The sequence below is a fragment of the Bradyrhizobium sp. SZCCHNRI2009 genome (assembly GCF_032485115.1).
GTDB lineage: Bacteria > Pseudomonadota > Alphaproteobacteria > Rhizobiales > Xanthobacteraceae > Bradyrhizobium.
Map to the genome: position 1 here is coordinate 1 of NZ_JAUEUH010000010.1, position 112,304 is coordinate 112,304.

Consider the following 112,304-nt stretch of genomic DNA (forward strand, 5'->3'; position numbering starts at 1 on the left):
CCCCAATGATCCCAGCTTGCCCCGCGTTGACCGTTTCTTTCGAATGCCCATCGCAACCTCCTCATCGAGTGTTGCGATGACCAATTGAATCCGCCATCCGGCCCTCCCTGCGCGACGGTCTTCACGCTTATACGCAGTCTCCCTGGTGCGCCGGGCTTGTTGGCCACCATTGCGACAATGCGCTTGCGCGCACTGCGCGTGATACCAGCATCGGGGTATCAGGACGCTGCGACTTCACGTCCGCGAGCTGCCGTTCGTCCGCGCATCCGAAAATGCGCTGCGGCATGATCGCGGCCATCGCTCCCCGCCTCGCGTGTCGTGACGATCGCGCGCAACGCCCCTCCGCAATGAGGCGGGATGCGCGGAGATAATCATGATTTCCGATTATTGGCAAGAGGATTATTTTTTTCGGAAACAGATGCCGGGCTGGTCAGCCGCTCCCGCATGAGCTAAACCGCGGCTCCCGTGAACGAGCAGAGGCGGTCTGGAGCATGCGGCGTCCGATGAACAGAAGAGTTGCGCTGATGGCGGCGGCATCGGCCGCGGCCGGTGTCTTGCTGGGCTCCCGCGCGGTCTCGGCACAGACCAGTTCCGCCAAACCCACAGGAAAGACCATGACCACTCCCTCCGGACTGCAGATCATCGACACCAAGGAAGGCACCGGCGCCACGCCGACGCGCGGTCAGACCTGCGTGATGCATTATACGGGCTGGCTCTATGAGAACGGCCAGAAGGGCAAGAAATTCGACTCGTCGGTGGATCGCAACGAGCCGTTCGAATTCCCGATCGGCATGAAGCGCGTGATCGCCGGCTGGGACGAGGGCGTCGCCACCATGAAGGTCGGCGGCAAGCGTACCCTGATCATTCCGCCCGAGCTGGGCTACGGCGCCCCCGGCGCCGGCGGCGTGATTCCGCCGAACGCGACGCTGATGTTCGACGTCGAACTGCTCGGCGTGAAGTAGAGACGCTGCCTTCGCCCGCTTTCATCACGAGGTGAGTTGATGCAAAGGCTTTCACCGCCGTCATTGCGAGGAGCCGCAGGCGGCGAAGCAATCCAGTGTCCGGTCGGGACTCTGGATCGCGTCGCTTCGCTCGCGATGACGGAGGTAAGCACGAGCTATTTCTCGGACGCGATATAAAACGAAAGGACCGGCCCACGAGGAGCCGGTCCTTTTAGTTTCTATTGAGCATCAACGCGCGACCTCAGCGGTCGCGCCGATCCTGCTCAGAGGTTCTTGTTGGCGGCGCCGGCGGCAGTGTTCACCGCGTCCTTGGTCGCCTGCTTGGCATCGCCCAGCGCCTGCTGGCCCTTGCCCTTGATCTCCTGCACGGCACCCTCGCCCTGCAGGCGCTCGGAGCCGGTGGCTTCGCCGATGCCCTGCTTGGCCTTGCCGATGGTCTCGTTGGCGACGCCCTTGATCTTGTCGGTGGTGGCACCCATGATTTCGTCCTCCGTTGTTCGTGTGAACTCCACCGATCCAACGCACGCAATGCAGAAAGGTTCGCGCGGAACTGCGAATAGCTTCGCTGCGGCATTTCGGCTAAGAACGGTTGGTTCCCTCGAACCGACGAAATCCCGAGAAGAAATCATGTCAGGCTCTCACGATCACGCGCACGGCCATTCCCACGATCACGGCGACGAGCGCTGGAAGCACGACGGCGTCCGCGTCATTCCGGGCAATCAGCTCGATTCCAACGTGCCGTCGACGCCGGGCATGGACCGCAAGGCGGCGATCAACTTCGCGCGCGTCGGAGCGCAGAAATTGTGGGCGGGCACGGTCACGATCAGGCCTGACGCCAAGACCGGGGCGCATCATCACGGCCATCTCGAGAGCGTGATCTACGTCGTGAAAGGCAAGGCGCGGATGCGCTGGGGCGATCGGCTGCAGTTCACCGCGGAGGCCGGTCCCGGCGATTTCATCTTCGTGCCGCCCTATGTGCCGCACCAGGAGATCAATGCGAGCCCGGACGAAGTGCTCGAATGCGTGCTGGTGCGCAGCGACGGCGAGGCGGTCGCGATCAACATCGACATCGAGCCGGTCGAGAAGCCCGAGACGGTGCTGTGGATCGACCCGGTGCACCGCGATCCTGCCGAATCGAAGTCGTAGCCATCAAGGAAATGGCGGAGCCGTCTCGCGACGGCTCCGCCGGGCAGGGAGCGGCTATACCGCCTTCCCTCTCACACGCGAAGCAGGGGCGACTGTCGCGCGTGTGTCTCGCTGGTCGTTGCACCCGAGCCGTCGTTCGGATGAATGCTGGTCAGGCCGCCTCGTTGGTGCGGCGCCAGCTTCCGAGCCTGGCGGTTGTTCAGGATGTGGCTGACCAAAGTGGTCTTCCCAGCCCCGAGGAAGCCGGACAAGACCGTGACGGGGAGTTTGCGCATCGAGATCGAACAGCCTCTTCAGGGGAAAGGGTCGGTGCCGGCGGGCGGGCATGCGGCCTCTTTATGCAATGTTATAACGTAACATCATCTGAAACGGGAGAGGGTGTCAAGGGGAGAGCGTGGCGACGAAGGCGTGAGTGGGCGGGCTCGCGGCCGCTTGGGGAGTCGGCAGAGGCGGCGGCCGAGACGCAGGGCGCGAGCGGCTCTGGTGAGCTGGTGAAGCCCTTGCAGTGCTGAAACGACGCTGCAGCCGCCAGCGACACCGCGTTCCCTCTGCCGTGAAGAACGCGGAGAGGGAAGCAGTATCGGTGGCGGGATGCAGCTCCGTTTCATCTCCTAAAAGAGGAGCTGATATCTTTTCGTGTAGCCGGGTCGTCAGTCCCTGCGACCAGCCACTGAAACGGCGCTCACGAGAATTGGCTCAGCTATGGCACCTACCTCGACAGGAACGCCGTGCCGGCCGGACCACTGGCCGCCGACATCGACAGTGCGCCGGGGGCGATCGCCCAGTTGGTCTGGTTCAGGATCAGCGTGTTGAACACCATCGTGACGCTGTTGCTGCTCATGGTCGAGACCGAGTTGATGGTGACGTTGCGGCTCGGCAGATACATCAGGCCGGTGTAGGACGAGCTGCTGGTGCCGTTGATCGGCAGGTTCGTCGTCGACAGGCCGCTCGGCTCGTACATCAGGATATTGGCGTAGGTGCCGCTGGTCGGCGCCGACAGCGTCGCATTGACGTTGCCGTTGAAGGTGAGCGTCGCGTTCTGGTCGACGAGGTAGAAGGTGACGCCGCTGCCGGTGACCGTCCATCCCGAGTTGAAGGTCATCGCGCCGCCCTTGATGATGTAGAGGCCCGGATTGAGCGTCAGCGTGCCGGAGCCGTTGAAATTGGTCGCGCCGCAATAGACGCCGGGATTGAGCGTGACCGAGCCGGGATCATAGACTTTGTTGTTGGTGGTGCACGCGCCCACCGTGACGGCGGGCAGCTTGCCGGCAAATGGGTCGGAGATCGCCGCGCAGCCGGTCTCGGCCGGCGGAGTGACGCCGCCGTTCTTGGTGATGTTGGTGCCCTTGATGCAGATGCGCTTGACGTTGAGCGTGGCGTTGAACATCGCGGCCGGGCTCTGCGTCGACAGCACGTGGATCTCGCAGCTCGGCGCATTGAGCTGGGCCCCGGAATTCACCAGCAATGATTGCGCGTTGATGGTGCTGACCAGCAGGATGCAGACGGGCGACGTGGTCTGCGCGCCGGCCTTGGCCGTTGCGGACGCCGTCACGCCGAGCGATGTCGTGCCCATCACGTTGAGGAACGAGGTCTTCACCGAGGTCGTCGCAGTGCCCGACAGCGAGCCGTCGCTGTTGGGCGTGAAGGTCGCCGTTGTGCCGGTGCCGAACCGGCCTTTGAAGCTGCCCGAGAACACCGCGCTCGCGGTCGACACCTGCTGCGCGCTCGCCTGGGTCACGCCAGCGAGGACCGCGGCGTCGACCGACTTCTGCAACTGCGCCCTGGTGTCGCTCGACTTGGCGAAATCGACCGCGGCGCCGACCGACACCAGGATCGGGATGATGGTGATGGCGAAGATCATGCTGATCTGGCCGTCCTTCGCGCGGCCAAATCTCCATGCCAGATCGCGAAGAGTCTTCGACGAAATCGATGCGGTCATGTGCGACGCTTCCTGCTGATGGCTGTCCGAGGCTCGATGCCGGCGGATGCGAGCCCCTGCTGCAAAGGAAGTGGCGGTCAGACGTTACCGCATGCTGAATCCGGTTCCGTAAAGGAAACCGGCAGCGGAGTAGCGGAAGCGGAAGGTTATCAGCCCGTTTGCCGGATCATCGACAGGTGCCCGTTCGCACCACTCATTGGTAGCAGTCGCGCGAATTGCCTGTATTTGGCGGTGACGGCTTGTGAGTTGCAAGCGGTCGGATTGCGCCCGCCGGTGGATGTCGCGCTAACGAGGCGAACGCCAGATCCGGGGCGAGAGAACGCGGCTGCACACCAATGCGTAGAGCGCGGTCACCAGGATGACGGTGAGATTGACCATGACCGCGTTGAGCGCGCTCGGCAGCCCGACTCGCAGGATGTCGGCGAACAGCCGGCCCTGGTGCACCCGCCAGGGGCCAGCGCCAGCCGCTAATAATGGACGCGCAGGCCGATGCCGCCGTGGATGGTGTTGCCGACCGGCTGCGGGCCGAGCGTGCCGTTGACGAACAGATCGGCGATCCAGCCCTGCGGCAGGCGGAAGCCGAGCCGGCCGCCATATTCGAACCAGCCCTGGTTGCCCATGGTCGGCGTCACCGTGCCGTTGCCGGTGACGGTGGCGACGATGCCGGAGCTGGTCGCGAACGACTGGACGTAGCCGCCATTGATGTTGGCCTCGATGCTCGTGCCGAACAGGTGGGTCCACTGGCCACCGACCTTGACCAGGCTGGTGCGGTCGGTGCCGCCGGCGATCGTCGCATCGAACGGGTTGAAGGCCACCGTGGGATCGCGATAGCCGGCGACGTGCTGCCACAACTGCCACAGCTCGACCGACGCCGCGAGCTCGTCGCGCGGCGAGAGCCGGCTGATCCAGCCGGCGCGGCCGTAGACCGCGTAGTTCGATGCCGTGGTGGTGCCGTCCACCGTGACGTTACCGAGGCTCGTTGCATAGCTCCGGCCGTAGCGCACGCGCTCATAGGGCGTCAGGATCGTGCCGACGTCGAAGAACGGCCGCGACGAGCCCCAGTCGACGAAGTCGTAGCGCAGTGCGAAGGCGCCGATCGGCGCCGACGTCACGTGGTAGCCGTTCTCGTCGTAGTGCGTGTAGGCGAGGCCCGCGAGCAGCGCCAGATTGTTGGTGAGCTGCTTGCGGCCATGGATGCCGGCCGAGAACGAGCCGGCCGAGCCGAATGCGCTGATGCAGTCGTTGCAGTTGACCTGCTCGTTGACGCCTAGCAGCACCAGCCCGAGCACGCGGTTGGTGATCATCTGGTTGAAGCGCTGGTCGGCGAGGCCGTTGATCGCGTTCGCGCTGTTTCCCGCGCCGGTGGGCGACGGCGACGGGGTCGGCGAGATCGAGGGAGAGGGCGTCGGTGTCGGACTTGAGGTCGATGTCGGCGTGGCCGACGGCGTCGGCGTCGCGGTGGGCGAGGAGGTCGGCGACGGCGACGGGGTGGGGCACGGCGCCGCCGCGAAATTGTCCACCCCGCAACTGCTCTGCGCGGCGGCCGGCGCGGCTTGCAGCGCAAGCGCGAGCAGCCCGCCGGCGATGGCGGTCATCAGGAGAGCAAGCTGACCGCGGTGCGTTCTCATCGTCATCGCCCGCACAGGATGCCGGTGAAGTCCTGCGGCGGCGCATTGCTGGCGAGATCGGTGACCGTGCAAAGGCCGGATGTCGACGCGCAGGTCGCGGCAAAACTCCAGGACGGATTGCTGGTCTTCTTGATCGCGCTTCGGCCGTTGCCGGTCGCGGTGATGATCGCGGTGTCGCCCGGCTGCGTCAGCTCGAGGCATTGGAAGGTGAGGGTGCAGACCCGCGAAGCGCCTTCCTGCAGCACGACCATGGTCTGGCCGCGCTGCGAGCGGATGTCGAGGATGGTGCCGCGCACGCCGATGGTCGCGAGCGGCGTGTTGATCTTGTAGGCGGTTTTCTCGGAATGGCCGGTGACGAAGCGGAACGCGCCGGTGCCGAGCCGGATCGCGATATCGCGATAGCTGGTCTCGTCGTTGAAGACGGTGCGGTCGAGCGTCAGGGTGGCGTTGGCGCCGAGCGAGAGATTGGTGCTGTCGATCATGACGAGCCGCGCGGCGCTGTCATTGCCGGTGCGCACCGTCTCGTTGCGCACGACGCCGTCGCCGACATTGATCGGACTGCTCGACGCGCCTGCCACGCGCAGCACGTCCTTCTGCACCAGCACGGCCTCGCCGATGCGGCCGTCGGCGCTTGCCCCGCCCGCCAAGCCCAGCAGGGCGGCGGCCGAGATTGCAGCGACACAGGCTCGGCGACGCTGATTCATATCCACACCGAAGATTGTTCCTTGCCCAATCTAGCCGAAGACGGCGCGCGGGGTTGTTGTAAAATAGGCACAAGTTTGCCTCGATGACCGTTCGGTGGTTAGTTGCCGCCACCGTGAGATCAGTTCAACGCGGAGGCCCATGAAGGTATCTGCTGCTCGCCGCGATGACGACGAAGAGGACGGCGAGGTTGCGCAGGATGGCGCTCTGTCGGTCCGCCGCTGTGTGATGACGGCATTGCTGATCTTCGCGATCGCGCACGTCGTGCTGATGATCGGGCTCGCCTCGCCGCCGAAATTCGTCTTCGACGAGGTGCATTACGTGCCGGCGGCGCGGCAGATGCTGGGACTGGCGCCGGCGACGCCGCAGCTCAACCCGATGCATCCGCCGCTCGCCAAGGAGCTGATTGCGCTGTCGATCAGGACGTTCGGCGATAACGCCTTCGCATGGCGCTATCCCGGTACCGTGCTCGGCGGGCTCGCCGTGGCCGCGATCTATCTATGCGGCCTGGCGCTGTTCGCGGCGCAATGGCCTGCCATTGCGGCGGCGCTGCTCGCGGCCTTCAACCAGATGCTGTTCGTGCAGGCGCGCATCGCGATGCTCGACATCGGCGCGCTCGCCTTCAGCCTGCTCGGGATCGCGGCCTTTCTGTTTTCGTTCCGGCAGCGCCGGCCGCAGGTCGTGTTCGCGCTGGCGGGCGCGCTGTTCGGCCTTGCGATCGCCTGCAAATGGAGCGGGCTGTTTCCGCTGCTGACGGCGCTTCTCATCGTCGGTCTCATCAAGCTGTTGCAGCATTGGCAGACCTCGTTCGGTGATGGCGAGCCGACCGACTGGTATCGGCCCGAGCAATGGCCGCAACTGAGCTGGCCGCAGATCGTGCTGTGCCTCGTCGCGATGCCCACCGTCTGCTATCTCGCGACCTTCGTCCCGCTGCACGGCCTGTCCGTCGTGGGCATCTTCGAGGCGCAGCGGCGCATCTTTGACGACAGCGTCACCACGGCGATCGCCGGCCACACCTATATGAGCGCGTGGCCGACCTGGCCGTTGCTGGTCCGTCCGGTCTGGTTCTTGTTCGACAAGACGAGCGACACCGACATCGCCGCGGTGGTGCTGCTCGGCAATCCGCTGGTGCTGTGGCCGGCGCTTGCGGCGATCGCGATCTGCGTCCGGGATTTCATCGCGACGCGCAGCGCGACGGCGTTCCTGATCCTGGCGTTCTATCTCGGCTGCTATCTGCCCTGGGCGCTGCTGCCGCGCGCGCTGAGCTTCATCTACTACTACCTGCCGTCGGCGACGCTGGCGAGCCTCGCGCTCGTCCATGTGCTGACCCGCTGGCCGCGCTGGGTGCTGTTGAGCTATGTCGCCGTCGCGATCCTGGGCTTCGTCGCGATGCTGCCGGTCAGCGCCGCCTTCATCGGCACGACGATGCAGACCTTCACCCGGTTGATGCTGTTCCAGAGCTGGATCTGAAACCGGACAAAAAGCGCCCCGCCCGCCAGGGACCGTGGGCAGGCGGGGCGATGCGCGGCGGAGCGCTCACTTCGCCGCGGTTTTGGTGTCCATGTTGACGACCTGGACCCGCCGGTTGAGCGGATCGGCCGGGTTGGCCGCGTCCTTGAGCTTGGTCTTGCCATAGCCGACCGTGACGAGGTCCTGGCCGGGGAGGGCGAACTTCTCGACCAGATAGCGTTTGATGGTGTCGGCACGGCGCTCGGAGAGATCCTGGTTGAAGCCGTCGCTGCCGATGCCGTCGGTATGGCCGGCGACCACGAAGGTCGAGCCCTTCAGGTTCGGATCGGACAGCGCCTTGCCGAGCTCCTGCACGGCCGGCATCGAGGCCTTGCTGATCTCGGCCGAGTTGTAGTCGAACTGGATCTCGAGATCGATCTTGGGCTTGGTGGCCGCGATCTCGGCAATCTGCTCGCGCTCGCCGAGCGACAGCGAGCGGGTCTTGCGGTTGCGCATGCTGTCGATGAAGGCCGCTTGCTTCGCCTGCGCTGCCGCGTCGGCCTGCGGAGTCGCCTGCGGTCCGACCGAAATGCCGCGCGTCACGGCCTTCGGCTTCAGCGCGTTGAGGATCTTGTCGGCCGATACGGCCTCGCCGGCGAGCGCGGTGCCTGCACCGATCGCCAGCATGGCGGAGAACGCCGCCGCCTGAACTGCAAAGCGTCCAAAATATGGGGTCATCGTCGTTATCCTCGGGTCGTCATGCCCTATGGCCATTGGATGCGTGAACGATAGAACGGGTTCAAAGCATCAAATGTGATCGACGTCACGTTGCCGGACCGGGCGGCGCTTGAGGGGCGAAGCGAGTGGTCCGCGGGATGCGCCGCGCGCTGCCGCAAAGCGATCGGCAGGTGGCCGGTCCGCGAACAACAAATCGGCCAGATGCGGTTCTACCGGATAGCGCTCGCCGGGAAAAAATCGCAAACCTGAGGGACGCAAACGGCGAGTGGATTCGTAGTCAAAGAAACGCGAACAGAAAAGCAAAGCCGTGTTCAACCCATCGCACAGGCGCGACTATCAGTCCCATCGGGCAAGCAGTCAGGATCAGACGGGATCAGTGGGTTCCATGTCGACGCTGATCGGAGCTGGCATCATTGCGGCATCGATCCTGCTGTCGACGCTGATCACTGCGGTCGGCAACCGCTATGTCGGCCTGGAAAGTCCCTCCGAGGATACGGCCTGGCTGGTCGACCGCCTGACCGGCCGCATCTACAAGTGCCGTGCGCCGGATCCCGGCCGCGCCAGCTGCAAGGCCGAGATCGCCACCGGCAGCATTCCGGACAAGTCCAAGCCTTGAGGTTCCGCTAGGGGATCTCGCCGGCCTGATTTGCCGTTGCGGGAGCGGGGGCGAATCTCGCACCATTGCGCGGCATGCCCGCCGTTTCCACGCCCATCCCGCTCCCCAAGCCGCAGGCGCGCCGCATCTGGCTGCGCGCGCAGCGGCTCGATGCCGAGGCGCCGTTCGGCGCGGGCCCCGAGGCGGTCGCCGCCGCCATTGCCCATCTCGGCTATGTGCAGATCGACACCATCAACGTCATCGAGCGCTGCCATCACCACATCCTGTTCAGCCGCATTCCCGCCTATCGCCGCGCCGATCTCAGGCAGGCGCAGAGCACCGACAAGACCGTCTTCGAATATTGGACCCACGCGCTGTCCTATATTCCGGTGCAGGACTTCCGCTACTTCGTTCCGGCGATGCGCCGCCACCGCCGCGAGGGCCATCGCTGGCTCACGACCGTGAAGCCTGAGGATACGCGCAAGGTCATGCGGCTGATCCGCCAAGGCGGCGCGCTGACGATCCGCGACATCGACGACGACGTTCTGCGCGAGAAGGACCACGCCTGGGCCAGCCGCAAGCCGTCGAAGCGCGCGCTGCAGCTCGGCTTCTACGAGGGCGTGCTGACGGTGTCGGGCCGCGACGGCATGCTCAAGACCTACGACCTCACCACCCGGCATTTCGGCTGGGAACGGCTGCCGAAGGGCGCCAATGATCGCGAGATCGCAACCTATCTGCTCGACCGCGGCTTGCGCGCCCAAGGCGTCGTCAGCCTCGATTCGCTCTGCCATCTCAATGCGCCAAGCAAGGCCGCCGTGCGCCGGGTCATCGATGCCAGGGTCCGGCGCGGCGAGCTGCTGCCGGTGACGGCGGAGGGCGCCGGCAAGCAGGAGCACTGGATCACGCCTGCTGCATTGGCAGCGCCGATCGAGATCGATCCGGCGCGCGTGCACATTCTGTCGCCGTTCGATCCGCTGATCATCCAGCGCAAGCGGACGCAGGCGATCTTCGACTACGATCATCGCTTCGAGGCCTATGTCCCGAAGGACAAGCGCCTGTTCGGCTATTTCGCGCTGCCCGTCCTGGTCGGCGACGAGATCGTCGCCGCGCTCGACCTCAAGACCGACCGCCAGAACGGCAAGCTCCTGATGCAGAAATGGAGCTGGGTCGGCCAGGGCAAGGCCGCGCGTGGCGAGCGGCGCAAGGCGCTGAAGCGGGTGATCGAGGATGAGCTGCACCGGTTCCAGAAGTTTCAGCTTGGAGATTGAGGCCGGGAGCAACGGGTCCGTTTTCGCTTGAATTGGGAATGATTGTTTCCTATTATCCGGCCATGATGAAGTCTCCGAAGGATGCCGTCGAGCGCCGTGGGCCTGGCCGGCCGCGCGAGTTTGACATGGATACCGCCTTGAGCAGGGCGCTGGTGGTCTTCAGCGAGCGCGGCTACCACGCGGCATCGCTGGCCGAGCTACGCGTCGCGATGAAGCTCGCGACGGGAAGTCTCTACAAGGCGTTCCAGGACAAGCGCGCGATCTTCCTCGCGACACTCGATTACTACATCGCGCGGCGTGACCGACAGCTGCGCGAACGTCTCGATGCGCAGCACAGCGGCCGCGACAAGCTGCGGGCCTTGCTGCAGTTCTATGCCGAGTCCGCCAGTGACAGCGAGGGCCGGCGCGGTTGCATGGTCGTCACCAGCGCGGCGGAGCTCGCCACCTTGGATGCGGAGGCCGCCGCCAAGGTCCGCGGGGCGATGCGCCGGGTTGAGAGCCTGGTGTGCGATCTGATCAAGCTCGGACAATCCGACGGATCGATCCGGCCGAATCTCGACGCGGAAGCCGTGGCTGGCGCTCTTTTCTGTGTAATCCAGGGGCTGCGGGTGGTCGGCAAGACGGGGCGTGCCAAGAGCGAGATGATGAGCGTCGCAAATCAAGCCGCGACCTTGTTCGCGTGACATCGTGCCAAATTAGGAAACATTTGTTCTATAATAAGGAGAATGATCGTGCCCGAGTTGATGAACGCCATCTCTGCCCAAAGTCCGTCGCGCCTGGTCGCGGCTGAGCCGTTCTGTCGCGCCGAGCCCTCGTTGCCGGGATTCACCCACCGCTTCGAGACAGTCGAGGGTGTCAGGCTGCACTATGTCAGCGGTGGCCCGCCGGATGGCGAGGTGGTGGTGCTGCTCGCAGGCTTCCCCGAAAGCTGGTTTGCCTGGCGCAAGGTCATGCCGCTGCTCGGGTCGCGCTATCGGGTCATCGCGCCGGATCTCCCGGGGCAGGGCGACTCGGACCGGCCAGCGGAAGGCTACGACACGCAGGCCCTGGCCACGGCGGTGCATCGCCTGCTGCAGCAGCTCGGCGTCACCAGCTATCATCTGGTGGCCCATGATATCGGCGCGTGGGTGGCCTATCCCTATGCGGCCCTGTTCGAAGCCGAGGTGCGCAGTCTGGCCCTGCTCGATGCAGGAATTCCGGGCGTCACCTTGCCCGAGGCGCTGCCGTTCGCGCCCGACCGCGCGTGGCGCACCTGGCACTTCGCGTTCCACGCCGTCGCGGATCTCCCGGAGATGCTGATCCATGGCCGCGAACGCGACTATCTCGCGTGGTTCCTGCGCCGCAAAGGGGCCGATCCCCAGGCGTTCTCCGAAAGCGATCTCGACGAATACGCCCGCGTGCTGACCAAGGCCGGCGGCTTGCGCGCCGGGCTCGCTTATTATCGTGCCGCCGCACTGTCCGCGCTTCAGAACCGCGAGCTGAAACAAAGGGGCAAGCTGAAGCCGCCGGTGCTGGCCGTCGGTGCCGACCAGGGATCGATCGTGGACATGGCCGCGCCGCTCAGGGAGGTCGCCGATCACGTCGAGGGCATCATCATCTCCGGGTGCGGTCACTACATTCCGGAAGAACAGCCTGCCATCCTGGCGGAGGAGCTGAAGGCCTTCTTCGGCCGCGCCGGCGCGGGGCCGATCTGAGCTGTCGGTTGATATCGCGGCCTGCCGTGGACAGGCCTATGCCGCAGCAGGCCGCGTCGCGCATCGGTCGATCCAGATGCCGATGACGACGCCGACGACATAGGCCGCGATGTTCCACAGCGAGAAGATCCGTCCGAGCAGCAGCGCGCCGGCCAAGGTCAAGCGGAAGCTGTCGAGCCAGGGCGTGTGGATCAGCCTGGAGGCTTCGACGATGGCGGCGATTGCGATCGCGAGCCCGCCAATCAGCCGCCACGACATCAGCGGGAGCAGTGCGACGAGCAGCAGATGGACCATCGTCGCCCAGAGCACCGAGCCGCCATACTTGACGATGAAGGCGGGAAGGCCGAGGCCGAGACCATGGAAGCGCAGGCCGAGCCCGAGCGCGATCATGATCAGTGCCGTCGCAAACGCCATCGCGGCGCGGCGGCGCTTGCCGGCGCGCGGCGGCCGCCAGGAGGATAGCGGCGTCATGCGCGCGCCGCGCCCCCGCGATGCGCCGGTGGGCTGTGGGATGTCAGGTTTTCCGATTGACTTGCCACGACCGATGCTCAACACCGCCTTCAACTATCAATGTCCAGAAAGCTCCCGGGAGGAGATCGATGAGTCCGTCCGCCACCACTCCGGCCGCACCCGGCCGCTCCGACATCGAGGCCGCGACCATCCGCGCGATCTCCTGGCGGCTGATTCCGTTTCTGGTGCTCGCCTATTTCTTCTCCTATCTGGATCGCGTCAATCTCGGCTTCGCCGCGCTGACCATGAACGCGGAGCTGAAATTCTCGCCGCTGGTGTTCGCCTGGGGCGCGGGCATCTTCTTCATCGGCTATTTCATCTTCGAGGTGCCGAGCAATCTCGCGCTGGAGAAGTTCGGCGCCAGCCGCTGGATCGCCCGCATCATGGTGACCTGGGGGATCATCTCGGCGCTGATGGCCGTGGTCTCCGGCCCCTGGAGCTTCTACACGCTGCGCTTCCTGCTCGGCGTCGCCGAGGCCGGATTCTTTCCCGGCATCATCCTCTATCTCACTTACTGGTATCCCGCGCAGTATCGCGCGCGCTTCCTCGCCGCCTTCGCGGTTGCCGTGCCGATTTCGACCGTCATCGGCGCGCCCGTCTCCGGCCTGCTGCTCGGCATGCACGGCCTGATGGGGCTGCAGGGCTGGCAGTGGCTGTTCATCATCGAGGGAATTCCGTCCATCATCCTCGGCGTCGTCACCTGGTTCTATTTGACCGACCGGCCGGAGCACGCGACCTGGCTGTCGGCGGAGCAGAAGGCCTGGCTCGCGGCAAGGCTCGAGGCCGAAACGGCGGCGAAGCAGGCCGCCGGACACATGACGCTCGGTGAGGCGCTGGCGTCGCCCAAGGTGATCGTGCTCAGCCTGATCTATTTCGGCTTCGTCGGCGCGCTCTACGGCATGCAGTTCTGGCTGCCGCAGATCGTCAAGGCGTTCGGACTGACCAATGTGCAGACCGGCTTCGTCACCGCGATCCCCTATGCGTTCGGCACCGTCGCGATGATCCTGTGGGCGCGGCATTCCGATGCGACGCGCGAGCGCGTGATCCATGTCGGCGCGCCGCTGATCCTGATCGCTGTCGCGCTGGCCGCCTCGAGCGTGATCGGCGATCCCACGCTCACCATGGTCGCGCTGACGGTCGCCGCGATCGGCGTGTTCTGCGTCTTCGGCGTGTTCTGGACACTGCCCACGGCGTGGCTGTCGGGCACGGCAGCGGCCGGCGCCATCGCGCTGATCAACTCGATCGGCAATCTCGCCGGCTTCGGCGGTCCCTATCTGGTCGGCTGGATCAAGGACACCACCGGCTCCACCACCCACGGCCTGCTCGCGCTGTCGGTGTTGCCGCTGATCGCCGGGCTGCTCGTGTTCTTCGGCGGCCATGAGAGCAGGGTCGAATTCGCGGACCAGGCGCCGGCGGAGTGAGTCCCACGTGCATGCTGTGATCGGCATTCGGCTTTCGACCGTTGTCCGGCACGGCCCCGAAAGGACGGCGGGGGTGGGCATTGACGCAGTTCAGAGCCCGCCTGCCGCGCCAATGAGCACCTGCGGCAACATTGTCCAGATGTTCACGAAGTCATGATCACTGACGAATATTGACAATCGTCACTCAACATTCGACACTTCCTCGCAACTGCAGCGAGGGTGCCCCATGTTGATCCGCCTGATTTTCGCGAGCTATTCCAAGCTGTTGACTGGTCTTGCGCTGGCCACCATGGCCGTCGCCCTGGCCGGGTGCAATGAAACCGTCGCCCAGAAAGCCGAGCCAATCCGGCCGGTACTGGTCGCCCCCGTGCATTACGAGGCCGAGACGCCTGAACGCAGCTTCGTCGGCACCATCAGGCCGCGCATCGAGGCCGATATCGGCTTCCGCGTCGCCGGCAAGGTCGCCAAGCGCCTGGTCGAGGTCGGCCAGACCGTCGATGTCGGCCAGCCGCTCGCCACGCTCGACGAGGTCGACCTGAAGCTCCAGGCCGAGCAGGCCGAAGCCGAATTCCGCGCCGCCACCGGCGTGCTTGCGCAGGCGTCCGCCGCCGAGACCCGAGCCAAGGAGCTGCGGGCCAAGGGCTGGACCACCGATGCTCAGATGGACCAGGCCAGGGCGTCCGCCGACGAGGCGAGGGCACGGCTCAACCGTGCCGAACGCTCGGTCGAGCTGACCCGCAACTCGCTGTCCTACGCGACGCTGGTTGCGGACGCGCGCGGTGTCGTCACCGCGAGCATGATCGAGCCAGGCGTGGTCGTTGCCGCCGGCCAGGCGGCGATCCGTGTCGCGCGTTTCGCAGAGAAGGAGGCGGTGGTCGCGATCCCGGAGACCCTGCTCGAACGCGCCAAGACCGGTAGCGCCTACGTCACGCTGTGGTCGGAAGCCGACAAGAAATATGCGGCGAAGCTGCGCGAGATCGCGCCCACCGCCGATTCCGCGACGCGCACCTATCTCGCCAAGTTCTCGCTGCCGGACGCCGGCGAAGCCGTCTCGCTCGGTATGACCGCGACCTTGACGCTCGCCGATCCCGCCACCACGCGCGTCGCGCGGCTGCCGCTGTCGGCGCTGTTCAGCGAGGGCCGCGATCCGTCGCTCTATGTCGTCAACGACAAGGGCGAGGTGACGCTGAAGCCGGTGAAGGTGAAGGCCTATGACAGCAAGGATGTGCTCGTCACGTCAGGCGTCGACGAGGGCGACAAGGTCGTGGCGCTCGGCGTGCAGAAGATCGATCCCGCCCAGAAGGTGCGGGTCGTGTCAGCGCTGACGTTCTAGTTCTCCTGTCGTTCCGGGCGCACGCAGTGCGAACCCGGAACCTCGAGATTCCGGGTTCGATGCTTCGCATCGCCCCGGAATGACGAAAGTAATGGTTGTCATTGCGAGGAGCGAAGCGACGAAGCAATCCAGACTGTTTCCACGGAAGGATTCCTGGATTGCTTCCACCGTCGCCCTTCGGGCTATGGCGGACAAGTCGCTTCGCTCGCAATGACGATCACTGAGAATGGCCTGGAATAGCGATATCGGATCATCGGAGAGCACCCATGAAGCGGTTCAACCTGTCGGCCTGGGCGGTCAATCATCCGCCGCTGGTGCTGTTCCTGATCATCGCGCTCGGCGTCGCCGGCTTCTTCTCCTATCAGAAGCTCGGCCGTGCCGAAGATCCGTTCTTCACCGTCAAGGTCGTCAACGTCTCGGTGATGTGGCCGGGCGCGACGGCGGCCGAGATGCAGAGCCAGGTCGCCGACCCCATCGAGAAGAAGCTGCAGGAGCTGCCTTACTTCGAGAAGGTGCAGACCTATTCGAAGCCGGCCTTCACCGCGATGCAGGTGACCTTCCGCGATTCGACGCCGCCGGCAGAGGTGCCGCATCTGTTCTACCTGATCCGCAAGAAGCTCGACGACGTGCAGTCGTCGCTGCCGTCGGGCATCGTCGGGCCGTTCGTCAATGACGAGTTCTCCGACGTCGATTCCATCTTGTTCATGATGACCGGCGACGGCGCCGATTATGCGCAATTGAAGAAGACCGCCGAAGGCCTGCGCCAGCGCCTGCTCAAGGTCACCGGCGTCACCAAGGTCAATCTCTACGGCACCCAGGACGAGCGCATCTATGTCGAGTTCAGCCATGCCAAGCTCGCCACGCTCGGCATCACACCGCAGGCCCTGTTCGATTCGTTGGCCAAGCAGAACAATGTGACCCCGGCCGGCACGGTCGAGACCTCGTCGCAGCGCGTGCCGCTGCGCGTTACCGGCGCGCTCGACGGCGCCAAGGCGGTGGCGGAGACGCCGGTCGAAAGCAACGGACGCGTGTTCCGGCTCGGCGACATCGCGACCGTCACCCACGGCTACGTCGATCCGCCGAGCTTCAAGGTGCGGCAGGAGGGCAAGCCCGCGCTCGGCATCGGCGTGGTCACGGCCAAGGAGGCCAACATCCTGGAGCTCGGCAAGGAGGTGCACGCCGCCGCCGACGATTTCATGAAGGCGGTGCCGCAGGGCATCGAGATCGAGCAGATCGCAGACCAGCCCAAGGTGGTCGAGCACGCCGTCAGCGAGTTCGTGCACTCGTTCGTCGAGGCGCTGGTGATCGTGTTGTTCGTCTCGTTCCTGGCGCTGGGATGGCGCACCGGCATCGTGGTGGCGCTGTCGGTGCCGCTGGTGCTCGGACTCGTCTTCATCGTCATGAACATCATGGGGCTCAACCTGCACCGCATCTCGCTCGGCGCCCTCATCATCGCGCTCGGCCTGCTGGTCGACGATGCCATCATCGCGGTCGAGATGATGGTGGTGAAGATGGAGCAGGGCTGGGACCGGATGCGCGCCGCGTCGTTTGCCTGGGAATCCACCGCGTTCCCGATGCTGACCGGCACCCTGGTCACGGCCGCCGGCTTCCTGCCGATCGGCTTTGCCAATTCGGCGGTCGGCGAATATGCCGGCAGCATCTTCTGGATCGTCGCCATCGCGCTGGTCGCGTCGTGGTTCGTCGCGGTGATCTTCACGCCCTATATCGGCGTCAAGCTGCTGCCCGACATCAAGGTTCATCACGACCATGATGAGCACGCGATCTACGATACGCGCATGTATCGCGGCCTGCGCCGCGTGATCCGCTGGTGCGTCGATCACCGCATCACCACAGTCGCTGCGACGGTCGGCGTGTTCGCGGCATCGATCGTGGCCTTCGGCCACGTCCAGCAGCAGTTCTTCCCGCTGTCGGAACGCCCCGAGCTGTTCCTGCAGTTGCGGCTGCCGGAGGGCACCGCATTCGGTGTCACCGAGAAGGCTGCCAAATCAGCAGAGAAGCTGCTCAAGGACGACAAGGACATCGAGACCTACACCGCCTATGTCGGGCAGGGCTCGCCGCGGTTCTGGCTCGGCCTCAACCCGCAACTTCCGAACGAGGCCTTCGCCGAGATCGTGATCGTCGCCAAGGACGTCGCCGCGCGCGAGCGCATCAAGGCCAAGATCGAGACCGCGGCTGCGAATGGCGAGCTGAACGAAGCGCGCGTCCGCGTCGATCGCTTCAATTTCGGTCCGCCGGTCGGCTTCCCGGTCCAGTTCCGCGTCATTGGCCCGGATGCGGCGAAGGTGCGCGAGATCGCCCATCAGGTGCGCGACGTCATGCGCCAGAACCCGAATGTCAGGGATCCGCAGCTCGACTGGAACGAGCAGTCGCCCTACCTCAAGCTGGTCGTCGACCAGGATCGTGCCCGCGCGCTCGGCCTGACCCCGCAGGACGTGTCGCAGTCGCTGGCGATGCTGATCTCCGGCGTGCAGGTCACGACCATCCGTGACGGCATCGAGAAGGTCGGCGTCGTCGCCCGTGCGGCGCCGTCCGAACGGCTGGATCTCGCCCATGTCGGCGACCTCACCATCACCTCGAAGAACGGCGTGGCCGTGCCGCTGCAGCAGATCGCCAAGATCGAGTATTCCCACGAGGAGCCGATCCTGTGGCGTCGCAACCGCGACATGGCGATCACGGTGCGCGCCGACGTGGCGGATGGCGTCCAGGCGCCGGATGTCACCAACCAGATCTCGCCGAAGCTGCAGGATATCCGCAACCACCTCGCGCCCGCCTACCGGATCGAGGCCGGCGGCGCGTTCGAGGAATCCGCCAAGGGCAATGCCTCGATCTTCGTGCTGTTTCCGCTGATGGTCATCGTGATGCTGACCCTGCTGATGATCCAGCTGCAGAGCTTCTCACGGCTGATCCTGGTGTTCCTGACCGCGCCGCTCGGCATCGTCGGCGCCTCGCTCGGGCTCAATGTCGCCAACGCGCCGTTCGGCTTCGTGGCGCTGCTCGGCCTGATCGCGCTCGCCGGCATGATCATGCGCAACGCGGTGATCCTGGTCGATCAGATCGAGACCGACGTTGCCCATGGCCTGACCCGTAAGGAGGCGATCATCGAGGCCACGGTGCGCCGTGCCCGCCCCGTGGTGCTGACCGCGCTCGCCGCGATCCTCGCCATGATCCCGCTGTCGCGCTCGGCGTTCTGGGGCCCGATGGCGATCACCATCATGGGCGGGTTGTTCGTTGCAACCTTCCTGACGCTGCTGTACTTGCCTGGATTGTATGCCCTATGGTTCCGCAAGAGTCTGGACGAGCGCGGAGCGAAAGACGCGGATCATTCCGCAGCGCAGCACACTGACGTGCCGAGGCCCGCGCTTCCTCTGGCCGAGGCCGCCGAATGAAGGACCAACAAGATCGCAGGCATGATGACCCTGGTTTCCGACCATATCGAATCCGATACGCACGAGCGCATTCTCGTCGTTGCTGAGCGCCTGTTTCGACAGATCGGCTACCAGAAGACGACCGTCGCCGACATCGCCAAGGAGCTCCGTATGAGCCCGGCGAATGTCTACCGGTTCTTCGACTCCAAGAAGGCGATCCACCGGGGGGTCGCCCACACGCTGATGGCCCAGGTCGAGGCGGCCGCCATCATGATCGCGGAGCGGCCCGGCCCGGCGGCGCCGCGGCTGCGCGAGCTGCTCGGCACGATCCATCGCATGAACACCGAGCGCTATGTCGGCGACAGCAAGCTGCACGAGATGGTCGCGGTGGCGATGGAGGAGAGCTGGGACGTCTGCGAGGCGCACATGCTGCTGATCACCGAAATCATCGGCCGGGTGATCGGGCAGGGCGCGGCGTCCGGCGAATTCGCGGTCACCGATCTGCCGCTGGCGGCAAAATGTGCGACGACCGCGATGATGCGCTTCTTCCATCCGCAGATGATCGCGCAATGCGCGACCAAGCCGGGCCCGACGATCGACGAGATGATCGATTTCGTGCTGTCAGGCCTTGGTTCCAGGCGCGCTGCAAGCTAAGTTCGCCGTCATTCGAGCGAAGCTTCGTCGCTTGCGCTCCCCGCAATGACGGAAGGGACGACGGCGTGACCGAACGGGATCTGCATTTCTACGAACCGAAGAACGGCCACGGCCTGCGCCACGATCCCTTCAACGCCATCGTCGCGCCGCGTCCGATCGGCTGGATCTCGTCGCGTGATCCGGACGGTCACGTCAACCTTGCGCCGTACAGCTTTTTCAACGCCTTCAACTACACGCCGCCGATCATCGGCTTCTCCTCGACGCAGTGGAAGGACTCGGTCGCCAACATCCAGGACACCGGCGAGTTCGTCTGGAACCTGGTGACGCGCGGCTTGGCGACGCAGATGAATGCGACCGCCGCGCATGTCGCGCGCGAGGTCGACGAGTTCAAGCTTGCGGGCGTGACGCCGGTAGCTTGCAAGTTCGTCAACGTGCCGCGCGTCGGCGAAAGCCCTGTCGCGTTCGAGTGCAAGGTGACGCAGATCATCCAGCTGCAGGGCGCCGACGGTGCCAAGGCGCAGGCCTGGCTGACGCTCGGCGAGGTGGTCGGCGTGCATATCGACAAGACGCTGATCAAGGATGGCGTCTACCAGACGGCGCTGGCGCATCCGATCGTCCGTGCCGGGCGTCGCGGCGACTATTTCGAGATCATGCAGGAGGCGATGTTCGAAATGGCGAGGCCGGACTGACGGACTTGCGCCTCTTGAACGCTGCTGCAATTGGAGACCACCCGACGTGACCGAAGCGACCGTCCATGCCGCGCTGTCCGCGCCGACCGAGCCCCGCGGCGATCTCTGCATCCGCACCCTGGCGATGCCGGCCGACACCAATGCCAATGGCGACATCTTCGGCGGCTGGCTGCTCAGCCAGATGGACGTCGGCGGCGGCGTGTACGCCGCCAAGGTCGCGAAGTCGCGCACGGTGACGGTCGCGATCGAGGCGATGAACTTCCGCAAGGCGGTGTATGTCGGCGATCTCGTTTCGGTCTATGCGCATCTCGTCCGCGTCGGCCGCACCTCGATGACGGTGCGTCTCGAAGCCTGGGTGCTGCGCCGGAAGGAGGAGCAGCCGATCCTCGTCACCGACGGCAACTTCACCTACGTGTCGATCGACGACGATGGCCGGCCGCAGCCGATCCGGCGCGACGGCTCCGTCACAGCCTGATCACATTCGCGGTCTGTCGGCGCAAGTAACCTCTGTTAATCCGCCGCATATGTCGCTCGCTCGGCATAAGGAACCGCGATCCGGCGATACGCGTTTGTTTGGGGCGGGCGGGACGGAGACGCGAAGGCCGAGCATGCGCGCTCGGCGTCTGCCGCGATCACTCTCGCGCGAGATGCGCCTTGTCCACAGGGCGAGCGTCTTTACGATAATTGCAAGTTCTGGTTGCTTGGCTGCGCGTTGCCGCGTCTCTGCCGTATTGCGTGCTTCGAGTGGCACATTCGGACGAGCAGCGCTGACGGCAGTTCGTTTTCGATCCACAAGGCAAAAAATGCCAGCCGGAAAAAATTGCCGGCACAGAGGAAACGGCGGGGGCGTGTTGCGCGAACAGGGTGGGAGGAAGTCCATGTCGGACGTTGACGAGAAACTGACCTTGCAGGTCCTGAAGAAGCTGCAGCAGCGGCTTCTCCACGCCGAGCGCAGGATTTGCGTCTACGAGAATCAGCTCAGCGCGTTTCGTGAACATCACGTCGAGGTGTTGAGGGATCTGCGTACGATCTATCAGTTGCTCGGTCAGCATCAACACCGTCTCGGCGGAGCCGATGCGTCGCTGCGCAAGGTGACGCTCGTGCCGGATGATCCGCACTGATTCGACATGGGTCACGGCGTGAGTGCGTGCAGCGCAGCCAACATAACATCCACACAATTTCCTGTTGGCATTCACATCGGAATGGCCGGTGGCTCCCTGCACGGAACATTCGTCATGGAGCTCGGTTATACGCCCCGGAATGAACGACGGGATTGCGCAATGTCCGACACCTACATCATCGAGGTCAGCTCCCAGGCGGCGGGGATCGTCGTCCGTGATCGCGGCGGCTTCCGCTTCTTCGCGGCGTCCCATCGCTTCAATGCCCTCGAGGGCCAGGTGTTTCGCAATGCCCGCGAAGCCGAACGCGCCGCGATTCGGCTCGTGACCGGCGAGCTGAGCGCAGCCGCCTGAGCAGACGGGCGCACACGGCGGACGTCAGCCGGACCAGACCGCCGCGACGTTTCAGGCGATTGCTGCGATGCGCCCAATGCTTGCCGATTGACGCTTGACTCGATCAGCATCACCATGGTGCAGCTTGTCCCCGAAAGCTTGCCATGGCCGTCCTCTCTCAACGCCAGACCGACATCCTCAACATCGCGCGCGCCTCCGGCCGCGTCATGGTGGAGGATCTCGCGCGCCGCTTCGAAGTCTCGGCCCAGACCATCCGCAAGGACCTCAACGATCTGTGCGAGCAGCGCGCGCTGACGCGCATCCATGGCGGGGCCATCATCGCCTCCGGGGTCGAGAATCTCGCCTACGAGGCGCGGCGCTTCGTCGCTGCCGAGGAGAAGAAGGCGATCGGTGCGGTCGCAGCCGCGCGGATTCCGAACGGCTCCTCGCTGTTCATCAATATCGGCACCACGACGGAGGAGGTGGCGAGCGCGCTGTCGTCGCACCAGGACCTGCTCGTCATCACCAACAATCTCAACGTCGCGATGCTGCTCTATCCGCATCCGCGCATCGAGGTGATCGTGGCCGGCGGCACGGTGCGGCGCTCAGACGGCGGCGTGATCGGATCGACCGCGACGCAGCTGATCGGCCAGTTCAAGGTCGACTATGCGATCATCGGCGCATCCGCGATCGACGAGGAAGGCGCGCTGCTCGACTTCGACTATCGCGAGGTCCAGGTGGCGCAGGCGATCATCGCCAATGCCCGCAGCGTGATGCTGGTGGCCGATTCCACCAAGCTCCACCGCAGCGCGCCGGTGCGCATCGCCCATCTCAGCCAGATCCAGACCTTCGTCACCGACCGGCCGCTGCCGGACGGACTGGCCAGCCTCTGCCATAGCCGCGGCATCGAGGTGGTCTCGGCGATGTCCGCCGACGAGGCCGACGACGCCGTAGAGGCAACCGAAACGGCGGGGTCCGCCGTGCTCCGCCGCGCCTGACTTTCCGCCACTCTCGCAGGCTCCTTGATCCCGGTTTGGGCAGGTTTTGCCCAACCGCGGCCCAACATGCGAATTTCGATTTGCTTTCACTTTCGTTTGTGTTTAACTCGAAACCGAAAGTGAAATCGCCGCAGTCAAGGCGATTGCCGGGGGATGCGTCTGTTGGAGCGGATCTACGACCTCGCCATTATCGGAGGCGGCGTGAACGGTTGCGGCATCGCGCGCGATGCGGCCGGACGCGGAAATTCCGTTTTCCTTTGTGAAATGAATGATCTGGCGAGCGGAACCTCGTCCTGGTCGACCAAGCTCGTGCATGGCGGCCTGCGCTATCTCGAATATTACGAGTTCCGGCTGGTCCGCGAGGCGCTGATCGAGCGCGAAGTCCTGTGGCAGATCGCGCCCCACATCATCCGTCCGCTGCGCTTCGTGCTGCCGCATCATTCGGGGCTGCGCCCGGCCTGGCTGCTGCGCCTCGGCCTGTTCCTCTATGACCATCTCGGCGGCCGCAAGCTGCTGCCGCCGACGCGGTCGGTGAACCTGCGCAGCGACGAGGTCGGCCGCCCCTTGATCCCCGGGCGCTACAGCAAGGGCTTCGAATATTCCGACTGCTTCGTCGACGATGCGCGTCTGGTCGTGCTGACCGCGCGGGATGCTGCCGATCGCGGCGCCGTCATCCGCACCCGCGCCCGTGCGACCGAGATCCGTCAGGATGGCGGCCATTGGCTGGTCACGACCGATAACACGCAGACCGGCGAGCGCGAGACCATCAAGGCGCGCGCGCTGGTCAATGCCGCCGGTCCCTGGGTCGAGCAGGTGCTGGCGACCGGCGCCGGCGTCAATGCCAAGGCCAAGGTGCGGCTGGTGCAGGGCTCGCACATCGTGGTGCGCAAGCTCTACGATCACGATCGCGCCTACATCTTCCAGAACGCCGACGGCCGTATCATCTTCGCCATTCCCTATCAGCAGGATTTCACGCTGATCGGCACCACCGATCGCGACTATCAGGGTGATCCGGCCAAGGTGAAGGCGACCGACGAGGAGATCGCCTATCTCTGCGCCGCGCTCGGGGAATATCTCGCCAAGCCGGTGACGCCGGCCGACGTTGTGTGGAGCTATTCCGGCGTGCGTCCGCTCTATGACGACGGCGCCTCCGAGGCCAAGGCGGCGACCCGCGACTACGTGTTCGAGCTCGATACGCCCGGCGGCTTGCCGCTGCTGTCGATCTATGGCGGCAAGATCACCACCTACCGGCGCCTGTCGGAAGAGGCGCTGGAGCGTCTCGCGCCCTATCTGAAAGGGGGCAAGGCGGAGGAGGGATGGACCGGCAAGGCGTCGCTGCCCGGCGGCGACATGAAGGTTTCGGCCGTCGGGCCGTTGATTGCGGATCTCCGCAAGACCTATCCGTTCCTGTCGGATGCACATGCGAAGCGGATCGCCCATGCCTATGGCACGCGGGCTGCGGCCATGCTCGCCGGTGCGACATCTTTGGCCGATCTCGGCCAGGATTTCGGTGGCACCTTGACGGAGCGTGAAGTCAGGTACCTGATGACGAACGAGTGGGCGTTGACGGCCGAGGACATCGTGTGGCGGCGATCGAAGCTGGGGTTGCGGATGTCGGCGGCTGAGATCGCCGCGCTCGATGCGTGGATCACAGCCAATCGCGAGCGCTCCGCCGTGCCGGCGCGCGAGGCGGGAGGGCGCGCATGAGCGTGACGCTCGATCACGTCTCCCGAATTGTCGACGGCGTGACCACCATTCGCGACGTCTCGCTGACGTTGCAGCGCGGTACGCTGAGCGTGCTGCTCGGGCCGACGCTGTCCGGCAAGACCTCGATCATGCGGCTGCTCGCCGGCCTCGACCGGCCGACCACGGGGCGGGTGCTGGTCGACGGCAAGGACGTCACCGGCGCCGACGTGCGGCAGCGCTCGGTCGCGATGGTCTATCAGCAGTTCATCAACTATCCCTCGCTCTCGGTCTATGAGAACATCGCTTCGCCGTTGCGCGTGCAAGGCAAGTCGCGCCAGGAGATCGAGAAGCGCGTGGCGGAAGCAGCCCGGCTGCTCCGGCTCGAGCCCTATCTGAAGCGTACGCCGCTGCAGCTCTCCGGCGGCCAGCAGCAGCGCACCGCGATCGCGCGCGCCCTGGTGAAGGGTGCGGACCTCGTGCTGCTGGACGAGCCGCTCGCCAATCTCGACTACAAGCTGCGCGAGGAGCTGCGCACCGAGCTGCCGCGCATCTTCGAGGCATCCGGCGCAATCTTCGTCTACGCCACCACCGAGCCGTCGGAGGCGCTGCTGCTCGGCGGCCGCACCATCTGCATGTGGGAAGGGCAGGCGCTGCAGGCCGGCGATACTGCGGCCGTGTATCGCCGACCCGACACCTTGCGTGTCGGCCAGGTGTTCTCGGACCCGCCGATGAATACGGTCGAGATCCAGAAGCGCGGCGAGAGCGTGGAGTACGCCGGCGGGGTCAAGGCGCCGGCGGTAGGCCTCTATGCTGATCTGCCCGATGGCGCCTATCGCGTGGGCTTCCGCCCGCATCAGCTCGGGCTTGGCAAAGGCGATGGCAGCCACGGCCGCCATGCCTTTCCTGCGATCGTCTCGGTCACCGAGATCACGGGATCGGAGAGCTTCGTGCATCTGACGCGCGACGGCATGAACTGGGTCTCCGTGCTGCACGGCGTCCATGAATACGAGCCCGGCGAGATCCTCGACGCGGTGCTCGATCCGTCCAATGTGTTCGTGTTCGACGCTGGCGACCGCCTGGTCGCCGCGCCGGCGATCTGAGGGAGATGCCGCATGGCCCGCATTGACCTCGTCGATCTCGCCCACGCCTACAACGGCAACAGCGGCGATATCGAGAGCTACGCGCTGAAGCCGGTGACGATGACCTGGCGCCAGGGCGGCGCCTATGCGCTGCTCGGCCCGTCCGGCTGCGGCAAGACCACGCTGCTCAACTTGATCTCCGGCATTCTGACGCCTTCGCACGGCAAGATCCTGTTCGACGGCACCGACATCACCAAAGCCTCGACCCGCGAGCGCAACATCGCGCAGGTGTTCCAGTTTCCGGTGATCTACGACACCATGACGGTCGGCGAGAACCTCGCCTTTCCGCTCAAGAACCGCGGCGTGCCGAAAGCGGAGATCGACAAGCGCGTCGCCGAGATCGCGCGGCTCTTGGACCTGACGCCGGACCTCCATCGCAAGGCGACACGGCTCACCGCCGACGCCAAGCAGAAGATCTCGCTCGGCCGCGGCCTGGTGCGCTCCGACGTCGCCGCCGTGTTGTTCGACGAGCCGCTGACCGTGATCGATCCCGAGCTGAAATGGCAGCTCCGCTCGAAGCTGAAGGCGCTGCATCGCGAGCTCGACCTGACGATGATCTACGTCACCCACGACCAGACCGAGGCGCTGACCTTCGCCGACACCGTCGTCGTGATGCACGACGGCCGCGTGGTGCAGAGCGGCACGCCGGCGGAATTGTTCGACAAGCCCGCGCACACCTTCGTCGGCTACTTCATCGGCTCGCCCGGCATGAACATCCTCTCCGCCGAGGTGAAGGGCCGCGAGGCCCGCATCGATGGCCACACCCTGACGCTGTCGCGCAGCTACGACGCGCTGCCGGCCGGCGCCAAGATCGAGATCGGCGTCCGCCCGGAATTCGTCGATGTCGCTCAACCCGGACCGGGCCTGCTCGACGCCAATATCGAACGCGTCGACGATCTCGGCCGCATCCGTTTCGCCCGCGTTCGCGTCGGCGACGTCAAGTTCGCCGCGCGCCTGCCGGCCGGCTTCTCGCCGCAGGGCTCGGCGATCGGGCTGAAGTTCGATCCAGCCTATGTCCACGTCTATGCCGACAGCCGTCTCGTCGAGGGAGCCTGAGTGATGGACAAGACCATCAACAACAAGGCCTGGTTCCTGGTGCTGCCGGTGTTCCTGCTGGTGGCGTTCTCCGCTGTCCTGCCGCTGATGACGGTGGTGAACTATTCGATGCAGGACACGTTCGGCAACAACCAGTTCTTCTGGAATGGCGTCGGCTGGTTCAAGGAGCTGCTCGATCCCTCGACCGATCTCGGCGGCCGCTTCCTCGCCTCGCTCGGGCGTAACCTGATCTTCTCGCTCGCGATCCTGGCCATCGAGGTTCCGCTCGGAATCGTCGTGGCGCTGTCGATGCCGCGGGGCGGATGGACCGTGGCGTTCTGCCTCGTCGTGCTGGCGCTGCCGCTTCTGATTCCGTGGAACGTGGTCGGCACGATCTGGCAGATCTTCGGCCGCTCCGACATCGGCCTGCTCGGCTACACGCTCAACGCCATCGGCCTGGACTACAATTACGTCTCCAACGACGCCGACGCCTGGTTCACGGTCATCTTGATGGACGTCTGGCACTGGACCAGCCTGGTAGCGCTGCTGTGCTATGCCGGCCTGAAGTCGATCCCCGACGCCTATTATCAGGCTGCGCAGATCGACGGCGCCTCGCGCTGGGCGGTGTTCACCGCGATCCAGCTGCCCAAGATGCATCGCGTGCTGCTGATCGCCGTGCTGCTGCGCTTCATGGACAGCTTCATGATCTACACCGAGCCGTTCGTCGTCACAGGCGGCGGGCCGGGCAATTCGACGACCTTCATCTCGATCGAGCTCGTCAAGATCGCGCTCGGCCAGTTCGATCTCGGCAAGGCGGCTGCCCTGTCGCTGGTCTACAATCTGATCATCCTGATCGTCTGCTGGGTGTTCTACACCATCATGACCAATGCCGGCGCCGAGCGGCGGCCGGTGAAAGGGGGCGCGTGATGAACACCATTCCGGGCCGTCGGATCATCATCTCGCTATTCCTGGTCTTCCTGCTGTTGCCGATCTATTGGCTCGTCAACATGAGCTTCAAGACCAACAACGAGATCGTCACCACGATGAACTTGTGGCCGCATCAGCCGACGCTGGCCAACTACATGCGCATCTTCACCGACGAGAGCTGGTATTCCGGCTACATCAACTCGCTGAAATACGTGATCATCAACACGGTGATCTCGATCCTCGTGGCGCTGCCGGCCGCCTATGCATTCTCGCGGTACCGCTTCCTCGGCGACAAGCACCTGTTCTTCTGGCTGCTGTCGAACCGCATGGCGCCGGCTGCGGTCTACGCGCTGCCGTTCTTCAATCTGTATTCGGCGATCGGCCTGTTCGATACGCCCTGGGCGGTGGCGCTGGCGCATTGCATCTTCAATATCCCGCTCGCGGTCTGGATCCTCGAAGGCTTCGTGTCGTCGGTGCCGCGCGAGATCGACGAGACGGCGTTCCTTGACGGCTACTCGTTTCCGCGCTTCTTCGTGAAGATCCTGGTGCCGCTGATCGCGAGCGGCATCGGCGTCGCCGCCTTCTTCTGCTTCATGTTCTCCTGGGTCGAACTGCTGCTTGCGCGCACGCTGACCTCCGTCGACGCCAAGCCGATCTCGGCGGTGATGACGCGCACCGTCTCGGCGTCCGGCATGGATTGGGGCCTGCTCGCGGCTGCCGGCGTGCTCACGATCATCCCCGGCGCGCTCGTCATCTGGTTCGTCCGCAACTACATCGCGCGCGGCTTCGCGCTGGGACGGGTGTGATGACGCACGCTTGTTGCCACGGCCTCCGTTCCGCCTCCCCCGCTTGCGGGGGAGGCCGTATCGCATCGTCAGATGCGATACGGGTGGGGGCATCTCTCCTCTCGGGCGCTCCGACGCGCGGCGCCCCCACCCCAACCCTCCCCCGCAAGCGGGGGAGGGGGCCCATTACCGCCTGGAGCCGATAGCCATGAACAGCATCGCATGGATGGCATGGACCTTGCCGACCGCGATCTTCTTTGCTGCGCTCGCATGCACGCTCGGCGTCATGATCGTGCTCGCCGCGCGCTACCCGGAGGCCGAGCGGGTCGGCGTGCTGCGCATCCCGACCACGCGCGGCGACCGGCTGTTCATCTCGCTGATCTCGGCCGCCGTCATTCATCTCGTATGGATCGGTCTGGTCGGCACCGACACGATTGCGACCTTGCCGATCGGCGAGGAAGGGTTTGAGGTTTCGAGCCTGTGGCTCGCGACCGCAATTTCGCTTGCATCAGCCGTTGCGATCTTCCGCACCGTCTGACGCAGGTGAAAAGGGGCAGATCCGGGGGCAACCCGGACCTGGATACGTCTGTCGCTCAAGGAGGAAAGCATGCGACACTTGAAACCTAGGAAGCATCACCTGACCAAGGCGAGCTATCTCGCGATGACCAGCGCTGCTGCGCTGTTCGCCGCCACTATGACGCTGTCCGTGCCGGCACGTGCGGACGACGCCACGATCCAGAAGTGGATCGACAGCGAATTCCAGCCTTCGACGCTGTCGAAGGAAGAGCAGAAGAAGGAGCTCGAGTGGTTCGCGAAGGCCGCCGAGCCCTTCAAGGGCATGGAGATCAACGTCGTCTCCGAGACCATCACGACTCACGAATACGAGTCGAAGACTCTCGCCAAGGCGTTCAGCGAAATCACCGGCATCAAGCTCAAGCACGACATTATCCAGGAAGGTGACGTCGTCGAGAAGCTGCAGACCCAGATGCAGTCCGGCAAGAACGTCTATGACGGCTGGATCAACGACTCCGACCTGATCGGCACCCACTTCCGTTACGGCCAGACGATCGCGCTGTCGGACTACATGAAGGGCGAAGGCAAGGACGTCACCGATCCGATGCTCGACGTCAACGACTTCATCGGCAAGTCGTTCACGACCGCGCCGGACGGCAAGCTCTATCAGCTGCCCGACCAGCAGTTCGCGAACCTGTATTGGTTCCGCTACGACTGGTTCACCAATCCGGACTACAAGGCCAAGTTCAAGGCCAAGTATGGCTACGACCTCGGCGTGCCCGTGAACTGGTCGGCCTATGAGGACATCGCCGAGTTCTTCACCAACGACATCAAGGAGATCAACGGCGTCAAGGTCTATGGCCACATGGACTATGGCAAGAAGGATCCCTCGCTCGGCTGGCGCTTCACCGACGCCTGGCTGTCGATGGCCGGCAACGGCGACAAGGGCATCCCGAACGGCCTGCCGGTCGACGAATGGGGCATCCGCATGGAAGGCTGCCGTCCGGTCGGCTCGTCGATCGAGCGCGGCGGTGACACCAACGGCCCGGCGGCCGTCTACTCGATCGCGAAGTATCTCGACTGGATGAAGAAGTATGCGCCGCCGCAGGCGCAGGGCATGACCTTCTCCGAGGCCGGTCCGGTCCCGGCGCAGGGCAACGTCGCTCAGCAGATCTTCTGGTACACCGCCTTCACCGCCGACATGGTGAAGCCCGGCCTGCCGGTCGTGAATGCGGACGGCACGCCGAAGTGGCGCATGGCCCCGTCGCCGCATGGCGCGTACTGGAAGGAGGGCATGAAGCTCGGCTACCAGGACGCCGGTTCTGCGACGCTCTTGAAGTCGACCCCGCCGGATCGCCGCAAGGCCGCCTGGCTGTACCTGCAGTTCATCGTCTCCAAGACGGTGTCGCTGAAGAAGAGCCATGTCGGCCTCACCTTCATCCGTGAATCCGACATCTGGGACAAGTCGTTCACCGAGCGTGCGCCGAAGCTCGGCGGCCTGATCGAGTTCTACCGCTCGCCCGCGCGCGTGCAGTGGACCCCGACCGGCAACAACGTGCCCGACTATCCGAAGCTGGCGCAGCTGTGGTGGCAGAACATCGGCGATGCGTCGTCCGGTGCGAAGACCCCGCAGCAGGCGATGGACGCGCTCGCGGCCGCTCAGGACTCCGTCCTCGAGCGTCTGGAGAAGTCCAAGGTCCAGGGCGAGTGCGGTCCGAAACTGAACAAGAAGGAATCGGCCGAGTTCTGGTTCAACAAGTCGGCCAAGGACGGCAACATCGCTCCGCAGCGCAAGCTCGCGAACGAGAAGCCGAAGGGCGAGACGATCGACTACGACACCCTGATCAAGTCGTGGCCGGCCACCCCGCCGAAGCGCGCCGAGGCGAAGTGAGCCAACGCTCTGAAGTCATCGCCCGGCTCGACCGGGCGATCCCATCACGAAGGCCGGGAGCAATCCCGGCCTTTTCTTTTGGCCCAGAGGCGAGGGGCTTCCCGTTCCATTCGGGAATTATTCCCGGGTCGCCTGGGACAACTTCCACGCAGCAAGTGCCTTGAAGCCGGTGAGGACAGGCGGCACTCTTTGACGATCGGGATTGTCGCGATCTTCGCCGTGACTTTGCCCCAACGACGCGAAACAACAAGGCCTCGACACGATCCGGCATGGCCCCATGCGATCCACGCCGGGATCGTGATCACCAACCACGGGGCCCCCGAGGGAGTACGGCCATGGATCAGGCGCACATCGCCAATATCGCGAGCACGCTGCCGGAGGCGTTGTCGCCCTGGACCATGTTCATGCAGGCCGACATCGTCGTGAAGTCGGTGATGATCGGGCTGGCGCTGGCTTCAGTCGCAACCTGGACCGTTCTGGTGGTGAAGACGATCCAGCTCCGCGCGGCGCTGCGCACCTCGCGCAGCGCGCTCGGCATCGCGATGGCCGCGCGCGCGCTGTCGGATGCGACGGGACGCATTTCCGCCGACGACGGTGTGGTCGGACGGCTGCTGGCCGTCGCCGATGACGAAATCGACAAGTCGCGTGGCCTCCCCGCCGATGGCATCAAGGAGCGTGTCTCCTGGCAGTTCGAGCGGATCGAGGCGGCGGCGGTGGCGCGCATCGGCCGCGGCATCGGCATTCTCGCCACGGTCGGCGCGGTCGGGCCGTTCGTCGGCCTGTTCGGCACGGTCTGGGGCATCATGAACAGCTTCATCGGCATCTCGCATGCGCATACGACCAACCTCGCGGTGGTGGCGCCGGGCATCGCGGAGGCGCTGCTCGCCACCGCCTTCGGCCTCGCCGCGGCGATTCCCGCGGTCGTGATCTACAACCTGTTCGCGCGTGCCACCGGCGGCTATCGCGCCGTCATCGCCGATGCATCGGTGGCGGTCATGCGCCTGCTCAGCCGTGATCTCGACCGGCAGCACGCGGGGCCCACAGAGGTGCGGCGCAGCGCCATCCGCGCGGTCGACGCGCCGCTGCTGTCGATCGCCAATCCGGCGGAGTGAGCCATGGCCGTCAAGCTTGCCCGGCGCCCCGACGACTTCGAGGAGACGCACGACATCAACGTGACGCCGTTCATCGACGTCATGCTGGTGCTCCTGATCATCTTCATGGTGGGGGCACCGCTCGCCACGGTCGACGTCCCGGTCAACCTGCCGGCGATCTCGGCCGAGCCGCAGCCGCGCGCGGAGACGCCGGTCTTCGTCACCTTCAAGGCCGACCGCTCGCTCGCCGTTGGCGACCAGAGCGTGGCGCAGGCCGACATCGCCGCTTCGCTCGATGCCGCCACCAAGTCCGATCACGAGCAGCGCGTGCTGCTGCGCGCCGATCAGACGCTGCCCTATGGCGAGGTGATGGCGCTGATGAACACGTTGCGCCGCGCCGGCTACACCAAGGTCGCGCTCGTTGCCCTGGAAGACCGGGGCGCGCAGTGAGCGTTCTGACGCTCGATCCGTTCGAACACGAGCAGCGCCGGGAGCGGACGCTGTGGACCATCGCCGCGCTGGTGGTGGGCGGGCTGCACGTCGGGCTCGCCGTCGGCTATCTGCTGCTGCGTCCCGCGCCGCAGGGGCGTGCCCAGGCGCCGGCCTTCGACGTCGTGTTCACCCCGGCGGTGGTGAGCGAGCCGGCGCCGACGGCGCAGGATGCGCCGGCGTCCGAGCCGCCGCCGGTGGAGCCGCCAAAGGATGAGCCGGTGAAGGACGACCCGGTCGCGCGCGAGGCCGTCGCTGAGCCTGTCCCGGCTCCCTCCGAGCCGGAGCCGGTGCCGGATGTCGTTCCCTCGCCGGAGCCCGCGCCACAGGTCGCCCTCGCGCCCGAGCCGCCGCGTGCAGACGATGTCGTCTTGCCGCCGCCGCCACCACCGAAACCGATCGAGGCGAAACTGCCGGAGCCGAAGCCCGTTCCCGTGCCCGAGCGTGTCGAGCGCAAGCCGGTGGAGAAGAAGGAAACGAAGGAGAGGGCCGAGAGGAAGCCCGCACCGCCGAAGCCGGCTGCGGCGCCGGCGGCCCGGCCTTCACGTGTCGCGTCGGCGCCCAATCCCGGCGAGGACAGCGTCGGGGCGCGCGAGGGCCAGGCCAGTTGGAACGCCGAGGTGGTGGCGCAGATCCGCCGCGCCGCGGCCTATCCCTCCGACGGCAATGGCGCGAGCGGCACCGTCATGCTGAACGTCGTGATCGATCGTAACGGCCGGCTGCTGTCGCGGCGGCTCGCTGGAAGCTCGGGCTCGCCGGCGCTGGACCGCGCGGCGATGGGCATCATCGAACGCGCCGCGCCGTTCCCGCGCTTTCCGCCGGCGATGGCTCAGGCGCAGGTCTCGCGCACGATCCCCCTCCATCTGAGGCCGCGCTGAGCGCGGCGCCATCCAGGGCGATATCGGGGCCGCCGCGTGCCACTTATTTGCTGCACTCGGTCAGATCCGTATCGCGCACGACGAACTGCGCGCCTTCCTTGAGTTCGATGTTCTTGGCGACGCAGGTGCGGCCGCCCTTTTCGGACAGCTTGATGTCGTAGCGGCCGGACTTCACGCCGACCAGCGTCATGCGCTCATTGTGGTCGACCTCGCCCTCGTCGTCGTTCTTGCACTGGTCGGCGCCCCAGGTTTTGGTGCCGGCGGCCGCCAGGTACATCTTCACGATCGTCTGGCCGGTGCGGTTGAGGAAGCGCGGGCCGTCCTCGGCGAACGCGGCGGAGCCGGCCAGCATGAGAAGCGCGCAGGCGGTGACGAGGCGACGCATGACGAGTGTCCTTTTCTTATGATTGGTCATGGGATGAGGGCGCGCGGGGTCAGAAATCCTTGCCGATGCTGGTCTTGACGGCAAGGCCGCGCGAGGCGTTGGTCAGGCCGTAGCCGACGCCGAAGCTGAGCTCGAAGCCCTTGAAGCGGGTGTCGGCGACGGCGTAGAGCGTCTGCATCTGCTGATTCCAGGGCAGGATGTAGCCGAACGGTCCGAGATTGGAGAAATGCTCGATACCGACGGTCCAGCGATCGCTGAGGCGCTTGACGAAGCGCACCGAGGGCTCGAAGGCCGAGCCGGCGCCGTCGATGCCGAAGGTCATGTTGGCGTTGAAGATGAGCTGATAGTCGTTGGGCAGGTTGACGCCGATGATCGGCGTGAACATCTGCGCCACCCGCGGCGTGGCCTCCTGCACGAAGCGCGGCGCGCCGGGCTGGCCGGCGCCGGCCTTGTTGGCGACCCACAGGTCCGGCGTCAGGCCGCCCTGCGGCGCCAGGATGGTGCGTGACACCAGGCCGAGGAAGACGGTGCGCTCGAGCCGGTCGCCCTGGATGAAGGTCTGGCGAATGGTGACGCCGCCGGACTGGAATGAATAGCCGGGCACGCCATTGTCCATCACGTTGCCCAGCGCCATCGGCACATTGGTGCGGGCAAAGGCGTAAGGTGAGGTCAACGCGATCTCATACCATTCGGTTGGCGAGTAGCCGATCTCGGTCTCGCCGGTGACCGCACGCTGCGGCACGCGGCGTCCGCCGTTCTGTTGCGGATTGAAGGTTGTCAGATAGCCGAAGCGCTGTTCGACCTGGAAATGTCCGGGCGAGGCGGGGTCATTGCCCTGGATCTCCTCGGCCGCTGCACCGAACGGCGCGAGCACGAGAGCACCGGCAGCCATGTACAATCGCGATCGTCTTTTTGTACTCCTGGCGATGCCGTTCGGCTGCATGTCCCCGCGCTCCCTTCAACTAATGAGCTAACGAGTCGGCTGGGCGAAAACATGCGGGCCTGTCGGCTGAAAGATGACGCGATCGGGAAACGATCAGTCGTCGAATGCCGCAATTGCTCCGGCCCTTGCTGTTTCGATGAGGAATAGGGATGTTTTGGCAAGTCGAACGGGACATTTTGACCGGGACAATATGGCGGCCATTTCGCGAGTGAATCTCAACACGGTGATGAATGTGGCGTGCTGCAAACACATTGAGGTCATAGAGCGAGGAAAACATGCGTTGCAGCATGCATTGCTGATCACCGGATCAGCCAGAGAATGGACACGCCCGTGCTTCACACACCCGGTCATCGTCGCCGCTTGTCCGCTCGGCCGATGCGGCTCGGACTGGTGCTCACACTGCTTCTGTCCACGCTGCTGCCGGATGCACGCGCCTTCGCGGAGGAGCCGCTGCGGGACCAGCTGGAAGCCTGGTGGAATCAAACCCAGGCCGGCAAGAGAGGTCAGGTTGGGCAAGTCCGACAGGCGTCATCGGGGAGCGGTGCCAGAACCGCAAGGCATGTCGCGAAGCGCGGACGCCACGTCGCCAATGCCCGGGCCGAGGCAGGAGGAGGTGTCTTCGACCACGATAGCGGTCCGCGTCGTGAACGTCCGGCGAGATATTTCCTGCACGGACCGAGGTTCTAGTCCCGACGCTCTTGCGGGAATTTCCCGGGCGTCGCGTTCTTGCACTTGCGAAATGACAAGGCCTCCCATAGGTCAAAGCGATGTGCGGCGCGTTGCCGGTGAAACCGCCGACGCTCGCATACGTTGTTTTCGTGCGCTTCATCGCCGCCCCTCGGACGGCGGAGACAAAGGATCAATTCGATGAATTGGAAACTGATGATGACGGCCGCTGCCGTCGGCATCGCCGCGATCGTCGGCACGTCGACGATCGCTGTCAGTGCACCGGCCCGTTCCAAGCTGCTGACCTCGATCGACCCCGACAAGGACGGCACCGCCGACATGAACGAGGTCCGCACGGCCGCCGGCGCGCTGTTCGATCGTCTCGATCGCGACCACGACGGCACGCTCGACGCCAAGGAGCTGCGCGGCCGCGTTTCGGCCAAGGATCTCAAGGCCGCTGATCCCGACAATGACGGCACGCTGACCAAGGACGAGTATCTCGCGCTGGTGGAAGGCCGCTTCAAGGCGGCCGATCCGGACGGTGACGGCACGCTCGACTCGAAAGAGCTGAAGTCGGTGGCCAAGCTGCTGAAGTGAGACATCGGTCCGCACTGGACCGACGCGACATAGACATGAGCCCGAGGGCCTGTGACGGGAGACCGTCGCAGGCCCTCGTCTTTCAGGCAGATGCTCGTGGCGGGCCGGCAGGAAGGCGATTGGCCCTCACATGCTTGGGCGGGACATTTCCACTGCGAGACGAACCAGATCGGGCAGGCTGCGGGCCCCGAGCTTCTGACGCAGCCGGTAGGTCAGGTTGATGACGGTCTTGTAGCTGATGCCGAGATGGTCGGCGATCGCCTGATAGGATTTCGCCTGGGCCAGCAGCGCAAGGGCCTGGCGCTCGCGCGGGGTCAGCGCAGGGGTCGCCATGCCGTCCGGGTTGGCGCGGAGCAGGGCGATGCGGGTGGCGAGCTGCGGATCGAGATAGGTGCCGCCGGCTCGAACCTGCTCCAACGCCTTGGGCAGCTCGTGCGGCGGCGCGTCCTTCAGCAGATAGCCGCTGGCGCCGGCGTCGATCGCCGAGCGGACGATGCGCGGATCGGCATGCATGCTGAAGACCAGGATCCGGGCGCGGGGATCGTGCGACCGCATGCGTTCGATCAGACTGATGCCGCCGAGCTCCTGCCCGGGCAGGCGCAGATCGACGATCGCGACATCCGGCCGGTCACGAACATAGGCCTGGTACCCGCTGTCGGCATCGTGTGCCTCGGACAGCGCGCGGATCCCGGCTTCGTTCAGCAGCCAGCGGCAGGCCGTGATCACGACCGGGTGGTCATCGACGAGCAGAACGCGATACATCCGATGAAGGTCTTGCCCTTATGGCGCCGACGGCGCCGATGCTTCCTCTACCATGTGAGTTCCCTTGCAAACCAGGATCGGGTGCAACAGTGCGGCCGAGGCTGGGAGATAGCTCGGCGAATCGATCGCCACTTTCCGGATCCGGGAAGATTGTCCCTAGGGGCCGAAGAATATTGCCCGTTGCGACGAACTGGAGGGCTGTTTACGAATGTTAACGTTCGTAAACGGGTAAATCGGCCAGTTCTGGTGCGGGTAAAGGCTCAGGGGCGTGGGCTGTTGCCGGATCCGGTCGACAAGAAACTGGGGGACGTCTTGACCAGACTGTCGGCGCTGAAGAGCGCGCTTCTCGCGACCTGTGCGTTGCTGCCTGCGGCTGCGTTCGCGCAGCAAACCCTGCAGACCATCGAGGTGGTCGGCGTCTCGCCCGTTCAGGGCAGCGAGATCGCGAAGGACAAGATTCCTTCCAATGTCGAAACCATCGGGGCGCGGGAGCTCGACCACAGCCGCGCGCCGACGCTGCTCGACAGCATCCTGCAATCGGTGCCTGGGGTCTCCCTCAGCGACCAGACCGGGAACGCGTTCCAGCGCGACTTGAATTATCGTGGTCAGACCGCCTCACCCGTGCTCGGGACGCCGCAGGGCATCGCCGTCTACCAGAACGGCACCCGCATCAACGAGGCCTTCGGCGACGTCGTGAACTGGGACCTGATCCCGGAAATGGCGATCGCGCGCATGACCCTGATGCCGAACAACCCGCTGTTCGGCCTCAACGCCACCGGCGGCGCGATGTCGATCGAGATGAAGAACGGCTTCACCTACCAGGGCGGGGAAGCGCAGTTGTTCGGCGGCTCGTTCGGCCGGATCCAGTCGGGCGCGCAATACGGCTGGAACAACGGCACCTACTCGGCCTACATCGCGGCGGAAGGCGCCTATGACCGTGGCTGGCGCGACTACTCGTCGGCCTCGCAGATCCGGCGCATGTATGCCGATTTCGGCGCGCGCGGCGACAACACCGAATTCCATCTCTCCTTCACCGGTGCCGACAACAAGCTCGGCTCGGTCGCCGCGACACCGATCGAGATGCTGAACCAGCGCTGGTCCAGCGTCTATACCTGGCCGCAGTCGCTGCATCTGCAGATGCAGATGGTGCAGGCGAGCGCAAAGTGGACGCCGACCGACACGCTGTCGATCCAGGCCAACGGCTATTACCGCAACTACAAATCCGCGCGCGTCGATGGCAATACCACCGAGGTTGCGGCCTGCGACCCCGCGGGCGCGTTCCCCGGAGAATTCTGTCTCAGCGATGCCGCCGGCACCGAGTTCCAGATGAACCGCAACGGTCCGACCGCCAATACGCTGGCGGGCGATGCGGCGCTCGGTCAGATCGACCGCAATACCGTCAAGACCGACGGCTATGGCGGCTCGCTGCAGGCGACCTCAACGACGCAGCTCTTCGGCCATGACAACCATTTCGTCGTCGGCGCCAGCGTCGATCACGGCAATACCAACTTCCAGGCCACATCCGAGCTCGGCACCATCGACAACAACCTGTTCGTCACCGGCCTCGGCGTCTACATCGACCAGCCCAACGCGGGCCTTGCTCCCGTCAATCTGAATGCCAAGAACACCTATCTCGGCATCTATGCGACCAACACCTTCGACATCACCTCGCAGCTGGCGCTGACGGCCGGCGGCCGTTTCAACTGGGCGCAGATCAACCTGCGCGACCAGACCGGCTTCGCGCCGCTCCTGAACAGCAACAACAATTTCCAGCGCTTCAACCCGGTGGTCGGCCTGACCTACAAGATCACGCCTGACATGACCGCCTACGCGGGCTATTCAGAAGCCAACCGTGCGCCGACGCCGCTCGAGCTCGGCTGCTCCGATCCGGCCAATCCCTGCCTGATCGACAACTTCCTGATCGCCGATCCGCCGCTCAAGCAGGTGGTGTCGCGCACCGTTGAAGGCGGCCTGCGCGGCGAGATTTCCGGCGGCCGCTCGGCCTACGCTGCCGACCTGCCGGCCTACCGCAAGGCCCCGATCAAATCGGTGGCGGTCGATGATGGCTGGCGGCTGCGCTGGGGCCTCAGCCTGTTTCGCACCGAGAATTCCGACGACATCATCCAGGTGGTCGACCCGGCCAACCCGGTGCGCGGCTATTTCAAGAACGCCGGCACCACGCTGCGCCAGGGTGTCGAGGCCAAGGTCGACCTGGCCTGGAACCGGTGGACCGCCTACGCCAACTACACCTTCATCGACGCCACCTTCCGCAGCGCCTTCGACGTCAACGATCCGTTCCTCCGGGTGCCGGTCGGCGTCGTCTCCGGCAACCACATTCCCGGCATTCCGGCGCACCGCCTGAAGCTCGGCGCAGAATATGCCGTGACCGACGCCTGGAAGGTCGGGGCCAGCGTCAACTATGTCGGCAGCCAGTACCTGCTGCACGACGAGACCAACGTCTACCCGAAGGTCCCGGCCTACTGGGTCGTGAACGTCAACACATCTTATCAGGTGACCAAGAACGTCGAGGTGTTCGGCCTGATCCAGAACCTGTTCAATCAGCGCTATTACTCGGCAGGTACCGTGTTCGACCCCGCCGGCTTCAACACCGCCGGCGGCGGAACGGCGTTCGCGTTGAACGATCCGCGCAGTATGGTTCCGGGAATGCCGCTCGCGGCCTATGCCGGCATCCGGGCGAAGTTCTGAGCCTCAGGAGCGGACGACCAGCCGCCATAGGCTTATCCGCGCCGCGCCACGGCAGCCCCCACCGTGGCAGGAAGGCCGGGAGAAATCCCGGCCTTCTTCTTGCTTGACTAAAAGCGTGACGTGTCTCCGCTGCCGTAGGGTGGGCAAAGGCGCGCGTGCGATACTGCATGTCACGAGCTCAACTCCACCGCGCGCCGTGCCCACCATTCCTTCCGCTTGCGCGGATGCACGGCGGGCACGTGACCGCCGTGCGGGCGGCTGCTTTGCCCACCCTACGCAGCCGGTATGAATCGTCGATGAGTCTGCTCACGATGGATTTTGGGCAATTATCCCGCTGACCTCGTGAACGAGATCGCTGCGCGCCTGTGGAATTTGCGAAGCATCGCGATTAGTTGCTGCCGGCCTTCGCCAACTACGAACTTTCGCCACAGAACCCGACCAGCTATTGCGCATCGTATCGAGCAGCGAGGTGGCGCATATGAGCCGTAGATCTTCAAGCCTTGTATCGATCATCACGTCATCGATGGATGCCGTTCACCGGCCCCACGTGCCTCCTTGGATACGAGCGACAATCTCTGTCGTGCTTCTCGCTGGCAGTCTGGGGGCGCATTCTCTGCTGCTTGGTGATGCGGCGGCGCGCGATCTCGATGGGCGTTACGCCAATTCTCCGCTCAAGGGCTGGTTCGAGAGTTTGCGTTCGGGCAAGGGGCCGTGCTGCTCGGATGCGGATGGCACCGCGCTCTCGGACACGGATTGGGACACGAAGGATGGCCGCTACCGTGTTCGCATTGAAGGCCAATGGTGGGTCGTTCCGGAAGAGGCCGTGGTGACCGAGCCCAATCGCGCCGGCCGGACGATGGTATGGCCGGTGTATTATCGCGAGCTGAATACGGGCCTGCGCATCGATGTGCGATGCTTCCTGCCCGGCAGCATGATGTAGGTGGGGATGCGCCGGATCGCAGGAGCGCAGGGTGGGCAAAGGCGCGAAGCGAGATGTTGCGACAGGCGCGGCCTCTCGTACGCCGTGCCCACCGCTCCCTCCGCTCTCGCGGAGGCATGGTGGGCACGCGGCCGCCCTGCGGGCGGCTGCTTTACCAACCCTACGTGATGGCGACTACTCCGCCGCTTGCGCCGCTTTCAGCGTCGGATAGTCGGTGTAGCCCTTCTCGCCGCCGCCATAGAGGGTGGCGCGGTCGAGCTCGTTGAGCGGCGCGCTGACCTTGAGCCGCTCGACCAGATCCGGGTTGGCGATGAACGGCCGGCCGAAGGCGATCAGGTCGGCCGCGTTGGCATCGAGCTGTTTGTTCGCGAGCGCGAGGTCATAGCCGTTGTTGGCGATGTAGGTGCCCTTGAAGCGCTTGCGCAGCGACGCGTAGTCGAACGGCGCAACGTCGCGCGGGCCGCCGGTCGCCCCCTCGATCACGTGGATGTAGACCAGATTCAGTGCCGCGAGCTGGTCGACGATGTAGTCGAACAGCGCCTGCGGATTGGAATCCGAGATGTCGTTGGCCGGCGTCACCGGAGATAGCCGAATGCCGGTCCTGTCGGCGCCGATCGCTTCCGACACGGCCTTGGCAACCTCGAGCATCAGCTTTGCGCGGTTCTCGATCGACCCGCCATAGGCGTCGGTGCGCTTGTTGGCGCCGTCCTTGGCGAACTGGTCGAGCAGATAGCCGTTGGCGCCATGGATCTCGACGCCGTCGAAGCCGGCCTCGATCGCATTCAGCGCGGCCTGCTTGAACGCCGCGACGATGCCGGGAATTTCCGCGAGCTCGAGCGCACGTGGCGTCGAGACGTCGGTGAACGCGCCGCCGACGAAGGTCTTGGTCTTGGCCGCGATCGCCGAGGGCGCGACCGGCGCACCGCCATTCGGCTGCAGCGAGACATGGGAGATACGGCCGACATGCCAGAGCTGGATGAAGATGCGCCCGCCCTTGGCATGCACCGCGTCGGTCACCTTGCGCCAGCCGGCGATCTGCTCCTTGGAATAGATGCCAGGCGTGTCCTGGTAGCCCTGGCCCTGCTGCGAGACCTGGCTGGCCTCGGAGATCAGAAGGCCGGCGGAGGCGCGCTGGCTGTAATATTCGGCCGTCAGCGGACCCGGGGCGAGGCCGTCCACCGCGCGGTTGCGGGTCAACGGCGCCATCACGACGCGATTGGCGAGGGTGACCGGACCGAGCTGATATGGCGCGAACAGTTTGGATGCACTCATCGGGATATTTCCAGGAGAGGGGAGGGAATCGTGGTCAGTTGTGCATTGCCGCGAACAGCGCAATGCCGCGAGGTATCCGTCCGGCGCAGACGTGCCGCGCGATGGAGCGGCCGCAACGGGCCATCCGTTGGATAGCCTGTCGCAATAGACGAAAGGGATCAGGCGACGCCCAGGAAGTCCCGCTTGCCGATTTCGACGCCGTTGTGGCGGAGGATGCCGTGGGCGATCGCGGCGTGGAAATAGAAGTTCGGAAACGAGACGCGGTTGACGAAGTCCTGCCCCTTCAGGGTCAGCGTGGTGTTGGGCCCGCTTGGAAAGGTGACGTCGCGGCTATCGGCCCCTTCGAACTGCGCCGGCTGGAACGTCTTCAGGTAATCGATGGTTCTGGCAAGCCGCTGGCGAAGCTCGGCGAACGTCGTCTCGGTGTCGGGCGTGCTCGGGACCTCGCTATGGGAAAGCCGCGCGCAGCCCTTGGCGGCGAAGTCGCAGGCGAGCTGGATCTGTTTGGAGAGCGGCAGCATGTCCGGGTACAGCCGTGCGCCGAGCAGCACCTCGGGGGCGATCTTCTTGGCTTCGCAATGGGCCTCGGCCTTGCTGAGCAGGCCGGACAGGCTGCCGAGGATCTGGAGGTAGGCCGGCACGGTCGAATCGTAAAAGGACATGATGCTCTCTTTTGGCAGGAGACGTCGCGACGAAAGCGCGCGCCCTCGGAGATGGGGCGGCGTCCAAGAGAATGCAACTGCATCTTTCTGGTTTTTGCGGTCGCCGTGCATTCCAGTCGTTCACGCTGAGGTCACGGCGATTGTGGACGCGTCCCCTGGAGGATTTCCCCAAGCCGTGGCCGAAATGCCGGATCGAGGTCGTGGAGAACGACGAGCCTGGGTGGCCGAACAGGGTCAGGATGAAGATCGGCGCTACAAGCCAAATCGGGCTTCAATTGCCCGTCTGCTCGCGCTTTTGTCCTGAGCGATCATCTGGCCGTCCAATTCCGAGGTGATAAATTGGAATAGCGAAGAGCGGACGACACGGTCCGCATGAAGTCGGACAATAAGTCATCTGCAATTGAGAGACGAGGAGCGCCGCGCGATGATGTCGGCTCACCTACCGTGTCGCTGTCGCTGAAGCCGGCGCCGCCTGCGCCCGCGGCGTGCCGCGCATGCGTACGAGCAGTTCCGCCGTTGGCCAGGAATCGGCCGGCAGCCCGAGCCGCACCTGCATCGTTTTGACCGCGATACGGCTCTGCTGGCCGAGCACGCCGTCGACCTTGCCGACGTCGAAACCGGCCTTCACCAGGAGCTGCTGCAGCTCCTTGATCTCGTTGAACGGCAGTTGCGCGACCGGGCCGCTGGCTTTGCGCATCGGCGCCGCGCCGGCGATGCGGGTGGCAAGGTAGGCGGCGGTGGTCGAATAGATCAGCGAATTGTTCCACTCGGTGTAGGCGGCGAAATTGGCATAGGCCAGGAACGCCGGGCCGTTGCGGCCCATCGGCAGCAGCACCGAGGCGTCGAGCGCATCGTTCGGCAGCGGCCGGCCATCGGCATAAGTCACGCCGAGGCCGGCCCATTTGCTGCGCGGCGCCTTGACGGTGAGATCGGCCTGCTCCCACGGAAACGCCTGGGGCACGCGGATCTCCTCCAGCCACGGCTCGCCGCGGCGCCATTTCAGTCCGGTCGCGATGTAGTTCGCGGTCGAGCCGATCACGTCGGGCGCGCTGCGCAAGAGGTCGCGGCGGCCATCGCCGTCATAGTCGACGGCATAGGTGACGTAGTGGGTCGGCAGGAACTGCGTCTGACCGAGCTCGCCGGCCCAGGAGCCGATCATCTCCTCCGGCGCGAGATCGCCGCGGTCGATGACCTTCAGCGCGGCGATGGTCTCATTCTGGAAGCGCTCGCTGCGGCGGCAATCATAGGCCAGCGACACCAGCGACGGCAGCACCGGCAAATTGCCCATGTTGGCGCCGAAATCGCTCTCCAGGCCCCAGAACGCGGCGATGACCGCCGGCGGCACCCCGTACTCCTTCTCGGCGCGTGCGAACGCTGCCGCATGCATCCGGATGTGCTGCTGGCCGTTCTGCATCCGGTAGGGCGCGGCCATCCGGCCGGCGAACTCGGTGAACAGTTGGCCGAACACCCGCTGGCCGCGGTCGCGATTGACGATGCCCTGGTTGTAGGTGAGGTACGGCGAGGCGGCCGCGATCGCGCGCTGCGACACGCCTTCGGCAATGGCGCGTTGCTTCAGCTCGGCGAGAAACCGGTCGAAGCTCTGGCCGTTATGGCAGGCCGCGGCGCGCATCGATGGCGCCGGCCTCGGACGCGGTGCGGCCGCCTCCGGCGCCATTTGCGCCGCGGCGCTGACAACCAGCATGAACGTGGTTGCGAGCGCGCTGAAGGTGACGCGCAAGGCAGTCGAAGAGCTTCGCATCCGGTCTCACCGATGGCTGTCAGGTCGTTGTCCAGCCATCGATATCCGATGCGGGGGGCGGGAGGGAAGGGGGCAGGGGCGAATAGCGAATGGCGAATGGGAAACGGCGAGAACCCTATTCGCTACTCGCCCTTTCATCCCACCTTCGCCAGCGCCGCCTGGGCCTCGCTCTGGATCCGCTTGAGATGCTCGGCGTCGCGAAAACTCTCGGCATAGAGCTTGTTGACGTCCTCGGTGCCGGAGGGTCGCGCCGCGAACCAGCCGTAGTCGGTCTCGACCTTGATGCCGCCGAACGACTGGCCGTTGCCCTGAGCCTTCGTATGCACCATGCGAACGGGATCGCCGGCGAGCTCCTTCAGGTTCAGCATTTCCGGCGTCAGCGCCTTCAGCGCCGCCTTTGCCGACGGGCTCGCCGGTACGTCGATGCGCTCATAGACCGGCGCGCCGAGCTCTGCCGTCAGCTCCTTGTAGAGCTCGCTCGGGTCGCGGCCGCGCTTGGCCATGATCTCGGCCGCGAGCAGTCCGAGGATCAGGCCGTCCTTGTCGGTGGTCCACACCGTGCCGTCGCGCTTCAGGAACGACGCGCCCGCGCTCTCCTCGCCGGCGAAGCCGAAGCTGCCGGAGCCGAGGCCCTCGACGAACCATTTGAAGCCGACGGGGGTTTCGACGAGCTTGCGGCCGAGCTTGCGCGCGACGCGGTCGATCATCGAGCTCGATACGATGGTCTTGCCGATCGCGGCGTCGCTTCGCCAATCGGGCCGGTGCGCGAACAGATAGGAGATGGCCGTCGCCAGATAGTGGTTCGGATTCATCAGCCCGCCCGAACGCGTGACGATGCCATGGCGGTCGGCGTCGGTGTCGTTGGCAAACGCGACGTCGAAGCGCTCGCGCATGCCGATCAGGCTCGCCATCGCGTAGGGCGAAGAGCAGTCCATGCGGATCTTGCCGTCCCAGTCCGCGGTCATGAAGCGGAAGGTGGGATCGACGAGCTCGTTCACGATGGTGGCATTGAGGCCGTAGCGCTCGATGATCGGCGCCCAATAGGCGATCGCCGCGCCGCCGAGCGGATCGATGCCGATCTTGATGCCGGCCGCCTTGACGGCGTCGAGATCGACGGTGTTGGCGAGATCGGCGACGTAGGGCGTGATGTAGTCGTAAGCGCGCACCGAGTCGCGCTGCTTGGCATGGCTGTAGCTGATGCGCGACACGCCATCGAGGTCGTTGGCGAGATAGACATTGGCCTGCCGCTCGATCTCGGCGGTCGCGTCGGTGTCGGCGGGACCGCCATGCGGCGGATTGTATTTGTAGCCGCCATCCTCCGGCGGATTGTGCGACGGCGTGATGACGACGCCGTCGGCGAGATGCGCCGTGCGGCCCTTGTTGTAGGAGATGATGGCGTGCGAGATCACCGGTGTCGGCGTGTAGCCGCCGTCCTTGTCGACCATCACCTCGACGCCATTGGCGCCGAACACTTCGAGCGCGCTGGCGAGCGCCGGCTCGGCCAGCGCGTGGGTGTCGATGCCGACGAAGAGGGGGCCGTCGAGGCCCTGCTGGCGCCGGTAGTCGCAGAGCGCCTGGCTGGTGGCGAGAATGTGGTTCTCGTTGAAGCCGGTCTTCAACGACGAGCCGCGATGGCCCGACGTGCCGAACGCGACGCGCTGGGTCGGCTGGTGCGGGTCGGGCTTCAGCGCATAATAGGCCGTGATCAGCCGCGGAATGTTGGCGAGCGCGGCATCGGCGATCGGCTTGCCGGCTGCGGGGTCTGTCTTGGCCATGGAGCATCCTTCGCAAGTTCGAGAAACATCTGCGGCGGCGCTTCGTTCCGCCGCGGCGGGCGCAGGGAACGCGGGGCGTCGCGACGAACCTTCCGCAACATGGCGGCGCGCGGTGATCCGATCAACGGAATTCGTGCACGCCCCCGCGGCGGCGTGAAGCCTATTTGATATCCGCTGAGGGAATGCCGGGGTCTCGCGGCCGAGGCCGGCCAATGTCGCCGCCTTGTGCGCGCGACATTAACCACGCCTCACTGAGTCCGCGTGGCGGGACCGGCGCTTAAGCCTGAGTTTAACGGATGGCCGTTGAAATAGCAGGCCGGAGCAGAGGCGCGTCTCGTGCGCGGGAGAGTCGTCAGGAGCGGAAAAGTGAGAGCGCTTTGTCTCGGCGCGTTGGCCGTCGTTTCAACCTTGGCCCTGGCCGGCTGCAGCCACCAGGTGACGCCGCAGGTGGCCTCGCCTTGCGTCGATCTGAGCGGAAGGCCCTGCGTGGACGGTCCGGTCGCCGACCAGTCGCCGCAATCATCGGAGCCTGCCGACACGATCCACAAGCCTGCAGCCGCGGTCGCGCGCCGCGCGACTCTGCAGCGCAAGCACGCCCGCGCCGCAAAGCGCCGGGTCAAGTCGCAAATCGTCACCGCCAGGCCGACTGAACGGCCGGTAGAAAAGGCGATTGACAAACCGATCGAAAAGCCGCTCGCGGCACCGGCGCGAACGCCGCGGCCCGATCCGGTCGCGCCGGCTGACGGCGCGCCCGCGCCGGTGATCAAGACCCCCTCCGTCACGACGGATATGCCGAATCCGGCCAAGGTCCAGAGCGACGTCATGGTGGCTGCGGTGACGGTGGCGGCCGAGCTGGCCGAGCGGATGACCGCGCTGCGTGTCCCAGAAGGGCCCGCCGACAGTCATCTCGTCGCGGTGCTGCTAGCGCGTCCCACCGTGCGCGGATTGGGCGATCTCAGCGGCAAGGTGATCGCGATCGACGAGCGCTACGCCAAGTCCAACGCGAAGATCACCGCGGCCATGAATGCGGCCGGTGCGACGGAGGTGCTGCTGCTGGAAGGGCAGGCCACCGCGATCACCCGGTTGAACAATGGCGAGGTGAGCGCGGCCGTGGTGGCCCTGGTCTCGCCGGAGGCCGCGGAGGCGTTTCCGAAGGTCGCGGGCTTTCGCCTGTTCTCTGTCGTCCTGAAGCCGTAGCTTCAGGACGCTTTGTCACAGGCCGGCTAGGTCGCGGAGGTGCTGAGCGACGGCCGCGGCAGCGCCGCGCCCCTCACGGCCGCGATGCCCCTGGGAAAGCCGCTGCGGTCGCTATAGAGGCGCTTGCGGCCGCGTCGCGGATCGTGCTGCCTCTTGACGTCCTGGGCGCACATGTAGTCCAGCGCCGTGATGCCTCCGACCATGACCAGCGCCGCCAGCACGCTGCCCGCGCGCGGATTGCTCGGCCTGAGCTCACCGGCCAGCGTCAGCATGTCCAGCCCGTCGCCGGCGACGCGGCTCAGCAGGCCGGCCCGCTTCTCCACCGACAGCGTGAGCACGCCGGCGAACAGCTCGCGCACGCCATAGGCCCGCACCAGTCCCTCGCGGCCCTCCATGCCGAGCGCATGCGTGACGCGGTGCGGCGCCAGCAGCTCCAGCGTGCCGAGCACGATGCTGAACCAGCCGAGCCCGCGGGCCAGACGATCGGCCGGCGTCAGCGAGCTGGGGCCGGTCGAGATGATCTTGGGGTCGCCCTTGGATCTCACGAGATTCGAGAAATGAAACATGCGATGCGATCCCTTATGGCTTCAGCACGACCTTGACGCAGCTGTCCTGCTTGTCGCGGAAGGCGCGGTACATCTCAGGTCCCTGCGCGAGCGGCACGGTGTGGGTGATGACGAAGGACGGGTCGATCTGGCCATCCTCGATGCGCTGCACGAGGTCGTCCGTCCAGCGGTTGACGTGGGTCTGGCCGGTGCGGATCGTCAGGCCCTTGTTCATCAGCGCGCCCATTGGCACCATGTCGGACAGCCCGCTGTAGACGCCGGGGATCGAGACGATGCCACCGGGACGGCAGACATAGATGATCTCGCGCAGCACGTGCGGCCGGTCGTTCTCGAGCATGAACATCTGCTTGGCGCGATCGATCACGCTGTCGGGCTGCGCAAGGGTGACGTGGCTCTCGAAGCCGACGCAATCGATGCACTTCTCCGGGCCCTTGTTGTCGGTCAGCTCGTTCAGCCGCCCGACCACGCTCTCCTTGTCGAAATTGATGGGGATGGCACCGCCGGCCTCGGCCATCGCCAGCCGCTCCGGAATGCGGTCGATCGCAATCACCTGGGAGGCGCCGAGCAGGATGGCGCTGCGGATCGCCATCTGTCCCACCGGGCCGCAGCCCCACACAGCGACCGTATCGTCCGGCTCGATGTCGCATTGCGCGGCCGCCTGCCATCCGGTCGGGAAGATGTCGCTGAGAAACAGCGCCTGCTCGTCCGTCATGCCGTCGGGAACCTTGATGTGCGTGGCGTCGGCGAACGGCACGCGCAGGTATTCGGCCTGGCCTCCCGGATAGCCGCCGGTGAGATGCGTGTAGCCGAACAGGCCCGCAGTGGTGTGTCCGAACACCTTCTCGGCAAGATGCTTGTTGCGGTTGGTGGTCTCACAAACCGAGAAATTGCCGCGCCGGCACTGCTCGCATTCGCCGCAGATGATGGTGAAGGGAACGACGATGCGGTCGCCCTTCTTGAGCTTGCCGTTGACGCCGGAACCGACCTCGACGACCTCGCCCATGGTCTCGTGGCCCATGATATCGCCGGGCATCATCGCCGGGATGTAGTTGTGGAACAGATGCAGGTCGGAGCCGCAGATCGCGCAGCTCGTCACCTTGATGATGGCATCCCTGTCATGCTCGATCTCGGGATCGCTGACGGTGTCGCAGCGAATGTCCTCTTTGCCATGCCAAACCAGCGCCTTCATACGGTCCTCCGGACAGAATGTTGCGGAGGCAAGTCGAAGGGCGCGGCGATGGTTGCTATCGAGCGCGGAATTTTCCGGAGTGGCGCGGCGTCCCGCGCTCGATGGCCGGCTCAGGCCTTCCGGGCGGCCTTCTTCGGCGCGGGCCTCGCAGGATCCCTCCTGGCAGCCTTGCCAGCCTGTTTGCCGCCTTGCGGCTTGGCCGCCGCACCGTCGGCCTTCTTCTCCGGCTGCTTGGTCTCCGGCTTCCTGGGCAGCTCCGCGGCGGCGGCCTGGCGCATCGCGCGGGCGTAGCTGTCGGCGACGTTGTCGGCGGAGATCAGGAGCCGTCGGGCGGCGGCATTGGCCTGCTCGACCGCCTCGCGGGCGAGCAGCTTGAAGCGCTCCTTGGCGTCCTTGTCCTTGGCCTTGACGGCCATGCCGTTGAAGCGGTCCTTGCGCTTCTTCGCCGCTGCCAGAATGGCCTTGTTCTGCTGCTTGGCCAGTTGCCGGATCACGGCATCAAGATCGGCATCCGCCATCGTCGTCCCCAACTCCCCCAGAGAATCAGCGCGCCCCGGCGCTGCAAACCGCGCGGACTATGCAATCGGTGCCGCCGCTTTGCAATCGGGGTACCAGAGGAGGGGTGCCGCGCCCGATCAGGGGCGGCGGGCCGATGAGATCCGTCCGGCATTCGATGCCGGGGCCCGCCAAAAAAAGCGTCCGCATGTCGGTCATGTCGCTCCGAGTGGTGCAACGGCACCGCAGGAAGGCCGCTTACGACAATCGGAAACGCAACGTAACCAATTCTCGGCAATTCCATCAATTCCAATGCAACGCTTGATCCGCAACATTCCCGGCAACATCACCGTGTTCGTTGGAGTGTGGCCGTGCTGGCCGGAAATAGATACCTCAGGTTACTGTCGCAGTTTCGTCGCGACCAGAGCGGCAACATCGCGATCATCTTCGCGCTTGCTTTGCTTCCGATCCTCGCTTTCGTCGGCTCGGCGATCGACTATTCGATGGCCGTGCGCGCCAAGGCGAAGCTGTCGGCTTCGATGGACGCCGCGATGCTGGCCGCGACCGGCTACACCGCGATGCGCGGCGCCGCGTCGGACGCCAAGACGGCGGCGACCAACATGTTCAACGGCCAGATGTCGGCGCACAATCTGGCGGCGGACTCGCTGAACATCGATATCAGCGATAGCGTCACCGCGCGGACCGTGACCGGCAGCGCCACCGTGGTGGTCAAGACGGCCTTCATGCACATGTTCGGCTACCCGACCATGACGGTCTCGGCCTCGTCGTCGGCTTCGGCCTCGTTCCCGACCTACATGGACTTTTACGTTCTGCTCGACAACTCGCCGTCGCAGGGTCTCGGCGCGACCACGGCCGACATGACGACGCTGCAGAATGCGACGTCCGACAAGTGCGCCTTCGCCTGCCACGACACCTATACGTCCAGCTCGAAGAAGACGCTGCAGACCAACAGCTATTATTCCATCGCCAAGAAGAAGGGCGTGACGATGCGCATCGACGTCGTCCGGAGCGCGACGCAGTCGCTCACGGACACGGCGACCGCCAGCCAGGTCGTCAGCAACCAGTACCGCATGGCGGTGTACAGCCTGGGCAGCGACTGCGGCTCGCTCGGCCTCACGACCATCGCCAGCCTGTCCTCGAGCATGTCCTCGGTGAAATCGTCGGTCGGTTCGCTCGACCTGATGACGATCCCCTACAGCGGCTACAACAACGACATGTGCAGCGATTTCGACGGCGCGATGTCCGCGATGAACGGCGTCATCCCGACCCAGGGCGACGGCTCGTCGACGAGCCCGCAGAAATGGCTGTTCTTCGTCTCCGACGGTGTCGCCGACTACTCCTATCCGACGACCTGCAGCAAGACCGTGCTCTCCGGTGGGCGCTGTCAGGAGCCGCTGAACACGACGACCTGCGATGCGTTGAAGGCTCGTGGCATCAAGATCGCCGTGCTCTACACCACCTATCTCGCGATCACCAACAACAGCTGGTACACGACCTATATCGCGCCATGGCGGGATTCGATCAGCGGCATCATGAAATCGTGCGCCAGCCCGGGCTACTACTACGAGGTCGATTCGAGTGGCAGCATCGGCGCAGCGCTTACCGCGCTGTTCCAGCAGGCGATCGCATCGGCGCATCTGACCAAATAGGGCAGGTCGTCCAGGCCCTCATGCGGGAAGTGCGACGAGCTGCTCCAGCGTCGCGCCATCCCTGAGCACGGCCAGGATCTCACGGCGCGACAGGAAGCGGATCGCCTGCGTGAACGAGCCGGCCCCCGCGATCCGCGCTTTGGCGGTGGCGAGGTCGACGTCGATGTCGCCCGGCTCGCGACGCCGAGGCGGCGGCAGGGACGCAACGTGCTGGCGGCAGAGACCGGCGTTCTGGCGCAGTTCGACCAGCGCCGCCCGGCGATCCGGCCGCAGATTCTCCGCGAGCTGCTTGGCGCGGAACAGCACCGGCGGCGGAGCGCGATCCTCGGGCGTCGTGAACAGGCGGGCGCCGGTGCTGCGGCCGCCCGTGAGCAGACCGATCGGAATCGACAGCACGAGGCCGGCGATGACCGGCGACATCCAGGCCAGCAAGGGGACGGAGACGGCATAGGCGCTCGCCGCCATGACCAGGCCGCATACCGTCGGCAGCGCGAATTTGCGAAGGATCTCCTGCGGGCTCACCCCGCCGTCGCTGCGGCGCTGCACCTGCCAGCCGGCGTCGCGCCCCATCAGGATTTCGATCACGGCGATCGACTGGAAGATCATCATCGAAGGCGCGATCAGGGCCGCGAGCAGCGTTTCCGCCAGCACGGCGACGCAGAGGCGCAACCCGCCGCCAAAGCCTCGGCGTCGCGTCGGCGTGAACAACGTGAAGAGGCAGGCGAGCAGCTTCGGCACCATGAGCAGGCCGAGCGTCGCCGCGAAGACCTGGGCGGCGAGCACCGGGTCCTGAGCCGGCCAGGTCGGAAACAGCGCAAAGCCCTTGGGGAAATATTCGGGCCTGACGAAGTTGGCCTGCAGCGAGATGAGGATGCCGAGCACGAGAAAGGCAAACCACAACGGCGCGGTGACATAGGCGCCGATGCCGATCAGCAGATGCAGCCGCGACACCCAGTGCAGGCCGCGCGCCGGCAGCACGGCGAGATGCTGCAGATTGCCCTGGCACCAGCGCCGGTCGCGCGCGGCGTGATCGATCAGCGACGGCGGCACCTCCTCGAAGCTGCCGTCGAGATCGACCGTCATGTAGATTCCCCAGCCGGCGCGGCGCATCAGGGCGGCTTCGATGAAATCGTGGCTCAGGATATGTCCGCCGAACGGCTTGCGCCCGGGGAGCTCGGGCAGCGCCGCGTCTTGCGCGAAGGCCGCGACCCGGATGATCGCATTGTGGCCCCAGTAGTTGCCTTCCGCGCCATACCACCACGCATTGCCGGCCGCGATCATCGGGCCGTACAGCCGGCTCGCGAACTGCTGCAGCCGCGCGAACAGGCTGGTGCCGTTGACGATCACGGGCAGGGTCTGGATCAGCGCCGCCTGCGGCGCGTTCTCCATGGCATGGGCCAGCCGGACCACGGTCGCGCCGCTCATCAGGCTGTCGGCATCAAGAATGATCATATAGTCGTAGGCCGCGCCGAAGCGCTGCACCCAGTCGGCGATGTTGCCGGACTTGCGGGCGACATTGTCGGCCCGGTGGCGGTAGAACACCCGATCTGTGCCGCAGGATTGGCGCAGATCGACGAACGCAGCCTCTTCGCCGATCCAGATGTCGGGATCGGTGGTGTCGCTGAGCAGAAACCAGTCGAAGCGCTCGGCCTGTCCCGTCCCGGCGACCGATTCGATCATGGCGCGCAGCCGCACCATCACCGCGTCCGGATCCTCATTGTAGGTCGGCAGCAGCATGGCTGTGCGGCCGGACAAAGAGGGCAGGGGACCGTCGATGTCGATCGCGATCGTATCGCGCCGCCGCCCCAGCAGGGCGCAGAAGCCGGCCAGCGCGCAAACGAAGGCAAAGGCGATCCACGCGAGCAGGATCGAGAACAGCACGAGTACCATGCCTTCCAGCACGGTCACGCCACCGACCTCGACGACCTCGTACATCTTGTAGCAGCCCGCCAGCGTCAGCGCCGCGGTGCCGGCGAAGATGAGAGCGCGCCGGAATGCGATGCGGCCGCCGCTCGTGATGGCACGTCGGCCGGGCGCGGCATGATTGAGTGGCGACGGCACCATCGCGAGCGGCGCCTCGGCCGGGAGAAAGCTCGCGTCGCTAGCCTCATAGGTCGGACGCGGCTGCGCTGCGGTCATGGCGTCCATCGATAGACCCAGGTTTCGGATACGGGCTTGTCGTTGGCAACCAGTTCGGCCCTGAGCTCGACCGGCGCATCGCCGACCGCGCATTGGAAGCTGAGCCGCCAACCTTGCGTCTCCGGGTTCGGCTGCGCGACGATGTTCGTCACCTCGGATTTCGCCGCGCTGACCACGCCCTTGACGATGTTCGGATCGAGGCTCTTCAAGGCGTCGCCTTGGAGCTCGAGAACGAACAGCCGGCCTTCGCCGCGGGTGGCCACGCCAGTGCGCGTGAAGCGCGCCAGCGTATTCGGCTTCGGCACATCGGGCCCCCAGTGCAGGCGATAGGTCATGTTGTGCTCGCCCTTGGCCGCGAGCGGCGTCTTCGGCCGCCAGAAGGCGGCGATGTTGTCGTGGATTTCCTGGTTGGTGGGGATCTCGAACAGCACCACCGCGCCGTCACCCCAGTCGCCGATCGGCTCGATCCACAGGCTCGGCCGCCGTTCGAAATGCGATTCGAGATCCTGATAGGCGGTGTATGTCCGTTCCCGCTGCATCAGGCCGAAGCCGCGCGGATTGAGGTCGTTGAATACGCTGACCTGCAGGTCGCGCGGATTGCTGAGGGGGCGCCACAACTGCTCGCCCTTGCCGTTGAACATCGCAAGCCCGTCGGAATCGTGCACGGCGGGGCGGAAATCGTCGACGTCGTTGCGGTCGTTGGGTCCGAAGAAGAACATGCTGGTCATCGGCGCCAGTCCGGCGTGAGCGATCTCGACGCGCGGATACAGCGATGCCTCGACGTCGAATACGGTGGTCTCGCCAGGGCGGATCGTGAACCGGTAGGAGCCCGTCGCGCTCTTGCTGTCGAGCAGCGCATGCACCACCATTGCGGTGGCGCCTTGCGTCGGCTTCTCCAGCCAGAACGCCTTGAACACCGGAAACTCCTCGCCCTTGGCCTCGCCGGTGTCGATCGAGAGCCCGCGCGCCGACAGTCCGTAAATCTCACCCTTGGCGACGGCGCGAAAATAGCTCGCGCCGAGGAACACACAGACCTCGTCGTAGTAGTCCGGCCGGTTCATCGGCGCGTGGACGCGGAAGCCGGCAAAGCCGAGATCGGCCGCCGGGAAGGCCGGGACTTGCTGACCGAATGCAAAGTCCTCGGGTCGATAGGCCACGGGGCTGGCTTTGCCGTCCGCAACCTCATAGATCTCGACCCGGTCCTTGTAGATCGAGCCGCGATGGAAGAACTGCGCCTGGAACGGCAGGTTCTCACTGCGCCACAGCGCATGGTCCGGCAAGAACCGAATCGAGCGGTAGGCGTCGTAGTTCAGCTTCGCCAGCGCGTCCGGCAGCTTGTCATCCGGCGCAGCGTAGGGCTTGGCGGCGAGATTGCGCGCGAGGTCGCGCACATAGGCCGCATTGAACGGCTGCGCCGCAGGCGGCGCGGCTGATGCGCTCCGCGTCAAGGATGCGGCGACCGGGATCGCAGCCGCAGATTGAATGAACTGACGGCGATTCAACTTATTCTCGCTTTGCTGTATGGAACTGCGGAGCAACATTTCTGAAGGCGTCGGGTTCCATCGGGAAGCGCCGACATTTCAGCCCGAACAATCGATCGTCGTGTCCGAACGGCACATGAACGACGATCATGACGCCGCTAACCGGTCGTTGCTCGCACGGCTCCATATTGGCAAAGGCGAGGGGGCGGGGGAGGCTTCAACGTCGGACGAGTCCGATCCGACCTGGTCGACGGTCGGTCGGCAAGGCGTCAGCCGATCTGGAACGCAACCATACGCGCAAGCCCGTCACTTCCGGACACTCCGCCGTCCCTTCAGGTGTGATGAGCCAGTCTCCCAAGCCGCTGCTCCCTTCGATCCTGTCGCAGCGATAGCCGGGATGGTTGCTAAGGCCACGGCCGATCAACACGTCGACCTTCCCTTCGACCAACTCATGCAAGCCGGCCGGCTGCAAGACCCGCAATCCGATGTCGGGATGTGTGCCGCGGAAATGCTCCAGCGCGAGGCGACGCAAATCGAAGCCGTCGTGGACGCCCAGTTGCAGCAGCACCGCGCATCGGGGTTTGAGCTGCGAGGTCGCATCTGCGATGCGGCGAAAGCCGTCGGAGATCCCGACCAGATAGGACTGTCCCTCCGCCGTCAGGACGAGTTGCTTGTGCAGCCGCTCGAACAGACGCACCCCGACGCGCAGTTCGAGGGCCTTCACGTGCTGCCCGATAGCGGCGGGCGTCACATGCAGCTCATGCGCAGCCAGCTTGAAGCTGAGATGTCGCGCCGCAGCTTCGAAGGCGCGGAGCGCGTTCAGGGGAGGGAGGCTGTAGGTCATCGTCAGGCAGTCTGGCACGGCAGGCCCGAAGGCCTGCAATAGTTTTTCTTTCGCTGAGCCGCAGAAACTCTGCTTTGAGGCGCGCGGATGGTCGCGGGTAGGGTTGCTTGCTCAACGTGCCCGCCGGACAGGCCCGGCAATGAAGGAGGTTCGATGTCCGATATCCATCTCTTCTACCAGACGCACATCGGCGCCATGCAGGACGCCATGCGCCAGCGCCTCGACCTTGCCGTGCCCTTCCTGAGCCAGCGGGCTGAGCTGTTTGACATCGATGCAATCAGGGCCGACGTCATGAAGGAGTTCGACGTCGTGCTCCACCAGCTTCCATATGTCGGAGGCGCCGCAAGCCGCATGACCGCGTTTTTCATGCAGCTCATCGGCTTCATGGCCATGAGCCGTGTGCTCCGGCGACACGGCTTGCCATCCGCCGTGATCGGCGACATCGAACGAGAGGTCCACAAGGCGCAGCTGCTCACGGAGCCCGAAGCGCAGCGTCTCGAAGCGGGCCGTCGATTCATGTCGCCCGAGAACCGGAGCTTCTTGCGTCAACAGGCGGCGTTGAGTACGTCGGAAAGCCATCGGCGCGAATTTCCTGACGACTTCGTCTACGATGTCGTCGAGCCCGGCCCGAGTGACACCTTCGAATTCGGCATCGACTACAAGGCTTGCGGCTTCTGCAAATTCGCCGCTCGTCATGGTGACAAGGACATCCTGCCGAACATCTGCGGGCTGGACGTCGACGCCTATGCGACGCGCGGCGTCCGGCTCGAGCGGACGCAGACGCTGGCCGGTGGCGCAAGCCACTGCAACTTCCGCTTCTCGCGGCTGGCCTCGGATTAGGTCGGTTCATTCTTCTTCCAGACGAAAGCTCTCTAGCGATTGCAGTTCGTAGGGTGGGCAAAGGTGCGCATGCGGCGCTGCCGGCATCGGGCGCTGCTCTCTGCGCGCCCCGGAATGACGGAGGAGAGAGACGTGGTCTCAAAGCTCCCTTGCATTGCTGAACGCGAACGAGCTGACGCGCCGCGTCGTCTCATCCAGGATCAGCGTCCGCGTGATCGGCGGCTCGGCGCGCTGGGCGCAGTTTTCGCGTTCGCAGAGCCGGCAGTTGACGCCGATCGGAGTGCCCTCGGTTTTCTCCAGGTCCATGCCGGCGGCGTAGACGAGGCGCGACGCATGCCTGATCTCGCAGCCGAGGCCAATCGCGAAGCGTGGTTGCGGCAGCGGATGCGGCGCGACCGGGCGGCGGACCATCTGGGCGATCGAGAAATAGCGCGAACCGTCGGGCAGCTCGATGATCTGCTTAAGGAGGCGGTCGGGCGTGTCGAAGGTCGAATGCACGTTCCACAGCGGGCAGGTGCCGCCGAACTTGGAGAACGGGAAGGTGCCCGACGAGAAGCGCTTGGAGACGTTGCCGGCATTGTCGACGCGCAGCATGAAGAACGGGATGCCGCGGGCGTTCGGGCGCGACAGGGTCGTGAGGCGGTGGCAGACCTGTTCGAAGCCGGTGCTGAATCGCTGCGCCAGCACGTTGATGTCGTAGCTCAGCGCCTCCGCAGCAGTGAGGAACGGCGCGTAGGGCATCATCACGGCGGCGGCGAAGTAGCTCGCGAGCGTCATGCGGTAGAGCCGGCGCGCGGTGTCGTCGATGGCGCCGGCGCGGCCGATGATGAGCTCGAACTGCGGCAGGCATTCGGCCATGCCGAGCTGCACGGCGAGCTGGAAGGTGCGGCCGGGACCGTCGACCAGCTCGGAAATCAGCAGCTGGCGGCGATGGCGGTCGTAGCGGCGCAAGGTCTCGCGCATCACGTCGACCGGCATGACGCGGGTCTGCACCGAATGTTTTTCGCGCAGCCGCGCCGCGAGCGCCGCATAGAGCCCTTCGGCCGGCACGTCGAGCGCGTCACGCAGGCTTTCGGCCTGCTGCTCGAGCTCGGCGAAATAGTTGCGGTTGGCTTCGATCAGGTCGCGCACCCGCTCGATCGGGTTGGCCTCGAAACGGGCGCCCTCGTTGCGGTCGGCCATCTGCGCCGCCACCAGGGTCTCGCCACGGCGCGCCTCGGTGTAGGCCGCGTACAGCCGCTGCAGCGCGTGGGTGACGCCGGGGCAGAGCTCGGCGAGATCGCGCAGCTCCTGCTTGGGCAGCTCGATCTGGCGGAACAGCGGATCGGAGAAGATCTCGTTGAGCTCGGCGAAGAAGCGGTCCTCGTCGGCGCTGGCGAGGTCGCGCAGGTCGAGGTCGTAGGTTTCGGCCAGCCGCAGCAGGATCTGGGCAGAGACCGGACGCTGGTTGCGCTCGATCAGGTTGACATAGCTCGGCGAGATCCCGAGGCCCTCGGCGAGCTGGGTCTGCGACAGCCCCAATTGCTGGCGGATGCGCCGGAAGCGCGGGCCGACGAACAGCTTCTTTCCGGATTCGCCGGGCATCTCGATCCCCCTGGGGCCAGCCGGGCCCTTGGGTTGTGACAATTATTACAAAATGACATTTATGACAAGTGATGATGTTACATGACATCACCATTCGAAAACAATGGATCTGTACGAAACAGCCGGATTCGCGTTTATCTCCTGTCACGCAATTCGCAATGCACTGTCAAAGTTGTGACGGTTCAAGGAGAGTCTCATGAGCAGCAATTTCTGGGTGATCGGCGGCGAGTTCGGCTCGATGAATTTCCACAAGCTGGTGGAAGGCTCGGCCCAGGTGAAGGGTCCGTTCAAGTCGCGCAAGGAAGCCGAGGACTGCTGGCGCGAGGTGTCCGAGGAGAACCGCCACAAGGCTGGCGTCCGCTTCTCGATCGTCGAGGAGCCGCAGCGCGCTCCGGCGGCCTGACCGCCGATAAGGAATGCATTGCCGGGTATTTGAATAAGCTCGAGGAAGAGCCCAAGGACGGGGCGGTCTCAGCCGGGTCATTCCGGAGGGGGCCGCCCACGTCCGTTTCGTGGTTACGACGGCGTGCTTATAACCCATTGAAGATGAAAGGGGATTGCAGAATACTGGGTTACTGCTAGGTTAACACGGTGGGAACCTGGCGAAACCAGGGCCGAACCGTGAAAGCGTGAGCGATGTCCGAGGCCGCCGATAGCAGCACAGACTCCCGCCCCGTGCGCCTGCGCGAAGCGCTGCGCCAGGCCCGGATCGAGGCCGCAGACCGAACAGGCGTGGTGGTCGACCTGCGCGACGCCGAGGTGGCTCGGCTGGAGATCCTCAACGATGCGCTCGACCCGCTGTTCGCGGAGATCCCGAGTCAGCTCGATCTGTTCGATCGCGGCATCAGCCAGGGTGAGACGCCGCGGCTGTGGGTCGACGTCGTCGCCCATGTCGTGATGGGGCGTGACAAGCGGCAGTACCGCTTTGTGCAGGACACCCGCAACGGCCGCATCGTGCTCGCCGAGTCGCACGACATCGGCGCGATCGTGAAGGCCGTCACCGACTACGTCGCCCGCCGCATGGTCGAGCGCGAGCGCGCCTTCAGCGTCGCGCGGGCTCAGGCGAGGACGATCGCCGAGGCGCCGCGCCGGCGCGGTGGGATCTGGCCGTTCGTGCTCGGCTTCGTGCTCGGCGCGCTGTCGCTGTTCGGGGTCGCATTCTATGCGAGCCTGCAGCAGATCTGACGGCCTGGCCGCGCCTCAAAGCAGGCGGACCTCGCGGATCTCGCGCACGCGCAGCGCCTCGTTGACCGCGCGCACGGTCATGTCGCAGCGCCAGTGATTGCCGTCGCTGCTGATGGCAAACATGTTGTAGGCCGCGGCCGGATAGTGGCCATGCGCGATCGAGGAGGCCGAGGGCACGCCGACGACCGGGATCTTGCGCTCCGGGCCGTCGATCCAGAGCGTCGAATGCACGTGGTCGTGGCCGTGCAGGATCAACTCGACGCCGTGGCGGGCGAGCAGCGCGATCAGCTTCTTCGCGTCGGTCAGCCGCTTCATCCGGTGGGCCGAGCGCAGCGGATGATGCACCAGCAGCACGCGGAACAGCTGCTCGTGCGCCAGCGATTCGAGCATCTGCTCCAGCGCAGCGAGCTGTGCGCGGCCGAGCCGTCCCGTCGCCATGAACGGCGCCGAAGGCACGGCAGAGGACAGGCTGATCAGCGCGAGCGGCCCGCGCCGGCGCAGCGACGGAAACGTGGCCGGTCCCTCGGCATCGCCGCCGAAATAGTCGGCAAAGCTCTCGGCGAAGCGCGGCCGCGTCGAGCGCACATAGGCGTCGTGATTGCCGGGAATCGCGGTGACCCTGTCCGGCGGCCCCACGGTCCGGAGCCAGGCCTGGGCGATGGGAAATTCGGATTCCAGCGCGAAATTGACCAGATCGCCGGTGACGGCGATCTGGTCCGGCATCTGCGTGTGCAGGTCGGAGATCAGCAGATCGAGGATGTCGCGGCGATGGTATTTGTAGCGATTGCGCGTCCAGTTGAGATAGCCGAGCGCGCGCTTGCCGGCGAGCTCCGACAGGCGCGGCTTGTGCTGTGGCGCGAGATGCGGGTCGGACAGATGGGCGAGCGTGAAGGCAGCCATTATGCTCCTCGGTGCCGATGGCGGATGCAAGCGCGCCCAGATGTCATCTCGTGCTATCCCTCGTGGTGCCCGGCTCTCATGACAAGCCCTGCCAGCGAGCGCAAGAACAACCAGGACGACGACAGCGATGACGACATATCTGAGCCGGCTGCGGATCCGGCTCGAGCCCGCGCTCCGGCGCGGCTTCCACCTCTATTGGCGCTTCGCCCGCGGCATGACGCTCGGCGTCCGCGGCGTGGTGCTGGATGCCGAGAACCGCGTGTTCCTGGTCCGGCACGGCTATGTCTCGGGTTGGCACCTGCCGGGCGGCGGCGTCGAGGTCGGCGAGACGTTCATCGAGGCGCTGACGCGGGAGCTGTTCGAGGAGGGCCGGATCGCGCTCGAAGGCGAGCCGGAGCTGCACGGCATCTTCCTCAACGGCCATGTCTCGCCGCGCGACCACGTCGCCGTCTTCGTTATCAAAAGGTTCACGCAGGACCGGCCGCCGGAGCCGAACCTCGAGATCGTGGAGACCGGCTTCTTCGCCCGCGATGCGCTGCCGGAGGGAACCACGCTCGGCACGCTGTCCCGCCTGCGCGAGGTGCTAGACGGCGTTAAGATCATTCCCACTTGGCGGCCGGAACAGCACGTTGCCGCCGGATCATTATGAATTTCTGCACCGAATGAGGGCAGTCTCCCGTCCCGTGGGAGAGGGGTCGATGATATCACCTTCGATGCGGATCGCCGTGCTGGTGCCCTGCTACAATGAGGAGGCCGCGGTCGCCACCGTGGTCCGCGATTTCAAGCAGGCGCTGCCGACGGCCACCGTCTACGTCTACGACAACAATTCCAAGGACCGCACCATCGAGGTCGCGCGCGCGGCCGGCGCCGAGGTGCGCTCTGAGCGGCGGCAGGGCAAGGGTCACGTCGTCCGGCGCATGTTCGCCGATGTCGATGCTGACATCTACGTGCTGGTCGATGGTGACGCGACCTATGACGCGCCGAGCGCGCCCGGCATGGTTGCGCGTCTCGTGAGCGAGCGGCTCGACATGGTGGTGGGTCTGCGCGTCGACCAGGAGCAGGCCGCCTACCGCATGGGCCATCGCACCGGCAACTGGATGCTGACGAGCTTCCTCGCCGAGGTGTTCGGCCAGGCCTTCAAGGACATCCTGTCCGGCTACCGCGTATTCTCGCGCCGTTTCGTCAAATCCTTCCCCGTGCTCTCCGACGGCTTCGAGATCGAGACCGAGCTGACCGTGCATGCGCTGGAGCTGGCGCTGCCGGTCGCCGAGCTCGCGACGCCATACTACGCGCGGCCCGAAGGGTCCGTCTCCAAGCTCAACACCTGGCGCGACGGCTTCCGCATCCTCGGCACGATCCTGAAGCTCTATCGTTCGGAAAAGCCGCTGCGCTTCTTCAGCGCGATCGGCATCTTCCTCGCGCTGGTCTCGATCGGCTTCGCGATTCCCATCTTCGTCACCTATATCGAGACCGGACTGGTGCCGCGGCTGCCGACCGCCGTGTTGTCGATGGGCCTGATGATCATGGCGCTGCTGTCGGCCTCGTCGGGCCTGGTGCTCGACACCGTCACCCGCGGCCGCCGCGAGATGAAGCTTCTGGCCTACCTGTCACACGCCCCGATCGAGGGCTGATGCAGGCGGAAGCTTGTGTCCGTCCGCCGTTCCGGTCATGGTTCGGGCGTCAATGTCCTGAACGAGAACACCGCCTCCATGCCCATCCTCAACAGCATCGCCGCGCTCGCCGACGACATGGCCGCCTGGCGCCATGATTTCCATGAACATCCGGAGTTGATGTACGAGGTGCACCGCACCGCCGGCATCGTCGCCGAGCGCTTGCGCGAATTCGGTTGTGACGAGGTGGTGACGGGCATTGGGCGCACCGGCGTGGTCGGTGTCATCCGCGGCCGTCGGACCAGTTCAGGTCGCACCATCGGCCTGCGCGCCGACATGGACGCGCTGCCGATCGAGGAAGCCTCGGGCGTGCCCTATGCGTCGAAGACGCCGGGCCTGATGCATGCCTGCGGCCATGACGGCCATACCGCGATGCTGCTGGGTGCCGCCAAGCATCTCGCCGACACGCGCAATTTCGACGGCACCGCGATCGTGATCTTCCAGCCCGCCGAGGAGGGCGGCGCCGGCGGCAAGGCGATGGTCGACGATGGATTGATGACCCGCTGGGGCATCCAGGAGGTCTACGGTCTGCACAATGCGCCGGGCGTGCCCGAAGGCGTGTTCGCGCTGCGGCCGGGTCCGATGCTGGCATCATCGGACCAGCTCGAGATCACCGTCCGCGGCAAGGGCGGTCATGCCGGCGCCGGCGTTCACAAAGCGGTCGACAGCGTGCTGATCGCCGCGCACATCATCACGGCGCTGCAGTCGATCGTGTCGCGCAACGTCGATCCGATCAAGTCGGCGGTCATCTCGATCTGCGTCGTCGAGGCCGGCAAGGCGATGAACGTCATTCCGGAGACCGTCGAATTGAAGGGCACCGTGCGCACGCTCGATCCCGAGGTGCAGGACCTCGTGGAGCGCCGCATTGCCGAGGTCGCCGACGGCATCGCCCGCACCTATGGCGGTGAGGCGACGACGAAATACACGCGGCTCTACCCGATCACGATGAACCATGCGCGCGAGACCGGCGTCGCCGCTGACGTCGCTCGCGACGTTGTCGGCGCGGAGCGGGTGGTCGACAATGCGCCGCCGCTGATGGGGGCCGAGGATTTCGCCTTCATGCTGCAGGCCCGCCCCGGCGCCTTCGTCTTCCTCGGCATGGGCGACGGCAAGGACTGCCACCATCCGGCCTATCGCTTCAATGACAACATCCTCGGCCACGGCGCGTCCTATTGGGTGCGGCTGGTCGAGAAGACGATGCCGGCCGATTGATGCCAGCGGCGAGTCGCTAGCTGCGAACGATCGCCTGCAATGACCGTTGGCGCCACTGCCGGGGACTGCAGCCGATCCAGCGCGAGAACGCGCGGGAGAAGGCTGAGGCTTCGGAGTAGCCGAGCAGGAAGGCCACGTCCCCGAGCGGCAGATGCGCTTGGCGCAGATAGTGGCGGGCGAGGTCGAGCCGCGTCACCTCGACGAGGTCGGAGAAGGTGGCGCCGAACTCGGCAAGCCGGCGCTGCAACGTCCACGACGTGGTCGACAGCGCCTCGGCGACCTCCTCGAGATGAAGCGCGCCGGCCGACAACCGCCGCCGGATTTCGCCACGGACCAGATCGAGGAACGCGGGCGTGCCGCAGGAGCCGGCGACACCGGCGAGATCGGTCGTCAGCCGCTGCAGGCGAGACAGATTGGCCTGGGGCATGGCGCGGTCCAGGCCGCGGTCGCGAAACACCAGCGCATTGGTGCCTTGCGACCATCCGACGTCGGCATCGAAGGCTGCCTCATGATCGCGCCAGGCAGCCGGCCTGGCATGTTCGAACAGCACCATGTCGGGCGCCCAGCCCGATGGCAGGCAGGCGCGGAAGACGTTCGCGAACATGCCCATGGTCAATTCGGCGTCCTGCCGGCGATCGACGATCGAGCCGTCGAGAATGCGGTATTCCAGCCGGAGCAAACCGTCATGGCGCGTGAGACGGGTTTCGGTCGCCTGCTGATGCCAGGGAAACCACAGCGCAAGATGCTCGATCGCAGAGCCCAGCGTCGGCGCCGCGAGTGCGATCTCGCCGATCAGGCCGAGCATCTGCGGCTGGTAGCGCTGGCCGAACCACAGTCCGAAATTGTCGTTGCCGGTCTCCTGCGCGGCATCTTCCATCATCGCGACGTAGTCGGCGAGGTCGAGCGCGCGGCGGGTCTGGCCGAGGCATTCGGCATCGATGCCCACCCGTTCGAACACCGCCTCGGGGCGGCCTCCCGTCAGGGCGATGAAATCGGCGACACCGGTCGCAGCAGCGGCCAGAATGTTCCGGCTGCGGTCGCGCGGATGCTGGTGTTCGGCTGCGGGAGGCTGTGCCATGAAATCCTCGCCTTTGAGGACGTACGCCGTCGGTTGACACCTCGTAGTTATGCAAGTCACGTGCCTGCCGAAGCGGGCTATCGATAGAGCCCCCCGCGCAGGGACGCGGAGGGCTTGCCTTGATCTTGGATCTCGCGAGTCCTCGCGGATCAGTCGGCCATGGCGCGGGCCTCGGTCAAGGCGATGTCGAGCAGGTTGTCACTCGCCGCGTTGCCGCGCTTGCCGGCCGTCAGACGATAGAGCAGCAGACCGGCGGCGAACAGCACCACGAAGGCCGCGAACACCTGCAGGTTGAACCAAATCATCGTGAGCAGCGAGAGCGTCGCACACACCAGCGCCACGGCCGGAAGCACGGGATAGAGCGGCGCCTTGAACGGCCTGATGAGATCGGGCTCGGTGGCGCGCAGGCGGAACAGCGCGGCCATGCTCATGATGTACATCACGAGCGCGCCGAACACGCTCATGGTGACGATGTTCGCCGTCAGCGTCTGCCCGGCGAACTGGATGAGCTCGTCGGAGTAGATCGCGGCGATCCCGATCACGCCGCCGGCCAAGATCGCCCAATGCGGCGTGCGGCAGGTCGGGTGCAGCGCGGCGAGCTTGGCCGGCAGGAAGCCGGCGCGCGACAGCGCGAAGATCTGCCGCGAGTAGCCCATGATGATGCCGTGGAACGAGGCGATCAGTCCGAACAGGCCGATCCACACCAGCATGTGCAGCCAGCCGGAGTTTTCGCCGACCACGATCTTCATCGCCTGCGGCAGCGGATCGTTGATGTTGGCGAGCTTCGACCAGTCGCCGACGCCGCCGGCCATGATCATGGTGCCGAAGGCGAGCACGACGAGCGTCAGAATCCCGGCGATGTAGGCGAGCGGAATCGTCTTGGTCGGATTCTTGGTCTCCTCCGCGGCCATGGCCGCACCTTCGATCGCCAGGAAGAACCAGATTGCGAACGGGATCGCCGCGACGATGCCGCCGATGCTCGTCAGCGAGAACGAATTCTCACCGGCCCAGCCGTTGGCGGCGAAGTTGGCGAAGGAGAAACCGGGCGACACGACGCCCATGAACACCAGGAGTTCGGCAATCGCCAGGACCGTCACGAACAGCTCGAACGTCGCGGCGATCGATACGCCGGCGATGTTGAGGGCCATGAACACCAGATAGGCGCCGAGCGCGGCGGTCTTGGGCGACAGCGCCGGAAACTGGACGTTGAGATAGGCGCCGATGGCGAGCGCGATGGCAGGCGGAGCGAACACGAACTCGATCAGCGTCGCGAAGCCGGCGACGAAGCCGCCGAGCGGGCCGAAGGCACGGTAGGAATAGGCGAAAGGACCTCCGGCATGCGGGATCGCGGTGGTGAGCTCGGTGAAGGAGAAGATGAAGGTCGTATACATCACCGCGATGAAGATCGTGGTGACGAGGAAGCCGAGCGTGCCGGCCTTGTCCCAGCCATAGCTCCAGCCGAAATATTCGCCGGAGATCACCAGCCCGACCGCGATGCCCCACAGATGGAGTCCGGTCAGGCTCTTCGAAAGGGTCGGTTTGGCCTCGTCACTCATGTCCAGTCGCTCCTGTCTGCTTGTGATGGGTGATTTGGGATGACGATGTGGTCGTCTCGATCGCGGCATCCGGCGCCGCCTCCTTGAGGCCGATGCCGGTGACGCCGATCCGCAGCGCCTCGCGCACCAGCCAGGCCAGCTTGTCGGCGGCGCGCTCGGCCGAGAGCCCGTGGTCGTGAATGTTGGAAATGCAGTTGCGGGCGCTGTCGCGCAGGCCCGGCGCCGGGTGCAGCGTCAGATACACTCCAAGGGAGTCCGCGGCCGACAGACCCGGACGCTCGCCGATCAGGACCGCGACCAGCCGTGCGCGCATCGTGGCGCCGACATCGTCACCCAGCGCCACACGCGCCTGCGAAGCCAGCACGATCGGGCCGATGGACAGGCCCGTCAGACGCGCCTCGGTGGCGATCACGACAGCGGCGGCATGGTTTTCGACGGCATCCGCCGACAGCCCGTCGGCAATGATGAAGACGAGATCGTACGGACCGGATGTCAGCCTGGCGGCTTCCTCCGCGGCGAGGCGGCGCCCGAGGTCGGGCCGGCGCAGATAGCTGGCGCGGTCCGGTGCTGCACTCGCGACCTCGATCACCTCCCGCGGCGCGAGCGCGTCGGCGATGCCGTCGAAATTGACCTTGCCCCATACGGCATCGCGCGCGAGCGCATGCGCCATCTGGAATTCCAGCTTCGCGGCCGTCGGAAGCCCGTCGCCGGCGCGGCCGAGTGCGACGCGGGCGCGCGTCATCCCGCGCAGCAGGTCGAACGGATCTTCCCTCATGCCCGCGCTCCCTGGCCGATCAGCCGGACTACGGAAGGCGCGCTGCCCGGCAATGGCGGCACGCGGCCGCTTTGGTCGAGCAGGCCCATCCGCGCCAGCCAGGCCTCGAACTCCGGCGCCGGGCGGCGGCCGAGCAGATGCCGCAGCCGCATCACGTCGTGATGCGACAGGCTCTGATAGTTGAGCATGATGTCGTCGGCGCCCGGCACGGCGATCAGGAAGTTGACGTTGGCCGCCGCGAGCAGCAGCGCCAGATCGTCCGTATCGTCCTGATCGGCCTCGGCGTGGTTGGTGTAGCAGACATCGCAGCCCATGGGCACGCCGAGCAGCTTGGCGCAGAAATGATCCTCCAGCCCGGCGCGAATGATCTCCTTCGCGTCGTAGAGATATTCGGGACCGATGAAGCCGACGACGGTGTTGACCAGCAGCGGCGAGAAGACGCGCGCGACGGCATAGGCGCGGGCCTCGACGGTCTGCTGATCGAGGCCGTGATGGGCGTCGGCCGACAGCGCCGCGCCTTGGCCGGTCTCGAAATACATGACGTTGTTGCCGACCGTGCCGCGCTTCAGCGACAAGGCTGCGTCCTGCGCCTCGGCCAGCAGCTTCAGGGTCACACCGAAGCCGGCATTGGCAGCCTCGGTGCCGGCGATCGACTGGAAGACGAGGTCGAGCGGCGCGCCTTTCTCGATCGCCTGGATCGAGGTCGTGACGTGGCTCAGTACGCAGGACTGCGTCGGCACCTCGAATTTGAGCCTGAGATCATCGAGCATCGTGAGCAGGCGGATGCAGGCCTCGACATTGTCGGTCGCGGGATTGATGCCGATCACCGCATCGCCCATGCCGAACAGCAAGCCATCGAGCGTGCCTGCGGCGATCGCCTGGGGATCGTCGGTCGGATCATTCGGCTGCAGCCGCGACGACAGCCGCCCCTCCAGGCCGATGGTGGAGCGGAAGCGGGTCACGACCCGGCATTTGGCCGCGACGGCGACGAGATCGCCATTGCCGCAGAGCTTGGAGACCGCGGCCACCATCTCCGGCGTCAGGCCCGGCGCGAGGGCGGCCAGCCGGTTGGCATCCGCCTCCCAGGACATCAGCCATTCGCGCAATTCTCCGACGGTCAGCGACGCGACGGGCGCGAATGCGGCGGCATCGTGGCTGTCGAGGATGAGGCGCGTGACCTCGTCGCTCTCGTAGGGAATCAGCGGCTCGTCGAGGAAACGCCGCAGCGGCACGTCGGCGAGCGCCATCCGCGCCGCCACCCGCCGCGCGGCGCTGTCGGCTGCTATGCCAGCCAGCTCATCGCCAGAGCGGCGCGGCGAGGCGCAGGCCAGCAGCGTCTTGAGATCGTCGAACACATGAGTTTCGCCGCGATGGCGCGACCGGAACGCACCCGTCATCTTCGACCTGCCGCTCGTGCTGCGTCAGAGCGGTCCAAGCGGCCGCGATGGCGACCACAACGCTCATGAGCTGGGACAGGTTAAGCGAGGGCGGCTCCGGAAACTTGACATCTTAGCACAATCTTCGGTCACGCCGCGCGAATGCTCAGAAAACTGGCATCGGTGACCCTCGGGGGCGGGCGAATGCTGTCAACACGTGGACGGCCCGCCATGGACCGCGCCGCTCCAGAATGCTATCTCGCCACCCCACATGAGTGACCTGTCCATTACGATCTCCGCCGAAAAGCCGGGCGACGCGCAGGCGATCGAGCGGCTGCATGAGCGCACCTTCGGCCCCGGCCGCTTCGTGCTGAGCGCCTACCGCTTGCGCGAGCATGTCGATCATCTGCTCGCGCTGTCGTTCACCGCCCATATCGGCACTTTGCTGGTCGGCTCGGTGCGGCAACTGCCGATCTGCGTCGGCGACACCAAGGCGCTGATGCTCGGGCCGCTGACGGTCGAGCCGCCGTTCCGCAAGCACGGCATCGGCCGCATGCTGATGGAGCGCTCGGTCGTGGACGCGCGGGCGCAGGGCCACCGCTTGATACTGCTGGTGGGTGACGCGGCCTACTACGCGCGCGTCGGCTTCAAGCCGGTGCCGAAGGGCAGGGCGATCATGCCGGGACCGGTGGATTACAACCGGCTGCTGGTGAACGAACTGATCGAGGGCGCGTTCGAGGGCGTCGAGGGTGCGATCCGGCCCGATTGGGATTACGCGAAGTAATCTCGGTCTCTCCGTCATTGCGAGCGAAGCGAAGCAATCCAGAGTTCCGCCCACGTCTCTGGATTGCTTCGTCGCTTCGCTCCTCGCAATGACGAAGGAGGGGGCGCAGATTGGTCGCGTTCTGCGCCCTCCTCGAATCAGAATTTGAGGTTGGCAAAGATCCGCACGCCGATGCCGGGCAGCAGCACCTCGTCCTTGGTGTAGGACACCGAATTACGGATCTTCTCGTTGAGCAGATTGTTGCCGACGAGGCCGACCAGCATCTCGCGCGCGCCGAACATGTTCGCATCGAGTTTGGTCCGGTAGCTGACCTCCGCCTTGAGCAGGTTGTAGCCCGGCGTCGGAGTCTCCGCGATCGGCGCGATGTCGTTCTGCGCGAAGGCGTGCAGCAGGTTGATGCGGGTCAGCCAGTTGGCATCGCGCCAGAACAGGCCGCCGCCGACGCGCATCGGCGGAATCCGCGGCACGTTGGTGCCGTCCGCGAAGGTGGCGCGGACGACGTCGAACTGGTTCTCGATGCCCCAGATGCCGCTGCCGAGCGGAGCAACATCGAACTGGCTCTGGAACTCGAAGCCGCGGAACAGCGCGTTGCGCTGCGAGTAGACAGCCTGATTCAGCTCGGTGCCGGTGGTGCCGCAGGAGGCAAAATCGTCGCCGCACATCACGCCGGTCAGCCGGCGATAGATGAAGTTGCTGAACTGCGTGTAGTAGGCAGTGGCTTCGAAGCGGAACGGGCCGGTGGCCTTGCGCAGCCCGGCCTCGACGGTCTTGGCGGTTTCGATGGTCAGGTTCGGATTGCCGATGTCGAAGGTTGCGGTCGCATCATGGCCGCCGCGCGAGAAGAGCTCGGCTGGCTTCGGCGCGCGCTCGACATATTGCGCGGTCACGCTCGCCACCAGATCGCCCGGCAGGTTCTGCAACAGGCCGACGCTCGCGCTCTTCGGCGTGTATGACGGATTTCGGGCGATGTTGGCCTGCGGCGTGCCGTCCGGCAGATAGTCGACCGGGAAGTTCGGCGTGGAGCCGTTCAGCGCGATGTGCTCGATCCGGCCGGCGACCTGCGCCTTGGTCGAGGGCGAGAAGGCGAACTCGTTGAAGACATAGCCGGCGACGCGGTTGTTGGTGTTGGGGCCGAACAGGCCGTTGAACACCGAGCCGGAATTGTCGGGGCTCGGCGCATTCAGCTCCTGGTGCCCGGCCTGCACGCCATAGGCGGTCGTCAGGGTGGCGAAGCGCAGATTGACGGGCATCATCTGCATCTCGACGCGCGCTTCCTGCTCGCGATTGGTGAAGGTCTGGCGCACGCCATCGGTGGTCGGGTCGGTGACGGCTGCAAGGCCGAGCTCATTGTGCCGATAGTCTGTTGCGCCGGCCCAGAACCGGATCGCGTCGATTGCCGCGGAGTCCGGGCGATACTCGCCCTTCGCGGTGATCTTGGTCTGGTGCGCATCGATCCGGGTCCGGCTGTCGGCGCCGCCAATGCCGGGGATGTGGTAGAGCGCATCGGTCTGCGTGATCGCGGCGCCGACGAAGCCGCCTGAGAAGAAGTAGCTGCCGCCGATCGAGGCGCCATCGTTCTGCGCGGCGGAGTTCGGTTGCCGGCCGTTCACCGGGCGGGTCTGGTCGAACAGATAGGGATAGCCGGGAATGGAGTAGTCGCCGGTCTTGCGGCCGTAGGCATCGGCATGAAGCGCGAAATTGCCGCCGCCGGCATCGAGCAGCACGCCGCCCTCGACGCCGCGGTCGACCGAGCTGAACGAGGTGCGCGTTTCCGCGGTAACGCAGGGCGCGCTGCCCGCGGCCGGCGCGCTCGCCGGCAGGCCATAGGTCTGGAACGGCGCGGTCGAACAGGTCGGCAGGGCCTGCGGAATGCGGTTGTTGGTGGCGCTGACGACGCCGCCGATCGAGGTCGAGCCGTAGCGTAGCGCCGCGGGGCCGCGGACCACCTCGATCTGGTCGCTGGTGAGCGGATCGATCGGCACGAAATGGTCCTCGCCGAGATCCGAGGCGCCGCCGCCGCCGAGCCCGTTCTCGACGATGCCGACGCGGTTGACGTCGAGGCCGCGAATGATCGGCCGGCTCGATGCGCCCGGCGCGAAGCTCGATCCGGTGATGCCGGGTTTCGAATTGAGAAGGTCGCCGAGCGTGGCGGCGCCGGAGCGGCGCAGTTCCTCGTTCGGCACCACGGTGACGGTCGCGAACTGGTCGGTGACGACAGGCAGCACGCCCTGTTGCGGCGGGGGCGGCGCGGTCTGTGCCTCGCGCGCGGGCGCCGGCGTGCGTGGGCCGCTCCGGGCCACGCGCGGGGCGGGATTGGGCCGCGGCACCACCGGCTTGCGGGCACGGATCGGGCTCGGTGCGGTCACTGTGACCTCGGGCAGTTCGGCCGCCGGCTTCGCAGGATCGTCAGCGCGCGCGGGCGCACCCAAAGCGCACAACATGGCTGCGGCGCTGCAGCCCGACATCAAGGCTCTCGACAACATCTTTCACTTCCTGATCCTGATCAGGCGTCCCACGTCTTTCGTTGCCGGCGGGATGCGCCTGCCGTCGTCGTGCGACGGACCATTCCTTCACGCGGCCGCCGTGCGCTCGCGCGCAGGGCAGCGTTTCGAGCAGCTCAGATCAGGCGGTGGGAGGAGCGCGCGGCTGGAAGGCGGTGTCGACGACGACAGCCGCGACAGTGGCGGTGATCGCATCGGGCAGACGGAATGCGACCGCTTCAGGAGGCGTCAGAACTGGCGCCGGTGACAGCAGGATCGACTGCGCCATCGCCATGACGGCGCAGATGGCACAGCCATCCGGCGACGGCTGTTGATCGGGATCTTGGTCAGCGGGAGAGGGACCAGTGTGCCGCTCGGCGATGGAGATGCCGCCGCCGTCCCGGGCTTGTCCGGCGAGCCAATGCACATGGCCGAAGGCGAGCGCGAATTGCAGCACCAGCGCCAGCAGCGCGAGCCGCGAGACATCCTTGATGTTCGCGCGAAACCAGCTCATCGCCAGCTCTGGCTCATATGAATAGGCCACCCCGTTCGGCTGAGAGGCTCAGCCTTTGTTACAATATAACATCGCAAGGGAGCTTCACAGCTGTCAATCAGTGCACTGCAACGGTGGTCGGAATCCCCGTCGCTGTGCCCTTCGCGCCACGTGGCGCGCCGCGGTGGTGCGTGCTTGTGTCTTCGTGTCAGCGTCCCTCGCGCACCCAGGTCGCGGCGAGCGCGCCGAGCAGCAGCAAGAGGCCGATCACGCCGGCGAACATCGGCAGCACGCCGACGCCCTTGACCACGCTGGCATCGCGCATGCGCACGCCCATCCAGCCGTCGCCGCTGAACAAGGTCGATGACCTCACCGGGACGATGCGCGGCATGTCGATGCCCGAGCCGTCGCCGATGCGGCGGGCATCGCCGCCCGTCGCCTGTGCCAGCGGCTTCAGGGTTTCGGTGGTCGAGGTGACCTCCGAGAATTCCTTGGGATTGGTCGGGCCGACATTGATCAGCGCCTTCAAGGTGCCGTCGGTCGCCTGCCACAGGCCGAGCTCGTTGGCGGGAAGGGTCGCGCGCCATTCGCCGGGATCGCCCTGGCGCAGAGTGAGCTCACGCGTCTGGCCGGACGGCGAGGTCACGGTCACCGGCGGGACGCTGTCGCCCATCGTCTGCCGGATGACGGCGAGATCCTTGCCTTGAATCTGCAGCCGCAGCGCTTCCTCGTCGAGATCCGGCTGCTGCATCAGCCAGTGCGACATGCGCCGGAGCAGGTCGAGATGCGGTCCGCCGCCCTCGTAGCCGCGTGCCCACAGCCAGATGTGGTCGGACAGCAGCAGCGCGACGCGGCCGGCGCCGAAGCGCGACAGCAGCAGCAGCGGCTTGCCGTCGGCGCCGGTCATGACCGGCGGACTGACCGCATTGCGCGTCTCCACGGTGCGGAAGAAGCGGCTCCAGCGCGGCGGCTCGGAGCCCGAGCCTTCGAGGCCGCGCGTCACCGGATGGCGTTTGCCGGCGTCGGACAGATGCGCATAGAACGGCTTCTCGGTGACGCCGACCGGCTCGGCGGGCAGCACCGAGTCGAGCGGTGTGCGCCAGATGCTGGTGTTGGAGGCGTAGTCCGGGCCGGCCGAGACCAGCACCGCGCCGCCATTCCTGACATAGCGCGCGATGTTGTCGAAATAGGCGATCGGCAACACGCCCTGGCGGGCATAGCGGTCGAAGATGATCAGCTGGAATTCGTTGATCTTCTGCTGGAACAGCTCACGGGTCGGAAACGCGATCAGCGACAGCTCGTTGATCGGGGTGCCGTCCTGCTTCTCCGGCGGCCGCAGGATCGTGAAGTGGACGAGATCGATGCTGGCGTCCGACTTCAACAGGTTGCGCCAGGTCCGCTCGCCCGAATGCGGCTCGCCCGACACCAAGAGCACGCGCAGCTTGTCGCGGACGCCATCGATCGAGACCACCGCGCGGTTGTTGACGAGGGTCAGCTCGTTGTCGAGCGGCGAGGCTTCGATCTCGACGATGTTCTGGCCTTCGTGCTTGACGTCGACGTCGACATTGGCGGCCTGGCCGCTGGTCAAGGTGCGCTCGCTGATGACCTCGCCGTCGCGGCGGATCACGACCTTCGCGCTGGCGCCGCTGACGCCCTGGTCGTCGAGCCGGAAGCTGATGGTCTGCGGCTGGCCGACGATGCCGAAGCGCGGCGCGGCGGTGATCGCGATGCGGCGGTCGCGCTCGGCCTTCTGGCCTGTGATCAGGGCCTGCAGCGGAGCCTGGAAGCCGAGTGCGGCCACGTTGCCGGGAATGTCGTGAACGCGGCCGTCGGTGATCATGAAGGCGCCCGCGACCCGATCGACGGGGACGTCCGACAGCGCCGAGGTCAGCGCGCTGAACAGATGCGTGCCGTCGGTCTCGCCGTCGGCCTGGCCGGCATCGACGACGCGGACCTCGAGTCCCTTGATCTTCTTCAAGCTGTCGACCAGCGACTCCTGGGCCGCCTGGGTCTGCTTGTTGCGGTCGCCGAAATTCTGGCTCGGGCTCTTGTCGACCACGACGGCGGCGACCGAGCTCAGCGGCTCGCGGTCCTCGCGCGTGAACTGCGGATTGGCCAGCGCGAGTGCGATCAAGGCCAGCGCGGTGACGCGGATCCAGGCCGAGCGCGAGCGGCCGAGCAACAGGAGCGCGGCGATGACGACGATTGCGCCGATCGCAAGCCACAACACGATCGGCGGAACCAGAGGTGTGAACGCGATGCCGTAGTTCATGAGGCAAACTCGCAGTTGTCGTCATGCCCGGGCTCGTGCCGGGCATCCACGTCGCGCAGCGTGCGTCGCTGCTCGTGGATCGCCGGGGCAAGCCCGGCCATGACAACCATTGTTGTTGCGATATCGAGAGCGACGACGCGCATTGTCACTGCCCGAGCCGTTCGATCAGCGCCGGCGCGTGCACCTGGTCGGCCTTGTAGTTGCCGGTCAGCGTGTACATCACGATGTTGACGCCGGCGCGGAAGGCGAATTCGCGCTGCCGTGGCTCGCCCGGAACCATCGGCAGCATGGCCTGGCCGTCGGGGCGGATGGCCCAGGCGCCGGCGAGATCGTTGGAGGTGATGATGATCGGTGAGACACCGTCGCCGCCGCGCGCCGGACGGGAGGCGCTGTCCTCGTCCTCATCTTTCGGCAGCGCCTCGACCCAGGTCTGGCCCGCGGTGAAGCGGCCGGGGAAGTCGCGCAGCAGGTAGAACGTCTTGGTCAGCACGTGCTCGCGCGGCACCGGCTCGAGCTCGGGCACATCGAGCGACGACAGGATCTCGCGCAGCGACTGCATGCCCGGGGTCTGCTGCGCGCCGTTCTCGCCCGGAGGAGCCTCGACGGCGTCGCGGGTATCGAAGATCACCGTGCCGCCCTGCTTCATGTAGGCGTCGATCTTGTTGATCGCGTCCTGCGGCGGCTTCGGCACGCCCGGCACGATCGGCCAATAGATCAGCGGGAAGAAGGCAAGCTCGTCATGCGCGGGATCGACGCCGACGGGATCGCCGGCTTCAAGCGCGGTCCGCTGCGCCAGGAACAAGGTCAGCCCGGTCAGCCCGGCCTTGACGATGGAATCGACGTCGGCATTGCCGGTCACGACATAGGCAAGCCGCGTCTGTGACACTGCGCGCATCGCGAAATCATCGCTGGCGGCGTCGGCGCGTGCGGGCGTCGGCATCGCGACCGCGAGCAGGGCGCCGGTTGCCAGTACCGCAAGCGCGATGGCCGCGGGCGCCGCGCGCCGTCGTCTTGCCAACGCGGCCAGCACGCCGCCGAGCAGGGCGACGATGACGGCGTCGATCAGGAACAGCAGCAGTGCGGTCGATAGCAGGATGCCCCGGAGATCGCGCGGCTCGGCGGTGGTGTAGCTGGCGCGGTTGGCGCGCAGCGCTGCCGTGTCGAGCTGCAGAATGCGATCGGCGGGGCTGAGCGTGTTCACTGCGGTGGGTCCCTCGGCTGGGCCATAGAATCCGGGCGGATGATCCAGCGAAGCCCGGTCGTTGAAATCGGCCGGTAGCGGCTTGGCGGTCGAAGGCGGCGGTCCGAAGGCGCCGAAGCCGTCGAGGATGTGCAGCGGCGCCAGCGTGGCCTTGGCGGTCTCACCCGCGGGACCTGGGCCCGGCGTCGAGGTGTAGCCGGACATGTCGACGATGCGGCGGAGCATCTCGACCATGGCGCCGGACATCGGCAGATCGGACCAGCGCATGTCGGCGCTGACGTGGAACAGCGCGATCAGGCCTTTGCCGCGATGCTCACCGGTGACGAGCGGCGTGCCGTCCTCGAGAGACGCCCAGCTCTTGGTCGCCAGCACGGCGTCGGGCTCGGCGAGAACCTGGCGGTTGACGGTGACGTCCTTCGGGACAGTGATGCCGGCGAACGGGCCGTCGGCGGCGAACGCGGCCAGGTGCTGCGGCTTCTCCCATGTCAGGCTGCCGCCCAGGGTGCGGCCGCCGCGGCGCAGCTTCACCGGCACGAGGTCGTCGTCGCCCTGCGCCAGGCGCGGGCCGGCGAAGCGCACCAGCACGCCGCCATTCTCGATCCAGCCGTTGAGACGGTCGCGCAGCTCCGGCGACAGCGTGCCGACGTCGGCCATCACGATCATCGGCACCTTCTGGTCGAGGAACTGCGTGATGACCTGCTGCGGGGCGCCGCGATCGCCGAGCCTGAGATCGGCGAACGGCGACAGCGCGCGGGTGAGATAGAAGGTCGGTGCGAGCAGCGGCTGCGCGGTGTCGCTGGTGGCGCCGGAGACGATGCCGACGGCGCGGCGGCGCCAGCGCTTGTCGAGCAACTGCACGGCGCCGGCCGAGCGCTCGCCCGCAATCTCGAGCCGGGTGATGTCGTTGCGCAGCTCGACCGGCAGGTCGAAGCTCGCCTCGGCGTCGTGCGCGCCGGCGGCAAAGCTGAACTGTGCCTCGCCGAGCGGCGAGCCCTTGGCATCGAGCGCGCGCACGATGCCGCCCGGAACGGAGAGATCCGCCCGCAGCACCTTCACCGTCATCTTGGCGGCCGCGTTCTCGGCGCCGGCGAGCGCCAGCGGCGAGGGCGTGCCGCCTTCGAACACGGTCAGGCTGCGGTCGCCGATCGTCTTGGCGAGACCCCCCACGAACTCGCTGCCGCGGCCGGGATCGACGCCGTCGGAGAACCACATGATCTCGGCATCGCCGGTCGCTTTCAGGAAGCGATCGAGCTGCGGCAGCGCGTCGGCGCGCTCGGTCGTGTAGGCCTTGGGCGCGATCTGGCGCAGCGCGACGCGCGCAGCACCGGCCGGCATCAAGGTGAGGTCACGCGCGGGCTCCGACAGCGGCAGCAGCGCGACGCCGCGGCGGTCGGCATCGGCGTTGGCGATGATCTCGTCGGCGGCCCTGATGCGCGTGTCCCAGCTTGCGGCCGCGCTCCAGCTGTCGTCGAGCAGCAGCACCAGCGGCGCCTTGCTGCCGACGGCTTCGGTGCGCGGATTCCAGATCGGGCCGGCTGCGGCGAAGATCACCAGCGCCGCCGCCACCAGCCGCAGCAGGGTGAGCCACCACGGCGAGCGCGACGGCGTCTCTTCCTTGGGCGTGATGTCGAACAACAGCCGGGTCGGCGGAAACTCGATGCGGCGCGGCCGCGGCGGCATCACCCGCAGCAGCCACCACAGCACCGGCAGGCTGACGAGACCGGTCAGCAGCAGCGGTTCGGCGAACGACAGCGGCAGGCCCATCATGCGCCGAGCCCTCCGGGGCCAGCGCCCACTTTGACGCCGCCGCGCGCGCTACCTTTGGCCGTGGTCATGCCGGCATGCAGGAACAGCAGCAGCTCGGCGGCCGAGCGGCTGGTGGTGTGGGTTGTGAACAGCCAATCGAGCCTGCCGGTCTCGGCGCGGATCTGGTCGCGATGCAGCGCCACGCGAGCGACGTAGTCCTGCGCCCAGCTCTCGGCGCGGCCGGCCGTGATCACCTCGCCGCCTTCCGGCTCGACGAACTCGACGCGGCCCGAATAGGGGAAGGTCTCCTCGGCCGGATCCACCACCTGCACCATCGTGCCGTGTGCACCGGACGCGGACAGGCCCGCCAGCATGGTGCTGATCTCGGAGATCGGCGACCAGAAATCCGACAGCACGACGATCTCGGCGAGCGCCGAGGGGACGAAGGACGGCGGCAGGCTCGGCCTGATCGTCTCATCATGCAGCATCGCCTGCGCAATGCGGTCGATCACGTTGCGGCTCCCGGTCGGATTGATCAGGCCGGGAATGCCGACGCGTTCGCCGCCGGCCACCAGCAGCTCGGCCAGGGCGAAGGTCACGATCAGCGCGCGCTCGAGCTTGCTGTCGCGCGCGCCCTTCGACGCGAAGGCCATCGACGGCGAGCGGTCCGGCCAGATCCACACCGTGTGCGCGGCCTCCCATTCCTGCTCGCGGACATAGAGATGGTCATCGCGCGCGGAGCGGCGCCAGTCGACGCGCTGCGACGGCTCACCGGAGACGAAGCGTCGGTACTGCCAGAAGCTTTCGCCGGAGCCGGCGCGGCGCCTTCCATGCAGGCCATGAATGACGTTGGCGGCAATCTGCCGGGCTTCCAGCACCAGCCGCGGCAGCGACGATGCCAGCGTCCGGCTTTCGCCATCGGCACGCCGTATCGCGAGAATCTCCTTGTCGGCGTGCCCTGTCGCTGCGGCCATCAGCCAATCCGGCTCTTCAATTGCCGGATCACGTCCGGAATGGTGCGTCCCTCGGCGCGCGCCGGGAAGGTCAGCGCCATGCGGTGCTTGAGCACGGGCTCGGCGAGATCGAGCACGTCGTCGATCGAGGGCGCGAGCCGGCCGTCGAGCAGCGCGCGGGCGCGCACCGCGAGCATCAGCGACTGGCTGGCGCGGGGACCGGGGCCCCAGGCGATCAGCTTGCCGGCCTCTCCGGCCTCGGGACCGGGACGCGCCGAGCGCACCAGCGACAGGATCGCCTCGACCACGGAATCGCCGACCGGCAGCCGCCGCACCAGGCGCTGGGCCGCGATCAACGCATCGGCCGTCATCGCGCCCTTGGCGGCACTCTCCTCGGCGCCGGTGGTCTCGAACAGGATGCGGCGCTCGGCATCGCGATCCGGATAGTCGACGTCGATCTCCATCAGGAAGCGGTCGAGCTGAGCCTCGGGAAGCGGATAGGTTCCTTCCTGCTCCAGCGGATTCTGGGTCGCGAGCACATGGAAGGGCTTCGGCAGGTCATGGCGGGCGCCTGCAACCGTGATGTGCTGCTCCTGCATGGCTTGCAGCAGCGCCGACTGCGTGCGCGGGCTGGCGCGGTTGATCTCGTCGGCCATCAGGAGTTGCGCAAACACCGGGCCGGCGATGAAGCGGAACGAGCGCTTGCCGCCGGCGCTTTCGTCCAGCACCTCAGCGCCCAGAATGTCCGACGGCATCAGGTCCGGCGTGAACTGGATGCGCTTCGCATCGAGGCCGAGCGTCACGCCCAAGGTCTCGACCAGCTTGGTCTTGGCGAGGCCGGGGACGCCGATCAGCAGCGCGTGGCCGCCGGACAGGATGGTCACCAGCGTGTTTTCCACCACGCGGTCCTGGCCGAAGATGACGCCGGAGATCGCATCCTTTGCCGCTCGGATCTGGCCGGAGACCTGTTCGGCCGACCGGACGATCGCATCCTCGAGCTTCTCGGCACTCTCAGCCATTTCCGTCGCTCCTTCTGCCCCGCATCTTGAACTTTCGGACGGACGTTCCGCTCCAGTTTGCCGGGAAGCGGATGCCAACCTATGCGAAGGCGCTGTATTCGTTGAGTTAAACTATCCCCATATTATCGGCATTACGGGGTATTGACGGCATCACGTTATGGCGACCTTACATGACCTGCAGGGCCGCCAGGAACTTTTGCACAGACGACGGCGATGGAATCTTGCACCAATCGTGCCAAGGTGGACGCAAACTCAAGGCAAACCATGGCGAAGCAAGGGCAGACCACCGACAACGGACTCGATCGGCTGACGTCGGCGGCAACGCAGGCTGGCACATCCGCAAAGGGACTGCCGCCGGTGCATTTGTGGAATCCGCCATTCTGCGGCGATCTCGACATGCGAATCGCCGGTGATGGTAGCTGGTACTACATGGGCACGCCAATCGGGCGGCCTGCGCTGGTGCGGCTGTTCTCGACGATCCTCAAGCGCGAGAGTGACCGCTATTTTCTGGTCACGCCGGTGGAGAAGGTCGGCATCCGCGTCGATGATGCCCCCTTCACGGCCGTAGAAATGCGGACGGAGAGCGATGCGCGCGGGCCGCTGCTGCATTTCCGCACCAATGTCGACGACTGGGTCGCGTGCGATGCCGAGCACCGGCTGCGCTTCGAGCCCGGCGAGAGCGGCGGCCTGACGCCCTATCTGCATGTGCGAGCCGATCTCTGGGCCAAGGTGACGCGAGCGCTGTACTACGAGCTTGTTGACATGGGTGAGGAGCGGATGATCGATGGTCGTGTGATGTTCGGCGTGGGGTCGGGCGGCGCGTTCTTCCCCATGGCCGACGCAGAAGAGGTGAGGGCGGCGCTTTGAACCAGCCCATGGTGAGGAACAGGACCGCTGAACTCAGTTCGGCCGATTTCTTCGCGCGGGGCCGCGCGCGGCTGCGCTTCGACGTTCCGCAGGCCCTGCTGGATCCGGACGTCATTCCGGCCAGTGGAGATTCCGGCACCGACCGCATGCTCGAGATCATCTCCCGCGAGCAGCCGATCCGCCCCGCGGCGGTGTTGATCCCGGTGGTCGACCACCCCGAGCCGACCGTTCTCCTGACCCAGCGCTCGCCGAACCTCTCGAGCCATGCCGGACAGATCGCCTTTCCCGGCGGCAAGATCGACGTCACCGATGCCTCTCCGCTCGATGCCGCTCTGCGCGAAGCCGAAGAGGAGATCGGGCTCGACCGCAGCTTCGTCGACCCGATCGGCTATCTCGACGTCTACGGCACCGCCTTCGGCTTCCGCATCCTGCCCACGGTGGCGCGGGTGCGGCCGGGATTCACGCTCAAGATCAACGAGGGCGAGGTCGACGACGCCTTCGAGGTGCCGCTGGCCTTCCTGATGGACCCCGCCAATCACCAGCTGCATTCCAAGGAGTTTCGCGGCATGGAGCGTTCGTATTACGCGATGCCGTTCGCCGAGCGCTACATATGGGGCGCGACAGCGGGCATCCTTCGGGTGTTGTACGAGCGGATCGGTCGGCCATGATCCGTGGCGTATTGACGGAAATCGGAATTTTCCTCATTCCTTTTGCGGTTTATGTGTTGTTCTTGCTCGCGACCAAATCGGGGCTGTTGGTGCCGGCCAACTGGCCCTTTCATCTGACCACAAAATTGACGGTGGCGGCCCTGGTGCTGGTGATTGCAAGTCTGGTCCTGATCGCCGAGTTCTCCGGCGCGCCGCCGCGTTCGACCTACGTCCCCGCTCATGTCGAGAACGGCAGGCTCGTTCCAGGGGTCGAGAAATGATCGACGCGCGGGTGCTGCACGCGCCCTGGCTCTCGTCCGGTCCCGCCGCGCGCGTGCTCGCGCTGCTCAATTGCGATGGCGAGGAAGCACGGGTGGTCGGCGGCGCCGTGCGCAATGCGCTGCTCGGCATCGCCATCGGCGACATCGACATCGCGACCACGGCGCTGCCGGCGGAGGTGCTCCGGCGTGCCAAGGCGGCGTCGATCAAGAGCGTGCCGACCGGCATCGACCACGGCACCGTGACGCTGGTGCTGGACGGCCATCCGTTCGAGATCACGACCCTGCGCGAGGACACCGAGACCTTCGGCCGCAAGGCCAAGGTCGAGTTCGGCCGCGACTGGGTCGGCGACGCGCACCGGCGCGACTTCACCATCAATGCGCTCTCCGTCGGGCCCGATGGCGTGGTGCATGATCACGTCGGCGGCCTCGCCGACATCGCCCAGCGCCGCGTGCGCTTCATCGGCGACCCCGCCCAGCGCATCGCCGAGGACTATCTGCGCATCCTGCGCTTCTTCCGCATCCATTCGGCGTTCGGTCACGGCGCCCCCGATTGCGAGGGCTATCTGGCCTGCATCGCCGGCCGTGCCGGGCTCGCCACGCTGTCAGCCGAGCGCGTGCGCATGGAGATGCTGAAGCTGCTCGTCACCGACGGCGCTGTCGGCGCGGTCACGGCGATGGCGGATGGCGGGTTGCTGACGGCGATCCTCGGCGGCGTCGCCTATCTCGGTCCGTTCGCCGCGATGATCGGCATCGAGCGCGAGCTGGAGCTTTCGCCGAGCCCGGTCCGCCGTCTCGCGGCGCTCGCGGTCGCCGTGACCGAGGATGCGCGCCGTCTCGGCGTCAGGCTGAAGCTCTCCAACGCCGAGACCAAGGCGCTCGACGGCATGGGCCATCGCTGGTGGCGGTTCGCTTCCGCCGACGAGGCGCGAGTCCGGCGTCTGCTGTATCGTCTCGGCGAGACCGTCTATCGCGACCGCCTGATGCTCGGCTGGGCGCGGGCGCGCGATCGCGACGACCGGCGCTGGCGCGAGCGTGCGCTGTTGCCGCAGCGCTTCACGCCGCCGAAATTGCCGTTGAAGGCGGCCGATTTCATCGCGCGCGGGGTTGCGGAAGGGCCGCTTCTCGGTCATGTGCTCACCCTCGCAGAGGATGCCTGGTTAGCCGCGGACTTCCCGCTCGACGAGGCATCGCTGAACGCGATCGCCGATCAGGCGGCGGCGCGTGTCAACCGCGACGGACGTTCATGAATTTTCTGGCAGGCTTTGCCGACATCTCCCTGCTGCAACTCCTGCTCGTCGCTGCCGTCGCTCTGTTCGCTTCGATCATCGGTGGTCTCGCCGGCTACGGCACCGGCGCTCTCATGCCGCTCGTGCTGGTGCCGATGGTCGGGGCCGAGCCGGTCGTGCCGATCATCGCGATCTCAGCGATCCTCACCAATCTCAGCCGTGTCGTCGCCTATATCAGCCATGCCGACCGTACGCGCGCCGGAATCGTCATCGCGGCAGCCGCGCTCACGACCGCGCTCGGCGCCTACGGCTACACGCGACTGACCAATGCCGGCGCGGCGTTCGTGATCGGCACGATGCTCATCATGAGCGTTCCGCTGCGGCGGATCCTGCGCAAGCGCGAGGTCAGGATCGGCAATGGCGGGCTTGCTGCCGGAGCGGTCGGCTATGGCGTGCTGGTCGGCGGCACCTCCGGCTCCGGCGTGATCCTGCTGTCGCTGCTGATGGCCGCCGGCCTCGAAGGCGCCGCGGTCATCGCCACCGACGCGATGATCTCGGTGGCGACGGGTGTCATCAAGATCTCGGTGTTTGGTTTGGCCGGCGTGGTCACCGTGCAGGTCCTGGCGTTCGCGCTCCTGATCGGCGCGGTCGCGGTGCCCGGCGCGTTCCTCGCCAAGGCCTTCGTCGCCCGCATGCCGGTGCACATCCACGCCGCCATCCTCGACGCCGCCGTCATCACCGGCGGCGGCGTGATGATCGCATCGGCGCTGCGGCATCTGCTGCCGGCGGCGTAGCCTTCCGGCGTCAAGCCACCTGCTGGTCCGTGTCCCGATCGGATGGCGTGATGCCGTCGGTCTCGGCGCGTGCCACGATGGCATCGAGCGCGGCGACGGCCCGGTTCGTCACCTCGTCGAGCGGCGGCATCATGCCGCCGGAGGCGAGCTCGACCCGGTTGCGGCCCTTGTGCTTGGCACGGTACAGCGCGCCGTCGGCGACGCGCAGGATCTCCGTCAGATCGAGGCCGGCCTCGGGATAGGCGGCGACGCCGACCGAGATCGTCACCCGCGGCAGCATGCCCACGCCATAGCTGATGTTGAGCGCCTCGACGCGGGCGCGCAGCTCCTCCGCGCGCATCGACGCGCTGCTCGACCTCGTCGAGAGCCGCCTGATCAAATGGCGTCCCAACGTCGCCGAGCGCCCGGCCTGAGGCACGACGCGGCCATCCACGAAAGGCCGAAGCGCCGGTCCTGACGGGCCGGCGCTTCTGTCATGTCAGCCTGATGTGGCCGCGGCCTGCATCAGCCCCACTTCATCTCGCCCTTCGCCACCTTGGCGCCGATGTCGAGGGCCACGCCCATGCCGAGGCCGGGGAACTTCGCCTCCATTGCGGCCTTCAGGGCTGCGGCGTCCTTGGCCTTGGCGAGCTCCTCCTCGAACGCGATGAGATAGGACTTGGTGTGCCGAACACCCGACAGGTCGGTGGCGGCGTCCGCCACGGCATGGCCGGCGACCACCACCGTCGGAGCGCGTGCAGCGATCTTGTCGAGGGTCGCGATCCAGGCTGCGCGCTGCTCCTTGCTCTGGGTGTCGGCCGTCCAGACATGGACACCCGAGAAGATCATGACGCCGCCGAATACGGCTGCGAGCGAGGGCACCCAGAGATAGCGCCGATTGGCCAGCCCCTCGGCGGCGACGATCTCGATCGTCTCGCCATCGACCGACAGCGACGGGCCATCGAACGGTTCGGGCAGAACGATGTCGGCCATCGTCTGCGGGCCGTTCTCCTTCAGCTGCGGGCCCCAGACGGCGAGCTTCTTCTCGACATTGCCCTTGATCGCCTCGATGGTCGCCGTGGCGGCGATCACCTTCACGCCGGGAAAGGCCTCGCGGATCGGCTTGAGGCTGAAGTAGTAGTCCGGGTCCGACTGGCTGATGTAGATGGCCGTCAGCGTCTTGCCGCTCGCCTTGATTGCGGCCGCCACCGCGCGGCCGTCCGGATAGTTGAAGCCGCCGTCGATCAGCAGTGCTTCGGTGGGGCCCCTCAGCAGCACGGGCGCGCGGAAGAAGCCGTTCGGACCGGCGGGAAAGTGTGTCCAGACCAGCTTGCTGCCAGCGGCACGGCCGCTGTCCGATGCACCGAGAATGGCTGCGGCGGTCCCTGCAATCGCTGTCGTCATGATCTGTCTCCGTGTCGGCATGTCAGTCTCTTTCTTGGAGTGATAAAACGATGAGGCCGGGCAGCAGGCGGCGCTCCGGCCGTGTGCGACGGCTGGGTGGATTGTGCCAGGCATCGAGTACGGAGCGGCTCAGGCTGCTCCGAGTTGTGCGAGCAGGCCGTCGAGCGGTTCGTACAAGGCGTTGCCCGGCAGCGGCCTCTGTCGCTCGCCGTCACCCGCCAGCAGGGCCGGGACACCGGACAAGCCGTAGCGTCGCATCAAGCTATGCGCGGTCTGGAGCCGGCGGCCATAGGCCTCGACCAGCGCGTGATCCCGGGCCAGCATCCGCTCGGCGGCGCTCGCAAGGCCCAGCGCTCGAAGGACTTCGCCGACGCCCGCGACGCTCACGATGTCCTGCCCGTGTACGTAGCGCGCAAGCTGCAGCTCCTTGAGGACCGTGAGCTCACGGCCGGGGTCGGTGACGTGGACCGCCGTCAGGCCGAGCGATGCGGCTGTCGAATCGAAGGCGCCGCCCGCGCCGAGAATGCGGGTGCGGTACGCGTCGGTGAAACGCTGGCCGGTCTGCTTGGCGATGCGCTGGTCGTTGCTCCAGGCATATTCGGAGAATTGCGCATCCATCCTGCCGGCGCCACGGCCGGCGAACAGGCCAGTGGGCAGCAGCTCGAGCGTGATGGCGTCGTGGGCGGCGAGCGTCTCGACCGCCGGGCCGGCGCCGTAGCACCATCCGCAGAGCGGGTCGAACAGATAGGTCAGTCGCATTTCCGGAACCCTGTCTTGGAGCGGCATGGCGCCGAGATAGCCGGTTCTCGTTTGTCCATAAATACAGCATAATGAGACAGACTGTATGCTGTTAATGGACAATAGAAGGAGCCGCCGGCATGGAGGCGATCAATCTCAACCGCCTCGTCTATTTCGCGGCCGTGGTGGACGCAGCGTCCTTTACCCGCGCGGCCGATCGGCTCGGGATCACCAAAGCCGTGGTCAGCCAGCAGGTCGCCCAGCTCGAGCGCGAGCTCAGGACCGACCTGCTGGTGCGGACCACGCGCAGGGTCGAGCCGACGGAAGCCGGTCGCCTGCTGCATGCCCGCTGTGCTGCCATCCTGCGCGAGGCCGAGAGCGCATTGGCCGAGCTGGCGCAGAGCAACGCCGAGCCGATGGGACTGTTGCGCATCGCCGCGCCGAACGACTACGGCACCTGCACGCTCGCCGCGATCGCAACCGAGTTCTCGCGGACCTATCCGGCCTGCCGGGTCGAGCTGATCCTCGCCGACAGCAAGATCGACCTCGTCGCCAGCCAGATCGATCTCTCGATCCGCGTGGGATGGCTCGACGATTCCACCCTGCAGACCCGCCGGGTCGGCAGCTTCCGGCAGCTGCTGGTGGCCGCGCCGAACGTGGTCAGGCGCGTCGCGCATCCGCGCGACCTCGCCGCGTTGCCGTTCATTGCGAATGCCGCGCTGAGGGAGCCGCTCACCTGGCAGTTCATGAAAGGCGACGTCGAGCGCGAGAGCGTCGAGATGAGCCAGACGCTTACCATCAACACCACGCCGGCGGTGCTCGCCGCGACGCTGGCCGGCGGCGGCCTGGCGGTGCTGCCCGATTTCCTGATCAGGGACGATCTCGCGGCCGGCCGCCTCGTGGCCATCCTGCCGTCCTGGACACTGCCGTCCGGAGGCATCCACGCCGTGTTCCCAGCGGCGCGCTTTCGCCCGCCGAAGGTGACGGCCTTCGTGGCGATGCTGATGGAGGCGCACAAGCGCGCAGTCGCCGGAGGTCCGCGGCGCGCGAAGTGACGCCGGCGCCGCGCTGGCCTAGCCCGCCGGCACCAGCTCGGTCAGCGAGCGGATGATGCGGTCGGGCTTGACGTCCGTGCCTTCCGGCAGGCCGTCGCCATGGACGTCGATCCAGATCGAATAGATGCCGAGCCGCTGCGGCGCGACGATCTCCCATTCGAGATTGTCGCCGATCATCCAGGTGTCTTCCGGGCCGACGCCGAGCCGCTCCATCGCGTGCCAATAGGCGCGCTCCTCGGGCTTGCCGAAGCCGTGCTCGCCCTCGATCTGGATGTGGTCGAAGCGGTGCGCCAGCGCGAAGCGCTCGATCTTGGCGCGCTGCTGGCCGGCCTCGCCGTTGGTGACGAGCGCCAGCCTGACGCCGCGCGCCTTGAATGCGTCGATCGCCTCATGCGCCCCGGGGAAGACGAACATCTGCTCGTCGCGATAGCCGGTGAAGCGATCGGCGATGCGGATCGCGAGCTCGGTCGGTAGAGCAGGACCGTGGCCGGCGAGCGCCGCGAAGCCGTCCTTCACCACCTCCTGCCGCGCCTGGATCAGCTTCATCCGCCATTCGGCGCCGGCGACCGACCAGAAGCTGCGTGCCGAGGCCAGGATCGCGGCGGCCACCGCCCGCGGCGTATGCGGCGCGAGTTCGTCGGCAAACTCGGTGGCGACGATATTCCAGGCGATCTCGGGACGGCCATAGGCCGACAGGATGGTGTCGTCCATGTCGATCAGCATGGCGCGGGGCAGGGCGGCGGTCATGATCAATCTACGCGGTTCAACAAATCGAGTTTCAGGGCCATTTCACCTCGGGCGGCATCGAGGACAGAATGCTGTCGACATTGCCGCCGGTTTTAAGCCCAAATGTGGTGCCGCGGTCGTAAAGCAGGTTGAATTCGACGTAGCGGCCGCGGCGGATGAGCTGCTCCTCGCGGTCGGCGGCGGTCCAGGGGCTGCTGAAATTGCTCCGGACAAGCTCGGGATAGACCTTCAGGAAGGCGCGGCCAACATCCTGGGTGAAGGCGAGGTCGGCCTCCCAGTCGCCGGAATCGTGATGGTCGTAGAAGATGCCGCCGATGCCGCGCGGCTCCTTGCGGTGCGGCAGATAGAAGTACTCGTCGCACCAGCGCTTGTACTTGTCGTACGAGGCCACCGCGGCATGGGCGTCGCAGGCGCCCTTCATGGCGGCGTGGAAGGCCAGCGTATCCGCGTCCTCCTGGGTGCGGCGGCGGTCCAGCACCGGCGTCAGGTCGGCGCCGCCGCCGAACCAGGCTTTCGTCGTGACGACGAAGCGCGTGTTCATGTGTACCGCCGGCACGTGCGGCGACCACAGATGCGCGATCAGCGAGATGCCCGAGGCCCAGAACCGCGGGTCTTCGGAGGCGCCGGGAATCTGGCTGCGGAATTCCGGGGCGAACTCGCCATGCACGGTCGAGCAGTGCACGCCGACCTTCTCGAACAGCCGGCCGTGCATCATGCTCATGACGCCGCCGCCGCCCGGGCCGCCGGCATGGTCGGTGCGCTCCCACGGCGTTCGGACGAACCGGCTCGGTGTGCGCGGATAAAGGTCAGCCGGCGCCTCGTCCTCGAGCCGCTCGAACGCCGCGCAGATCTGGTCGCGCAGGCTCTCGAACCAGGCGCGGGCGCGGGCCTTGCGATCCTCGATGGCGGCGGTGGTCATGGACGTTCCCCTGGCACATTGGCGCTCACCCTGCCGTCAAGCGTCCATGACAGCCGGAAGTGACAGCGCTGTTGTCGCTACGGTTGGGTCCTACCACAATCGATCAGCCCTGCGGACCGAAATAGGTGCAGGTCTCGCGGCAGCTGTCGCGGTGGACGCTGACCTTGGTGACATGGCCGATCGAGCGGACGCGCTCATAGATGAAGCGCGACAGGTTCTCGAGCGTCGGCAGCCCGATCGCCTCGATCTTGTTCAGGAACTTGTGGTCGAGCATGGCCTGGATCTCGCTCAGCCGCTGCGTCAGCACGCCGAAATCCACCACCATGCCGGTCTCGGGATGGGTCGCATCGCCGCGCACCGTCACCTCGGCGCGGAAGGAGTGGCCATGGATCTCCTGGCTGGCTTCGCCGAGCGTCGTGATCGGCAGCGTATGCGCGGCCTCGAAGGTGAACGACTTGGTCAATTCCCACATCGTGTCAGTCACAATCCCTACCTGATGCCGATCATCTTGTGCGTCTGCAGACTGAGCCGCCATTGCGGATGATGCTGGCAGTAATCAATGGCGCGCGCCGTGTTCGCGGCCGCTTCGGGCCCGTCCATCGGCTGCAGCGAGAAGCGCTCGAAGGCAAGCCCCGCGAACGTCTCCGGCTCGGCCCCGTGTTGCGGGTAGACCAGCTTCAGCTCGTGGCCCTGCCGCAGCTTCAGCTCGGCGCCGGCCTTCGGGCTGACGCAGATCCAGTCGATCCCGTCGGGCGGAATGAGCGTGCCGTTGGTTTCGACCCCGACCGCGAAGCCGCGGGCGTGGAGCGCCTCGATCAGGTCGGCATCGACCTGCAGCAGCGGCTCCCCGCCGGTGAGGATCGTATAGCGGTCGGCGGCCCCGCCTGTCCATTGCCCACCGATGGCCTCGGCCAGCGCTGCGGCGGTCTCATAACGGCCGCCCAGCGTGCCGTCGGTGCCGACGAAGTCGGTGTCACAGAACCGGCACGTCGCGGTTGCGCGATCGGCCTCGCGGCCGCTCCACAGGTTGCAGCCAGCGAAGCGGCAGAACACGGCAGCGCGGCCCGCCTGGGCGCCTTCGCCCTGCAGGGTCATGAAGATTTCCTTCACCGCGTAGCTCACCCTCCGGCTCCTTGTGCGGATTGCAATTGGACGAATTGTCCGGTCTGGCGCAGCGCCTCGCCGGCGGCCATCGCCGCGGCCATCGCCACGTTCAGCGAGCGCAGCCCCGGCTGCAGCGGAATCCGCAGCCGCGCATCGGCGACCGCCGCCACGCCGTCCGGCACGCCGGCGCTCTCGCGCCCGAGCAGCAGGATGTCGTCCGGGCCGTAACTGAAGTCGAGATAGCAGGTCGCGGCCCTGGTCGTCAGCAGCAGCAGGCGATGGCCCTCTGCGGACCGCCAGGCCTCGAACGCGCTCCAGGAATCGTGCCGCCGCCAATTCAGTTGGTCCAGATAGTCCATGCCGGCGCGGCGGAACTGCCGGTCGGACACAGGAAAGCCCGCCGGTTCGATGATGTGGGCCGCGAGCCCGAGGCAGGCGCACAGGCGCAGAATCGTTCCGGTGTTCTGCGGAATGTCGGGCTGATAGAGCGCGATCTGCATGCGAATTGGTCTTAGGACTGAGGCGGAAAGTCCGCTTCCGAAGCGGGAATTGGTGCATGGCGTGCTGCAGGGCCGATAGCGGGCTTGCGCTCGTATCGCAAGGGTGCCAATAGAACGATTCTGGACGGCTTGTTCCCCAGGGGCGGTGGAGCGAGCCGTTTTCTGCCGCCGCGGGGGACGCGGGCGCCGGCAGGATCTCCCGGTCACGTGATCTCCAAGGTCGAGATCGTAAGACGTCGAGCGGGGCGGTTCCACCGGCTGCAACGAAGAAAGGGTTGGAATCGTGACAGCGTCTACTGCGGATCATCCGACACGCCGGGATTTTCTTTTCGTCGCCACGGGCGCTACCGCGGCTGTCGGTGCTGTGGCCGCCCTGTGGCCCTTCATCTCCCAGATGAATCCCGATGCCTCGACCATCGCGGCCGGTGCGCCGATCGAGGTCGATCTCGCGCCCGTCGCCGAAGGACAGGACATCAAGGTGTTCTGGCGCGGCAAGCCGATCTACATCTCCCACCGCACCAAGAAGCAGGTCGAGGAGGTCCGCGCGGTGCCGGTGTCGAGCCTGCCGGATCCGGCGACCGACCAGTCCCGCACCAAGGACGGCCACGAGCAGTGGCTGGTCGTGATCGGCATCTGCACCCATCTGGGTTGCATCCCGATCGCCCACGAAGGCAATTACGACGGCTTCTTCTGCCCGTGCCACGGTTCGCAGTACGACGCCTCCGGTCGCGTCCGCCAGGGGCCGGCGCCGCTCAATCTTCCCGTCCCGCCCTATCAGTTCGTTTCCGACACCAAGATCCAGATCGGCTGAGCAGACGTTCGTCTTGAGCTCACGCTCGATCGTGCAAGATAATTTCTTCAGGAACGCATCATGAGTGGACCTTCTGACTACCAGCCGAGCCACCCCGCCTTGAAGTGGCTCGAGCAACGACTTCCGATCATCGGCCTGGTCCACTCGTCCTTCATTGCCTACCCGACGCCGCGGAACCTGAACTATTGGTGGACGTTCGGCGCCATCCTCTCGATGATGCTCGGCATCCAGATCGTGACCGGCGTCGTCCTGGCGATGCACTACACGCCGCATGCCGACCTCGCCTTCAAGTCGGTCGAACTGATCGTCCGCGACGTGAACTACGGCTGGCTGCTGCGCAACATGCATGCCTGCGGCGCGTCGATGTTCTTCCTCGCCGTCTACATCCACATGTTCCGCGGCCTGTATTACGGGTCATACAAGGCGCCGCGCGAGGTGCTCTGGATCCTCGGCGTCATCATCTACCTCCTGATGATGGCGACGGGCTTCATGGGCTACGTGCTGCCGTGGGGCCAGATGAGCTTCTGGGGCGCGACCGTCATCACCAATTTGTTCTCGGCCGTGCCGTATTTCGGCGAGAGCATCGTGACCCTGCTGTGGGGCGGCTACTCTGTCGGTAATCCCACGCTGAACCGCTTCTTCGCTCTGCACTACCTGCTGCCGTTCCTGATCGCCGGCGTGGTCGTGCTGCACGTCTGGGCGCTGCACGTCACTGGCCAGAACAACCCGGCCGGCGTCGAGCCGAAGACCGAGAAGGACATGGTGCCGTTCACGCCCTACGCGACGATCAAGGACTTCTTCGGCGTCGCCTGCTTCCTGATCTTCTATTCCTGGTTCATCTTCTACATGCCGAACTATCTCGGCGAGGCCGACAACTACATCCCGGCCAACCCGGCGGTGACGCCGGCGCACATCGTGCCCGAATGGTACTACCTGCCATTCTACGCGATCCTGCGCTCGATCCCGAACAAGCTCGCCGGCGTGATCGCGATGTTCGCGGCCATCATCGTGCTGGTGTTCCTGCCCTGGCTCGACTCGGCCAAGACCCGCTCCAACAAGTACCGTCCGCTCGGCAAGCAGTTCTTCTGGATCTTCGTCGTGGTCTGCATCGGCCTCGGCTATCTCGGCGCGCAGCCGCCGGAGGGTGTCTATGTCGTGCTCGGCCGCATCCTGACGGTGCTGTACTTCGCCTACTTCCTGATCGTGCTGCCGCTGCTCGCGCGCATCGAGCGGCCGCGCCCGCTGCCGAACTCGATCGCTGACGACGTGCTGGCCAGGTCCGGCCGCAAGGCGGCGCCGATGGTCTCGACCGTGATCGCGCTGGTCGCCGCGGTGTCGCTGCTCGCCGGCAGCATGGGCGACGCCCGTGCCAGCGAAGGCCAGGAGAACCCGCCGTCGGCGAAGTGGTCGTTTGCCGGTCCGTTCGGCACCTTCGATCGCGGCGCCGTGCAGCGCGGCCTCAAGGTCTACAAGGAAGTCTGCTCGAACTGCCATTCGCTGCAATATGTGGCGTTCCGCAATCTCGCCGAGCCCGGCGGCCCGGGCTACTCGCCGGCGCAGGCGGCCGCCTTCGCGGCCGAGTACAAGATCAAGGACGGGCCCAACGACGCCGGGGAGATGTTCGAGCGTCCGGGCCGGCCGGCCGACTACTTCCCGTCGCCGTTCCCGAACGAGCAGGCCGCACGGGCCGCCAATGGCGGTGCGGCCCCGCCGGACCTGTCACTGATGGCCAAGGCGCGCTCCTACAAGCGCGGCTTCCCCTGGTTCCTGATCGACTTCTTCACCCAGTTCCAGGAGCAGGGCCCGAACTACATCAACGCGCTGCTGCAGGGCTATGAAGAAACCCCGCCGCACGGCGTCACCATTCCGGACGGCTCGTACTACAACAAGTACTTCCCCGGGCATGCGATCAAGATGCCGCCGCCGCTGTCCGACGGCCAGGTGACGTTCGACGACGGCTCGCCGGCCACCGTGAAGCAGTATGCCCACGACGTCGCGACCTTCCTGATGTGGACCGCCGAGCCGCACATGGAAGCGCGCAAGCGCATCGGCTATCAGGTGTTCATCTTCCTGATCATCTTCGCCGGCCTGATGTACTTCACCAAGAAGCGGGTCTGGGCCGCCGCGCATTGAGCGGTGATCGGAAACGTCTGATGAAAACGAAAAGCCCCTCCGGGGGCTTTTTTGTTGTCCCTGTGTTAGTTGGGCTCGGGCCAGGGGAGGCCTTGTCCGCGGCGCAGCCGGGAAAACGGAGTTCGCCCATGCCGTCACTTCTCGCCTTCGCCGGCGCCGCCGTGCTGGAGATCGGCGGCTGCTTCGCGTTCTGGGCTTGGCTGCGGCTCGGGCAGTCGTCGCTATGGCTGTTGCCCGGCATGGCCGCGCTCGCCGGCTTCGCGACGCTTCTCACCGTGGCAGACAGCCCGCTCGCCGGCCGCGCCTACGCCGCCTATGGCGGCATCTATATCACCGCGGCGCTGCTATGGGGCTGGCTGGTCGAGGGCCATCGCCCCGATCCGTGGGACGCCGCCGGCGTCCTGATCTGCCTCGCCGGCATGGCCGTGATCCTGTTCGCGCCGCGCGCGATGCCGGTTTAGCGCCCGTAGCCCGGATGAGCGCAGCGACACCCCGGATCGCAGCAGTGCCGGCGAGGACCCCGGATGTCGCTGCGCTCATCCGGGCTACGAATCCTCTCACGTTGCAGCGAACCCGATCGCCTCCCGTCGCGCCGGACGCGCATTTGCGGTAAACCCCGCTCCTCAGCTTCCAACAAAACCTGCGGAGGAACACATGGGCACACTGATCAGCTTCAAGCGCCCCGATGGCCAGGAGGCCAAGGGCTATCTCGCCAAGGCCGCGCAGGCCGATGCGCCGGGCGTCGTCGTCATCCAGGAATGGTGGGGCCTGCAGGACCAGATCAAGGGGATGTGCGATCGTTTCGCGCTCGCCGGCTTCAACGCGCTGGCGCCCGATCTCTACAAGGGCACGGTGGTGCCCTATCACGATACGGATGCGGCGGGCCGGGAGATGAACTCGCTCGACTTCATGGACGCGACCACGCAGACCGTGCGCGGGGCCGCGCAATATCTGGCGCGCAACGGCGCCAAGGTCGGCCTCACCGGCTTCTGCCTCGGCGGCGCGGTGACGATCATCGGCGCGACCAAGATCGACGAGCTCGCCGCCGGCGTCGTGTTCTACGGCATTCCGCCTGAGCAGGCGGCGAAGCCGGCCGACGTCAAGATCCCGCTGCAGGCCCACTTTGCCAACAAGGATGATTGGTGCACGCCGGCGCTGGTGGACGGCTTCGAGAAGGCGATGAAGGCCGCCGGCAAGTCGCTCGAGCTCTATCGCTACGATGCCGAGCATGCCTTCGTGAACGAGCAGCGCATGACCGTGCACGATCGCAGGGCCGCCGAGCTCGCCTGGGGCCGCGCCACGGCGTTTTTCCACAAGCACCTCGGCTGAGCTGAGGGCCGGCGCGTCGGTTCCAAACCGCGCCGTGCGGACTCAAACCGCGCGGGCGGTCTTGGTTTCGGCCGAGGGCGCTTCGGCCTCACCAAGAGTCGGAGCGTCGTCTGAAGGAGCCAAGGGGTCGGCGCTGGTCACTGCGTCGGCGGAGCGCCGTCGACGCTTCGTCCGCTTTGCCTGCGCTTCGAGGAAGCAATCGAGCAGCGTCGGCTGCTTCGGGAGCGCATGCGACACTGAGGGCTGTTTGCCGCGGGCCATGTTAACCAAGGTAATTCAATATGGTTAACCAATCATTGCCATACTATTGCAGATTGACAACAGTGTTGCCCTCGCGCACAGGCAAGTTATGTAACTTTTTTGGGTTGCGACAATCGTTGGTCGATACCCGAGGCGGCGTGCACGCGCGCAACATGAGGTTGTGAGGCACCACACAGCCGCCGGCTGCAGCTTTTCGTCGCTTGGCGCCGTCACGTTGCCGCGAATCACCGGGATTCTGCGGAGATCTGAGCATTGATCATGTTCGAAGCGCGCCGCGTCGTTCGATGTTCGAATTCGCTGCGTCTCGCCGCCGGTTGCATCGCCGAAACAATCTGAGGTAGCGTTCTCCGGTCCCTCTGCTGATGGAGAAAGCCGTGCGAGTGGCCTTTGCGCTGGCCGGGCTGGGCGGCTTGAACGCCCATGGCGCCGGCTTCCTCGACACTGCCCGCGCCTGGGGCGTGACGCCGGATCTCGTCACCGCGACGTCCGGCCAGATCCTGGTGCTGTCGGCGTGGCTTCAGGGTCTCGATCTGCGCAACGAGCTGATGTCCTCCGACCGCCACCGGGATCCGGCGTCGCAGTTGCGCACGGTGATGTTCGGCTATCCCGGGGTGTTTCGTCCCGCCTATGCCGAGGCGCTGGCGCGCTTCGTCTCCTGGCCGGATTGGCGTGACGGCCCGTTCAACGCCCTCGCCGACCGGCTGTGGCCAGCGCAGCAATATGTCCCGGTGCGGAGCGAGGCCGACTTCGCGCACGCGGCGGAGACGCTCAACGCCACGTCGGTCGGCGTCGTGTTCAACACCTATGATCCCGAGACCGGCACCGGCTATCTCTACGGCAACGAGGCGGCGCGGGCGCTGCTGCCGGCGGAGAAGTCGGTTCCCAACGCCCATGCTGTCAAGGCGCGGCAATCGGCGGCCAAGCGCGACCTGCGCTACGCCTCCGAGGTGCTGGCCGAGCGCGCCATCCGCCCGATCACGCCGGAGGCGGTCAAGGCCGCGCTTTGGCTGTCGCTCTATGGCTTCACCAAGCTGCCGCAGGGACAGATGGACGGTGCCTATCACCGTGCCAGCATCATTTCCGAGCTGCACGGTTTCGACCGCGTCTTCGCCGTCCGCCCGCTCGCCCAGGGGTGGCAGGGCCAGGCGCCCGCCAACTGGTTCGAGGTGCAGGACTGGACCACCGAGATGTGGTTCTCGGTCGGCTACAAGGCCGAGGTCGACGCGCTCAAGCGCATCAACGATCTGATCGCGAGCGGCGTGATCACCGATCCGAAATACAAGACCGTGGAGCTGGTCGAGATCCAGCCGGAGACGCCGGCCGGCTACTTCAACTACTTCGTCGAGCGCGGCGAGGTGTATGAGAACGCGGTGGTGGCGACGGAGATGAAGTTCGCCGAGCTGGGGCTGGTGAAGCCGGGGACGTGAGCGGTCGGCATTCATCACGGCCGCCGCCGCCCAATGCGGTAGCGGCCGTGATGACCGTGGTCAGCCTGCGGTGATGGCCCCCACGAGCGCGTCGTTGGTCATCGGCCTGCCGTCGAGATTCCAGGTGCCGTCGACGGCGTGGACGCCGTTGGACCAGATCCGGTCCCTGGCAAGCGCCCCGCCGGAGAGGTCATGCAGAATGTCGGTGGCTTCGCCGAAGAACGCCGTCTGGACCTCGTGACTGGCGAGCGCGAATGACGGCGTCTTGGTCTCGATCCAGGCGCCATCGACCGGCGTGCCGCCGGCGAAGGTATGGCCCTTCGGCAGGATGTTCAGATGGGCCGTGACGTTCGCCGCCATGATCCTGTTGCCCGCCAGACCATGGTGTCTCAGGAACGATTCCGTGATCCGCGCAACGGCGATCGGCGCCTGGTCGGCAGCGATGACGCCTTCGGTGAGTGTGAGACTGATCGGCATGACTCCTCCTGTGCTCGCCCTAGGGCGGTTGTCCCGGGGAACGGCGGTCATTATATAACGACCGTGATCCACCAATAGAATGACGATCGTTATCAGTCAAGCATGAAATAACGATCGCTATGGAAGGCGCCAGATGCGGTACCACGCCGAGCATAAGCAGGAAGCAAAGACGAAGTTGTTGGAGGCCGCGGGGCGCGGCTTTCGCCGGCTTGGCTATGGCGGCATCGGCGTCGACGGCCTCGCCAAGGAAGCCGGGGTCACGTCCGGCGCGTTCTACGGTCACTTCAAGTCGAAGGACGCCGCGTTCGAAGCCGCCGCGTTGGCCGGGCTGGACGATCTCAGGACGGGCATTGCGAGTCTTCAGCAGCAGATGGGAGCGCGCTGGGCCGAGGCGTTCATCGCATTCTATCTCGGAGAACGTCTCCATTGCATCCTGGACTCGAGCTGCGGACTGCAGAGCCTGACGCCGGACGTGACGCGCGCCAGCGAGGAAACGAAGGCCGCCTATGGCACCGCGCTCGAAAGGGTCGCGCAGCAGATCGCAAAGGGGTTGCAGGGGAGCACCGATGAAGCTCGGCTGCAAAAGGCCTGGTCGCTGATGGCGATCCTCTCGGGAGGGGTGACGATGGCGCGCAGCGTCGGCTCACGCGAAGCCCGCGATGCCATCGCCGCCCACCTCAAACAAGCCGCGCTGGCGCTGCTGTAGAGCCGCTGCCGCGCGAGCGCTCGGCTTCGCAAGTTGTGAGTTGCCGCTCGCCCCAACGCCAGTGAGCTCCCCTGTCCGCAAGGGGAGGGGAGCGCACCGCCAGTTTGGCGGCATGTCGAATCCAACGACGTTTCGATATCTGCTAGCATGGCCTATCAGATGATCCTGGATCCCGCATGAGCACCGAGCCGATCTCGTTCGTCGACAAGTCGTCCGGCGACGACGCATGCGTGCTGGTTCGCGTCGTCGGCGATAGCATCGGGTTGGCGCTGTTGTTGAGGACGGACGGCGACATCGAGGTCTTCATGGCGGCCGAAGAGCTCGATCGAGTCATCGGTGCGCTTCAGCAAGCTCGCGCGGCGATGGGGCGCGAGGGAAGCGTCATCGTGACTCGCCCCACGTGAACGCACGTCTGGCAAGGGAGATAACAATTCCCCACGCGATCCTTCATGTCGTCTTCAACATGTCCGCTGCGGGCACGTTGCGCGCTGCGCTCCAGCAGGCTGGGCGCAGCGACCGCGTGATTGGCTTTGCCGACAGCCTGAGCTTTGGTCCGATCAATCCACCCGACCCGGAGCTGCGAACCGCCTGGATGGACCAGGAATTGGAAGTGTCAGGCTGGGAAGAGGTGGGCGGCCAGGCAACATCGTTCTGGGACGAGGCACTCTCGAGCAACAACCGACGGATCGCCTGGTTCACGCGGCGATCGACCCAGGAATATGCCGGCTTCCTCGAACTCCTGTGGCGGCTCGGCGATGAGCCGATCGAGATCGTCGATCTCACCGACACAGTCGTGCGGGCAGGGGAGACTGGGCCGAAGGCGCCACGGCTGGCCGTCAGCCTGGGTTTAGTGTCGCCGGAGACAATTCGCGACAATGCACTGTGGGATCTGCGGACCGTTCTGTCGCCGAGTCGGCGTGATGCCTGCCGAGAACGTTGGGCGCGCCTCAAAGCGGAGAACGCGCCGTTGCGCGTCATTCGCGACGGCGAATTGCTGTCAGCGCCGATCTCGTTCTTCGATTCGGTGCTGCTGTCATTTGCCACGGCCGACTGGCAGAAGACGGCGAGCATTATCGGGGAGGCGCTTTGCGAAACCGGGACGATTGTGCTGCAGACGGGCGATATCGAGTTGTTCGCGCGCGCCCGTGCGCTCGTAGCAGCAGGTCGCCTCGAGTCTCGTGGCGACCTGTTCGATATGCATCGCAGTGAGTTGCGGTTAGCGGGCGGCTGCGCATGACGCGTCAGGAATAGCCGGGTTGGCCGGACCCAGCGCCGCGTCCGCATCAGCCGCGGACCCGTCTAACGTTCCGGGGCCGGCATTGCAGCCCCGCGGCTCTTCTTCAGTTCGCGAACCTCATCCCGGTTGCCTTGGGCCTCGGAGAAATCCGGCGCCAGGGCGATGGCCGCGTCGAAGTCGGCGATCGCGCGATCGTAGTCTGCCTTCTCCTTGTAGGCGAGGCCGCGATTGTTGTAGGCATCGGCATAGTTCGGATCGAGCCTGATGGCCTGATCGAAGTCGACGATGGCCCGGTCGTGATTCCCTTTGTCGTCGTAGGCGATACCGCGACGGTTGAAGGCCTCTGCAAGCTTGCCATTAAGCCTCAGAGCCTCGTCAAAATCGGCGATGGCGCGGTCATGATCGCCTTTCTTGTCGTAGGCCGCGCCGCGGTTCATGTATGCTTTCGCGTGTTGCGGCTCGAGCTTGATCGCCACGCCGAAATCTATGATGGCACGGTCGTGATCGCCCTTATCGTCATATGCTATGCCGCGATTGACATGGGCAAGAACGTGACCCGGATCGCGCCTGATCGTTTCGTCGAAATCGGCGATGGCGTGATCGATGTCACCTGTTTCGAAATACGCGATCCCTCGGTTGAAATGGGCGTTAAGGGCTTTCGCGGGCGTCAGGCCGAATTTGATTGCAGCGCTGTAGTCGGCGATGGCGCGGTCGAACTGCTTCTTGTGTTTATGCACGGCGGCGCGAAGGGTGTATGCGGTGGCGTCAGTCGGGTCGCGTCGGATCGCCTCGTCTATATCTGCGAGACCGCGATCGAAGTCGTTCCTCAGAACATGGACTGCGCCGCGATCAACGTAGGGCTTGGCTTGCTCGGGGTCCAGCGCCAACGTTCGATTGAAGTCCGTGAGCGCCCGATCATAATTTTCTTTCGAGAAGTAGGCCAAGCCGCGATTGTAGTAGTAGAGCGGCTTCTTCGAATCGAGCTTGATCGCCTCGTCATAATCTGCAATCGCCCGATCGTAGTCGCCTTTGCCTGCGTAGGCGAACCCACGATTGTTGCGGGCCGCCGGGTAGGAGGGATCGAGCCTGATCGCTTCGGTGAAATCGGCTATGGCGCGGTCGTACTCCTGTTTCTCATAGTACGCATTGCCACGATTGAAATAGCCGTGGATCTGATCTTGTCCGGACCATCGATCGGACTGCAATGCGAAGGTGCAGCTCTCGATCCGCTGGTCGGCCGGGAAACGGCGGTCCAGGCACCAGGCCAGTGGCGGCTCGCCCTGCGCAACAACGTCGGGCGCCGTCGCCGCGGCAAAGAGGAGCATGGCGGGCAAGGCCAGGGGATGGCGTCGCAAAGGACGAATGCCTTCAGCAAGGGAGACGATGCAGCATAGACCGGGCACTGCATGCCCGGCAATTCGGATATTCGCTCTGCCGATGATCTCCGTGCCGGGCTGGTCGATCATGCGCCGCCCCGCGAAATTCATCAGCCGCCTCAAGCTGATTTGCCCTGTCCAGTCCTTCGCCAAAAAACATTCTTGTTTCTATTTTTCGGAATTCGTGCTCTGATATCTCCGTCCCACCCCGGCACGAGGGGCGTATCGCGATCGTCACGACACGCGGGGTGGAGATGCGGTGGGCGTGTCACGTCGCAGCATGGCAGACGTCGTGCGGACGAACGGCGGGCGCGCACGGTGAAGTCGCATGGTCCTGGCCTCCCGACGCTGAGGCCGCGCCGGTGGTGATGATGATCCGCCGGTCACGGGGGCAAGACAGCCCGGTCCCCGGGGAGAGTGCGTATAAGCCGTCAGACCATCGCGCAGGGAAGGCCGGTCGTCCGGCTGACCTGTGGTGACTGCCGCCTGCTTTTTTTGCTGCAGGCGGGCCACGGGCATCAGCCGATGCCCGGCCTTTCCTGCGCCCTCGACTTGGAGGGCGGAATTGATGATCATCACTCGGGCATCATGTGTCGCGAGAATGCTGCTGCATATTCCTTTGTCATTCTCGTCGGCGCCAGTGCCTTCGGCTCGCCGGTGCGTATTATTGCGCCCTCGCCCCTTACGGGAGAGGGCATGTAGGACAGAGCGGCATGCTCGGTTGGGTGAGGGGTATGCCTCTGCAAGCGCCGCTGCGGAGAGAGACCCCTCACCCAACCGCGTTAGCGGATGGGCCGCACATGCCCTCTCCCACAAGGGGACCCACAAGGGGACCCACAAGGGGCGAGGGCGCTGTATCGGGCAGCCGGCCCGCGGCGCCTCTGTTGATCGGCTGAGGCATCACACCCCCATTTGTGGCTCCGCCGCCCTTGACCCCGGCTGCCCGCCGTGGTCAGTTCCGCCCCATGAGCACCCTTGTCCGCCCAGCCCGTCTCTGGTGGCGCACCTTGTAAAAGGTGGCCGGTGCGATTTGTTTGACATGAGATCGCAGAGGGGCCGCCACGCAGCGGCGGCTTCCGGTTGGTCCTGTGTGGCGTTTCCTCGGCAAATTCCGTAAGAGGACGCCCAAGAGGACCCCATGAACAGGACCGTTTTCGCCCTTCCGGCCCGCAGCGACTACCGCACCTCCAGCGGGCTCGCGATCACGCGCGCCGTCGAGCAGTTTTCCGGTGGCGCCAGCCGGCTCGATGACCTGATCAACCTGCTCGACCGCCGCCGTGGCGTGGTGCTGTCCTCGGGCACGACCGTGCCCGGCCGCTACGAGAGTTTCGACCTCGGCTTCGCCGATCCGCCGCTGGTGCTGGAGACCAAGGGCACTGACTTCACCCTGCAGGCGCTGAACCGCCGCGGCGAGGTGCTGATCGCGTTCCTGAAGGACACGCTGCGCGAGCCCTGTGTGGTCATCACCGAAGCTTCGCCGGCGCGGCTCGCTGGACACATCGTCCGGGGCCCGGCCCCGGTCGAGGAGGACCAGCGCACGCGGCGCGCCAGCGTGATGTCGCTGGTGCGGGCGATGATCGCGGCGCTCTCGGCCAATGACGACCCGCTGCTCGGCCTGTTCGGCGCCTTCGCCTACGACCTCGTGTTCCAGATCGAGGACCTCCAGCAGAAGCGGCCGCGCGAGAAGGACCAGCGCGACATCGTGCTCTACGTGCCGGATCGCCTCTTGGCCTACGACCGCGCCACCGGCCGCGGCGTCGTGCTGTCTTATGATTTTTCCTGGAACGGACAGTCGACGGAAGGCCTGTCGCGCGACACCGACGCCAGCATCTATCTCAAGGAGCCGCGCCAGGGGTTTGCCGATCACGCGCCCGGCGAGTACCAGGCGACGGTCGAGAAGGCCCGCGCCGCGTTTGCCCGCGGCGACCTGTTCGAGGCGGTGCCCGGCCAACTCTTTGCCGAGCCGTGCGAGCGCTCGCCGGCGGAAGTGTTCCAGCGGCTCTGCCGGATCAATCCGTCGCCCTATGGCGCGCTGATGAATCTCGGCGACGGCGAGTTCCTGGTCTCGGCCTCACCCGAGATGTTCGTCCGCTCCGACGGCCGTCGCGTCGAGACCTGTCCGATCTCCGGCACCATCGCCCGCGGCCGCGACGCCATCGGCGATGCCGAGCAGATCCGCCAGCTCCTGAACTCGGAGAAGGACGAGTTCGAGCTCAACATGTGCACCGACGTCGACCGCAACGACAAGGCGCGCATCTGCGTGCCCGGCACCATCAAGGTGCTGGCGCGCCGGCAGATCGAGACCTACTCGAAACTGTTCCACACGGTGGATCACGTCGAGGGCATGCTGCGGCCGGGCTTCGACGCGCTCGATGCCTTCCTGACCCACGCCTGGGCCGTGACCGTGACCGGCGCGCCAAAACTGTGGGCGATGCAGTTCGTCGAGGACAATGAACGCTCGCCGCGGCGCTGGTATGCCGGCGCCATCGGCGCGGTGAATTTCGACGGCTCGATCAACACCGGCCTGACGATCCGCACCATCCGCATGAAGGACGGGCTCGCCGAGGTCCGTGTCGGCGCCACCTGTTTGTTCGATTCCGATCCCGCGGCCGAGGATCGCGAGTGCCAGGTCAAGGCGGCGGCGCTGTTCCAGGCGCTGCGCGGCGATCCGCCGAAGCCGCTGTCGTCGACCGCGCCGGATGCCACCGGCTCCGGCAAGAACGTGCTGCTGATCGATCACGACGACAGCTTCGTTCACATGCTGGCCGACTATTTCCGCCAGGTCGGCGCCAACGTCACCGTGGTGCGTTATGTCCACGCGCTGAAGATGCTCGCCGAACGAAGCTGGGATCTGATCGTGCTGTCGCCGGGGCCAGGCCGCCCCGAGGACTTCAAGATCTCGACGACGATCGACGCTGCGCTCGCGAAGAAGCTGCCGATCTTCGGCGTGTGCCTCGGCGTGCAGGCGATGGGCGAGTATTTCGGCGGCCAGCTCGGCCAGCTTGCCCAGCCGGCGCATGGAAGGCCCTCGCGGGTCCAGGTGCGCGGCGGCCGCCTGATGCAGGGCCTGCCGAACGAGATCGTCATCGGCCGCTATCATTCGCTGTTCGTCGAGCGCGACAGCATGCCGGAGGTGCTGACCGTCACGGCGGCAACCGAGGACGGCGTGGCGATGGCGATCGAGCACAAGACGCTGCCGGTCGGCGGCGTGCAGTTCCATCCGGAATCGCTGATGTCACTCGGCGATGCCGTGGGTTTGAGGATCGTGGAGAATGCGTTCCGGCTCAATCAGCCGGGGTGAGAGGTGGTTGCCGTCATCGCGAGGAGCGTGAGCGACGAAGCGATCCAGAGTTGTTTTCGCGGCCCTGGATTGCTTCGCTTCGCTCGCAATGATGAATTCCTCGCGGTCACGGCCAAACGAGGCAATGAGAGCACGATGACGTTCGATCTGGACATCAAGAACACCGTCCGCACCATTCCGGACTATCCGAAGCCGGGCATCCTGTTCCGGGACATCACGACCCTGCTGGCGGACGCGCGCGCGTTCCGCCGCGCGGTCGACGAATTGGTGCATCCCTGGGCCGGCTCCAAGATCGACAAGGTCGCGGGCATCGAGGCCCGCGGCTTCATCCTCGGAGGCGCAGTGGCGCATCAGGTGTCGGCCGGGTTCGTGCCGATCCGCAAGAAAGGCAAGCTGCCGCACAAGACGGTCAGCATGTCCTATGCGCTGGAATACGGCACCGACGAGATGGAGATGCATGTCGACGCGGTGCAGCCCGGCGAGCGCGTGATCCTGGTCGACGACCTCATCGCCACCGGCGGCACGGCCGAGGGCGCGGTGAAGCTGTTGCGCCAGATCGGCGCGACCGTGGTGGCGGCCTGCTTCATCATCGACCTGCCGGATCTCGGCGGCGCCGCCAAGCTGCGCGCGCTCGACGTGCCCGTGCGCACGCTGATCTCCTTCGAAGGGCACTGAGAAGCGCGCGGCGGCGTCAGGACCGCTGCATCAGAAGCTCGTTCTCGATCTCGCGCAGCGCATAGTAGTTGCGCCGGATCCATTGATAGAGCTCGGTGGAGGGGTCCTTCTCCTGGCGCAGGTAGCCGGTGAAGGAGAACGAAAAACGTTCGATATAGGTTCTGAGGAACGCGGGCAGGGCGGCAATGTGCAGATGCTTGCTGCGGCTGTAGAGGTCGGGGAGCTCCTCGCGAAGGACGTGGTCGTTTTCGACCACGATCAGCTGGGGCTTCGGGATCTGGCGCCGCAGGGCATCGTAGGCGCGCATCGAGACCCGGTCGCCTTCGGCGCAGAACAGAATGATCGGGACCACGTTCCGCCGCGCGGCCTCCTTCAAAAAGCCGATCTGTTCGGACATCTTGAAGAACTCGTCGAACGAGTAGTAGCCGAGGTCGATCACCTTGGGGATGCCGTCGTTGAGGATCACCCGGTCCATCAGCTGGATCTTGCCGTAGGTGTCCTCGATCGTCGCGGTCTCCGTGATCTGCGGCAGGAAGTCGAGCAGCGACGGCTCGCGCAAGGTGACGTCGAAGGCGAGCACTTGGCCGTTCTTCAGCAGTAGGAACTCGCTCAGCACCCGCGCAAGCAGCGTCTTCCCGGATTGCGGCCGGGGCGAGCAGACGATGTAGACAGGCGTCGCGGGCATCCGACCTATATCAGGTCAAATGCGGTTGCGATAAAGTCCCATCCTTCACGGAGCTGCTATTTTTCCCCGGCCGGCCGCGGCGCCGCCGCCTTGGTCGAGCCGACGATGTCGGTCAGCTTGATGCGGTCGTACTCGCTCCAGACGTTGGCGAGCCAATGCCGGACATAGCCGCGCAGCACGAAGGAGTAGTTGGCGGCCTCGTCGCGGGGACCCTTGTTGGCGACGAATTTGAGGAACGGCACCGAGGCGACCTCGACCTGCTCGAACGCCATTTCGTTGAGCTTCGGGATGGTCAGCTCGGTCGCGTCCTTGATGCGGTGGAAGTAGGAATTGTAGGTCGACTGGTCCCACTCGAAGAAGCTGGTGTTGTTGATGAAGTTCTTCACCAGGAAATATTTCGCGCCGATCATGTAGCTCGCCGTCTCGGCGATCTCGTCGAGCGAGGCGATCGACGAGCCCAGGATGTGGAACACCGCGAAGGTGATCTGGCCGGAGCGGGCGGCGTCGAGGAATCCGATGTCGCGCAGCGCGGCGAGCGTCGGCGACATCAGGCCGGCGCGGACGTCGATCACGGTCACCGACGGCGCCACCGCGCTCAGGGTGTCGAAGATCTTCATCTGGTCCGGCGTCGAATTCATGTCGACGATCTCGGTGATCTCCGGGTGGAAGCGCTTCAAGGTGCCGCGCGGATGCTCGGTGTCGAACGCCCGGGTGGGGACGTTGTTGGCGCTGAAATAATCGAGCAACGTCCGCGACACCGTGGTCTTGCCGACCCCGCCCTTGTCCGCACCCACCACAACCACTGCCGGTTTCGCCATGGAAAGTCCTTCAGCCCTGAGGCCGGCCAGGGGGCCGGCGCATTGCATTCTGCTTTGGGCGCGAACATGGCAGAAACGCTGGAGAATTCAAATTCATTGCAGCACGGGACCGGGGAAATTTGCGCCTTCGCCGCAACAGGCTGGACGGAGGCATTCCGGCCCGCGCGTTCGAGCCGGCGAGGAAGCACTTGCAAGCGAATGGCAGGACAATTGCCCGTCGCACGGGATTGGCGGCTGAATTCCGCGGCGAAGGCGGCGACTAGTGCCGGCCCCAGGGACCGGTCGCGGGGGTGGTCCACGGTCCCTGGGGAGCGGCTTGACCCTGGCCAGATGGCGGGGCCGGGCCATCGGCCTGGCCCCGGGGACCACCGGACGGCAACGGTGGCGGAGCGTCGCCGTCTGGAGCATCGGCTCCGGTATCGTCGGGCTGTGCCTCGTCCGTGGGCAGCGCCAGCGGGCCCGGATCATGGCCGCCGGCGAACCTGATCAGCGCCTGGACCCGGGCATCGATCGAGGGATGGGTGGCGAACAGGTCGGCAAAGCCCTCGCGCGGATTGTCGACGCACAATTCCATGACGGCGGAGGTGGCGCCCGGCAGTTCGCCGCGCCCTTCGATCTTGCGCAGGGCGGTGATCATGGCGTCCGGATTCTTGGTCAGCTCGACCGACCCGGCATCGGCAAGGTATTCACGGGTGCGCGACAGGGCCAGCTTGACCACCTGGGACAGCAGCCAGGCCACCACGATCAGCACCACCGCGATGATCACGACGATGATGGCCCCGCCGCCGGAGCCCTTGCGGTCGGAGTCGGACGAGGAGGAGGACGACGACGAGCGACCCCAGCCGCCGCCCCAGCTCATGTTGGTGAACAGGCGGAAGAACAGTTCACCGAAGAAGCCGACCACGCCGGCGATGATGACGGCCACGACCATCAGTTGGACGTCGCCGTTGCGGATATGGGTCAGCTCGTGGCCGAGCACCGCCTCGATCTCCTGGTCATCGAGCGCGTCGAGCAGGCCGGTCGTGACGGTGACCGCGTATTGCCGCGGGTTCAGGCCGGTCGCGAAGGCGTTCAGCGCCGGGCTGTCCATGATCTTCAGCTGCGGCATGGTGATGCCGCGCGAGATGCAGAGATTTTCGAGCAGATTGTACAGCCGCGGCTGCTCCTGACGCGTCACCGCGGTCCCGCCGGTGACCGCGTCGATCATCTTCTGGTGGAAGAAATAGGCGATCACGATCCAGGCCGCCGCGCCCAGCGTGGCCCAGGGCAGCGCCCTGATCAGGTCGCGGGTGGCCGCGTTCATGTAATAGGCGACGCTGCCATTGCCGTTGATCATGACCTCCGCGATCAGCGCGCCGGCGAACACCAGCACGTAGATCAGCAGGAACAGGCCGCCGAGCAGCAGCACCGAACGGGTCTTGTTCGATGCGATGTGGGTGTAGAGACCGTAGGCGGCCATGGCGTCGGACCCTTCAGCGCGGAGGGCGCGGGATCAGAACTTGACGCTCGGCGCGGCCTCGACTTCGGTCCGGCTGGCGCCGAGATCGAAGAACTCCTTGCGTGTGAAGCCGAAGGTCCCGGCGAACAGTGCGGCGGGCATCTGCTGGATGCCGGTATTATACTCTTGGACCGCGTTGTTGAAGAAGCGGCGGCTGGCGGCGATCTTGTTCTCGATGTCGGAGAGCTCGCCGGCGAGCTGCTGGAAGTTGGCGTTGGCCTTGAGGTCCGGATAGGCCTCGGACAGCGCGATCAGGCGACCGAGTGCGCCGGAAAGTTGGCCTTCGGCGGCCGAGACCTGGGCCGGGCCCTGCGCCGACATCGCCGCATTGCGAGCCTTGATGACCTCGTCGAGGGTGCCGCGCTCATGCGCAGCGTAGCCCTTCACGGTCTCGACCAGATTCGGAATCAGGTCGTGGCGCAGCTTGAGCTGGACGTCGATGTCGGCAAAGGCCTGGCCGACCCGCTGGCTGAGGGCGACCAGCCGGTTGTAGGCGCCAAGGGCGAACAGCACGAGAATGACGATGATGCCGAGGACGATCCAGCCGGACATGACGGGCTCCGAGGGAGAGGGCGGGAGAACGAGGCGGCCGACACGCGACGGCGCCGCCGGTCCGCAGGTGGACCGGCGTGCATTGGTCGCATCAGGGGGGATGCCCGTTCAAGTCGCTTGAGCCTGGCCGGTCCGTTCGATGGGCGCCCAGGCGACCGAATTGGCGTCGGAGGCAACGATGCGCAGGGCTCAATAGGGACGGGCGACCCGCCATTGCTGCGTGGGGTCGTTGCCCTTGATATCGCCGGGGACGCTGTCGAGCTGCGAGGTGTAGAGCGGCCGGTAGCGGTAGGCCCACATCTTCTTGCCGTCGCTGCGGGTGATGACGGTGAAGTCGCCGCTGGCGGTTGCGTTGTCGGGGGCGATCAGCGGCGGCCGCTTCTCGGCACAGGCACCGTCGCAGGTCGACTTGTTCCCGGTGTTGTCGCGTTCGGTATAGTAGAGTGTCATTCCTTTTGGGTCGACCAGGACGGGACCGTTCTTGCCGACGATGGCCTTGGCCGGCGGGCCCTCCTGTTTCGGTGGGGGCGGTGCCGAGGATCCACCACCGTGGCCGTTTGCCAGGGCCGTTCCTGCCGAAGCCAGCAGCGCGGCGGTGATCATCATCGTCCTGAACATCGAAACGCGTTCCCGTGTGAGCAGCGCATCCAGCGCCTGTTGCAGCTCACCGTAGCAAGCAGCGATTTCTCTCGGGTTTCGCGAAATCGCGAAAATGAGAGACAAACACGACCTGTCGTTAACCATCTGCGGCCGCGACGGTATCTACGGCCGTGACGGCGGCTCCACGCCGTCGCCCCAGTCCCACCGGCGGGCGGCGGCAAAGGCGGGCTTGTCGCGGCGGGGGATATTGACCGTGGCAGCGGTCCCATCGGCTTGGCACAGCTTCGCGGTTGTCGCGACCTTGGTGACCGACGGCGGCGCGAGCACGCGTGCGGCGGGCCGATGCGTTGCTGGCTTGCGGGTGAGGGCAACGAAGCTGAACTTCTCGTCCTCGAACGGGACGTCAGCCCCTTTCAGTTCGCGATGTGCCCGCGATCGCGCCAGCCGCTGCGCGAAGTGGCACCAGTCCGGTGCCACGAGGGGGCACGGCGCTGCGTGCGGGCAGGGCGCCGCGACATGAGCGCCTGCTGCGATCAGGCGGTCACGGGCCGCGATGATGCGCTGATAGCCGGGGGGCGTGCCGGGTTCGACGATCAGCAGCGTATCGCCGGTCCGGGCCCACAGCGCATCGACGGTCGCAGAGCGCTCGGCATCCGTCAGCTCGCCGATCATGTAGCTGGCGATGACGAGATCGGCACTTCCGGCACGTTCGAGCAGCGCTCGCGCCGGTCCCAGCGCATAAGAGAGGTCGCGGAGGCGCATCGTGTCGTCAGCGAGCGCCAGCGCCAGCCCGCGCAACGCTGGATTGGAATCGACGGCGTTGAACGAGGTCAGCAGCGGAAACGCTTCCGCCGCAGCGAAGCTCGCGGTCGCTGGTCCGGCACCGACATCCAGCAGCGAGGCCGGGGCGAAGTCCGGGCTCGCCTGCATCACGGCATTGAGGCTGGCAACGACCGCCGCGTAGGTCGCCGGCATTCGCACCGTGGCATAGGCAATGGCGTCGGCGTCGCTCGTGATCGTGCCGGAATTGCCGCCGCTGCGGTAGGCGGCCGAGATGCGGGCCGCCCGGGCGGCTGCATCCTGCCGCGACTGCCCGTGCAGCATGGCTTCGAGGGACGCCTTCAGCGCGGCGGGCAGATCAGGAGAGATCATCGGTCCTCTCCACGCGTCAGTCCGGCCGCCGCGCGGGCGGCAATCCGGAATGACGCAGCAAGATCACGCCACCTGCTGGTCGAGGATCTTCACGGCCTCGTCGAGCGCGACCGAGACGAGCTGCGACACGCCGCGCTCGGCCATGGTGACGCCGAACAGCCGGTTCATGCGCGCCATGGTGATCGGGTTGTGGGTGATGATGATGAAGCGGGTCTCGGTCGAGCCCTTCATCTCGTGCAGCAGGTTGCAGAAGCGTTCGACGTTGTGGTCGTCGAGCGGCGCGTCGACCTCGTCCAGCACGCAGATCGGCGAAGGGTTGGTGAGGAACACCGCGAAGATCAGCGCCATCGCCGTCAGCGCCTGCTCGCCGCCCGACAGCAGCGACAGCGTCTGCGGCTTCTTGCCCGGCGGCTTGGCGATGATCTCGAGACCGGCCTCGAGCGGATCGTCGCTCTCGATCAGATGCAGCGCCGCTTCGCCGCCGCCGAACAGCTCGGTGAACAGCCGCTTGAAGTGGTCGTTGACGGTCTCGAACGAGGACTGCAGGCGCTCGCGCGCCTCCTTGTTGAGGCTTTGGATGCCCTGGCGCAGCCGCTTGATGGCCTCGACGAGGTCGTCGCGCTCGGTGGTCAGCGCGGTATGCGAGCCCTCGACCTCGGTGAGTTCTTCCTCGGCGCGCAGGTTGACGGCGCCGAGCCGCTCGCGGTCGCGGCGCAGCTTCTCCAAGGTTTCTTCGATCTCGTGCAGCGGCGGCAGTTGCGTGTCCGGACCGATCTCGGCCATCGCCGCGACCGCCTGCGGCTCGCATTCGAGCATGTCGTGGATCTCGCGCTCGACGTCGCCGACGCGGCGCTTGGCGCTCTCCAGCCGCTCCTCGGCGCGGGCGGCCGCTTCGCGCGACTTGGACAGCGCTTCCAGCGACGCTTTCGCAGCGCGGTCGGTGTCGCCCATCGCAGTCTCGGCCTCGGCGAGCGCGTCGGCCGCGACCTGGCGCTCCTCCTCGGCGATGGCGAGCTCGTCGATCAGCGCGCTGCGCTTCTCGGCGAAGATCTCCGGCGCGTTGTCGAGCTCGGCGCGCTCGTCCTTCACCTCGGCGATGCGCGCCTCGATGGTGGCGATCTGCGAGCCGGCGCCGCGGATGCGGTTGAACCAGTCGTTGCGCTCGCTGATGATCGCCTGCACGCGGCGGTCGGCGAGCTCGGCCTCGCGGGCCAGCGCCTGGGCCTCGGCGCGCACCTGGGCCGCGGCGCGGCGCTTGGCCTCGATCTCGGCGCGCACGGCCGCCAGCCGGCCATCGGCTTCGGTGGTCGCCGGCAGCTCCTCGATCGCCTCCAGCGCATTCTGGTGCAGCTCGGCGATCTCGGCGCGGTCATGGGCGAGGCGGGTCGAGGCCTCGACCAGCGCCGATTTGCGCGCCGAATGGCGATTGATCTCGCGCTCGGCATTGGCGTGGCGCTCGCGCGCCGAGTTCACCTCGCGCTGCGCGGCGCGCCAGGCTTCGCGCGCGGCGCTCTCGGCGGCGGTCGCGGCCCTCACCTCGGCCTCGGCGCTCTCCAGCGCCTGGCGCTTGTTGGCGGCATCGATGCGCGCCTGCTCGAGCTCGGCCTCGATATCGATCAGGCGGGCACGCTCGGCCAAGCGCCGGGCCGCGCCGGTCGGCGCGTGCGCCGCGGCGATGAAGCCGTCCCAGCGCCAGACGTCGCCTTCCGGCGACACCAGCCGCTGGCCGGTCCTGAGTTGAGAAACCAGTTGAGCGCCGCGGTCGCGCGACACCACGCCGATCTGGGCCAGGCGGCGCGACAGCTCCGGCGGCGCCTGCACATAGGCCGCGAGCGGCTCGACGCCGTCGGGCAGCGCGGGGTCGGTGACCTCGGCGCCGGCGACGGTCCAGTGCATCGGCGCGGAGGCATCGACCGGCGCATCGAGGTCGTCGCCGAGCACGGCGCCGAGCGCCTTCTCATATCCCTTGGCGACGGTGACGCCGTCGATGATCGGCGGCCACAGATTCTTGGTCTCGCTGTTGACCATCTTGGAGATGGTGCGCGCCTCGGTCTCCAGCCGCTGCACCCGCTTCTCGGCCTCGGCGAGCGGGGCGCGCGAGGCTTCGAGCTTCTGCCGCGCATTGGCCTGCGCCGACTCGTTGGTCTGCACCGCGGCCTCGGCCTGCGCCTCGGATTCCTCGGCCGCTTCGAGCGACGCCGCTAGCGTGTCGAGATCACCGAGATGCGCGGTCTCCTGCGCCAGTCGCTCCTCGTCGGCGCGGACATTGGCGATGTCCTGGTCGAGGCGGGCGAGACGCTCGCGATGGCTGCGGACGTTGGCTTCGAGCTGGTTGCGGCGTGCGGTGAGGTCCGCAAGCTGCGTCGTCAGCTCGGTAAACTGGCGCTCGGTTTCGGCAAGCAGAGCCTCGGCCTCGGCGACGCGCTCGTCGACGCCGCTGCGCATCTCGACGCGCGCCTTGATCTCTTCCTTCAGCTCCGCGTCTTCGGTCTCCAGGCGCTGCAGCGCGACCTGCGCGTCCTGGTTCTGCTGCTGCTCGCGCGCGACGTCGGCGGTGAGCTGCATCAGGCGGCGATCGAGCTCGCTAACGCGCTCCTTGGCGCGCACCTCCTCGCGGTCGAGCAGGTCGCGGGCGTTCTTCAGCCGCTGCATCGTCGCGGCGGCGCGGGCCTCGGCCTCGCGCAGCGCCGGCAGATGCGACGAACGGATCGCCTGGATGCGGGCCGATTCGGCCTGCTCGCGGGTCCGCTCCGCCATCTCGCGAACGGCGACATCGTGCACATGCGCGGCGTCGTTGAGGTCGGCATGCGCGCCCATCCAGCGCAGGTGATAGAGCGTCGCTTCGGCCTTGCGCACCTTGGCGGCGACCTCGCGGTAGCGGATCGCCTGCCGCGCCTGCTTGCGCAGGCCTTCCATCTGGCCGGAGAGCTGGCCGATGACGTCCTCGACGCGCAGCAGATTGGTCTCGGCCGCCTTCAGCCGCAGCTCGGCCTCGTGGCGGCGCGCATGCAGGCCGGCGACGCCGGCGGCGTCTTCGAGCACGCGGCGGCGCTGCTCGGGCTTGGCTTGAATGATCTCGCCGATCTTGCCCTGGTGGACGAGCGCGGGCGAGCGCGCGCCGGTGGCGGCGTCGGCGAACAGGATCTGCACGTCGCGGGCGCGCACGTCGCGGCCGTTGATGCGATAGACCGAGCCGGCCTCGCGCTCGATGCGGCGCGAGATTTCGAGGATGTCGCGGTCGTTCACGGCCGCCGGCGCGGTGCGATCGCTGTTGTCGATCGTCATCACCACTTCGGCGTGGTTGCGCGAGGGGCGCGTGTTCGAGCCGGAGAAAATGACAGCGTCCATGTCGGCGGCGCGCAGCGATTTGTGCGAGGTCTCGCCCATCGCCCAGCGCAGCGCCTCGACCAGATTCGACTTGCCGCAACCGTTCGGACCGACGACGCCGGTGAGGCCGGGTTCGATCACGAAGTCAGTCGGTTCGACGAACGTCTTGAAACCGTGAAGACGAAGACGCGTGAGTTTCATGCACAGATTCTCTGTTGGCGGGAGACGAATCTCACAGCCCCGACAATACCATGGAAGGCAATGTCAATGTGGACTGAATAGCCGTTGCGCCCCATTCTGAGGGCGGGACAATGGCGAGGGCCGGTCCCCAGGGCAACCCGCCGGGCCTGCTTTTCCAAGGCTTTCTCGTGGCGAACGGCCCACGAAACAGAAGCGGCCCCATTGAGGGGCCGCGCTGTGTCTTTGATGACTCAGTGATTCGAATCAGCTCTTCAGAAGCGGGTTGATCTTCTTCTGAAACTCCTCGATCGAAGCCTCGCCCTTGATCTTCTCGCCGTTGATGAAAAAGGTCGGCGTCGAATCGACTTTAAGAATGTCGCTCGCATATTTCTGGTCGGCGGCGATCTTGTCGAGCAACGCCTGGTCCTTGAGGCAGGCCTCGACCTGCTGCTGGCTGAGACCGGCCTGCTTGCCGATCCGCGTCAGCGTCTCCGTCGTGTTCTTCACCACCCAGTCGTTCTGCGAGCGGAACAGCATGTCGGTGACCGCGAAATACTTCTGCGCGTCGTCCTTGGCGATGCAGCGCGTCAGCATCGAGCCCGCGGCGGCTTTGATGTCGAGCGGGAACTCGCGGAAGATGTAGCGGATCTTGCCGGTATCGATGTATTCGGCCTTCAGCTTCGGGAACACGGTGGCGTTGAACGCCGCGCAGTGCGGGCAGGTCATGGAGGCATATTCGGTGATGGTCACCGCAGCGTCCGCCGGTCCGATCGCCATGTCGGGCAACGACTGAGGCTTGGCGACATCGGCGGCGCTCTGCGCCATCGCGTCCGAGATCAGCCGCAGCGGGGAGAAGCCGGCCAGAGCGGCGAGGCCGGTCAGCGACAGGGCAGCGGTGAAGGCGCGGCGGGTGATGATCAAGGCTCTGCTCCGAAATGGGCGCATCTCGCGCCTGAAACGCTCGTAACTCGGCTTTTCGCTAGCTTGAAACCCACCCGGAGGCAATGCCGGGCCGCAAATGGGGATCAAAGCGTCAGCGTCAATTTCGCTTGATGGCGGCGCCCAGGCGGGCCAGCGCGTCGCGCAGGGCGTCGTCCTCGATCGCGGTCAGGGTCTGCGCGACCTTCGCGACCGTCTTCGGATCGGGCGGCACCGGGCGGCGCTTCACCGGGGGGCGCAACAGCGGCCCCTGGCGCAGCGCCAGCTTGCCCACCGCGTGCCAGCCGAAGAAGCGGTTGACCCGCTCCAGGATCACGTCCGACGAATGCTGGATCTCCAGCGCCATCGGCCCCTCGACGCGCAGGATCAAGGTCGCCGGCTCCTGCGGCT

Annotated in this window: 107 protein-coding genes and 1 pseudogene (1 of these 108 running past the window's edge); 55 read left to right on the plus strand and 53 right to left on the minus strand. The window is 66.1% G+C overall.

The window, feature by feature from the left end; genetic code table 11:
* Positions 1–503: 503 nt before the first annotated feature.
* Positions 504–962: an FKBP-type peptidyl-prolyl cis-trans isomerase gene (locus QX041_RS28860; RefSeq protein WP_410051898.1), complete on the plus strand. Its 459-nt coding sequence runs from the start codon at positions 504–506 to the stop codon at positions 960–962.
* 263 nt (positions 963–1,225) lie between these two features.
* On the opposite strand, the gene QX041_RS28865 is transcribed toward QX041_RS28860, so the two are convergent.
* The gene (locus QX041_RS28865) at positions 1,226–1,441 is read right to left on the minus strand and encodes a CsbD family protein (RefSeq protein WP_315750360.1); all 216 of its coding nucleotides are present in this window, start codon (positions 1,439–1,441) and stop codon (positions 1,226–1,228) included.
* 148 nt (positions 1,442–1,589) lie between these two features.
* Here QX041_RS28865 and QX041_RS28870 point away from each other — a divergent pair, with 148 nt between their 5' ends.
* Positions 1,590–2,108 (plus strand): cupin domain-containing protein, encoded by a 519-nt coding sequence (locus tag QX041_RS28870; RefSeq protein ID WP_315717363.1) that lies wholly within the window; start codon positions 1,590–1,592, stop codon positions 2,106–2,108.
* Between the two features lie 173 nt (positions 2,109–2,281).
* On the opposite strand, the pseudogene QX041_RS28875 reads toward QX041_RS28870, so the two are convergent.
* The 5 genes and pseudogenes from QX041_RS28875 to QX041_RS28895 form a co-directional block, all read right to left on the minus strand.
* Positions 2,282–2,383: pseudogene (locus QX041_RS28875) on the minus strand (GTP-binding protein); the annotation flags it as partial.
* Between the two features lie 434 nt (positions 2,384–2,817).
* Positions 2,818–4,047 (minus strand): Tad domain-containing protein, encoded by a 1,230-nt coding sequence (locus QX041_RS28880; protein WP_315717362.1) that lies wholly within the window; start codon positions 4,045–4,047, stop codon positions 2,818–2,820.
* A gap of 285 nt (positions 4,048–4,332) precedes the next feature.
* Positions 4,333–4,491: a hypothetical protein gene (locus QX041_RS28885; RefSeq protein WP_315750456.1), complete on the minus strand. Its 159-nt coding sequence runs from the start codon at positions 4,489–4,491 to the stop codon at positions 4,333–4,335.
* Positions 4,492–4,514: 23 nt separating this feature from the next.
* Entirely contained in the window at positions 4,515–5,681 is a 1,167-nt protein-coding gene (locus QX041_RS28890; protein WP_315750362.1) for a hypothetical protein, read from the minus strand.
* Positions 5,678–6,379 (minus strand): FecR domain-containing protein, encoded by a 702-nt coding sequence (locus tag QX041_RS28895; RefSeq protein ID WP_315717360.1) that lies wholly within the window; start codon positions 6,377–6,379, stop codon positions 5,678–5,680. Before QX041_RS28895 ends, QX041_RS28890 begins: the two co-directional genes overlap by 4 nt.
* 139 nt (positions 6,380–6,518) lie before the next feature.
* On the opposite strand from QX041_RS28895, the gene QX041_RS28900 reads away from it, so the two are divergent.
* Complete coding sequence (locus QX041_RS28900; RefSeq protein ID WP_315827015.1) at positions 6,519–7,847, plus strand: phospholipid carrier-dependent glycosyltransferase; 1,329 nt, start codon at positions 6,519–6,521, stop codon at positions 7,845–7,847.
* Between the two features lie 66 nt (positions 7,848–7,913).
* Here the strand turns inward: QX041_RS28900 and QX041_RS28905 are convergent, their stop codons facing one another.
* Positions 7,914–8,564 (minus strand): OmpA family protein, encoded by a 651-nt coding sequence (locus tag QX041_RS28905; RefSeq protein WP_315717358.1) that lies wholly within the window; start codon positions 8,562–8,564, stop codon positions 7,914–7,916.
* Between the two features lie 75 nt (positions 8,565–8,639).
* Here QX041_RS28905 and QX041_RS28910 point away from each other — a divergent pair, with 75 nt between their 5' ends.
* The 5 genes from QX041_RS28910 to QX041_RS28930 all read left to right on the plus strand — a co-directional run bounded on the left by QX041_RS28910 (position 8,640) and on the right by QX041_RS28930 (position 12,121).
* On the plus strand, positions 8,640–8,813 hold the full coding sequence (locus tag QX041_RS28910; RefSeq protein ID WP_315717356.1) for a hypothetical protein: 174 nt from the start codon (positions 8,640–8,642) through the stop codon (positions 8,811–8,813).
* A 136-nt stretch (positions 8,814–8,949) separates the two neighbouring features.
* Positions 8,950–9,180 (plus strand): hypothetical protein, encoded by a 231-nt coding sequence (locus QX041_RS28915; RefSeq protein ID WP_315717355.1) that lies wholly within the window; start codon positions 8,950–8,952, stop codon positions 9,178–9,180.
* A 74-nt stretch (positions 9,181–9,254) separates the two neighbouring features.
* Positions 9,255–10,427, plus strand: a complete 1,173-nt coding sequence (locus QX041_RS28920; protein WP_315750365.1) for a winged helix-turn-helix domain-containing protein — start codon at positions 9,255–9,257, stop codon at positions 10,425–10,427.
* 125 nt (positions 10,428–10,552) lie between these two features.
* Entirely contained in the window at positions 10,553–11,110 is a 558-nt protein-coding gene (locus tag QX041_RS28925; protein WP_316167403.1) for a TetR/AcrR family transcriptional regulator, read from the plus strand.
* Positions 11,111–11,158: 48 nt separating this feature from the next.
* Positions 11,159–12,121, plus strand: a complete 963-nt coding sequence (locus tag QX041_RS28930; RefSeq protein WP_316167404.1) for an alpha/beta hydrolase — start codon at positions 11,159–11,161, stop codon at positions 12,119–12,121.
* 36 nt (positions 12,122–12,157) lie between these two features.
* On the opposite strand, the gene QX041_RS28935 is transcribed toward QX041_RS28930, so the two are convergent.
* The gene (locus tag QX041_RS28935; protein ID WP_410051899.1) at positions 12,158–12,592 is read right to left on the minus strand and encodes a DUF2809 domain-containing protein; all 435 of its coding nucleotides are present in this window, start codon (positions 12,590–12,592) and stop codon (positions 12,158–12,160) included.
* Between the two features lie 128 nt (positions 12,593–12,720).
* Here QX041_RS28935 and QX041_RS28940 point away from each other — a divergent pair, with 128 nt between their 5' ends.
* From QX041_RS28940 to QX041_RS29030, 19 genes are all read left to right on the plus strand, one after another.
* Positions 12,721–14,052, plus strand: a complete 1,332-nt coding sequence (locus QX041_RS28940) for an MFS transporter (protein WP_316167406.1) — start codon at positions 12,721–12,723, stop codon at positions 14,050–14,052.
* A 226-nt stretch (positions 14,053–14,278) separates the two neighbouring features.
* On the plus strand, positions 14,279–15,385 hold the full coding sequence (locus QX041_RS28945) for an efflux RND transporter periplasmic adaptor subunit (protein ID WP_316167408.1): 1,107 nt from the start codon (positions 14,279–14,281) through the stop codon (positions 15,383–15,385).
* 266 nt (positions 15,386–15,651) lie between these two features.
* A complete protein-coding gene (locus tag QX041_RS28950) occupies positions 15,652–18,792 on the plus strand; it encodes an efflux RND transporter permease subunit (protein ID WP_315717348.1) in 3,141 nt (1,046 codons plus the stop codon).
* 21 nt (positions 18,793–18,813) lie between these two features.
* A complete protein-coding gene (locus QX041_RS28955) occupies positions 18,814–19,425 on the plus strand; it encodes a TetR/AcrR family transcriptional regulator (protein ID WP_315717347.1) in 612 nt (203 codons plus the stop codon).
* A 65-nt stretch (positions 19,426–19,490) separates the two neighbouring features.
* Positions 19,491–20,114, plus strand: coding sequence for a flavin reductase family protein (locus QX041_RS28960; protein ID WP_315717346.1), 624 nt, complete (start codon positions 19,491–19,493; stop codon positions 20,112–20,114).
* A gap of 46 nt (positions 20,115–20,160) precedes the next feature.
* Positions 20,161–20,589, plus strand: a complete 429-nt coding sequence (locus QX041_RS28965) for an acyl-CoA thioesterase (protein ID WP_315717345.1) — start codon at positions 20,161–20,163, stop codon at positions 20,587–20,589.
* A 403-nt stretch (positions 20,590–20,992) separates the two neighbouring features.
* The gene (locus QX041_RS28970) at positions 20,993–21,235 is read left to right on the plus strand and encodes a hypothetical protein (protein WP_315717344.1); all 243 of its coding nucleotides are present in this window, start codon (positions 20,993–20,995) and stop codon (positions 21,233–21,235) included.
* 159 nt (positions 21,236–21,394) lie between these two features.
* Positions 21,395–21,586, plus strand: coding sequence for a hypothetical protein (locus QX041_RS28975; RefSeq protein WP_315717343.1), 192 nt, complete (start codon positions 21,395–21,397; stop codon positions 21,584–21,586).
* 143 nt (positions 21,587–21,729) lie between these two features.
* Positions 21,730–22,563, plus strand: coding sequence for a DeoR/GlpR family DNA-binding transcription regulator (locus QX041_RS28980; protein ID WP_315717342.1), 834 nt, complete (start codon positions 21,730–21,732; stop codon positions 22,561–22,563).
* 153 nt (positions 22,564–22,716) lie between these two features.
* Complete coding sequence (gene glpD, locus QX041_RS28985) at positions 22,717–24,270, plus strand: glycerol-3-phosphate dehydrogenase (RefSeq protein WP_316167409.1); 1,554 nt, start codon at positions 22,717–22,719, stop codon at positions 24,268–24,270.
* Positions 24,267–25,349: an ABC transporter ATP-binding protein gene (locus tag QX041_RS28990; protein WP_315717340.1), complete on the plus strand. Its 1,083-nt coding sequence runs from the start codon at positions 24,267–24,269 to the stop codon at positions 25,347–25,349. The genes glpD and QX041_RS28990 overlap by 4 nt, the downstream gene beginning before the upstream one ends.
* Positions 25,350–25,361: 12 nt before the next feature.
* The gene (locus QX041_RS28995) at positions 25,362–26,444 is read left to right on the plus strand and encodes an ABC transporter ATP-binding protein (protein WP_315717339.1); all 1,083 of its coding nucleotides are present in this window, start codon (positions 25,362–25,364) and stop codon (positions 26,442–26,444) included.
* Between the two features lie 3 nt (positions 26,445–26,447).
* Positions 26,448–27,350: a sugar ABC transporter permease gene (locus tag QX041_RS29000; RefSeq protein WP_315717338.1), complete on the plus strand. Its 903-nt coding sequence runs from the start codon at positions 26,448–26,450 to the stop codon at positions 27,348–27,350.
* Complete coding sequence (locus QX041_RS29005; protein ID WP_315717337.1) at positions 27,350–28,156, plus strand: carbohydrate ABC transporter permease; 807 nt, start codon at positions 27,350–27,352, stop codon at positions 28,154–28,156. Before QX041_RS29000 ends, QX041_RS29005 begins: the two co-directional genes overlap by 1 nt.
* Before the next feature lie 187 nt (positions 28,157–28,343).
* On the plus strand, positions 28,344–28,673 hold the full coding sequence (locus QX041_RS29010; protein WP_315717336.1) for a DUF2160 domain-containing protein: 330 nt from the start codon (positions 28,344–28,346) through the stop codon (positions 28,671–28,673).
* A gap of 123 nt (positions 28,674–28,796) precedes the next feature.
* Positions 28,797–30,539, plus strand: a complete 1,743-nt coding sequence (locus QX041_RS29015) for an ABC transporter substrate-binding protein (protein WP_315717375.1) — start codon at positions 28,797–28,799, stop codon at positions 30,537–30,539.
* Between the two features lie 335 nt (positions 30,540–30,874).
* Positions 30,875–31,651 carry a tonB-system energizer ExbB gene (gene exbB, locus QX041_RS29020; RefSeq protein ID WP_315827007.1) on the plus strand — a complete coding sequence of 259 codons (777 nt, stop codon included), beginning with the start codon at positions 30,875–30,877 and terminating at the stop codon, positions 31,649–31,651.
* 3 nt (positions 31,652–31,654) lie between these two features.
* Positions 31,655–32,080, plus strand: a complete 426-nt coding sequence (exbD, locus tag QX041_RS29025; protein ID WP_316167411.1) for a TonB system transport protein ExbD — start codon at positions 31,655–31,657, stop codon at positions 32,078–32,080.
* Positions 32,077–32,997, plus strand: a complete 921-nt coding sequence (locus tag QX041_RS29030) for a TonB family protein (protein WP_316167412.1) — start codon at positions 32,077–32,079, stop codon at positions 32,995–32,997. Before exbD ends, QX041_RS29030 begins: the two co-directional genes overlap by 4 nt.
* 43 nt (positions 32,998–33,040) lie before the next feature.
* On the opposite strand, the gene QX041_RS29035 is transcribed toward QX041_RS29030, so the two are convergent.
* Both QX041_RS29035 and QX041_RS29040 read right to left on the minus strand, forming a co-directional pair.
* A complete protein-coding gene (locus tag QX041_RS29035) occupies positions 33,041–33,382 on the minus strand; it encodes a hypothetical protein (protein WP_316167413.1) in 342 nt (113 codons plus the stop codon).
* 49 nt (positions 33,383–33,431) lie between these two features.
* Entirely contained in the window at positions 33,432–34,274 is an 843-nt protein-coding gene (locus QX041_RS29040; RefSeq protein WP_316167415.1) for a hypothetical protein, read from the minus strand.
* A 957-nt stretch (positions 34,275–35,231) separates the two neighbouring features.
* On the opposite strand from QX041_RS29040, the gene QX041_RS29045 reads away from it, so the two are divergent.
* Positions 35,232–35,588 carry an EF-hand domain-containing protein gene (locus QX041_RS29045; protein ID WP_315717374.1) on the plus strand — a complete coding sequence of 119 codons (357 nt, stop codon included), beginning with the start codon at positions 35,232–35,234 and terminating at the stop codon, positions 35,586–35,588.
* Positions 35,589–35,714: 126 nt separating this feature from the next.
* On the opposite strand, the gene QX041_RS29050 is transcribed toward QX041_RS29045, so the two are convergent.
* Entirely contained in the window at positions 35,715–36,350 is a 636-nt protein-coding gene (locus QX041_RS29050) for a response regulator transcription factor (RefSeq protein ID WP_316167416.1), read from the minus strand.
* Positions 36,351–36,662: 312 nt separating this feature from the next.
* On the opposite strand from QX041_RS29050, the gene QX041_RS29055 reads away from it, so the two are divergent.
* Positions 36,663–39,056 carry a TonB-dependent receptor gene (locus QX041_RS29055; RefSeq protein ID WP_316167417.1) on the plus strand — a complete coding sequence of 798 codons (2,394 nt, stop codon included), beginning with the start codon at positions 36,663–36,665 and terminating at the stop codon, positions 39,054–39,056.
* A 523-nt stretch (positions 39,057–39,579) separates the two neighbouring features.
* Positions 39,580–39,996 (plus strand): hypothetical protein, encoded by a 417-nt coding sequence (locus QX041_RS29060; protein ID WP_315717373.1) that lies wholly within the window; start codon positions 39,580–39,582, stop codon positions 39,994–39,996.
* Between the two features lie 174 nt (positions 39,997–40,170).
* Here the strand turns inward: QX041_RS29060 and QX041_RS29065 are convergent, their stop codons facing one another.
* The 4 genes from QX041_RS29065 to pgm all read right to left on the minus strand — a co-directional run bounded on the left by QX041_RS29065 (position 40,171) and on the right by pgm (position 45,464).
* On the minus strand, positions 40,171–41,268 hold the full coding sequence (locus QX041_RS29065) for an alkene reductase (RefSeq protein ID WP_315717327.1): 1,098 nt from the start codon (positions 41,266–41,268) through the stop codon (positions 40,171–40,173).
* A 158-nt stretch (positions 41,269–41,426) separates the two neighbouring features.
* Positions 41,427–41,930 carry a DUF1993 domain-containing protein gene (locus QX041_RS29070; protein WP_315717326.1) on the minus strand — a complete coding sequence of 168 codons (504 nt, stop codon included), beginning with the start codon at positions 41,928–41,930 and terminating at the stop codon, positions 41,427–41,429.
* Between the two features lie 439 nt (positions 41,931–42,369).
* Entirely contained in the window at positions 42,370–43,605 is a 1,236-nt protein-coding gene (locus QX041_RS29075; RefSeq protein WP_316167540.1) for a lytic murein transglycosylase, read from the minus strand.
* A gap of 218 nt (positions 43,606–43,823) precedes the next feature.
* Complete coding sequence (gene pgm / locus QX041_RS29080; protein ID WP_316167418.1) at positions 43,824–45,464, minus strand: phosphoglucomutase (alpha-D-glucose-1,6-bisphosphate-dependent); 1,641 nt, start codon at positions 45,462–45,464, stop codon at positions 43,824–43,826.
* A gap of 366 nt (positions 45,465–45,830) precedes the next feature.
* Here pgm and QX041_RS29085 point away from each other — a divergent pair, with 366 nt between their 5' ends.
* Positions 45,831–46,661: a hypothetical protein gene (locus QX041_RS29085; protein ID WP_316167420.1), complete on the plus strand. Its 831-nt coding sequence runs from the start codon at positions 45,831–45,833 to the stop codon at positions 46,659–46,661.
* A gap of 26 nt (positions 46,662–46,687) precedes the next feature.
* On the opposite strand, the gene QX041_RS29090 is transcribed toward QX041_RS29085, so the two are convergent.
* From QX041_RS29090 to QX041_RS29100, 3 genes are all read right to left on the minus strand, one after another.
* A complete protein-coding gene (locus QX041_RS29090; protein WP_316167421.1) occupies positions 46,688–47,227 on the minus strand; it encodes a hypothetical protein in 540 nt (179 codons plus the stop codon).
* A gap of 13 nt (positions 47,228–47,240) precedes the next feature.
* Positions 47,241–48,416 carry a zinc-dependent alcohol dehydrogenase gene (locus QX041_RS29095; RefSeq protein WP_316167422.1) on the minus strand — a complete coding sequence of 392 codons (1,176 nt, stop codon included), beginning with the start codon at positions 48,414–48,416 and terminating at the stop codon, positions 47,241–47,243.
* 110 nt (positions 48,417–48,526) lie between these two features.
* On the minus strand, positions 48,527–48,934 hold the full coding sequence (locus QX041_RS29100; protein WP_315717321.1) for a hypothetical protein: 408 nt from the start codon (positions 48,932–48,934) through the stop codon (positions 48,527–48,529).
* Positions 48,935–49,282: 348 nt separating this feature from the next.
* Between QX041_RS29100 and QX041_RS29105 the strand changes: the two genes are divergently transcribed.
* A complete protein-coding gene (locus QX041_RS29105; protein ID WP_316167424.1) occupies positions 49,283–50,581 on the plus strand; it encodes a TadE/TadG family type IV pilus assembly protein in 1,299 nt (432 codons plus the stop codon).
* A gap of 18 nt (positions 50,582–50,599) precedes the next feature.
* On the opposite strand, the gene mdoH is transcribed toward QX041_RS29105, so the two are convergent.
* From mdoH to QX041_RS29120, 3 genes are all read right to left on the minus strand, one after another.
* On the minus strand, positions 50,600–52,729 hold the full coding sequence (mdoH, locus tag QX041_RS29110) for a glucans biosynthesis glucosyltransferase MdoH (protein ID WP_316167426.1): 2,130 nt from the start codon (positions 52,727–52,729) through the stop codon (positions 50,600–50,602).
* The gene (locus QX041_RS29115; RefSeq protein ID WP_316167427.1) at positions 52,717–54,222 is read right to left on the minus strand and encodes a glucan biosynthesis protein G; all 1,506 of its coding nucleotides are present in this window, start codon (positions 54,220–54,222) and stop codon (positions 52,717–52,719) included. The genes mdoH and QX041_RS29115 overlap by 13 nt, the downstream gene beginning before the upstream one ends.
* A gap of 196 nt (positions 54,223–54,418) precedes the next feature.
* Positions 54,419–55,045 carry a LysR family transcriptional regulator gene (locus QX041_RS29120; protein ID WP_316167429.1) on the minus strand — a complete coding sequence of 209 codons (627 nt, stop codon included), beginning with the start codon at positions 55,043–55,045 and terminating at the stop codon, positions 54,419–54,421.
* Positions 55,046–55,198: 153 nt separating this feature from the next.
* Between QX041_RS29120 and QX041_RS29125 the strand changes: the two genes are divergently transcribed.
* The gene (locus QX041_RS29125; RefSeq protein ID WP_316167431.1) at positions 55,199–55,885 is read left to right on the plus strand and encodes an L-2-amino-thiazoline-4-carboxylic acid hydrolase; all 687 of its coding nucleotides are present in this window, start codon (positions 55,199–55,201) and stop codon (positions 55,883–55,885) included.
* Positions 55,886–56,023: 138 nt separating this feature from the next.
* On the opposite strand, the gene QX041_RS29130 is transcribed toward QX041_RS29125, so the two are convergent.
* Positions 56,024–57,469 carry a short-chain fatty acyl-CoA regulator family protein gene (locus QX041_RS29130; RefSeq protein ID WP_316167432.1) on the minus strand — a complete coding sequence of 482 codons (1,446 nt, stop codon included), beginning with the start codon at positions 57,467–57,469 and terminating at the stop codon, positions 56,024–56,026.
* 196 nt (positions 57,470–57,665) lie between these two features.
* Here QX041_RS29130 and QX041_RS29135 point away from each other — a divergent pair, with 196 nt between their 5' ends.
* Positions 57,666–57,872, plus strand: a complete 207-nt coding sequence (locus tag QX041_RS29135; protein ID WP_315717315.1) for a hypothetical protein — start codon at positions 57,666–57,668, stop codon at positions 57,870–57,872.
* Positions 57,873–58,105: 233 nt separating this feature from the next.
* On the plus strand, positions 58,106–58,654 hold the full coding sequence (locus QX041_RS29140) for a hypothetical protein (RefSeq protein ID WP_315750384.1): 549 nt from the start codon (positions 58,106–58,108) through the stop codon (positions 58,652–58,654).
* A gap of 15 nt (positions 58,655–58,669) precedes the next feature.
* Here QX041_RS29140 and QX041_RS29145 read toward each other — a convergent pair whose 3' ends face one another.
* Positions 58,670–59,554, minus strand: coding sequence for a metallophosphoesterase (locus QX041_RS29145; RefSeq protein WP_316167433.1), 885 nt, complete (start codon positions 59,552–59,554; stop codon positions 58,670–58,672).
* Positions 59,555–59,681: 127 nt separating this feature from the next.
* Here QX041_RS29145 and QX041_RS29150 point away from each other — a divergent pair, with 127 nt between their 5' ends.
* The 3 genes from QX041_RS29150 to QX041_RS29160 all read left to right on the plus strand — a co-directional run bounded on the left by QX041_RS29150 (position 59,682) and on the right by QX041_RS29160 (position 62,436).
* Positions 59,682–60,203 carry an NUDIX domain-containing protein gene (locus QX041_RS29150; RefSeq protein ID WP_315717312.1) on the plus strand — a complete coding sequence of 174 codons (522 nt, stop codon included), beginning with the start codon at positions 59,682–59,684 and terminating at the stop codon, positions 60,201–60,203.
* A 49-nt stretch (positions 60,204–60,252) separates the two neighbouring features.
* On the plus strand, positions 60,253–61,185 hold the full coding sequence (locus tag QX041_RS29155; protein WP_315717311.1) for a glycosyltransferase family 2 protein: 933 nt from the start codon (positions 60,253–60,255) through the stop codon (positions 61,183–61,185).
* Positions 61,186–61,263: 78 nt separating this feature from the next.
* On the plus strand, positions 61,264–62,436 hold the full coding sequence (locus QX041_RS29160; RefSeq protein WP_315717310.1) for a M20 aminoacylase family protein: 1,173 nt from the start codon (positions 61,264–61,266) through the stop codon (positions 62,434–62,436).
* Positions 62,437–62,452: 16 nt separating this feature from the next.
* Here the strand turns inward: QX041_RS29160 and QX041_RS29165 are convergent, their stop codons facing one another.
* The 4 genes from QX041_RS29165 to QX041_RS29180 form a co-directional block, all read right to left on the minus strand.
* Positions 62,453–63,514: an AraC family transcriptional regulator gene (locus QX041_RS29165; RefSeq protein ID WP_316167435.1), complete on the minus strand. Its 1,062-nt coding sequence runs from the start codon at positions 63,512–63,514 to the stop codon at positions 62,453–62,455.
* Positions 63,515–63,663: 149 nt separating this feature from the next.
* Positions 63,664–65,070 carry an ethanolamine permease gene (gene eat / locus QX041_RS29170; protein ID WP_315826994.1) on the minus strand — a complete coding sequence of 469 codons (1,407 nt, stop codon included), beginning with the start codon at positions 65,068–65,070 and terminating at the stop codon, positions 63,664–63,666.
* Positions 65,063–65,845 carry an ethanolamine ammonia-lyase subunit EutC gene (gene eutC / locus QX041_RS29175; RefSeq protein WP_315826993.1) on the minus strand — a complete coding sequence of 261 codons (783 nt, stop codon included), beginning with the start codon at positions 65,843–65,845 and terminating at the stop codon, positions 65,063–65,065. The genes eat and eutC overlap by 8 nt, the downstream gene beginning before the upstream one ends.
* Entirely contained in the window at positions 65,842–67,242 is a 1,401-nt protein-coding gene (locus tag QX041_RS29180; RefSeq protein WP_315826992.1) for an ethanolamine ammonia-lyase subunit EutB, read from the minus strand. The genes eutC and QX041_RS29180 overlap by 4 nt, the downstream gene beginning before the upstream one ends.
* A gap of 250 nt (positions 67,243–67,492) precedes the next feature.
* Between QX041_RS29180 and QX041_RS29185 the strand changes: the two genes are divergently transcribed.
* Entirely contained in the window at positions 67,493–68,005 is a 513-nt protein-coding gene (locus QX041_RS29185) for an N-acetyltransferase (protein ID WP_315717304.1), read from the plus strand.
* 137 nt (positions 68,006–68,142) lie between these two features.
* Here QX041_RS29185 and QX041_RS29190 read toward each other — a convergent pair whose 3' ends face one another.
* The 7 genes from QX041_RS29190 to QX041_RS29220 all read right to left on the minus strand — a co-directional run bounded on the left by QX041_RS29190 (position 68,143) and on the right by QX041_RS29220 (position 78,169).
* Entirely contained in the window at positions 68,143–70,470 is a 2,328-nt protein-coding gene (locus QX041_RS29190) for a TonB-dependent receptor (RefSeq protein WP_316167541.1), read from the minus strand.
* Positions 70,471–70,627: 157 nt separating this feature from the next.
* Positions 70,628–70,999 carry a DUF2946 family protein gene (locus tag QX041_RS29195; RefSeq protein WP_315750388.1) on the minus strand — a complete coding sequence of 124 codons (372 nt, stop codon included), beginning with the start codon at positions 70,997–70,999 and terminating at the stop codon, positions 70,628–70,630.
* A 187-nt stretch (positions 71,000–71,186) separates the two neighbouring features.
* Positions 71,187–73,250, minus strand: coding sequence for a hypothetical protein (locus QX041_RS29200; RefSeq protein ID WP_316167437.1), 2,064 nt, complete (start codon positions 73,248–73,250; stop codon positions 71,187–71,189).
* A complete protein-coding gene (locus tag QX041_RS29205) occupies positions 73,247–73,393 on the minus strand; it encodes a hypothetical protein (protein ID WP_316167438.1) in 147 nt (48 codons plus the stop codon). The genes QX041_RS29200 and QX041_RS29205 overlap by 4 nt, the downstream gene beginning before the upstream one ends.
* A 2-nt stretch (positions 73,394–73,395) precedes the next feature.
* Positions 73,396–76,218, minus strand: coding sequence for a DUF4159 domain-containing protein (locus QX041_RS29210; protein ID WP_315717300.1), 2,823 nt, complete (start codon positions 76,216–76,218; stop codon positions 73,396–73,398).
* Entirely contained in the window at positions 76,215–77,171 is a 957-nt protein-coding gene (locus QX041_RS29215; protein WP_316167439.1) for a DUF58 domain-containing protein, read from the minus strand. Before QX041_RS29215 ends, QX041_RS29210 begins: the two co-directional genes overlap by 4 nt.
* Positions 77,171–78,169 (minus strand): MoxR family ATPase, encoded by a 999-nt coding sequence (locus tag QX041_RS29220; RefSeq protein WP_315717298.1) that lies wholly within the window; start codon positions 78,167–78,169, stop codon positions 77,171–77,173. Before QX041_RS29220 ends, QX041_RS29215 begins: the two co-directional genes overlap by 1 nt.
* A gap of 264 nt (positions 78,170–78,433) precedes the next feature.
* Between QX041_RS29220 and QX041_RS29225 the strand changes: the two genes are divergently transcribed.
* From QX041_RS29225 to QX041_RS29245, 5 genes are read left to right on the plus strand one after another with little or no spacing between them, the layout of a single operon-like run.
* A complete protein-coding gene (locus tag QX041_RS29225) occupies positions 78,434–79,036 on the plus strand; it encodes a DUF1285 domain-containing protein (RefSeq protein WP_316167440.1) in 603 nt (200 codons plus the stop codon).
* 8 nt (positions 79,037–79,044) lie between these two features.
* On the plus strand, positions 79,045–79,704 hold the full coding sequence (locus QX041_RS29230) for a CoA pyrophosphatase (protein ID WP_409977949.1): 660 nt from the start codon (positions 79,045–79,047) through the stop codon (positions 79,702–79,704).
* Positions 79,701–79,964: a DUF6111 family protein gene (locus tag QX041_RS29235; protein ID WP_315750395.1), complete on the plus strand. Its 264-nt coding sequence runs from the start codon at positions 79,701–79,703 to the stop codon at positions 79,962–79,964. The genes QX041_RS29230 and QX041_RS29235 overlap by 4 nt, the downstream gene beginning before the upstream one ends.
* Entirely contained in the window at positions 79,961–81,211 is a 1,251-nt protein-coding gene (locus QX041_RS29240) for a CCA tRNA nucleotidyltransferase (protein ID WP_315826989.1), read from the plus strand. The genes QX041_RS29235 and QX041_RS29240 overlap by 4 nt, the downstream gene beginning before the upstream one ends.
* Positions 81,208–81,984 carry a TSUP family transporter gene (locus QX041_RS29245; protein ID WP_316167442.1) on the plus strand — a complete coding sequence of 259 codons (777 nt, stop codon included), beginning with the start codon at positions 81,208–81,210 and terminating at the stop codon, positions 81,982–81,984. The genes QX041_RS29240 and QX041_RS29245 overlap by 4 nt, the downstream gene beginning before the upstream one ends.
* A gap of 10 nt (positions 81,985–81,994) precedes the next feature.
* Here QX041_RS29245 and QX041_RS29250 read toward each other — a convergent pair whose 3' ends face one another.
* From QX041_RS29250 to QX041_RS29260, 3 genes are all read right to left on the minus strand, one after another.
* A complete protein-coding gene (locus QX041_RS29250) occupies positions 81,995–82,417 on the minus strand; it encodes a diguanylate cyclase (protein ID WP_316167444.1) in 423 nt (140 codons plus the stop codon).
* Between the two features lie 71 nt (positions 82,418–82,488).
* Entirely contained in the window at positions 82,489–83,388 is a 900-nt protein-coding gene (locus QX041_RS29255) for an MBL fold metallo-hydrolase (RefSeq protein WP_315717291.1), read from the minus strand.
* A 108-nt stretch (positions 83,389–83,496) separates the two neighbouring features.
* Positions 83,497–84,126: a DsbA family protein gene (locus QX041_RS29260; protein WP_315717290.1), complete on the minus strand. Its 630-nt coding sequence runs from the start codon at positions 84,124–84,126 to the stop codon at positions 83,497–83,499.
* 119 nt (positions 84,127–84,245) lie between these two features.
* Between QX041_RS29260 and QX041_RS29265 the strand changes: the two genes are divergently transcribed.
* Entirely contained in the window at positions 84,246–85,160 is a 915-nt protein-coding gene (locus QX041_RS29265; RefSeq protein ID WP_316167446.1) for a LysR family transcriptional regulator, read from the plus strand.
* 18 nt (positions 85,161–85,178) lie between these two features.
* Here the strand turns inward: QX041_RS29265 and QX041_RS29270 are convergent, their stop codons facing one another.
* The 5 genes from QX041_RS29270 to QX041_RS29290 all read right to left on the minus strand — a co-directional run bounded on the left by QX041_RS29270 (position 85,179) and on the right by QX041_RS29290 (position 88,430).
* Positions 85,179–85,907 (minus strand): HAD family hydrolase, encoded by a 729-nt coding sequence (locus tag QX041_RS29270; RefSeq protein WP_316167447.1) that lies wholly within the window; start codon positions 85,905–85,907, stop codon positions 85,179–85,181.
* 31 nt (positions 85,908–85,938) lie between these two features.
* Complete coding sequence (gene hemF / locus QX041_RS29275) at positions 85,939–86,826, minus strand: oxygen-dependent coproporphyrinogen oxidase (RefSeq protein WP_315717287.1); 888 nt, start codon at positions 86,824–86,826, stop codon at positions 85,939–85,941.
* Positions 86,827–86,929: 103 nt separating this feature from the next.
* Positions 86,930–87,298, minus strand: a complete 369-nt coding sequence (locus tag QX041_RS29280) for a 6-carboxytetrahydropterin synthase (protein ID WP_315750453.1) — start codon at positions 87,296–87,298, stop codon at positions 86,930–86,932.
* A 17-nt stretch (positions 87,299–87,315) separates the two neighbouring features.
* Positions 87,316–87,948 (minus strand): 7-carboxy-7-deazaguanine synthase, encoded by a 633-nt coding sequence (gene queE, locus QX041_RS29285; RefSeq protein ID WP_315750402.1) that lies wholly within the window; start codon positions 87,946–87,948, stop codon positions 87,316–87,318.
* A complete protein-coding gene (locus tag QX041_RS29290) occupies positions 87,945–88,430 on the minus strand; it encodes a tRNA (cytidine(34)-2'-O)-methyltransferase (protein WP_315750403.1) in 486 nt (161 codons plus the stop codon). Before QX041_RS29290 ends, queE begins: the two co-directional genes overlap by 4 nt.
* Before the next feature lie 280 nt (positions 88,431–88,710).
* On the opposite strand from QX041_RS29290, the gene petA reads away from it, so the two are divergent.
* The 5 genes from petA (at position 88,711) to QX041_RS29315 (ending at position 94,391) form a co-directional block, all read left to right on the plus strand.
* Positions 88,711–89,241: a ubiquinol-cytochrome c reductase iron-sulfur subunit gene (gene petA, locus QX041_RS29295; RefSeq protein ID WP_315717369.1), complete on the plus strand. Its 531-nt coding sequence runs from the start codon at positions 88,711–88,713 to the stop codon at positions 89,239–89,241.
* A gap of 60 nt (positions 89,242–89,301) precedes the next feature.
* On the plus strand, positions 89,302–91,374 hold the full coding sequence (locus tag QX041_RS29300) for a cytochrome c1 (RefSeq protein ID WP_316167450.1): 2,073 nt from the start codon (positions 89,302–89,304) through the stop codon (positions 91,372–91,374).
* A gap of 128 nt (positions 91,375–91,502) precedes the next feature.
* Positions 91,503–91,835 carry a YnfA family protein gene (locus tag QX041_RS29305; protein ID WP_316167451.1) on the plus strand — a complete coding sequence of 111 codons (333 nt, stop codon included), beginning with the start codon at positions 91,503–91,505 and terminating at the stop codon, positions 91,833–91,835.
* A 193-nt stretch (positions 91,836–92,028) separates the two neighbouring features.
* The gene (locus tag QX041_RS29310) at positions 92,029–92,703 is read left to right on the plus strand and encodes a dienelactone hydrolase family protein (protein ID WP_315717281.1); all 675 of its coding nucleotides are present in this window, start codon (positions 92,029–92,031) and stop codon (positions 92,701–92,703) included.
* A gap of 635 nt (positions 92,704–93,338) precedes the next feature.
* On the plus strand, positions 93,339–94,391 hold the full coding sequence (locus QX041_RS29315; protein ID WP_316167452.1) for a hypothetical protein: 1,053 nt from the start codon (positions 93,339–93,341) through the stop codon (positions 94,389–94,391).
* A 60-nt stretch (positions 94,392–94,451) separates the two neighbouring features.
* On the opposite strand, the gene QX041_RS29320 is transcribed toward QX041_RS29315, so the two are convergent.
* A complete protein-coding gene (locus QX041_RS29320) occupies positions 94,452–94,868 on the minus strand; it encodes a 4-oxalocrotonate tautomerase (protein WP_315750405.1) in 417 nt (138 codons plus the stop codon).
* Between the two features lie 133 nt (positions 94,869–95,001).
* On the opposite strand from QX041_RS29320, the gene QX041_RS29325 reads away from it, so the two are divergent.
* The 3 genes from QX041_RS29325 (at position 95,002) to QX041_RS29335 (ending at position 96,811) form a co-directional block, all read left to right on the plus strand.
* Positions 95,002–95,574, plus strand: coding sequence for a TetR/AcrR family transcriptional regulator (locus QX041_RS29325; RefSeq protein ID WP_315717278.1), 573 nt, complete (start codon positions 95,002–95,004; stop codon positions 95,572–95,574).
* Positions 95,575–95,750: 176 nt separating this feature from the next.
* Positions 95,751–95,978, plus strand: a complete 228-nt coding sequence (locus tag QX041_RS29330; protein WP_316167453.1) for a hypothetical protein — start codon at positions 95,751–95,753, stop codon at positions 95,976–95,978.
* Positions 95,975–96,811, plus strand: coding sequence for a DUF3658 domain-containing protein (locus QX041_RS29335; RefSeq protein WP_316167454.1), 837 nt, complete (start codon positions 95,975–95,977; stop codon positions 96,809–96,811). The genes QX041_RS29330 and QX041_RS29335 overlap by 4 nt, the downstream gene beginning before the upstream one ends.
* 62 nt (positions 96,812–96,873) lie before the next feature.
* Here QX041_RS29335 and QX041_RS29340 read toward each other — a convergent pair whose 3' ends face one another.
* On the minus strand, positions 96,874–98,298 hold the full coding sequence (locus QX041_RS29340) for a tetratricopeptide repeat protein (RefSeq protein ID WP_316167455.1): 1,425 nt from the start codon (positions 98,296–98,298) through the stop codon (positions 96,874–96,876).
* 1,027 nt (positions 98,299–99,325) lie between these two features.
* Between QX041_RS29340 and QX041_RS29345 the strand changes: the two genes are divergently transcribed.
* Complete coding sequence (locus QX041_RS29345; RefSeq protein WP_315717274.1) at positions 99,326–101,488, plus strand: anthranilate synthase component I; 2,163 nt, start codon at positions 99,326–99,328, stop codon at positions 101,486–101,488.
* A gap of 135 nt (positions 101,489–101,623) precedes the next feature.
* Positions 101,624–102,163: an adenine phosphoribosyltransferase gene (locus QX041_RS29350; protein ID WP_172133418.1), complete on the plus strand. Its 540-nt coding sequence runs from the start codon at positions 101,624–101,626 to the stop codon at positions 102,161–102,163.
* Between the two features lie 16 nt (positions 102,164–102,179).
* On the opposite strand, the gene QX041_RS29355 is transcribed toward QX041_RS29350, so the two are convergent.
* From QX041_RS29355 to QX041_RS29395, 9 genes are all read right to left on the minus strand, one after another.
* Complete coding sequence (locus QX041_RS29355; RefSeq protein ID WP_315717273.1) at positions 102,180–102,848, minus strand: hypothetical protein; 669 nt, start codon at positions 102,846–102,848, stop codon at positions 102,180–102,182.
* A gap of 56 nt (positions 102,849–102,904) precedes the next feature.
* Positions 102,905–103,666: a hypothetical protein gene (locus QX041_RS29360; protein WP_009025709.1), complete on the minus strand. Its 762-nt coding sequence runs from the start codon at positions 103,664–103,666 to the stop codon at positions 102,905–102,907.
* Between the two features lie 259 nt (positions 103,667–103,925).
* A complete protein-coding gene (locus tag QX041_RS29365; RefSeq protein WP_316167456.1) occupies positions 103,926–105,125 on the minus strand; it encodes a M48 family metallopeptidase in 1,200 nt (399 codons plus the stop codon).
* Between the two features lie 33 nt (positions 105,126–105,158).
* Positions 105,159–105,716 carry a LemA family protein gene (locus QX041_RS29370; RefSeq protein WP_315717271.1) on the minus strand — a complete coding sequence of 186 codons (558 nt, stop codon included), beginning with the start codon at positions 105,714–105,716 and terminating at the stop codon, positions 105,159–105,161.
* A gap of 189 nt (positions 105,717–105,905) precedes the next feature.
* Positions 105,906–106,334: a hypothetical protein gene (locus QX041_RS29375; RefSeq protein WP_315750410.1), complete on the minus strand. Its 429-nt coding sequence runs from the start codon at positions 106,332–106,334 to the stop codon at positions 105,906–105,908.
* A gap of 144 nt (positions 106,335–106,478) precedes the next feature.
* Positions 106,479–107,468, minus strand: coding sequence for a small ribosomal subunit Rsm22 family protein (locus QX041_RS29380; RefSeq protein WP_316167458.1), 990 nt, complete (start codon positions 107,466–107,468; stop codon positions 106,479–106,481).
* A gap of 63 nt (positions 107,469–107,531) precedes the next feature.
* Positions 107,532–110,996, minus strand: coding sequence for a chromosome segregation protein SMC (gene smc / locus QX041_RS29385; RefSeq protein WP_316167460.1), 3,465 nt, complete (start codon positions 110,994–110,996; stop codon positions 107,532–107,534).
* Positions 110,997–111,239: 243 nt separating this feature from the next.
* Positions 111,240–111,896 carry a DsbA family protein gene (locus tag QX041_RS29390; RefSeq protein WP_315717267.1) on the minus strand — a complete coding sequence of 219 codons (657 nt, stop codon included), beginning with the start codon at positions 111,894–111,896 and terminating at the stop codon, positions 111,240–111,242.
* 118 nt (positions 111,897–112,014) lie between these two features.
* Positions 112,015–112,304, minus strand: partial view of a DUF721 domain-containing protein gene (locus QX041_RS29395; protein ID WP_315717265.1) — the 3' portion only. 190 nt of this gene lie beyond the right edge of the window; the window shows 290 of its 480 coding nt (coding positions 191–480); its start codon lies off the right edge, out of view; the stop codon is at positions 112,015–112,017.

What these genes read in the sequence shown, in the direction of transcription:
- QX041_RS29165 (WP_316167435.1), bottom strand. Translation starts at nt 63,514, where the DNA reads ATGGCACAGCCTCCCGCAGCCGAACACCAGCATCCGCGCGACCGCAGC.
- QX041_RS29060 (WP_315717373.1), top strand. Translation starts at nt 39,580, where the DNA reads ATGGATGCCGTTCACCGGCCCCACGTGCCTCCTTGGATACGAGCGACA.
- QX041_RS28905 (WP_315717358.1), bottom strand. Translation starts at nt 8,564, where the DNA reads ATGACCCCATATTTTGGACGCTTTGCAGTTCAGGCGGCGGCGTTCTCC.
- QX041_RS29220 (WP_315717298.1), bottom strand. Translation starts at nt 78,169, where the DNA reads ATGGCTGAGAGTGCCGAGAAGCTCGAGGATGCGATCGTCCGGTCGGCC.
- QX041_RS29340 (WP_316167455.1), bottom strand. Translation starts at nt 98,298, where the DNA reads ATGAATTTCGCGGGGCGGCGCATGATCGACCAGCCCGGCACGGAGATC.
- QX041_RS29150 (WP_315717312.1), top strand. Translation starts at nt 59,682, where the DNA reads ATGACGACATATCTGAGCCGGCTGCGGATCCGGCTCGAGCCCGCGCTC.
- QX041_RS29180 (WP_315826992.1), bottom strand. Translation starts at nt 67,242, where the DNA reads ATGACGGGTGCGTTCCGGTCGCGCCATCGCGGCGAAACTCATGTGTTC.
- QX041_RS29125 (WP_316167431.1), top strand. Translation starts at nt 55,199, where the DNA reads ATGTCCGATATCCATCTCTTCTACCAGACGCACATCGGCGCCATGCAG.
- pgm (WP_316167418.1), bottom strand. Translation starts at nt 45,464, where the DNA reads ATGGCCAAGACAGACCCCGCAGCCGGCAAGCCGATCGCCGATGCCGCG.
- QX041_RS29160 (WP_315717310.1), top strand. Translation starts at nt 61,264, where the DNA reads ATGCCCATCCTCAACAGCATCGCCGCGCTCGCCGACGACATGGCCGCC.
- QX041_RS28880 (WP_315717362.1), bottom strand. Translation starts at nt 4,047, where the DNA reads ATGACCGCATCGATTTCGTCGAAGACTCTTCGCGATCTGGCATGGAGA.
- QX041_RS29355 (WP_315717273.1), bottom strand. Translation starts at nt 102,848, where the DNA reads ATGCCCGCGACGCCTGTCTACATCGTCTGCTCGCCCCGGCCGCAATCC.
- QX041_RS29120 (WP_316167429.1), bottom strand. Translation starts at nt 55,045, where the DNA reads ATGACCTACAGCCTCCCTCCCCTGAACGCGCTCCGCGCCTTCGAAGCT.
- QX041_RS29330 (WP_316167453.1), top strand. Translation starts at nt 95,751, where the DNA reads ATGAGCACCGAGCCGATCTCGTTCGTCGACAAGTCGTCCGGCGACGAC.
- QX041_RS28940 (WP_316167406.1), top strand. Translation starts at nt 12,721, where the DNA reads ATGAGTCCGTCCGCCACCACTCCGGCCGCACCCGGCCGCTCCGACATC.
- QX041_RS29190 (WP_316167541.1), bottom strand. Translation starts at nt 70,470, where the DNA reads ATGTCGGGCTGCAGCGCCGCAGCCATGTTGTGCGCTTTGGGTGCGCCC.
- QX041_RS29015 (WP_315717375.1), top strand. Translation starts at nt 28,797, where the DNA reads ATGACCAGCGCTGCTGCGCTGTTCGCCGCCACTATGACGCTGTCCGTG.
- QX041_RS29360 (WP_009025709.1), bottom strand. Translation starts at nt 103,666, where the DNA reads ATGGCGAAACCGGCAGTGGTTGTGGTGGGTGCGGACAAGGGCGGGGTC.
- QX041_RS28865 (WP_315750360.1), bottom strand. Translation starts at nt 1,441, where the DNA reads ATGGGTGCCACCACCGACAAGATCAAGGGCGTCGCCAACGAGACCATC.
- QX041_RS28900 (WP_315827015.1), top strand. Translation starts at nt 6,519, where the DNA reads ATGAAGGTATCTGCTGCTCGCCGCGATGACGACGAAGAGGACGGCGAG.
- QX041_RS29215 (WP_316167439.1), bottom strand. Translation starts at nt 77,171, where the DNA reads ATGGCCGCAGCGACAGGGCACGCCGACAAGGAGATTCTCGCGATACGG.
- QX041_RS28955 (WP_315717347.1), top strand. Translation starts at nt 18,814, where the DNA reads ATGATGACCCTGGTTTCCGACCATATCGAATCCGATACGCACGAGCGC.
- QX041_RS28895 (WP_315717360.1), bottom strand. Translation starts at nt 6,379, where the DNA reads ATGAATCAGCGTCGCCGAGCCTGTGTCGCTGCAATCTCGGCCGCCGCC.
- QX041_RS29320 (WP_315750405.1), bottom strand. Translation starts at nt 94,868, where the DNA reads ATGCCGATCAGTCTCACACTCACCGAAGGCGTCATCGCTGCCGACCAG.
- QX041_RS29380 (WP_316167458.1), bottom strand. Translation starts at nt 107,468, where the DNA reads ATGATCTCTCCTGATCTGCCCGCCGCGCTGAAGGCGTCCCTCGAAGCC.
- QX041_RS29090 (WP_316167421.1), bottom strand. Translation starts at nt 47,227, where the DNA reads ATGTTTCATTTCTCGAATCTCGTGAGATCCAAGGGCGACCCCAAGATC.
- eat (WP_315826994.1), bottom strand. Translation starts at nt 65,070, where the DNA reads ATGAGTGACGAGGCCAAACCGACCCTTTCGAAGAGCCTGACCGGACTC.
- QX041_RS28915 (WP_315717355.1), top strand. Translation starts at nt 8,950, where the DNA reads ATGTCGACGCTGATCGGAGCTGGCATCATTGCGGCATCGATCCTGCTG.
- exbB (WP_315827007.1), top strand. Translation starts at nt 30,875, where the DNA reads ATGGATCAGGCGCACATCGCCAATATCGCGAGCACGCTGCCGGAGGCG.
- QX041_RS29065 (WP_315717327.1), bottom strand. Translation starts at nt 41,268, where the DNA reads ATGAGTGCATCCAAACTGTTCGCGCCATATCAGCTCGGTCCGGTCACC.
- QX041_RS29040 (WP_316167415.1), bottom strand. Translation starts at nt 34,274, where the DNA reads ATGGCTGCCGGTGCTCTCGTGCTCGCGCCGTTCGGTGCAGCGGCCGAG.
- QX041_RS29130 (WP_316167432.1), bottom strand. Translation starts at nt 57,469, where the DNA reads ATGCCCGGCGAATCCGGAAAGAAGCTGTTCGTCGGCCCGCGCTTCCGG.
- QX041_RS29240 (WP_315826989.1), top strand. Translation starts at nt 79,961, where the DNA reads ATGATCGACGCGCGGGTGCTGCACGCGCCCTGGCTCTCGTCCGGTCCC.
- QX041_RS29230 (WP_409977949.1), top strand. Translation starts at nt 79,045, where the DNA reads ATGGTGAGGAACAGGACCGCTGAACTCAGTTCGGCCGATTTCTTCGCG.
- QX041_RS29195 (WP_315750388.1), bottom strand. Translation starts at nt 70,999, where the DNA reads ATGAGCTGGTTTCGCGCGAACATCAAGGATGTCTCGCGGCTCGCGCTG.
- QX041_RS29245 (WP_316167442.1), top strand. Translation starts at nt 81,208, where the DNA reads ATGAATTTTCTGGCAGGCTTTGCCGACATCTCCCTGCTGCAACTCCTG.
- QX041_RS29265 (WP_316167446.1), top strand. Translation starts at nt 84,246, where the DNA reads ATGGAGGCGATCAATCTCAACCGCCTCGTCTATTTCGCGGCCGTGGTG.
- QX041_RS28920 (WP_315750365.1), top strand. Translation starts at nt 9,255, where the DNA reads ATGCCCGCCGTTTCCACGCCCATCCCGCTCCCCAAGCCGCAGGCGCGC.
- QX041_RS29375 (WP_315750410.1), bottom strand. Translation starts at nt 106,334, where the DNA reads ATGTTCAGGACGATGATGATCACCGCCGCGCTGCTGGCTTCGGCAGGA.
- QX041_RS29155 (WP_315717311.1), top strand. Translation starts at nt 60,253, where the DNA reads ATGATATCACCTTCGATGCGGATCGCCGTGCTGGTGCCCTGCTACAAT.
- QX041_RS28935 (WP_410051899.1), bottom strand. Translation starts at nt 12,592, where the DNA reads ATGACGCCGCTATCCTCCTGGCGGCCGCCGCGCGCCGGCAAGCGCCGC.
- QX041_RS29095 (WP_316167422.1), bottom strand. Translation starts at nt 48,416, where the DNA reads ATGAAGGCGCTGGTTTGGCATGGCAAAGAGGACATTCGCTGCGACACC.
- smc (WP_316167460.1), bottom strand. Translation starts at nt 110,996, where the DNA reads ATGAAACTCACGCGTCTTCGTCTTCACGGTTTCAAGACGTTCGTCGAA.
- hemF (WP_315717287.1), bottom strand. Translation starts at nt 86,826, where the DNA reads ATGACCACCGCCGCCATCGAGGATCGCAAGGCCCGCGCCCGCGCCTGG.
- QX041_RS29370 (WP_315717271.1), bottom strand. Translation starts at nt 105,716, where the DNA reads ATGTCCGGCTGGATCGTCCTCGGCATCATCGTCATTCTCGTGCTGTTC.
- QX041_RS29070 (WP_315717326.1), bottom strand. Translation starts at nt 41,930, where the DNA reads ATGTCCTTTTACGATTCGACCGTGCCGGCCTACCTCCAGATCCTCGGC.
- QX041_RS29350 (WP_172133418.1), top strand. Translation starts at nt 101,624, where the DNA reads ATGACGTTCGATCTGGACATCAAGAACACCGTCCGCACCATTCCGGAC.
- QX041_RS29000 (WP_315717338.1), top strand. Translation starts at nt 26,448, where the DNA reads ATGGACAAGACCATCAACAACAAGGCCTGGTTCCTGGTGCTGCCGGTG.
- QX041_RS29200 (WP_316167437.1), bottom strand. Translation starts at nt 73,250, where the DNA reads ATGAACTACGGCATCGCGTTCACACCTCTGGTTCCGCCGATCGTGTTG.
- QX041_RS29100 (WP_315717321.1), bottom strand. Translation starts at nt 48,934, where the DNA reads ATGGCGGATGCCGATCTTGATGCCGTGATCCGGCAACTGGCCAAGCAG.
- QX041_RS29050 (WP_316167416.1), bottom strand. Translation starts at nt 36,350, where the DNA reads ATGTATCGCGTTCTGCTCGTCGATGACCACCCGGTCGTGATCACGGCC.
- QX041_RS29135 (WP_315717315.1), top strand. Translation starts at nt 57,666, where the DNA reads ATGAGCAGCAATTTCTGGGTGATCGGCGGCGAGTTCGGCTCGATGAAT.
- QX041_RS29365 (WP_316167456.1), bottom strand. Translation starts at nt 105,125, where the DNA reads ATGGCCGCCTACGGTCTCTACACCCACATCGCATCGAACAAGACCCGT.
- eutC (WP_315826993.1), bottom strand. Translation starts at nt 65,845, where the DNA reads ATGAGGGAAGATCCGTTCGACCTGCTGCGCGGGATGACGCGCGCCCGC.
- QX041_RS28995 (WP_315717339.1), top strand. Translation starts at nt 25,362, where the DNA reads ATGGCCCGCATTGACCTCGTCGATCTCGCCCACGCCTACAACGGCAAC.
- QX041_RS29075 (WP_316167540.1), bottom strand. Translation starts at nt 43,605, where the DNA reads ATGGCGCCGGAGGCGGCCGCACCGCGTCCGAGGCCGGCGCCATCGATG.
- QX041_RS28860 (WP_410051898.1), top strand. Translation starts at nt 504, where the DNA reads ATGAACAGAAGAGTTGCGCTGATGGCGGCGGCATCGGCCGCGGCCGGT.
- QX041_RS29260 (WP_315717290.1), bottom strand. Translation starts at nt 84,126, where the DNA reads ATGCGACTGACCTATCTGTTCGACCCGCTCTGCGGATGGTGCTACGGC.
- QX041_RS29235 (WP_315750395.1), top strand. Translation starts at nt 79,701, where the DNA reads ATGATCCGTGGCGTATTGACGGAAATCGGAATTTTCCTCATTCCTTTT.
- QX041_RS29300 (WP_316167450.1), top strand. Translation starts at nt 89,302, where the DNA reads ATGAGTGGACCTTCTGACTACCAGCCGAGCCACCCCGCCTTGAAGTGG.
- QX041_RS29210 (WP_315717300.1), bottom strand. Translation starts at nt 76,218, where the DNA reads ATGATGGGCCTGCCGCTGTCGTTCGCCGAACCGCTGCTGCTGACCGGT.
- QX041_RS29280 (WP_315750453.1), bottom strand. Translation starts at nt 87,298, where the DNA reads ATGTGGGAATTGACCAAGTCGTTCACCTTCGAGGCCGCGCATACGCTG.
- QX041_RS29035 (WP_316167413.1), bottom strand. Translation starts at nt 33,382, where the DNA reads ATGCGTCGCCTCGTCACCGCCTGCGCGCTTCTCATGCTGGCCGGCTCC.
- QX041_RS28925 (WP_316167403.1), top strand. Translation starts at nt 10,553, where the DNA reads ATGGATACCGCCTTGAGCAGGGCGCTGGTGGTCTTCAGCGAGCGCGGC.
- QX041_RS29225 (WP_316167440.1), top strand. Translation starts at nt 78,434, where the DNA reads ATGGCGAAGCAAGGGCAGACCACCGACAACGGACTCGATCGGCTGACG.
- QX041_RS29185 (WP_315717304.1), top strand. Translation starts at nt 67,493, where the DNA reads ATGAGTGACCTGTCCATTACGATCTCCGCCGAAAAGCCGGGCGACGCG.
- QX041_RS29010 (WP_315717336.1), top strand. Translation starts at nt 28,344, where the DNA reads ATGAACAGCATCGCATGGATGGCATGGACCTTGCCGACCGCGATCTTC.
- QX041_RS29325 (WP_315717278.1), top strand. Translation starts at nt 95,002, where the DNA reads ATGCGGTACCACGCCGAGCATAAGCAGGAAGCAAAGACGAAGTTGTTG.
- mdoH (WP_316167426.1), bottom strand. Translation starts at nt 52,729, where the DNA reads ATGGACGCCATGACCGCAGCGCAGCCGCGTCCGACCTATGAGGCTAGC.
- QX041_RS29290 (WP_315750403.1), bottom strand. Translation starts at nt 88,430, where the DNA reads ATGCAGATCGCGCTCTATCAGCCCGACATTCCGCAGAACACCGGAACG.
- QX041_RS29005 (WP_315717337.1), top strand. Translation starts at nt 27,350, where the DNA reads ATGAACACCATTCCGGGCCGTCGGATCATCATCTCGCTATTCCTGGTC.
- QX041_RS29310 (WP_315717281.1), top strand. Translation starts at nt 92,029, where the DNA reads ATGGGCACACTGATCAGCTTCAAGCGCCCCGATGGCCAGGAGGCCAAG.
- QX041_RS28870 (WP_315717363.1), top strand. Translation starts at nt 1,590, where the DNA reads ATGTCAGGCTCTCACGATCACGCGCACGGCCATTCCCACGATCACGGC.
- QX041_RS29255 (WP_315717291.1), bottom strand. Translation starts at nt 83,388, where the DNA reads ATGCCGACACGGAGACAGATCATGACGACAGCGATTGCAGGGACCGCC.
- QX041_RS28945 (WP_316167408.1), top strand. Translation starts at nt 14,279, where the DNA reads ATGTTGATCCGCCTGATTTTCGCGAGCTATTCCAAGCTGTTGACTGGT.
- QX041_RS28950 (WP_315717348.1), top strand. Translation starts at nt 15,652, where the DNA reads ATGAAGCGGTTCAACCTGTCGGCCTGGGCGGTCAATCATCCGCCGCTG.
- QX041_RS29270 (WP_316167447.1), bottom strand. Translation starts at nt 85,907, where the DNA reads ATGACCGCCGCCCTGCCCCGCGCCATGCTGATCGACATGGACGACACC.
- QX041_RS29145 (WP_316167433.1), bottom strand. Translation starts at nt 59,554, where the DNA reads ATGGCTGCCTTCACGCTCGCCCATCTGTCCGACCCGCATCTCGCGCCA.
- QX041_RS29305 (WP_316167451.1), top strand. Translation starts at nt 91,503, where the DNA reads ATGCCGTCACTTCTCGCCTTCGCCGGCGCCGCCGTGCTGGAGATCGGC.
- QX041_RS29140 (WP_315750384.1), top strand. Translation starts at nt 58,106, where the DNA reads ATGTCCGAGGCCGCCGATAGCAGCACAGACTCCCGCCCCGTGCGCCTG.
- QX041_RS28990 (WP_315717340.1), top strand. Translation starts at nt 24,267, where the DNA reads ATGAGCGTGACGCTCGATCACGTCTCCCGAATTGTCGACGGCGTGACC.
- QX041_RS29205 (WP_316167438.1), bottom strand. Translation starts at nt 73,393, where the DNA reads ATGCGCGTCGTCGCTCTCGATATCGCAACAACAATGGTTGTCATGGCC.
- glpD (WP_316167409.1), top strand. Translation starts at nt 22,717, where the DNA reads ATGCGTCTGTTGGAGCGGATCTACGACCTCGCCATTATCGGAGGCGGC.
- QX041_RS28970 (WP_315717344.1), top strand. Translation starts at nt 20,993, where the DNA reads ATGTCGGACGTTGACGAGAAACTGACCTTGCAGGTCCTGAAGAAGCTG.
- QX041_RS28975 (WP_315717343.1), top strand. Translation starts at nt 21,395, where the DNA reads ATGTCCGACACCTACATCATCGAGGTCAGCTCCCAGGCGGCGGGGATC.
- QX041_RS28980 (WP_315717342.1), top strand. Translation starts at nt 21,730, where the DNA reads ATGGCCGTCCTCTCTCAACGCCAGACCGACATCCTCAACATCGCGCGC.
- QX041_RS29345 (WP_315717274.1), top strand. Translation starts at nt 99,326, where the DNA reads ATGAACAGGACCGTTTTCGCCCTTCCGGCCCGCAGCGACTACCGCACC.
- exbD (WP_316167411.1), top strand. Translation starts at nt 31,655, where the DNA reads ATGGCCGTCAAGCTTGCCCGGCGCCCCGACGACTTCGAGGAGACGCAC.
- QX041_RS28890 (WP_315750362.1), bottom strand. Translation starts at nt 5,681, where the DNA reads ATGACGATGAGAACGCACCGCGGTCAGCTTGCTCTCCTGATGACCGCC.